A 110,980-nucleotide genomic window follows, 5' to 3' on the forward strand; every position below is an offset into this window, starting at 1 on the left:
CGGACAGGCCCCGAAGGTCGGAGGCATCGCGGATCGTGTCGAGGAGGGGGGTGTCTGCGGGCATGGAACGCTCTGAACCTTTGTCGGGAAGAAACGCCGAGGCGAGAGGCTGATATGGGTCGCGGGCGCGCTTCGGTCAAAACGCCCGCGCGGGTTCCTACGAGCCGGGCGCCGCGGCGGTTCCGCGCGGGACGCGAAATCCGGGCGATCAGGGCTCGACGTCGAGGGGCGCCGCGCCGCGCGCCGACCCGTCCGGGCCGAGGCTGATCTTCTCGATGCGCGCCTCGGCGCTCTTCAGCAGCGCCTCGCAATGCGTCTTGAGCGCCTCGCCGCGTTCGTAGACACGGATCGACTCCTCGAGCGGCACGGAGCCCTGCTCGAGCTTGCGCACGATCTCCTCGAGCTCCGCGAGCGCCGCTTCGAAGGGCATCTGCGCGATGTCGGTGGGGCTCTGCTCTGCCATGAAGCTGCTCGGGTCCGTCCTGTCGTCTTCGCAGGCGGAGGCATAGCCCGCGGACGCACGGGCTGGCAAGGTTTCGCGCGGCACCGCCGCCAGCGCATGGCGGCTGCGCGCGACATGCCGCCCGACGGTCTTCCCCGAGTCGCACGTACGCCCTAGCCTTCGTCGAGGCGCGAGCGTGCGAAAACGAGGTGACGGGCGGGCATGGACGAGAGCAATCCATACGGAACGGCGAAGTTCGGCGTCGGACAGCCGGTGCCGCGCACCGAGGACCCCATGCTGCTTCGCGGCGAAGGGCGCTACACGGACGACGTGGCGCTGGAGGGCGCGCTCCACGCGGTCGTCGTGCGCTCCAGCGTCGCCCACGGCGTGCTGCGCGGGATCGACGTCGCCGGCGCGCGCGAGGTCCCCGGCGTCGTCGGCGTCTATACGGCCGAGGATCTGGCCTGGACGGGCCCCCTCCCCGCGGGAATCGCCGCGACGCTGAAGAACGCCGACGGCTCGGCGATGGTCGTGCCCGCACGCCCCGCCTTCGCCACCGGCAAGGTGCGCTGCGTCGGCGACCCCATCGCCCTCGTCGTCGCCGAGACCGCCGCCGCCGCGCGCGACGGCTCGGAGGCGGTGATGCCCGACATCGAGGCGCTGCCCGCGGTCGCCGACCCGCGCGAGGCGCTCGCCGAGGGCGCGCCGACGATTTGGGACGAGGCGCCGGGCAACCGCGCCATCGACTGGGCCTTCGGCGACGCCGCCGCCTGCGAGGCCGCCTTCGCCCGCGCCGCGCACGTCACACGGCTTTCGGTCGCCTCCAACCGCGTCGTGCCGAGCCCGATCGAGCCGCGCGCGGCGATCGCCTCCTACGATCCCGCGGACGACCGCTTCACCCTTCGGCTCGGCAGCCAGGGCGTGTTCCCCATGCGCGGGCTGCTGGCCAAGGCCATGGGCGTCGCGCCCGAGCGCATCCGCGTGCTGACGGGCCAGGTCGGCGGCTCGTTCGGCATGAAGTCCGCCGTCTACCCGGAATACGTGGCGCTGCTCCACGCGGCGAAGGCGCTCGGGCGCCCCGTGCGCTGGGTCGACACCCGCTCGGAGAGCTTCCTCTCCGACCATCACGGCCGTGCGCTCGGGCTCGACGGGGCGCTGGCGCTGGATGCCGAGGGTCGCTTCCTCGCGCTGCGGATCGAGGGCGTCGCCGATCTCGGCGCCTGGCTCAACCCGGTCGCGCCGCTGTTCTCGACGATCAACATCCCCAAGAACGCCGTCTCGGTCTACCGCACCCCCGTCGTCCACGCGCGAATCACCTGCGCCTACACCAACACGACGCCGGTCGGCCCCTACCGCGGCGCCGGGCGCCCGGACGGCAACTACCTGATGGAGCGCCTCGTCGACACCGCCGCCGCGGAGATGGGGATCGATCCGGTGGAGCTGCGCCGCAGGAACCACGTCGTGCCGGACGCGCTCCCCTTCGAGACCGCCGCGGGGACGCGCTACGACAGCGGAGACTTTCCCGCCATCCTCGACGCGGCGCTCGCCGCCGCCGACGTAGTGGGCTTCCCCGCGCGCCGGGAGGAGAGCGCCGCGCGCGGGCTGCTGCGCGGGCTCGGAATCGGGCAATATTGCGAGGTCACCGCCGTCGTCAGCGCCGAGATGGGCGGCCTGCGCTTCGAGAAGGACGGCACGGTGACGCTGCTCACCGGCACGCTCGACTACGGCCAGGGCCACGCCACCGCCTTCGCCCAGGTGCTCTCGCAGCGCCTCGGCGTCCCCTTCGCGTCGATCCGGCTCGACCAGGGCGACAGCGACCGTCTCGTCGCCGGCGGCGGCACCGGCGGCTCGAAGTCGATCATGGCCTCGGGCGCCGCCATCGTGGGTGCCGTCGCGCGCGTCGTCGAGGCCGGCCGTCCGCTCGCCGCGCACGCGCTCGAGGCCGGGACGGTCGACATCGTCTTCGAGGACGGACGCTTCGCCATCGCCGGCACGGACCGGTCGATCGGCGTGCTGGAGCTCGCCGCGCGGCTGCGCGAGGAGGGCTTCCTCGCGACGCTGCCCGACGATGTGCCTCGTACCCTCGACGTCACGCACGTCCACGAGGCCTCGCCCTCGGCCTACCCCAACGGCTGCCACGTGGCCGAGGTCGAGATCGACCCGGAGACGGGCGTCACACGCGTGATGCGCTACACGGCGGCGAACGACTTCGGCGTCGTGGTCAACCCGCTCCTCGTCGAGGGCCAGCTCCACGGCGGCGTGGTGCAGGGGATCGGGCAGGCGCTGATGGAGCGCGTCGTCTTCGACGCGGACGGGCAGCCGCTCGCGGGCTCCTTCATGGATTACGGCCTGCCGCGGGCGGACGACGCGCCGTTCCTCGCGGTGGAGAACCTCGAGTTTCCCGCAACGACGAACCCGCTCGGCGTCAAGGGCTGCGGCGAGGCCGGCTGCGCCGGGGCACTGCCGGCCGTCATGAACGCCGTCGTCGACGCGCTGCGCCCCCGTGGCGTGCGCCACATCGACATGCCGGCGGTGCCGCAGGCCGTCTGGCGCGCGCTGCGGTCCGCGGAGAGGGGCACGCCGGGCGGCGCCGCCTGACGCGCCACCCGCCCGCGAATCGGCTACAGTCGCGCACGAAGCGGGAACGGTCGGCGGGTGAGGGGCGCGATGCTGCGGCGGTTGGTGATCGGTGCGGCGGTGCTGCTGGCGCTCTTCGTGGGCGCTCTGGCGCTCGTGCCGCTCCTCGTGCCGGCGGAGACGGTGCGCGCGCGCATCGCCGCCGAGATCGAGGCGCGCACCGGCTGGCGCGTCGCCTTCGACGGGCCGGTCTCGCTCGGCGTCTTCCCGGAGATCGCGCTCACCGCCGAGCGCCTGCGCATCGAGAGCGCGGCGAACGCCCACGACGCGCTCGCCGCGGACGTCGAGCGCGCCGCCTTCGGGCTCTCGCTCGCGCCGCTGCTCTCGGGCTCGGTGCGGCTGACAGAGATCGCGCTCGAGCGCCCGGTCGTGCGGATCGTGCGCGGGGTCGGGGCGGCGCCGGAACGCGACGAGACGCCCGCCGGGGACGTGAGCGGGCTCGCCGCGATCGCGATCGACCGGCTGAGCGTGACCGACGGGCTGCTCGTCCTGCGCGGGGCCGCCGGCGAGAGCCGCCTCGACGACCTCTCCCTCGTCCTCGCCATGCCCGACCCCGCCCGCGAGTCGACGCTCGAGGCGACCGGTCGCCTCGACGGGCGCGCCTTCGCGCTCGACGCGCGCGTCGATTCGCCCGCAGCGCTGCTGGCGGGCGCGGACGCGGCGATCGCGCTCGGGATCGAGGCGCCGGGCCTGCTGCCGGCGCGGCTCGCGGGAGAGGCGCGTGCGGCCTTCGCCAGCCCCCGCCTCGTACTGCGCGACCTCTCCCTCGAGAGCGGCGAGAGCCGGCTCGCGGGCGCGGCGGACGTCGTTCTCGGCGGTACGACGCCGGCGATCGACCTGCGCCTCGCGGGCGCCCTCCTGGATCTCGACGCGCTCCTCCCGGCCGGGGACGGCGGCGCGGGGCCGCAGACGATCGACCTTTCCGCGCTCGGCGTCGTCGTAGGGGACGTCGAGCTCGCGCTCGAGCGCCTGCGGGTCGCGGGGCACGAGATCGCGCCGGCGCGCCTGCAGGTCCAGCTCGAGGACGACGCCGCGAGCCTCGTGGTCGACGAGGCCGGCTTCGCCGCCGGCATCCTGTCCGGCGAGGCGCGAATCGGCCGCGACGGCGCGCAGGCGCGGATCTCCGGCAGCCTCGCCGCGCGCGACCTGGACGCCTCCGTCCTCGCGGCGACGCTCGCCGCCCCCCCGGCATCGGCGGACGCGCCCGCGCTCTCCGGCGTCGTCGCGGCCGACCTGCGCTTCGCGCTCGCCGGAGAGACGCCGCAGGCGCTGCGCGCGAGCCTCAACGCCGCCGGGCGCCTCGCCCTCGCGCAGGGCGAGGCACGCGTGCCCGCCCTCGCCACCGTGGCGCCTGGGGGAGACGCGACCCGGCTGTCGCAGATGACGCTCGCCGTCGATCTCGTCGACCTGACGCGGCCGGTCGGACTCTCGGGAGACGCCGTCTGGCGCGGCGAGCGGATCGGGCTCGACGGCTCCCTAGACCTGCGCGCCCTCGTCGAGGGCCGCGCGGCGCCCCTCGATCTCGCCCTCTCCTCGCCCCGGTTCGAGGCCGGCTATCGCGGCACGCTGGAGCCGCGAGGCGCGACCGCCGGCGAGGCGTCGCTGCGCACGGGCTCCCTGCGCGATCTCCTCGCCTGGCTCGGCCGCCCGCCGGCCACGCCGGGCGGGCTCGGGGCCTTCGCCATCGCGGGCCGGGTCGACGTCGCGCCGGGCGCGGTTTCCGTGAGCGACGCGCGCCTGTCGCTCGACGGCGCGAGCGGCACGGGCACGGCCAGGATCGCCGTCGGCGGGGCGCGGCCACGCCTCGAGGCGCGGCTCGCCCTCGACCGGCTCGACCTCAACCCCTATTTCGGCCTCACCGCGAGCCCGGGAGGCGCCGGCGACGGCGGCGGCTGGAGCGAGGCTCCGGTCGACCTCTCGGCCCTGCGCGCGCTCGACGCCACGCTCGACCTCTCGCTCGGCGCCCTCGTCTTCCGCGGCATCGAGACCGGCCGCGTCTCCCTCGCCGCCCGGCTGGAGAACGGCGCGCTCGCCGCCGACCTCCAGGAGATCGCGCTCTACGGCGGAGGCGGCAACGGCCGCGTCGAGGTGGACGCGAACCCGGCCGCGCCGCGGCTCACCGCCCGCTTCGGCTTCGCCGACCTCGACGCGCGCCCGTTCCTCACGGACGCCGCAGGCTTCGAGCGGCTGGAAGGGCGCGGCAGCGTCCGGCTCGACGTCTCGGGCCGACTGGTCACGCAGCGCACGCTGATGGAGAGCCTCTCCGGCAGCGCCGGCTTCGCGTTCCGTGACGGGGCGATCCGCGGCGTGGACGTCACCGCGCTCGCGCGGCTTCTCGCGACGGGCATCGTCGACGGCTGGCGCCTCTCGGAGGGCGCGCGCACGGAGCTGTTCGCCTTCGAGGCGGGCTTCGCCGTGGCGGAGGGTGCCGCGCGCACCGACGACCTGCGGCTCGTCGGCCCGCTCGTCGACACGAGCGGCACGGGCACGATCGACCTGCCCGCGCAGCGCCTCGCCTTCACGGTGGAGCCGCGTGTCGCATTCGAGCAGCGCCGGGGCGAGGGCGTGCGGCTCGTGGGCTTCGGCGCGCCGGTGCGGATCGAGGGGCCGTGGGCGCGGCCGCGAATCTACCCCGACATCACCGGCGTGCTGCAGGACCCGGCCGGGGCCTACGAGCGACTGCGCCAGCTCGGCACCGGCGTGTTCGGGCTCGATCTTCCGGGCGTCGCTCTTCCCGGCGTCGACGCGCCCTCCGCCGGAGAGGCGCTGGAGCGCGCCGTCGGCGCCGAGGCCGCGCGCGGGCTCGAGCGGCTCCTCGGCGTGCCGCAGGCCCCGGCGCAGCCACCGCCTCCGCCCGTTCCCGACATCGGGACCTCCCCCCCGCCCGAGCCGGCCCCCTTCCCCCGCGATCCGGCCGCCGAGGCGGCACGGGGCCTCATGGATCTCCTTTTGAACAACCGCTGAACCCAGCCTGGAGGAAGCGGCAACCACGATTGCCGGAGAAACGGCCGAGATCCGTCCCGTCCCGTAGGCGTCACGGTTGACCCGGGGGCGCCGGACCATTCTAAATAAGGCGAAACGCGGCACCGCCGCGCACGAGGGAGGATCTCATGGCCGACACGACCAAGCGTTCGCTCATCGCCGCCGCCATGGCCGGCACCATGCTCGCAATGACGCCCATCGCGGCGTCCGCGCAGGATAGCCAGGACTACCTGCTCGCCACCGCCTCGACGGGCGGCACGTACTACCCCGTCGGCGTCGCCATCGCGACCCTGGTCAAGGTGCGCCTGCAGAACGCCGAAGGCATCAACATGTCGGCGATCAGCTCGGCCGGCTCGGGTGAGAACATCCGCCTGATGCGCGACAACGAGGTCCAGTTCTCGATTCTCCAGGGCCTGTTCGGCGCCTACGCCGCCCAAGGCACCGGCCCCGTCGAGGCCGACGGCCCGCAGGAGAACCTCCGCTCGATCGCGCAGCTCTGGCCCAACGTCGAGCACTTCGTCCTGCGCTCGGACCTCGCCGAGACGGGCATGATCGGCGACATGGAGAGCGCAAAGGGACAGGCGGTTTCCATGGGGTTGCAGAACTCCGGCACGATCGGCTCGAACGAGGTGATCATGGCGAACCTCGGCATGCCGCTCGAGGAGTACGAGCTGGCGTACATGGGATACAACCCCTCCGCGGACGCGCTGCAGAACAACCAGATCGTCGCGATGTCGACGCCGGGCGGCGTGCCGGTGGCGGGCGTCACCCGCGCCTTCGCCGCGATGGGCGACGGCGTGACCCTGCTCGGCTTCAGCGACGAGCAGATCGCCGAGGCGAACGGCTCCTTCGAGGACCTCTGGGTCGCCTATCCGATCCCGGCGGGCACCTATCCCTCGCAGGACACCGACGTCACCACGATCGCGCAGCCGAACTTCCTCGCCGTCAACGCCGACGTTCCGGAGGAGACCGTCTACCTCATCACCAAGGCGATCTTCGAGAACCTGCCGTTCCTGCAGGCGATCCATCCCGCCACCAACGAGATGAGCCTCGACGTCGCGCTCGCCGGCCTGCCGCTGCCGCTGCACCCCGGCGCGCTGCGCTACTTCGAGGAAGCCGGCCTGACCGTTCCGGATCGTCTGCGTCCCTGATCCCCGCGCGAGAGGCTGGGCGGCGCCGTGGTGCGCCGCCCAGCCTCGACCCGAACAGTCCGTCCGGCGGCAGACAATCCGTTACGTCGGCGCAGCCGACGCGGGATCTCGCGGGCCCTGATCCGTGATACGAAAGACGTCACCATGACCGACGCGCCCCGGTTGGATCCCGCCGGTGACGAGAAGCCCGTCATCGACAAGGACGTCAGAGCGGACGACGTTCAGAAGGACGGCGTTGAGAAGGACGTCGAGGGCGAGTTCGAGGCCCATGTCCGAAGCTTCGAGGGCACCCTCGTCGGGCGCGCCGCCTGGGTGGTGGGCATCGCGCTCGCGCTCTACCACATCTGGGTCAACACGCTCGGCACGTTCGATCAGCTCTGGCTGACCGCGTTCCACTTCGCCGGCTTCGCCTTCCTCTGCGCCTTGCGGTATCCGCTGGTGCGCACCCGCTCGCCCCGCGCGACCCGCGCCGTCCTCGTCTTCGACGTCGCCTTCGGTCTCGTCGTGGCGATCGCGACGCTCTGGCTGATCTCGAACCAGAACGCGATCTACGACCGCGGCGTGAAGCTCTCGCAGCTCGACTACGCGCTCTCGTTCATCGTGATCGGCGGCGCCATCGAGCTCACCCGCCGCGCGACGGGGCTGATCATCCCGATCCTCATCGTGATCGCCCTGACCTACGTGGTCTGGTGGGGGCCCGAGGCCCCCGGCGTCTTCCGCTTCGCCGGCCTGTCGCTCGAGACTCTGCTGTTCCGCTCGATCTTCTCCGACGAGGGCATGTTCGGCTCGATCGCGCTGATCTCGGCGACCTTCGTCTTCCTGTTCATCCTGTTCGGCGCCTTCCTCGTGCGCTCGGGCGCGGGAGAGTTCATCATCGACCTCGCCCGCGCGGTCGCCGGGCGCTTCGTCGGCGGCCCGGGCTTCGTGGCCGTGATGGCGTCGGGCCTGACCGGGACGATCTCGGGCTCCGCGGTGGCGAACACCGTGTCCACCGGCGTCATCACCATCCCCTTGATGAAGCGCGCGGGATTCCCGCCCAAGTTCGCGGCCGGCGTCGAGGCCTCGGCCTCGACGGGCGGCGGCCTGATGCCGCCGATCATGGGCGCGGGCGCCTTCGTGATGGCGACCTACACGCAGATCTCATACCTGGAGATCGCCGCCGTCAGCCTCGCTCCCGCGGTCGTGTACTTCCTGGCGGTGGCGTTCTTCGTGCGCATCGAGGCCAAGAAGCTCAACCTCGTCGCCAACGATCCGGATGCTCCGAGCGCCTGGTCGGTGCTGAAGCGGGGCGGCCCGAGCTTCCTCATCCCGGTCGCGGTGCTGATCGGGCTCCTCGTCGCCGGATACACGCCCGTCTATGCCGCCGGCTTCGCCATCGCCGCCTGCATCGTCGCGTCCTGGATCACGCCCAACCGCATGGGCCCGCGGGCGATCCTCGACGCGCTCGCGCTCGGCTCGCAGAACATGATCATGACGGCCGTCCTGCTCGTCGCGGTCGGGCTCCTGATCAACGTCATCGCCATGACGGGCATCGGCAACACATTCTCGCTCATGATCAGCGAGTGGGCCGGAAACAGCCTCCTCATCGCGCTCGTGCTGATCGCGCTCGCCTCGCTGGTGCTCGGCATGGGGCTGCCGGTGACGGCGTCCTACATCGTGCTCGCGACCCTCTCCGCACCTGCGCTGCACGCGCTGATCCAGAACAACGCGCTCATCGACGTGCTCGTCGCCGGCGGCGTGCCCGAGGCCGCGCGCATGACGATGATGCTCGCGGACCCCAACGCGATGACCGCGCTCGCCGCGCCGATGTCACGCGACGCAGCGTCGGCCTTCATCGCGGCGATGCCGCCCGAGGTGCTCACCCTCGTCTACCCGATGGTGCTCGACCCGGTGACGGTGAAGCTCGCGCTGCTCTCGGCGCACATGATCATCTTCTGGCTCAGCCAGGATTCGAACGTGACGCCGCCGGTCTGCCTCACCGCCTTCGCGGCTGCGGCGATCGCCAAGACGCCGCCGATGGCGACGGGCCTGGTCTCGTGGAAGATCGCCAAGGGCCTCTACCTGATGCCCATCCTGTTCGCCTACACGCAGTTCCTCGGCGGACCGCCGCTCGAGGTCTTGCACATCTTCGTCATCGCGACGGTGGGCGTCTACGCGCTGGGCGCAGCGATCGAGGGACACATGGAGGCGCCGCTGAACTGGCCCGTGCGCATCCTCCTCTTCGCCGCCGGCGTGGCGCTGATCTGGCCGAACAACACGATCGTCGAGACGCTCGGCGCCGTCGGCGTGATCGCGATCTTCGTCTGGAACGTGCGGGAGGACCGCAGGCGGCGCCGGCCCGTGCCGGCCGGCGCCTGACGTCGGCTCAGCCGCAATCGGCGACGAGCCCCCTCAGCGCGGGACCCGCGCCGGCGAGCGGGAACGTGCCGGCATCGGCGCCGTCGATCGTCACCGACACCGAAAGCGTCCGTGCCGTGGCCATCGCCGCGACCAGCGGCGTGCGCTTCGGTATTCGCTCCACGCTGGCGAAGAAGGTGCCGTTCCAGCGCATCGGGAGTTCGGTCGCCTCCGCGCCGGCCTCGAAGCGCGCGGTGACGTCCGGCTCGCCCTCGGGACCGGCGACGGCGGCCGAGAGCATGTAGATGCGCAGCGCATCGACGTCGCAGGCCAACGTCAGCGCCTGGCCACGCGCCGGGCTGACGCTGGCGCTGAGCGCCCGTGGGTTGAAGGTCCACGCGTCCACGCCCGGCACCTGGCCGAAGGCCGCGCCGGACGGCAGCGACACGGCCAGCATCGCGGCGATCCCGATGCGCGACGAAACTCCTCTCATGCCTCGCTCCTCTCTCGGTGCCGGATCGGGCCGGCGCGACAGGAATGTCGCTCGCACCACGCGCGCGGCAACAGCGGCATGCGGTCGCGACATCGTCCTGTCGTGGTCGTCCGCTACCCGCGGCGAGATCGGCCGTCGCGACGGGCGGAGGGAGTGCGGGATGGGTGCCGACGAGGAAACGCTCGATCTGCTGGCGGAGATGGAGGCCCTGCGCGACGAGGTCTCCAGCGAGGGGCGGCGGCGGTGGGATGCCTTCCGCGCGGACGTCGACCGCACGCCCTTCGCCGTCGGCGCGCTCAATCTCGCCCATTACCTGGCGCTTCGCCGCCGCGACCACCGCGCGCTCCAGCGCGGGCTGATGCTGCGGGGCCTGTCCTCGCTCGGGCGGCTGGAGGGCCGCGTGCTCGCCACGCTCGACGCCGCCACCGTCGCGCTCGCGGCGCTGGCGGGCGAGGAGACGTGCCGGCACGCGCCGTCGCAGCGGCAGTTCTTCCGCGGCGAGACACGCCTGCGCGCCGCGACGGAGCGCCTGTTCGGTCCCGCGCGCCCGGAGCGCCAGGGGCGCATCCTCGTCACGCTGCCGAGCGAGGCGGCGGACGACCCCGCCCTCGTGGCGGGCCTCGCGCGCGCGGGCGCCGACGCGCTGCGGATCAACTGCGCGCACGACGGCCCGGAGGCCTGGCGCGCCATGATCGCGCATGCCCGCGCTGCGGAAGCCGAGACCGGACGGCGTCTGCGCATCCTCATGGACATCGCCGGCCCGAAGATCCGCACCGGCAGCGTCCTTACGCCGGACGAGCGCGCGCGCGTCGGCGTCGGCGACCGGCTGCTGCTGGCCAGGACCCTCGCCCCAGGCTTCGCGCAGACCTTCCCCTTCCAGGCCACCTGCACGGCGCCCGAGGTGCTGGCCGCCGTCGGCGAGGGCGCGCGGGTCGCGGTCGACGACGGGCGCTTCTCCGGCCGCGTCGTCGCCCGGGCGCACGATGGGCTCGTGGTGGCGATCGACCAGGCGAAGCTCGGGGGCGCCCGGCTGAAGCCGGAGAAGGGGCTCAACTTCCCCGAGACGGCGCTCGCCCTCGACCCGCTCACCGACAAGGACCGCGCCGACCTCGACGTGGTGGCGCGGGACGCCGACCTCGTCGGCTACTCCTTCGTGCAGACCGCGGGCGACATCCGCCGGCTGCAGGCGGAGCTCGCCGCGCGCACGCCCCGCTGGCGCGAGATCGGCCTCGTCGCGAAGATCGAGACGCCCGTCGCCGTGCGGAACCTGCCGGAGATCATGGTCGCCGCCGCGGGGCGGCAGCCCTTCGCGGTGATGATCGCCCGCGGAGATCTCGCGGTGGAGATCGGCTTCGCGCGGCTGGCGGAGATGCAGGAGGAGCTGCTCTGGCTCGCGGAAGCCGCGCACGTGCCGGTCATCTGGGCGACCCAGGTGCTCGAGCGCCTCGTCAAGTCCGGCCTGCCCTCGCGCGGCGAGATGACGGACGCCGCCATGGCGGCGCGCGCCGAATGCGTGATGCTCAACAAAGGCCCGAACGTCGAAGCCGCCATTCAGGCGCTCGACGGCCTGTTCCAGCGAATGGGCGAGCACCAGTCGAAGAAGACCCCGACGCTGCGGGCGCTTCGCACATGGTGAGCGCGGCGCTCCCTCCGCGAGCGCCGCGCCGGCCGGCGCGTCACTGCGCCTCGATCGGCTCCGTCGGCGACACCGGCGTGTCGGCCTGCGGGTCGATCGGCACCGGCGCCGGGGCCGGCTCCTCGATGGCGCCGGTCACCGGCACGTCGCCGGCGTCGTAGCCGTCCATCAGGAAGAAGGCCAAGATCGCGCCGATCACCACGATGGCGCCGATCGCCCAGGCCATCCCCATGCCGGAACGACGCGCGGGCCGCGCCATGCGGTCGTCCCGCGCCTCGGCTCGAGGATGGGTCGCATCGGTGCGCGCCGCGACCGGATCGGCCGGGCGGGCGCCGCGGGTGGTCTCGCCGGGGCGAATCTCGCCGGGGCGCGTGCCGAACGGGTCCGTCGGCGCGGTCGCCGGCAACGGGTCGACCGCACGATCGGTCCCCGTGTGGGGCGTGCGCGGATCGGCGGGGTCGCGTCCATCGTTCGTCGCCATCTTGGCCTCCTTTCGGCTCGAGCGGCGTTGGTGGCGCCTCAACGCCGAACTCGCGAACGGGTTTCGCGGCCGGCGGACGGCGCCTTCGCCGGCATGCGACTTGAAGCGCGCGCGAGAGAGCGCTAACCGTCGCATCGTGCACACGAGGACGGACGAGCCGATGAACGCCCCGATGAACGCCCCCGCCGATCCCAAGAAGCTCATCAAAGGCGCCACCGGCGACTGGGAGGTCATCGTCGGCATGGAGATCCATGCCCAGGTCACGTCGCAGGCGAAGCTGTTCTCCGGCGCCTCCACGGGCTTCGGTGCGGCGCCGAACTCGCACGTCTCGCTCGTCGACGCGGCGATGCCCGGCATGCTGCCCGTGATCAACCTCGAATGCGTCCGCCAGGCGGTACGCACCGGGCTCGGCCTCAAGGCGCAGATCAACCTGCGCTCCATCTTCGACCGGAAGAACTATTTCTACCCGGACCTGCCGCAGGGCTACCAGATCTCGCAGTACAAGCACCCGATCGTCGGCGAGGGCGAGGTCGTGGTCGACATGCTCGACGGCGGGTCCTTCACGGTCGGCATCGAGCGCCTGCACCTCGAGCAGGACGCGGGCAAGTCCATCCACGACCTGCACCCCACGATGTCCTACGTCGACCTGAACCGGTCCGGCGTGGCGCTGATGGAGATCGTCTCGAAGCCCGACATGCGCTCCTCGGAGGAAGCCAAGGCCTACGTGACGAAGCTGCGCACCATCCTGCGCTATCTCGGCACCTGCGACGGCGACATGGAGAAGGGCAGCCTGCGCGCGGACGTGAACGTCTCGGTGCGCCGCCCCGGCGAGCCGCTCGGCACGCGCTGCGAGATCAAGAACGTCAACTCGATCCGCTTCATCGGCCAGGCCATCGAGTACGAGGCGCGCCGCCAGATCGGCATCCTCGAGGACGGCGGCAGGATCGACCAGGAGACGCGCCTGTTCGATCCCGGCAAGGGCGAGACGCGCTCGATGCGCTCCAAGGAGGAGGCGCACGACTACCGCTACTTCCCCGACCCCGACCTCCTGCCGCTCGAGCTCGAGCAGGACTTCGTGGACGGCCTCGCCACCGGCCTGCCGGAACTGCCCGACGAGAAGAAGGCGCGCTTCGTCGCCGACTTCGGCCTCTCCCCCTACGACGCGGGCGTGCTCGTCGCCGATCGCGAGCAGGCTGATTATTTCGAGGCGGTGGCGAAGGGCCGCGACGGCAAGGCCGCCGCGAACTGGGTCATCAACGAGCTGTTCGGGCGCCTCAACAAGGAGGGGCTCGACATCGCGGCCTCGCCGGTGTCCGCCGACCAGCTGGGCGAGATCGTCGACCTCATCGCCGACGGGACCATCTCGGGCAAGATCGCCAAGGACCTCTTCGAGATCGTCTGGGCCGAGGGCGGCGCGCCCCGGCGGCTCGTCGAGGAGCGCGGCATGAAGCAGGTCACAGACACCGGCGCCATCGAGGCGGCGGTGGACGCGGTGATCGCGGCGAACCCCGACAAGGTCGAGCAGGCCAAGGCCAAGCCCTCGCTCGCCGGGTGGTTCGTCGGCCAGGTGATGAAGACGACCGGCGGCAAGGCCAACCCGCAGGCGGTGAACGCCCTCGTGAAGCAGAAGCTCGGGGTGGAATGACCCCGCGCATCCGCCCCGTCGGCCGCGACGATCTCGCGGCGGTGCGCGCGGCGCTCGTCGCGAGCTGGCACGCGACCTACGACCCGATTCACGGCGCCGCGAAGGTGACCGAGATCACCGACCGCTGGCACGCCCTCCCCGCGCTCTCCCGGCAGGTGGACCGGCCGGGAACGGTCTTCCTCATGGCCGAGGGGGCGGACGGCGGCGTGCTGGGCTCCGCCCTCGCCCATGTCGACGACGGCGAGGAGGCCTGCCTGCGCCGGCTCTACGTCACGCCCGGCGGGGAGGGCCGCGGGCTCGGCAGGCTCCTCCTCGACGAGACTCTGGCGCGGCTCGCCGAGCGGGACGCGTGGCTCGAGGTCGAGCCCCGCAACACCCGCGCCATCCGCTTCTACGAACGCGAGGGCTTCGTGCTCGACCGGCCGGCGCAGGGGTGCGGCGGGCGTGCCGATCTCGAGGCGGTGATCATGCGCCGCCCGGAGCGCCCGATCGCACGCGCGGTCGTCGACGCCGACGCGCAGGACCTCTTCGGGCTCCTGACGCTGGCGTTCGCGGAATATCCCGGCTGCTACATCGATCCGCACGACGACTACCCGGAGATCGTCCGGCCCGCGACGCGGCTCTCGCAGGCGAAGACCACCTTCTGGGTGATCGAGGACCGGTCCGGCCGCGTGCGCGCGTGCTGCGGCGTGAAGGCGCCGGACGCGGACGGCACGGCGGAGCTCACCAAGCTCTACGTGCGCCGCGACCAGCGCCGCCGCGGCCTCGCGGCCCACCTCGTCCGCCTGGTGGAGGACGCCGCCCGCGCCGCCGGCGCACGCCGGCTGGTCCTGTACACGGACACCCGCTTCACCAAGGCCCATCGGCTCTACGAGCATATGGGCTTTTCCCGCTTCGGCGAGGAGCGCGCGCTGCACGACGTCTCGGGGTCGGTCGAGTACGGCTACGGGAAGGCGCTGGGGTAGGCGCCGGACGGAACCCGAGCGCGGCCTCCACGCGTTGCCACGGATTGCGGCATCGCTTCTCGGCGCGAGTGCGCTATGGTCGAGCATGCCGAACGCGAGGAGGCCAGAGCCGTGACCACGATCGATCTCGGGCCGGCGGTGTCCGGCGAGCGCCGCGAGACGCGCCGGCGCGCAGGCCGCCTCTCCTACTACGTCGCCGGCGAGGGGCCTCCCGTCCTCCTGATCCACTCGATCAACGCCGCAGCCTCCGCCTACGAGATGCGCCCGCTGCACGAGCGGCTCTCGACGCATCGGCGCGTCTACACGGTGGACCTGCCCGGCTACGGCTTCTCGGACCGCTCGCCGCGCAGCTACGAGATCCGGCTGTTCACCAACGCCGTCCTCGACATGGCGGACGTGATTCGTGACGCGCACGGTCCACGGGCCTTCGATGCGGTCGCGCTGTCGCTGTCGTGCGAGTTCCTCGCCCGCGCCGCACGCGAGGCGCCGGACGCCTTCGCCAGCCTCGCCTTCGTCACGCCCACCGGCTTCTCGAAGGGCTCTCATCGCAAGCGCGCCGCCCCCGAGACGCCGATGCGCGTGCCCGGCATGCGTTCCTTCCTGAACGCGCCCTGGGGCCGGCCGCTCTTCCGCGGGCTCACCTCCGAGCGGTCGATTCGCTACTTCCTCCAGCGGACCTTCGGCCGCAAGGACGTGCCGGAAGACCTCGTCGCCTACGACTGGCGCACGGCGCACCAGCCCGGCGCCGAGCACGCGCCCTTCGCCTTCCTGTCGGGGCGTCTGTTCGCACGCGATGTGCGCGACCTCTTCGAGGACCTGACGCTGCCGATCTACGTACTCCACGGCACGAAAGGCGATTTCAAGGACTTCTCGGAGGCGAACTGGGCGATCGCACGCCGAAACTGGCTGTTCTCCGCCTTCGACACCGGCGCGCTGGTGCATTTCGAGAAGCCCGACGAGTTCCTCGGCGCCTACCAGCGCTTCCTCGGCGAGGTCGCCGGCATAAGGGCTGCTGCTAGCTGACGGGGTGTCCAGTTCCTGTTACGCTCGCGACAGGATGAACATCTTGACACCCCCTCCCGGCACGGCGCGCCCCGTGCCCTTCGACGCCGAGACCGCCGGCCGCCCGCACGCCGTGGTGATCGGCGCCGGCTTCGGCGGCCTCGCCGCCGCCGTGCGCCTCGGCGCACGCGGCTATTGCGTGACGATCGTCGAGAAGCTCGACCAGCCCGGCGGCCGGGCGCGGGTCTTCCGCGAGGGCGGCTTCACCTTCGACGCCGGACCGACCCTGATCACGGCGCCGCAGCTCTTCGCGGAGCTGTGGGAGCTGTGCGGCAAGCGGATGGAGGACGACGTCGCGGTCGTCCCACTCGACCCGTTCTACACGATCCACTTCGACGACGGCGAGACGTTCCGCTACAGCGGCGAAACGGACGCCATGCGCGCCGAGATCGCACGCCTCGCGCCCGGCGACCTCGCCGGCTACGAGCGCTTCATGAAGGTCTCGGAGGAGATCTGCCGCGTCGGCTTCGAGGAGCTCGGCCACGTGCCCTTCGCCTCGATCGGCGACATGCTCAAGGTGGCGCCCGACCTCGTGCGGCTGGGCGCGCAGCGCTCCGTCCACGGGCTCGTGTCGCGCCACTTCGCCGACGAGCGGCTGCGCACCGTGTTCAGCTTCCATCCGCTGCTCATCGGCGGAAACCCGTTCACCGCCAGCGCGATATACGCGCTCATTCATCATCTGGAGAAGCGCTGGGGCGTGCATTATGCGGTCGGCGGCATCAACCGGCTGGTGTCGGGCATCGTCGGGCTGATCGAGGGCCAGGGCGGGCGGCTGCGGCTGTCGGCGCCGGTCGAGCGCATCCTGCTCGAAGGCCGGCGCGCCTGCGGGGTGCGGCTCGAGAGCGGCGAGATCATCCCCGCCGACATCGTCGTCTCGAACGCCGATTCGACGGCCACCTACGCGAAGCTCCTGCCCGACGCGCGGCGCACCCGCTGGGGACCCGCCCGCCAGCGGCTGGCGCAATGGTCGATGGGGCTGTTCGTCTGGTACTTCGGCACGAAGCGGCGCTACGAGGACGTGGGGCACCACACGATCCTGCTCGGTCCGCGCTACCGGGAGCTGCTCGACGACATCTTCCGGAAGAAGCACCTGGCCGAGGACTTCTCCCTCTACCTCCACCGCCCGAGCGCCAGCGACCCGAGCGTCGCACCAGACGGCCACGACGCCTTCTACGTGCTCTCGCCGGTGCCGAACCTGCTGGGCGCGACGGATTGGGACGAGACGGCGGAGGCCTACCGTCGCAAGGTGATGCGTCGCCTCGAGGAGACGGTCCTGCCCGGGCTCTCGGAAGAGATCGTCGTCTCGCGGCTCCTCACGCCGACGGACTTCGCGCGCGACTACGCCTCGCTGCACGGGGCGGGCTTCGGGCTCGAGCCGGTGATGTGGCAGTCGGCGTGGTTCCGGCCCCACAATCGCTCCGAGAGCATCGAGAACCTGTTCCTCGTGGGCGCCGGCACGCATCCCGGCGCGGGCATGCCGGGCGTGCTCTCGACCGCGCGTGTGCTCGATCGCGTCGTGCCCGATCCCACGCAGTTCCAGACGACGAGAGGGAGGTCCCATGCCGGCCGCTGACCGACGCGAGCACCGTTTCCCCGAGCATCCCTCCGCGCAAGGCGACATCGCCGCCTGCGCGAACCTGCTGCGAGGCGGCTCGCGCTCCTTCCACGCGGCATCGCGGGTGCTGCCCCGGCGCGTCAGCGAGCCGGCCGCGGCGCTCTACGCCTTCTGCCGCGTGGCGGACGACGCAGTCGACCACGGTCACGACCGACACGCCGCTCTCGGGCTCCTGCGCGAGCGGCTCGACCGGGTCTATGCGGGCCACCCCGCCCCGCAGGCGATCGATCGCGCCTTCGCGGCGACGGTGACGCGCTACCGCATCCCCCGCGCGCTTCCCGAGGCGCTGCTCGAGGGCTTCGCGTGGGACGCGGAGGAGCGCGCCTACGAGACGCTGTCCGACGTCGCCGCCTATGCCGCGCGGGTCGCCGGCACCGTCGGCGCGATGATGACGCTGATCATGGGCCGGCGCGAGCCCGCGGTGCTGGCGCGCGCCTGCGATCTCGGCGTCGCCATGCAGTTCACCAACATCGCCCGCGACGTCGGCGAGGACGCCGCGAACGGGCGGCTCTACCTGCCGCGGCAATGGCTGCGCGAGGCGGGCGTCGACGTCGAGGCCTTCCTCGCCGACCCACGCCCCTGCGCGGGCGTGCACACCGCGACGCGCCGCCTGCTCGTGGCGGCGGATGGGCTCTACGCCCGGGCCCTCGCCGGCGTCGCGGCGCTCCCGCGGGACTGCCGCCCGGGGATCCTGGCCGCCCGGACGCTCTACGCCGAGATCGGGCGCGTCGTGGAGCGCGCGGGACCGACGAAGGCGCTGGAGCGCGCGGTCGTCCCGCGCTCGCGCCAGCTCGCCCTCGTCGCCGGCGCGCTCGCCCGCGCCCCCTTCCTCGCCGCCCGGGCCGACGAGACGCCGCCGCTCCCGGAAGTCGCCTTCCTGGTCGAGGCCGCGATCGGCGCAGGCCGCCACGCCCTGCCGCCGCAGGGCATCGAGGAGCGCATCGCCTGGCTCGTCGACCTGTTCGAGAGGCTCGAGCGGCGCGACCCGGTGGGATGAGCATCGAGGAGCACCCGCAAGGCACGAAGGGGGTGGAAACGGGCGGCGAGCCCGCGTAAGTTCGCGGCGAACGACAGCGAAAAAATGCGAACGCCGAACAACGAGCGACAGGCATGTCGCCGCCCCGCGAACCCGGAGGACGCCTCGTGAGCCGCTACACCCTCGCCATCGACCAGGGCACCACCTCGACCCGCGCCATCCTGTTCGACGACCACATGCACGTGGCGGGCATCGCACAGAGGGAATTCGCGCAGCACTACCCCGCCTCCGGCTGGGTGGAGCACGAGCCGGACGACCTCTGGGAGACGAGCGTCGCCACCGTGCGCAAGGCGATGGCCGACAAGGGCGTCGGGCCGGGCGACATCGCCGCCATCGGCATCACCAACCAGCGCGAGACGGCGCTCGTCTGGGACCGCCGCACCGGCGAGCCGATCCACCGCGCGATCGTCTGGCAGGACCGGCGCACCGCCGCCGTCTGCTCCAGGCTCAAGGCCGAGGGGCGCGAGCCGCTGATCACGGCCAAGACCGGGCTCCTCGTCGACCCCTACTTCTCCGCCTCCAAGATCGGCTGGATGCTCGACCAGGTGAAGGGCGCGCGCGCGCGCGCCGAGCGCGGCGAGCTCGCCTTCGGCACCGTGGACACGTACCTCCTGTGGCGCCTGACCGGCGGGCTCCACGTCACGGACGCGACCAACGCCGCGCGTACGCTGCTCTACGACATTCACGAGAACCGCTGGGACGACGAGCTGTGCGCGATCTTCGGCGTGCCGCCCGCCATGCTGCCGGAGGTGCGCGATTCGGCCGGCGATTTCGGAGAGACGCTGCCCGATCTCTTCGGCGCACCGATCAAGATCCGCGGCGTCGCGGGCGACCAGCAGGGCGCGACCATCGGCCAGGCCTGCTTCACGCCCGGCATGGTGAAGTCCACCTACGGCACCGGCTGCTTCGCCGTGCTCAACACCGGCGACACGCCGATCGCCTCCCGGTCGAAGCTGCTCACGACGATCGCCTATCGGCTGAACGGCAAGACCACCTATGCGCTCGAGGGCTCGATCTTCGTCGCTGGCGCGGCCGTGCAATGGCTGCGCGACGGCCTGGGGATCATCCACGAGGCCGCGCAGAGCGGCCCGATGGCGGAGGGCGCCGACCCGACGCAGGACGTCTACCTGGTGCCCGCCTTCGTCGGGCTCGGCGCGCCGCACTGGAACCCGGACGTGCGCGGCGGGCTATTCGGGCTCACCCGCAACACCGGCCCGCGCGAGCTCGCCCGCGCGGCGCTGGAGAGCGTCTGCTACCAGACCGCCGACCTGCTCGAGGCGATGCAGGCGGACTGGGCCGAGCACGCGCCCGCCGGCGGCGAGACGGTGCTGCGCGTCGACGGCGGCATGGTCGCCTCCGACTGGACGATGCAGCGCCTCGCCGACCTCCTCGCCGCCCCGGTCGACCGGCCGGAGGTGAAGGAGACGACCGCGCTCGGCTCGGCCTATCTCGCGGGGATGGACGTCGGCTTCTACCCGCCCCCGGAGCAGTTCGCCGACCGCTGGCGGCTGGAGCGTCGCTTCGAGCCCTCCATGTCGCCCGACGAGCGCGAGAGGAAGCTCTCCGGCTGGAAGGACGCGGTGCGCAAGCTCCTCGCCTGAGCGATGCGGGCGCGTTGACGCGCGCCCCCGCTTGGCCTAACCGCCGGGGGCGCGCGGGACGGGGCGCGCGGGACGGGTCGCGTGGCCCGGTCGGCGCAGGCACGGAGGAGCTCGATGACGAAAGCCCAGATCGCAGCGGTCCTCGAGACGATCGTCAAGCAGCAGCTCGACGATTGCGAGCGCGCGATCAAGGCCGGCCAGCGCACGATCGCGCTCAACGAGCTCGCCGACGCCGTCGCCCAGCTCAAGCAGCTCGCCAAGATCGTCAAGAAGTCCTGAGCCGCCGGCCCGGATCGGCTTATCTACCCGTGTTGTTCTGCTCACCGAGCTTTCGGGCCATCCCGAGACACCCCCTGTCCCCCCGGGCCGCGAAGCGGGCCCGGGGCCCAGAAGCACAGGTGTTCGAAGAACGTGCGCGGAGCGCGCGCGTCCACCAAACGTCAATGGAGGCGTCTCACGACACGGCGCTGGCGCGCCGCTCCTCACGGCTCCGGAGCGTCCGGGTCCCGGACTTGCTTCGCAATCCGGGATGACGAGCCTCACCCACGGATGCGCCTCACCGGCGCGCGATACGTCCGATCGCGAGCCCGATCCCCGCTGCGACCGCCGCCGTCGCGACGGCGGCGCCGATCCGCGTCTGCGGTCCAGGCAGGCGCATCGCCGACGCCTTGGCCTCGCGGCCGAAGGGGCCGTGGGTGCGGTGGAGCGCCCGCTCCGCCGGGCGGTAGAGGTTACCTGCCGGCGGCACCGGGCGCCGCGTGCGGCCCTCCCGCATCTGCCCCTCCACGGCGTTGGCGCCGAGATAGCGGTCGGCGAGGCCCGGGGCGAGCGCGTTGCCGATGATGGCCATGGCCGTCACGCCGCCGAGCCACCAGGCGCGCTCCGGCGAGCGGATCGCGTGGACGATGGCGTCCGCCGCCGCCTCCGGCTGGTAGACCGGGCCGGAGGGCCGTGGCGCCCGCTCCATGCGCGAGCGCGCCCACTCGAACTGGGGCGTGTTGACGCCCGGCAGATGCACCTCCGTCACCGCGATGTCGACGTCGTCGTGACGCAGCTCCGCGCGCAGCGAATCGGAGAAGCCGACGATGGCGTGCTTGGCGCCGCAATAGGCGCTCTGGAGCGGGATGCCGCGATAGGCGAGCGCGGAGCCCACCTGCACGACGATGCCCCGCCCGCGCGGCCGCATCGTCCGCAGCGCCGCGAGCGTGCCGTGGACCGCCCCGAGATAGGTCACCTCGGTCACGCGGCGGTACTCGTCGGGCGTCATCTCGTGGACCGGCGAGAACACCGTCACCATCGCGTCGTTGATCCACACGTCGATGGGCCCGAATTCCCGCTCGAGCGCATCCGCCGCGCGGAAGACGCCGTCGGCGTCGGCGACGTCGCAGGGCAGCGCCAACGCCTCGCCGCCGCGGGCGCGCACCTCCCGGGCGACGTCGTCGAGCGCCTCGGGGCTGCGGGCGAGGAGCCCGATCCGTGCGCCCTCGTGCGCGAGGCGCAGCGCCGTCGCCCGCCCGATGCCGGCCGACGCCCCGGTCAGCATCACGACCCGTCCGCGCATGTTCTCGAGCCCGCCGCGCATGATGATCTCCCGTGTCCGATCCCGGCCGCGCACCGCGCGCCGCCTCGGCCCGGACAATGAGCGCGCGGCCACGGTCGTTCCGAGGCCGTCGTTCCGAGCCCGTCGTTCCCAGCCCGTGGCGATCGCACGCGCCACGCTTTCGCCGCGGCGTCGCGCGAAAGAATTCGTGCGCGGGCGGGAATCGGGCCTTTTCATCTTTTTAAATGACGGTGTGACACGGTGTGTTACACTTCTGATTCTCGTGCTCCGCGCGACAGCGTTGCGGCGTGCGGAGGCAGTCACCACGTGAGTGCGATGAAGAAGAACGACGACACCGACGTTGTGCCGCGCAAGCAATTCGGCGCCCTGCCCTTCCGCCTCGACGATTCCGGCCGCATCGAGGTCTTGCTCGTCACGTCGCGGGAGACGCGGCGCTGGGTTATTCCGAAGGGTTGGCCGATCCGCAAGCTGAGGCCGAACGAAACCGCGGCGCGCGAGGCCTACGAGGAAGCGGGTCTCGCCGGCGACGTCTCGCCCGAGCCCTACGGCGTCTTCACCTACGACAAGCGGCTCAAGTCGCGCAGCTTCGTGCCGTGCACCGTCGATGTCTACCTGATGCGCGTCGAGAAGGAGCAGAAGCGCTGGCCGGAGCGTGACGAACGAGAGCGGCGCTGGTTCGACGCGCAAACCGCGGCCGAGCTGGTCGACGAGCCGGAGCTGTCCGACCTCATCGCGGCGCTGCCCGAGCGGCTGCAGCTCATGACGGTGGAGCGTCCCCGGAAGGCGGCGGGCGGCCGTCGCTGACGGGCGCTGCCGATCCGCGCCTCTCGATCGAGACGACCACGACCCACGCGATCACGCGCACGTCGGACCCGGACGACGACCGCCTCTCGCGAGACCGGGAGCTGCGCTGAGCCGTCGGCGCCGCGGCCGCTACGGGGCGCCGCGTTCACGAGCATGTGAGCGGGCGGGACGTGCGCGCGTCGCGACCCATAAACACGGCGGGCGTCGCTCGAACGCCGGACATCTGGGAGACCACCCGCCATGACCGATCTCACCCGCCGCGCCATGCTGGCGGCCCCCGCCATCGTCGGTGCCGCCGCGACCCTGACGACCGCGCGCGCCGCGCAGGCGCAGGGCACGACCGCACCCGATCCGGCCATCCCCACCTTCCGCTACCGCATCGGCGAGATCGATGTCTTTCCGGTCTACGACGGCCTGCGGGCGTTCCCACTGCAGGACGGATTCGTCACCAACGCTCCGCTCGAGGAGGTAGAGGCGGCCTTCACAGCCGACATGCGGGCGACGGACGCGATCGAGAACCCCTTCACGGCGACGCTCCTGCGCATCGGCGGGCGCACCATCCTCGTCGATACCGGCAACGGCCCCCAGGAGGGCGAGAGCCCCGTGGGCCGCCTCGTCGCGGGCCTCGCGGCCATCGGCGTCGCGCCGGGCGACGTCGACACGGTGGTGATCTCGCACTTCCACGGCGACCACATCTCGGGACTGCGCGGCGCCGACGGCGCGCCGATCTTCCCCAACGCCGAGACGCTCGTGCCGGAGGGCGAGGCCGCCTACTGGCTCGACGAGGGCGAGATGTCGCGGGCGCCGGAAGGGCGCCGCGCCGGCTTCGAGCGCGCGCAGGCGATCTTCGCCGGCGAGGATCTCGGCATGCGCACCTATGCCGGCGGCGACGAGCTCGCGCCGGGCATGGTCGCCGTCGACGCGCACGGCCATTCGCCCGGCCACATGGCCTTCCGCGTACAGTCGGGCGGCGACGGTCTCCTCTTGATCTCGGACGCGGCCCACCTGCCCTTCCTCTTCGTCGCCAACCCGGACTGGTCGGTGCGCTTCGACATGGACCCGCAGATGGCCCGAGAAACCCGCCGCCGCCTCCTGGACGAGGCCGCCGCCGACCGGCTGATGGTCGCCGGCTACCATTGGGGCTTCCCCAACGTCGGGCACGTCCGCCAGGCGGGCGGCGGCTTCGAGCTCGTGCGCATCCCCTGGCCGGCCTGAGGCGGAACTCGGCCGTAGACGCGTGCGTTCGCCCGTCTTTGGAGAGGTCTCGGATGCCGAAGGAACGCACGCGGGCGCTCAGCGACGTGCTCGATCAGCTCGAACAGACCGCGCACGGCGAGAGCATCACGATTGAGGAGGTGGTCGAGCATCTGGGCACGAAGTCGTTCGCCGCCTTGATGCTCGTCTTCTCGCTCATCTCGACCTCGCCCGCGAGCGCGATCCCCGGCCTCACCGCCACGGTGGCGGTGATCGTCTTCATCCTCGCCGTGCAGATGATCCTCGGGCGCGACCGCGTCTGGCTGCCCGACTTCGTCACCCGGCGGCGAATGTCCACGCAGAAGCTCTGCAAGGGAGTGTCCTGGATGCGCCGGCCGGTGCGCTTCGTCGAGCGCTTCCTCGGATCGCGGCTGACGTTCCTCGTCCACCGTCCCTGGCTCTACCTGCCGCTGACGCTGATCCTGGCGCTGACCCTGTTCATGCCGTTCATGGAGATCGTGCCCACGTCGGGCTCGATCGCGTCCGCCGTGATCGCGCTGTTCGCGGCGGGGCTGCTCGTGCGCGACGGCGCGCTGGTGATCGTGTCGCTGCTGGCGCTCCTCGCCGTGCCGATCACGGTGTGGCAGCTCGGCTTCGCCTGAGCGCTCGGGCGCGTCACCGACCGCGCGGCAGCCCCTCGATCGCCTCGGCGATGCGCCGCAACTGCGGCGCGAGCGGGCTCGTGCGCCGCCAGACCATGCCGATCGTGCGCGTCGGCTTCGGGTCGTCGAACGCCGAGACGCTGACGGGCGCCGAGCGCGTCTCCACCGGCACCGCCATCTCCGGGATGAGCGTGATGCCGATCCCCGCGCCGACCATCTGCACGAGCGTCGAGAGCGAGCTGCCGTCCATCAGCTCGCGCGGGCGCGGCGCCTCGCGCCCGCAGAAGGAGAGCGCCTGCTCGCGGAAGCAATGCCCCTCCTCCAGGAGCAGGAGCTTCATGCGCGCGAGCGTGTCCGGCTCGGGCACGGGCTCGCCCGCGTCGGCCAGCGGGCGCACGAGCACGAAGCTCTCGGAGAACAGCGCCGTCTCCTCGAGGCTCGGCTCGGAGACCGGGAGCGCCACGAGCGCCGCGTCGAGGCGGCGCTCGGAGAGCTCGCGGATCAGGGTCGGCGTGATCGATTCGCGAATGCGCACGTCGATGTCCTGGTAGAGCGTCGCGAGCCGCGCCACGATCCGCGGCAGCAGGTACGGCGCGACCGTGGGGATGACGCCGAGCCGCAGCGGCCCCGCGAGGCCGTCCCGCTCGGTGCGGGAGAGCGCCTCGAGCTCGTCGACGGCGCGCAGGATCTCCCGCACCCGCTCGCCGACGATCTCGCCGAGCCCCGTCGGCGCGACCTTGCGCCCGCTACGCTCGAGGAGCGAGGCCCCGAGCGCCTGCTCGAGCTCCTTGATCTGCATGGAGAGTGCCGGCTGGGAGATCGCGCAGGCCTCCGCCGCCCGGCCGAAATGGCCGTGGCGGAGCACCGCGTCGAAGTACGACAGCTGCCGCAGGGTGAGGGATGTCATCAGTTCGTCTTATCTCTCTAATCAGAAAATCCGACTTTACCTGATCGACCGATTGGAACTATGTCAAGCCGGAGTGCGGCGCACCCAGACGCCGCCCGGCGCTCGGTCCGGTTCCCCCGGCTGGATCGACGAGACGGATGGTCGTATGATACGCGCCGGCACCAACACAGGGTCGGACGACGGACCGGAGGACGAGATGGACGAGATCAGCAGCCTGACGAAGGGCGGATGCCCCGTCGCGCACGGCGTGCGCAAGGTGGGCAACCGCGACTGGTGGCCCAACCAGCTGAACCTGAAGATCCTGCATCAGAACACCGCCCTCTCCAACCCGATGGGGCCGGGCTTCGACTACGCCGCCGAGTTCGGCAAGCTCGACCTGCAGGCGGTCAAGAACGACATCTACGCTCTGATGAAGACGTCGCAGGACTGGTGGCCGGCGGATTACGGCCATTACGGGCCGCTCTTCATCCGCATGGCCTGGCATTCGGCCGGCACCTATCGCACCGCCGACGGCCGCGGCGGCGGCGCCTCGGGCACGCAGCGCTTCGCCCCGCTCAACTCCTGGCCGGACAACACGAACCTCGACAAGGCCCGCTTCCTGCTGTGGCCCATCAAGAAGAAGTACGGCCGCCGGCTCTCCTGGGCCGACCTGATGATCCTCGCGGGCAATTGCGCGCTCGAGGACATGGGCCTGAAGACCTTCGGCTTCGGCGGCGGGCGCGTCGACGTGTGGGAGCCCGAGGAGGACATCTACTGGGGCTCCGAGTCGGAGTGGCTCGGCGACATGCGCTACACCGGCGAGCGTGAGCTCGAGCGCCCGCTCGCCGCGGTGCAGATGGGCCTCATCTACGTCAACCCGGAGGGCCCGAACGGCAACCCGGACCCGGTCGCGTCCGGCCGCGACATCCGGGAGACCTTCGCGCGCATGGCGATGAACGACGAGGAGACCGTCGCCCTCGTCGCCGGCGGCCACACCTTCGGCAAGTCGCACGGCGCGGCGCCGGCGACGCACCTCGCCCGCGAGCCGGAGGCCGCCGACGTCGAGCTGATGGGGCTGGGCTGGAAGAACTCCTACGAGAGCGGCCGCGGCGTCCACACCATCACGAGCGGCATCGAGGGCCCTTGGACCCCCGACCCGATCAAGTGGGACATGGGCTATTTCGACGTCCTGTTCGGCTACGAGTGGGAGCTCGTGAAGAGCCCCGCCGGCGCCTGGCAGTGGGCGGCGAAAGACCTCGCGGAGAAGGATCACGCCCCGCAGGTCGACGGCTCGGGCGCGCGTGTGCCCCTGATGATGACCACGGCCGACATGGCCATGCGGATGGACCCGATCTACGAGAAGATCTCCCGGCACTTCCACCAGAACCCCGAGGCGTTCGCCGACGCCTTCGCCCGCGCCTGGTTCAAGCTGACCCACCGCGACATGGGCCCGCGCGAGCTCTATCTCGGCCCGGAGGTCCCCTCCGAGGTGCTGGTGTGGCAGGACCCGCTGCCGGCGCGCGACTACGCGCTCGTGGGCGACGACGACGTCGCCGCGCTCAAGGAGACGATCCTCGCATCGGGCCTCTCGACGGCGGATCTCGTCTTCGTCGCCTGGGCCTCGGCCTTCTCGTACCGCGGCTCGGACAAGCGCGGCGGGGCCAACGGCGCGCGCATCCGTCTCGCCCCGCAGAAGGACTGGGAGGCCAACGAGCCGGCGCGGCTGCAGAAGATCCTGTCGGTGCTCGAGGGCATCAAGGCCGCGTTCGACGGCTCGCGGACGGACGGCAAGAAGGTCTCGCTCGCCGACCTGATCGTGCTGGCCGGCACGGCCGCCGTCGAGAAGGCGGCGCGGGACGCGGGCCACGTCGTCGAGGTGCCCTTCGCGCCGGGCCGCGTGGACGCGACGCAGGAGCAGACCGACGTCGAGTCCTTCGCCGTGATGGAGCCGGAGGCCGACGGCTTCCGCAACTTTACCAAGGGCGCCTACGCGATCTCGCCGGAGGAGATGCTCGTCGACCGCGCGCAGCTGCTCGGCCTGACCGCGCCGGAGATGACGGCCCTCGTCGGCGGCCTGCGCGTGCTCGGCGCCAACCACGGCGGTGCGGCCCACGGCGTCCTCACCGAGCGTCCCGGCACGCTGACGAACGACTTCTTCGTCAACCTGCTCGACCTCGGCACGGAGTGGGCGCCGGCGAACGAGGCGAAGACGCTCTACCAGGGCCGCGACCGCGCCACCGGCGCCACGAAGTGGACCGGCACCCGCGTCGACCTCGTCTTCGGCTCGAACTCGCAGCTGCGTGCGCTGTGCGAGGTCTACGCCTGCGACGACGCGACGGACGGGTTCGTGCACGACTTCGTCGCCGCGTGGACCAAGGTGATGAACGCCGATCGCGTCGATCTGGCGTGAGGCCGGGGCCCGGCGTCGTCGCCGGCTCCATCTCGACGATCCAGCAGGGCCGCCGCTCGGGAACGAGCGGCGGCCCTTTCGCGTGGGCCCCTACCTCGCCCGCTCATGCGGATCGCCGGCCCGCTCACCGGAACAACAGCACGGGCACGAGGTTCGTGCGCATCATCTCCGTCGTCGTCGAGCCGATGAAGAGGTTGCGCAGGCGGGTGTGGCCGTAGGCGCCCATGACGAGGAGGTCGATGCGCAGGCGCTCGACGATGGACGCGATCACCTCGTGGGGCGTGCCCGCCTCGAGATGCGTCTCGACCGCGAGCCCGCCTGCGGCGATCTGGGCCGCCGCGGCGTCGAGCCGCCGTCGGGTCTGGGCGTCCTCTTGGCCCACCGTGACGAGGTGGATCGCGAGCCCGGCGAAGAGCGGCGAGCGGGAGACCCAGTCCACGGCCTTGAGCGCGCTCGGCCCCCCGTCGAAGGCGACGAGCACGCGGTGGATCTGCCGGAAGCCGCGGGAGGCGACGAGGACCGGCTTGTGGGCGGCGCGCACCAGACGCTCGAGGTTCGAGCCGAGATGCAGCCGCGCGAAGTCCGCCGCCTCGCCGCGCTTGCCCACCACGATCATGTCCGCGCCCGCCTCGCGGGCGGCGACCTCGTCGAGCAGATCGCCGTGGCGCAGCGTCGTCTCGACCTCCGGGACGCCGGCGTCGCGGACGCGGGCGCGGGACTCCTCCATGACGAGACGCGCCTTCTTCAGGAGCAGCTTCGCGCGCTGCGCGTCGAGCTCCGCGAGCTCGTCGAGCACGTGAACCCGTGCGTCCGCGGGAAGGCTCCCGCTGAGGTCCGCGTTCGACACCTCACGGCGACCGAGAACCTGGAGGAGCTCGACCGAAGCCCCCAGCCGCAGGCCGGCCCAGGCGGCGTGGTCCGCCACCGAGTGCGAGTAGATCGAGCCGTCGATGCAGGCGACGAGGCGAGCCATGGCCGTATCCTTCCTCAGTGCTCCAGGAGCTTGTCGAGCGCTCCCGGCTTGTCGTGGATCGCGAGCTTGTCGACGATCGTCTCGCTCGCCGCGTTGAGCCCGACGATCTCCACCTCCGCGCCTTCACGACGGAACTTGAGTACCACCGTGTCGAGGGCCGAGACACTGGAGATGTCCCAGATGTGCGCCCGCGACACGTCGACGACGACGCGGTCCAGCGCCTCCTTGAAGTCGAACGAGGCGGCGAAGGTCTCCGCGGAGGCGAAGAACAGCTGCCCTTCCACGACATATGTGCGGGTCGCTCCGTCGTCGGAGAGGTCCGATGTCACGCGGAAGAGCTGCGCGATCTTCCAGGCGAAGAAGATGCCCGACAGGAGGACGCCCAGCAGCACGCCGATGGCGAGGTTGTGGGTGAGCACGACGCCGGCCACGGTCGCCAGCATCACCACGCTCGACGAGCGCGGATGCGTGCGCAGGTTCGCGAGCGAGGACCAGGAGAAGGTGCCGACCGAGACCATGATCATGATCGCGACGAGCGCCGGCATGGGAATCTCGGCGACGAGGCCGCCGAGCGCCACGATCATCACGAGCAGGAAGACGCCCGCGGAGAAGGACGACAGCCGCCCGCGCCCGCCGGACTTCACGTTGATCACCGATTGCCCGATCATGGCGCAGCCCGCCATGCCGCCGATGAAGCCCGTCGCCGTGTTGGCGAGCCCTTGAGCCACGCATTCCTGGCGCTTGTCGCTCGGCGTGTCGGTGAGCTCGTCGACGATCTGCGCCGTCATCAGCGACTCGAGCAGCCCCACCGCCGCGACCGCGGCGGAATAAGGCAGGATGATCAGCAGCGTCTCCAAGGTGAGCGGGATGTCGGGGATCAGGAACACCGGCAGCGCGGAGGGCAGCTCGCCCATGTCGCCGACGGTCCGCACGTCGAGGCCCAGCGCCCACACGGCGAGCGTCACGACGACGATGCACACGAGCGGCGCCGGCACGATCGTCGTGATCCGCGGCAGGCCGTAGAGCACGACGAGGCCCGCCGCCACCAGCGCGTAGGTGATCCAGGTCACGCCGATCAGCTCCGGCAGCTGCGCCATGAAGATGAGGATCGCCAGCGCGTTGACGAAGCCCGTCATCACCGAGCGCGAGACGAACCGCATCAGCTGCGCGATGCCCGCCCAGCCGGCGACGATCTGGATGAGGCCGGCGAGCACGGTCGCCGCGAGCAGGTACTCGAGCCCGTGGTCGCGCACGAGCGTGACCATCAGCACCGCGGTCGCCGCCGTCGCCGCCGAGATCATCCCCGGCCGGCCGCCGACGATCGCGGTGATCACCGCGATCGAGAACGAGGCGTAGAGCCCGACCTTCGGGTCGACGCCGGCGATGATGGAGAACGCGATCGCCTCGGGGATCAGGGCGAGCGCCACGACGAGCCCGGCCAGGAGGTCGGCGCGGACGTTGCCGAGCCAGTCTGCGCGTAGCCGCGCGGGGGAGAAGGTCTTCATGAAAAGTCGCTTTCGTCGCCACGCGGACGGGCGGGGCGCGGGGGATCGAGAGAGGTGACGCATCGATATGCGAGCAGGCGAAGCCGCGAGCGCCGGCGCCGCGAGGCGGAGCCTCGAGCGGGGCGGGTCGTCGATGAGGAGGCGGCGGAGTTACATCGGCCTCGGGGCTGCGTCTGGACGGTGGCTATGCTGCAATGCAGCTGAGCCATCATGGTTACGCGGACGAGGGTGAGGATGCAAGGCCGGCTCGCCAGCGCGACGGCGTGCGAGCGCCCTGCGCGGCTCGACCGGATCGCCCGGCGCGTTCAGCGCTTCGTCGCGCGGATCGACACGGCGAGGGGTATCGGCACCGCGCCGTCGGGCAGCCGGTACATGCGGTCCGCGCCCGGCACCATCGACGGGAAGAGGCGCGACGGTATCCGCTCGTGCTCGTGGAGGAACTCGATGGCCATTCCCGCGTCGAGGAGCCCGCCGATGATGTCCGAGAGCGGGTGAATCCAGCAGAACTCCTCGACCGGCGTCGAGAAGGCGTCACCGGTGTAGCTCGCCGTCTCGACGAAGCGGTCCGGCCGGTCCGCGGGCGTGCGCCAGCCGTAGCTCGGCTGGAGACGGCCCTCCCGCTCGTCCAGCACGAGGGCGGAGGGATGGAGATCGGCGAAGTAGAGCGCGCCCGACGGCCCGAGCAGGCTCGCGACCGTCCGCGCCCACCGCCGCACGTCCGGCAGCCAGACGATCGTACCCCACGTGGCATAGACGAGATCGAACGCGCCCTCGAGCACCTCCCGTGCCTCGTAGACGTCCGCTTCCACGAAGCGTGCCGCGAGCCCCGCCCGGGCCGCCAGATCCCGTGCCGCGCCGATCGCCTCGGGAGCGAAATCGAGGCCCGTCACGTCGGCGCCGCGCCGGGCGAGCGAGAGCGTGTCGAGGCCGAAATGGCACTGGAGATGCGCGATCCTGAGGCCGGTGACGTTCCCGATCTCCGCCGCCTCGATCGGATAGAGCGCCTCGCCCCCGCCGAGGAAGCCGGCGACGTCGTAAAACCCGGTCCCGTCGGCGACGTGCAGGGCGGCGCGACGCGCCCAGGCCTTTCGGTTGGCGTCCCACCACGGGGAACGCGAAGTGTCGGGCATCGCTCGTCGTCTCCGGCGTGATCTGGAGGAGGGCCGTCACACGTGTCGCGCCGCGTCGTGCGGCATGAGACCGCCGTGCGAGCCGAAACGGAAGAGGCCCGCGGATCCGTCGCGGACCCACGGGCCTTTTCGAAAACCGGTGGTGGGCGCACTAGGGCTCGAACCTAGGACCCGCTGATTAAGAGTCAGCTGCTCTACCAACTGAGCTATGCGCCCGGTCCAGTCGGGGGCGGCGGTGGCCGCCCCGTCGTGAGGGCGCTTCGATATCCGAAGCCGGGGGGCGTGTCCAGCCCTCCGGGACGAAAAATCGAAGCGATCTTCGCGCCCTTCGCTGCGCCCTCAGACGTGCGCCTTCTCGCGGTGGTACGCGCCGGTGCCGCGCGTGAGGACGCGGTCGTCCGGCAGCACGTCGCCGGGGTCGAGGTCGCTCTCGCGGTCGAGCGCGCGCCACAGCGGCGTGAGCTCGGCGATGTCGAGGCGCGGCCAGGCGTCCGGCCCGTCGAGCACGAAGTAGGTCTCCTGGAAGTCGTCGATGCGGTAGCGCGTGCGCATCACCCGGCCGAGGTCGAAGGCGACTCGGTTGGGCGAGGCGCTCTCGATCGAGAACACGGTCTCGCCGGGCGAGGAGGCGATGCCCGCGCCGACGATGCGAAGCCCCTGCGGCGTCTGCGCCAGCCCGAACTCGACGGTGTACCAGTAGAGCCGCGCCAGCCGGTGCAGCGTGCCGTGCCGCGCCGCCTCGAGCCCGGCCTTGCCGTATTCCTCGAGATAGTCGGCGTAGACCTGCTGCATGATCAGCGGCACGTGGCCGAACACGTCGTGGAAGACGTCGGGCTCCTCGATGTAGTCGATCTGCTCGGGCTTGCGGATCCACCAGCCGGCGGGAAACTTGCGGTCGGCGAGCAGCTTGAAGAACACGACGTCCGGCACGAGCCCCGGCACCGCCACGACCTCCCAGCCGGTCGTCGCCTTCAGGCGCTCGTTCATGACGCGGAAGTCCGGGATGCCGTCGTCGGAGATGCCGAGCCGGTCGAGGCCGTCCAGGAAACCGTCGACCACGCGGCCCTCGAGGATCGCGCGCTGGCGCGCGGCGAGGCGGGCCCAGGTCGCGTGGTCCTCGGCCGTATAGGAAGAGAAGCCCTGATCCTGCAGGAAGTCGCGCGGGTCGTCGCTCGTGGCGTTGGGGTTCATGGAATCCTCCTTGTCGTCTGGAGGGACAAGTCGTGAGTCGCGTTCCGATTTCCATACCGGGTGCAACAGCACCGATGAAACGGGCGCGCCCCGCTGGAACGCGCCCGTCTCGCCGTCCGCACCGGAATGGGCGCGTCAGCGCGCCTGCGCCTCGATCGTCACGAGCGGAAGGAGCTCGCGGGGATCCTCAGTCTGCATCGCCGCGGCGAGCGGCACGCCGGCGGGGTCGACCGCGGTCACGGACACGTCGAGCTCGCCGGGAGCCTCCAGGAACGTCGCGAGCGCCTCGCCGAGCGCGATCGCCTCGGGCGTCGCGCCGAGCTGCGCCGGCACCATGGTACGCGCCGCCATGACGCCCATCCCGCGCAGGTCGTCGGCACCGACACCCATGCGCCCGGCCTGCATGTCGAGGAGCCGCTCGGTCAGTCCCTCGTCGGCGATCGAGACGCTGAAGCTGAGCGCGGTGGCTGCGGCCGCGGCCATCATCGCCGCCATCTGGTCGCCGGAGAAGATGCCCGCCCCGATGTTGCCGAACTCCGCCGCGAGGCCGAAGCGGCCCATGTCGACGCCCGTCAGCACGGCCTCCTCGATCGCGAGCGTCTGCTCCGCGGCGTTCCAGCGCGCGGCGAAGGCGCCCGAGAGATCGACCTCCTCGTAGCCGAGCGCCCGCAGCTGCGCCACGCGACCCTGTCCCGAACCCTCCGGCAGAGCGAAGGCGAGGTTGTCGAAGCGCGCGCGCAGGCTCGACGGCACGCCGTCGACGACGTCGTCCGCCGTCATCGCGAAGGTGGCCAGCGTCAGGTCGACCGGCTCCTCGCGGCCCGGCGGCACGATGGAGCCGGCGAGCTCCTCGAGCCGCAGCGTGCCGATCGTCGGCACGAGCGCGCGCGCGCCTGCCGCGTCGAGCGCGGCCTCGCCCTCGGCGATGCGCCGCATGCCCTCGATCATCGGCGCGACGGAGAAGCCCTCGGAGACGACGGCCGCGATCGTCAGCTGCGCCTGCTCCGCGTCGACACGAATGGTCTCGGCGCGTGCGGGCCCGTCACCCCCGAAGACGATACGCTCGATGCCGAAGACCGGGTCGTCGCCGGCCTCGGCGACGGTGACCGCGACGTCCTCGACGACCACCCGGCCGACGCGCACGGCGCCCATCATGTCGGCCATCATGCCGAGCATGCGGCGGGTGTCCTCCTCGCCGGGCTCCTCGCCCGCCTCCGCCATCGCTTCCAGCTCGGGCATCATCGTCGTGAAGGGCTCGCGCATCAGGCGGCCCTCCACGGCGTCGCCGGAGACGCGCCCGACGGCGAAGGAGGCGTCGTCGTCGCCGAAGCGCATGGCGGCGACGGAGAAGGAGTCGTAGATCGACCGGAACGGGTTCTCGCCGTCCTCCGGCGCGCCGTCGGTGTACCAGCGCACGGTGAAGGGCAGGTCGAAGCCCTCGACCACGGTCTCGCCGATCTCACCCTCGAAGGGCCGCCCGTCGGGGCCCTCGGCGGCGATGCGTCCCGAGCCCGCCACGAAGCGGGCGATCACGCCCGCGCTCACGTCCTCGGCGACCAGGTCGCTGTAGGTGATCGTCGTGCGCGCGTCCTCGACCTCCTGCTCGATGACGAGCCGGGGCATCGTGATCCGCTCGGCCGAGATTCCGGCGAGCGCCTCGTGCCACGGCGCGTCGGCCTTGCCCTGGAGCACGTCGAGCAGCGCCTCGCGCGAGAGGCTCGAGCCTTCGATCGTGACGCTGGGCAGGCGGTAGACGCTCGGGCCGGCGTCGATCGTGACGTTCTCGAGCGTCACGGCGCTCTGCGCGAGAGCGGCTGCGAAGAGCCCGCGCTCCAGCGTCACGGCCTCGACGGAAACCGGCCCCTCGCCCGCCGGCAGCGCGATCCGGACGGGAGAGGCCCCGATGTCGCCCAGGGCGAGAACCGTGGCGGCGACGCCGGTCATCAGCGCGAGGCGACGCGCGCGAAAGCGCTTATCTCGTGTCATGTGAGGTCCTCTTCCTGGCCGCGCCTCCCCGCGGCGCGGCGCGATCATAGCCACGGGCCGGCGGTTTGACAGAGCGGGTTGGCGAAAAATCGGCGGCGGGGCGGCGGCTCAGTCGGTGAAGACCACCGTCTTGCCGCCGTTGAGGACGACGCGATCCTCGATGTGCAACCGTACGGCGCGCGCCAGCACCCGCCGCTCGATGTCCCTGCCCTTGCGCACGAGGTCGTCGGGCGTGTCCCGGTGCGAGATGCGCTCGACGTCCTGCTCGATGATCGGCCCCTCGTCGAGGTCCGACGTCACGTAGTGCGCCGTCGCGCCGATCAGCTTCACGCCGCGCGCGTGCGCCTGGTGGTAGGGCTTGGCACCCTTGAAGCCCGGCAGGAAGGAATGATGGATGTTGATGCAGCGGCCCGTCATCTTCGCAGAGAGCCCGTCAGAGAGCACCTGCATGTAGCGCGCGAGCACGACGAGATCGGGCGAAACCTCCTGCACGAGCCGCCACAGGGCGCTCTCCTGCTCGAGCTTGGTGTCCTTCGTCACCGGCAGGTGGTGGAAGGGGACGCCGCCGAAATCGAGATGATCGAAGGTCTCGCGCGGGTGGTTCGAGACGATCGCCGCGAGGTCCATCGCGAGCTCGCCCGTGCGCCAGCGGTAGAGCAGGTCGGCGAGGCAATGGTCGAAACGCGAGGTGAGGATCATCACCCGCCGGCGCGCGTCCGTGCCGCGCATCGACCAGGCCATGCCGAAGCGCTCCGCCAGCGGCGCGAAGCCCTCGCGAAGCGCCTCCACCGGCGCGGCACCGTCGAGCCGGTTGAGCACGACGCGCATGAAGAAGTTGCCCGTCTGGGTGTCGTCGTACTGCTGCGCGTCGAGGATGTTGCAGGCGTTCTCGAAGAGATGCGCCGAGACAGCGGCGACGATGCCGGGGCGGTTGCGGCAGGACAGCGTGAGGACGATGGCTGGCTCGGCGGGCATCGGGTCTCGCATTCGGGATCTCGGGCTCGTCTCGGCTCTCGGCGGGCGGTGCGCGGCCGCGCCCTCCCGCTCTAGCTCGGAACGGCCGCGCGCGCCACTCACGCGATCAACCGCCGCCGATCCCCTCCTCGACGACGCCCGTCCCGCCGCAGGTCGGGCATGGCCGGTTCTCGAGCCGACCGCTGCCGCGACAGTCCGGGCAGACGTTCTCGCCGGCACCGGTCGTGCCCGGCGCAGCCTCGTCGCCGGGAGAGATCGGCAGGATCGTCTCGGGCGGTCCGTGCGAGGTTTGCGACGTCGGTGGGGAGGTACGCTCGCGATCGGCCATGGGTCGGTCCTTCCGTTGCGCCGACCCAACGTCCGCGGCCGAGCCGGGTTTCGAAGGGGCTGCCGCCGGCCTCACCGCCCGGGCAGCGGGATGAACTCCGTCTCGCCGGGCACGCCGGCGAAGCGGCCCTCGCGCCAGTCGTTCTTCGCCTCCTCGATGCGCTCGCGCCGGGAGGAGACGAAGTTCCACCAGATGTAGCGGGGACCGTCCATCGGCTCGCCGCCGAGCATCATGAAGCGGGCCGGCGTCGCCGCGCGGACGGCGATGCGGTCGCCCGGCCGGAAGACGAGAAGCCGGCCGGGGCCGAACCGGTCGCCGGCGATCTCGACGTCGCCGGAGACGGTATAGATCGCCCGCTCTTCCCAATCCGCGTCGAAGGGCACGACCGCGCCGGCCTCGAGTATCGCGTCGGCGTAGATCGTCTCCGTCGAGGTCCGCACCGGCGAGCGCGCGCCCAGCGCGGCGCCGGCGATCAGCCGCACGCTCTTGCCCTCGCCCTCGAGGATCGGGAGCGCGTCCGCGGCGTAGTGCACGAAGCCGGGATCGCCCTCCTCGTCGCGCTCGGCCAGGGCGACCCAGCTCTGGATCCCGAACAGCTTGGAGCCGGTGGTTCGCAGATCGGCGGAGGTACGCTCCGAATGGGTGATGCCGCGCCCCGCGGTCATCAGGTTGAGCGCGCCGGGCCGGATCGGCAGCTCGGTGCCGAGGCTGTCGCGGTGCATGATCTCGCCGTCGAACAGGTAGGTGACGGTGGCGAGCCCGATGTGCGGGTGCGGGCGCACGTCCATTCCGGCGCCGAGCAGGAACTCGGCCGGGCCCATCTGGTCGAAGAAGATGAAGGGGCCCACCATCTGCTTCCTCGCCGAGGGCAGCGCGCGGCGCACCTCGAAGGAGCCGATGTCGCGCGCCCGCGGAACGATCACCGTCTCGATCGCGTCACAGGATCGGGCGTCCCCGTGAACGGGATCGTCCGCATGCTCGAACCTCATGACCGCTCTCCTCGGCGTGGGGTCGCCGTTCGTGCTCATCGTGCCGCCATCATGACCGAGGAGGGACGACCCGGCGAGAGGGACGGCCGCAATCGAATCATGGCGTCAACGCAAATGAAAACGAATCCACGCGTTCTGGACGCCGCATCCACGCAAGATATCGACGCCAGCCGTCTTCCCCTTTCCCGCCCGCGGCGCTACGAGCGGCATCCGCGGCACGCGCGGCCTCGCCGCGAAGGAGGCACCCCCGCATGATCACCCTCTACGGCGCCCGCGACGGCACGCTCGTGCGCCTGCCCGAGACGGAGCCGCATCCGGACGCGGTCTGGATCGACCTGTGCGAACCCACCCCCGAGGAGGAGGAGGCGGTCGAGCGGATGATCGGCGTCGAGGTGCCGACCCGCCAGGAGATGGCCGAGATCGAGGAGAGCTCGCGCCTCTACCGCGTGGACGGCTCCCTCGTGGTCACCGCCACCATCATCGAGGGCGCGGGCGAGGGGCGGCCCGCCCGCACGCAGGCGACCTTCGTGCTGAGCGAGCGCCATCTCGTCTCGATTCGCTACGGCGATCCCCTGCCCTTTCGCGCTTTCGAGACGAAATGGGCCCGCCAGCCCGAAGCGCGGCCGACGAGCGACCTCGTCTTCGTGGCGCTCGTCGACGCGATCGTCGAGCGCGCGGCGGACGTGCTGGAGTACGTCGCCGCCGACCTGAACGGCGTCTCGACGCACCTCTTCGTGGAGAGCGGGCCGCGCAAGGCCAAGGAGGCGGAGAGCGACCTCCAGGACATCCTGATGCGGCTGGGGCGTCGCAACATGATGATCTCGATCCTGCGCGAGAGCCTGCTCTCGCTCACCCGCCTCGTGCCCTTCGTGCGCCAGGGCGGCGAGCACTGGCTGTCGAAGGAGGCTCCCCACCGCCTCAAGCAGCTCGAGCGCGACCTGCGCTCGCTGTCGGCCTACGAGGGCCAGCTGACCGCCGAGATCGTCTACCTGCAGGAGGCGACGCTCGGGCTGATCAACCTCGCCCAGAACCGCGTCATCAAGGTGCTCTCGGTCGCGGCCGTGATCTTCCTGCCGCCGACCCTGGTCGGCACGGTCTACGGCATGAACTTCACGCACATGCCGGAGCTCGAATGGGCCTTCGCCTACCCGGTGGCGCTCGCTGCCATGGTCGTCTCGGCCGCCGGCTCCTTCTACTGGTTCAAGCGCAAGGGATGGCTGTGAGCATCCCCGCGCGGTGACGTGGCGGGCTCGGGCGGCTATAGCTGGGTCGACGAACCGGAAAGACCGCAATGGCCGACCATCGCCTCGACGCCGCACCCGAGACCGTGCACTGGGGGTACTTCGACGCCGCGCTCGCCCCGCGGCTCGTCGTCGACAGCGGCGACCGGGTGACGATCTCGACCGTCTCCGGCGCCGCGGAGGTGATGCCGCCCGCGCCGTTCACGGTGCCGCCGGCGCTCCGCGCCATCCACGCGGCGCTCTCGCCGAAGCTGCCGGGCCACATCTGCACAGGGCCCGTCGCCGTGCGCGGGCTGAAGGCAGGGGGCGTGCTGGAGGTACGCATCGCGGCGATCGACCTGCACTACGACTGGGGCTACAACACGCTCGGCCCCCAGCGCGGCGCGCTCCCGGACGACTTCGCGACGCCGCTCTGCGTTCACATCCCCCTCGACCGCGCGCGAAACGTGGCGCGCCTCTCCTGGGGGCTGGAGCTGCCGCTCGCACCCTTCTTCGGCGTCATGGGCGTCGCGCCGCCGCCGGAATGGGGCGCGCTGTCGACGCTGCCGCCGCGGCGAAACGGCGGCAACCTCGACAACAAGGAACTCGTCGCCGGCACGACGCTCTACCTGCCCGTCCACGTCGACGGCGGCAACTTCTCGGTGGGCGACGGGCACGGCGCGCAGGGCGACGGCGAGGTCTGCATCACGGCGATCGAGACCGGGCTCGTCGGCACGTTCGAGCTCCACGCCCGCAACGACATGAGGCTCACCTGGCCGCTGGCCGAGACGCCGACGCACTGGATCACCATGGCCTTCGACCCGGATCTCGACGATTGCGTCGTGATCGCGCTGCGCGAGATGATCGACCTCGTCGTCAACGAGGCCGGCATCTCGCGCGAGGACGCCTACATGCTCGCGAGCCTCGCCGCCGACCTGCGCATCACGCAGGTCGTTAACGGCAACAAGGGCGTCCACTGCATGCTGGCCAAGGATCTGCTGCGCCGCGGCTGACCCGCGCAGGACCCGAACTGCCGCCGGAACCACCGCTACACCGCCCCCGTTGGCGAGCGCGGGAGGAGCGGCGCTCATGGTGGGTAACACGGCGGGGGAAACGACGGACGAGGTGGCGCGGGTGCAGGCGCCACCCCGCCCCGGCGCGGACGCGCGTGCGGCTCATACGCCCGGTTTCGCCGGCGGCGAGACGCCGTTCGTGCGCAAGGTGCTGATCGTCCTGCTCGTCACGGCGCTCGCCTTCGCCGTCTACCAGTTCGCCTACGTTCTGGTTCTCGCCTTCGGCGCGCTGCTGCTCGGCGTCATCATCCGCGCCTTCGTCGACCAGGTCGCCCGCATCCCGGGGCTCTCCGGCAACGCCGCCTTCTATGTCGGCCTCGTGCTGCTGATCGCCGTGATCGCCGGCTTCGCCACGTTCTTCACCATGACCATCCAGGGCCAGGTGCGCGACGTGATCGAGCAGCTGCCCGAGGCGATCCGCGCGATCGGCGAGCGTTTCGACATCGACGATCCCGTAGAGCGCCTGGAGCAGCGCTTCACCTCGGCCGCCGGCGACGGCTCGACGCTGATGAGCCGCGCGGCGAACATCGGCTTCACCGTGCTCGGCGGCCTGTTCGACGCCCTCATCGTGATCGTGGCGGGGATCTATCTCGCCTACGACCCGGCGCTCTACCGGCGCGGCATCGTGCGGCTCTTCCCCCACGAGCACCAGGAGCGCATCGACGCCGCCTTCCTGACCACGGGCAACGCGCTCAGGCTGTGGTTCTTCGGCCAGCTCATGTCGATGGCGCTGGTCGGCGTGCTCACCGGGATCGGCTTCTGGTGGATCGGCCTGCCGTCCCCCGCCGCCCTCGGCCTGATCGCGGGGGTGACGAACTTCATCCCCTTCCTCGGCGCCTTCCTCGGCTCCGTCCCCGCCGTCGTCTTCGCCTTCAACGAGGGGATGAACGCGGTGATCTGGACCATCGTCGTCGTCACCGTCGTGCAGCAGCTCGAGGGCAACGTCTTCCTGCCGCTGATCCAGCGCGCGGCGGTGAAGCTCGCCCCCGCCTTCGCTCTCTTCGCCATCGTGGCCTTCGGCCTGGTCTGGGGCTTCCTCGGCGTCTTCCTCGCCGTGCCGATGGCGGTCACGATCATGGTCTTCGTGAAGATGCTGTGGATGAGGGAGGCGCTCGGGGAGGAGACGAGCGTGCCGGGGGAGGAGGACGGGGAGGATGGGGAGAAGACGAAGGCGGATGCGAGCCGGCGGGGGTGACGACGTCACCGAGCCGTGCACGGGAGCGCGCGCGCCGTGTCGCGCCCTCTCACTCCCCCCAAGGCCACCCCACCACCCGCTCCACCAGCTCCGCCAGCCCCACCTCGTCCTCCATCCCCGACACCCGCCCGCGCACGGATACCCCCGCCGCGTGCACCGTCTCCGGCGAGCCGGAGACCAGCGGGTGCCACCAGGCGAGCCCCCTGCCCTCTGCGATCCGGCGGTAGGCGCAGGTGCCCGGCAGCCAGGAGAGGCTCTCGACCGCCTGCGGCGTCAGGCGCACGCAGTCGGGCACCTGGGCCTGGCGGTTCTCGTAGTCGCGGCAGCGGCAGGTGCCGGCGTCGAGGAGGCGGCAGGCGACGTCGGTGTAGGCGACCTCGGCGGTGTCCTCGTCCTCGAGCTTGACGAGGCAGCAGCGCCCGCAGCCGTCGCACAGGCTCTCCCACTCCGCCTCCGACATCTCGGACAGCGACTTCGTGCGCCAGAACGGGGCAGCGGCGGGGACGGGCGTCTCGCGGCGGGACATGGGGCGATCCTCGGCGGGCGTTCACCGCCCGTCAACCTCAACGAAATCCGAACGCGGCGGCCCCTTTTCGCGGCGAATGCGACCGGCACGCGCCTTGCGGGTCCCACCGCGACGGGAGACCGGCGCCTGTGGCTACTGCGCCGCCTCCCGGGCGGGAGCGTGGCGGCGGCGCGGCCGATCCGGGGCGAACCCGGGGCGTGCCCAACCGTTTGGAAGCGACCGCACGGTTCGGATTCGAATCGCCGCGGGCACGGATGTCTGATAGGAAGCTGGGCGATTAACCTTCGGTTAAGCGGCCTGGACGGGGAGCGGGGGAAGCGGGTGCGTTTCGATCGGAAGATCAGCGTCTGGACACGGGTCAAGCGGGCCGCGCTGGCGTTCGACGCCTGGCTCTCCGCCTCGGCGTTCGACTCGCGCCGTGATCTCGAGACGCTGTGGCGCCGCTACACCGCCTTCACGGATCTCTTCCGCGCCCGCGGCGCCGCGCGCGTCGTGCTCGACCTCGCCTCCGAGGGCGTGACGCTCGGGCTCGCCGGTGCGACCGTGATGCTCGCGCTCGCCATTCCAGCCTTCTACGAGACGCAGGAGGACTGGCGGCGCACCGACGAGCTCGCCGTCACCTTCCTCGATCGCTACGGCCAGGAGGTGGGCCGGCGCGGCATCCGCCACGACGATTCGGTAGCCATCGACGAGATCCCCGAGGTCGTCATCAAGGCGGCGCTCGCCACCGAGGACCGGCGCTTCTTCACGCATTGGGGCATCGACCCGATCGGCACGGCGCGCGCGCTCGTGGCGAACTCGCGCGAGGGTGGCGTGGTACAGGGCGGCTCGACCATCACCCAGCAGCTCGCCAAGAACCTGTTCCTGTCCAACGAGCGCACCCTCGACCGCAAGATCAAGGAGGCGTTCCTCGCGCTCTGGCTCGAGTTCCAGCTCTCCAAGAACGAGATCCTCAAGCTCTATCTCGACCGCGCCTACATGGGCGGCGGCAATTTCGGGGTCGTCGCCGCGGCGGACTTCTATTTCGGGAAGCCGATCGGCGAGGTGACGCTCGCCGAGGCCGCGATGCTGGCCGGCCTGTTCAAGGCGCCGTCGCGCTTCTCGCCGCACGTCAACCTGCCCGCCGCGCGCGCCCGCGCCAACGACGTGCTCACCGCCATGGTGAACGCGGGCTTCATGTCCGAGGGCCAGGTGCAGATCGCGCGCCGCAATCCTGCGAGCGCGATCGACCGCGGCCGCGAGACGACGCCGGACTACTATCTCGACTGGGCCTTCGAGCAGGTCCGCGACATGGCCCGCGACGGCTACTTCGACGGGCACCGGGTGCTCGTCGTGAAGACCCCGCTCGACCAGGCCATGCAGCAGCGCGCCGAGCTCGCGGTCGAGGACATGCTGCGCCAGCACGGCGAGCGCTACCGCGTCGGGCAGGCGGCCGTCGTCCTGATGGAGCCGGACGGGGCCGTGCGCGCCATCGTCGGCGGGCGCGACTACGGGCAGAGCCAGTTCAACCGCGCCGCGCACGCGCGCCGCCAGCCGGGCTCGTCCTTCAAGCCCTTCGTCTACGCCACGGCGTTGTCCTACCTGCCCTATCGCCCGGATTCGACGGTCGTCGACCGGCCGATATGCCTCGGCAATTGGTGCCCGAACAACTACAACCGCTCCTACGCGGGAGCGATGCCGATGATCACGGCGCTGGCGCGATCGATCAACACGATCCCCGTGCGCCTCTCCGTCGAGATCGGCGAGGGCGACGCCAAGCGCGGACGCGCGCGCATCATCGAGACGACGCGGCGCATGGGCGTCGAGACGCCGCTCGCCGACACGTCCTCGCTGCCGATCGGCGCCTCCGAGATGACCGTGCTCGACATGGCGGCGGGCTACGCCGTCTTCGCCAACGGCGGCGAGCGGGCGCGGCCCTATCCCGCCGCCGAGGTGACGACGCCGGACGGCGCGGTCCTGTACGCCCACGACCGCGACGCGCCGCGCGAGCGGGTGCTCGCCACCGGCGTCGTCGCGGACATGAACACGATGCTCGCGGCGGTTCCCGAGCGCGGCACGGGACGTCGCGCGGCCCTCGACGGCATCCGCTCGGCGGGCAAGACCGGCACGACGAACGCCTACCGTGACGCATGGTATGCCGGCTACACCGGCAATTTCGTCGCCGCGGTGTGGTTCGGCAACGACGACTTCACCTCCACGAACAACATGACCGGCGGCTCGCTCCCGGCCATGACCTTCAAGGAGATCATGACCTTCGCCCACGGCGGCGTCGAGCCGCGCCCGATCCCGGGGCTCGAGGACGACGGCTCGGTCGTCGCCGGCGGCGGCCCGACGACGACCGCGACCATCGACCCGCAGGTCGCGGCGCTCCGGCGCAACGCGCTCTCGCGCCGCTCCTTCGAGGTCGTCACCGGGATCGGCTCGCTCTTCGAGGAGGCTCGCTCGCCGCGCGGCTTCCGCGAGGGCCGCGCGCCCGGCCCCGCCGCCCTCGCCGCTCAGCCCCCCGGCGTCGGCGGGTTCGAGCCGGTGACGCGCTGAGGCCCGGGGGCCGCACGGGAACGTCGCCATGTTCGAAGCGCTGCGCCGGGCGGCCCGGAACGCCTATCATCTGATCCTGCTCGCATGGGCGGCGGCGCTCGGCGCCGGTCTCGGGCTCGGCTCCGCCCTGCTCGTGCTCGAGGGCGAGTACCCGTTCGGGGAGCGCCGGGTGCAGGCCTGGGTCGCGTGGCCGAGCGTCGGGTCGCCGTCCTCCGACCCGTACGCCCGCGCCATCATGGCGCGCTCTGCCGACGTGCCGCTCGCGCTCGGCGAGGGCATCGCGTTCCATGCCGACACCGACGAGCTCGGTCGGCCGCTCGACGCCGCCTGCAGCTACGTCGTGTCCGGCGAGACGCCGGTGGCGCGCGCCTGGACGGTCACGCTCTACGACCTCGACGGCCGCGTGCTCGAGACGCCCCAGCGCCGCGCCGGGCTCGCCTCCCCGCAGATGCTGCGCGACGAGGCCGGAGGGGTGACGATCGCGCTCGCCCCCGGCCCACGCCCCGGGAACTGGCTCCAGCTCCCCGGCGCCGGCCGCTTCCAGGCGGTTCTGCGCCTCTACGACAGCCCGGTCTCCGGCGCGCTGGGCTGGCTCGACGACGGCGCCATGCCGCGAATCGTCCGCCTGTCGTGCCCCGGGGAGGCGACGTCGTGACCCCCGGTGCCCGCGCCGTCCTGGACAGCCTCGGCCGAAACGTGGGCAAGCTCGCCCTCGCGACGACGATCGGGCTCGTGCTGGCGGCGATGACCCACATCGCCGCCATCCTGATGCTGCCCTGGCTCGCCCGCCAGGACGCGCACGCGCGGCTCGCGCCCACGGCGACCTCGGAGACCGCGGTCCTCGTCGCGGCGCCCCGCGACGCGGGGTTCGGCACGGTCGATCCGAGCCTGCCCGAGACCTGGTTGCCGCTGCACGACCCCGCGACGGCGGTGGGCGCCTGCGCCTACGATCTCGCGGAGGGGCCGCTGCGGGTGAGCGCCCTCGACGGGCGGCTGTTCCAGACGATCTCGCTGCACGCACGGGGTGGCGGCGCGTACTACGCGGTGACGGACCGCGCCGCCGTGCGTGGGCGCCTCGAGCTCGTCGTCGCCACCCCCGAGCAGCTCGACGCGCTCGTCGCGCGCGAGGCGGAGGCGCAGGCCGCGACGGACGCGCCGGCGGACGGGTTCGGCGACCTGCGCGTCGTGGCTCCCGGTCGCGAGGGCTTCGTCCTCGTGCGCACGCTCGCCGCGTTCCCGAGCGAGGCCGGCCTCGCGCGCGCGCTGGTCGAGGGGGTGACCTGCACGATCGAGCCGCTCTGACGGCGCGACGAGGCCTCCGGTACGATGAGGCCTCGATGCGCGCGTCCGCAGCGCGAGAGCCCGCGTTCGGGTCCGTTCTTGCGCGCATTGCCCCCGCCCCGTCCGCGCGGCATGGTCGGCGGCGCCGGAACGGCTCCGAGGTGCGACCTCGGCGCGGTTGCGGGGGAGGAGCGGGCTCGCTACATCGTGCGGGTCCCGAGGGAGCCGCATGCTGACGAAACTCGCCAATCCGAGCACGTTCCTGCGTTGGTCCGGGGCGCTGCTCCCCTGGCTCGCCGGCCTCACCGTCGCGACGCTCGGCATCGGCCTGTGGATGGCCTGGTTCGTCGCGCCGGCGGACTACCAGCAGGGCGAGACGATCCGGATCATGTACATCCACGTGCCGTCCGCCTGGCTCGCACTCTTCCTCTACGCGATGATGAGCGCGTCCGCGATCGGCACGCTGGTCTGGCGCCATCCGCTGGCGGACGTGTCCCAGAAGGCGGCGGCGCCCATCGGTGCGGCCTTCACGCTCGTGTGCCTGATAACGGGTGCGCTCTGGGGCAAGCCGATGTGGGGCACCTATTGGGTGTGGGACGCTCGGCTGACCTCGGTGCTGGTGCTCTTCCTCGTGTACGCCGGCATCATCGCGCTGTGGCGTACGATCGAGGATCCCTCGCGCGCCGCGCGAGCGGTCGCGATCCTCACGCTGGTGGGCGCGCTCAACCTGCCGATCGTCAAGTTCTCGGTCGACTGGTGGAACACGCTCCACCAGCCCGCGAGCGTCTTCCGCATGGACGGCCCGACGATCTATCCCTCGATGCTCTACCCGCTCCTCGTCATGGCGCTCGGCGTCACCCTGCTGGCGCTGGCCATGCACATGTACGCCATGCGCACGGAGGTCTACCGCCGTCGCGTGCGCACCCTGTCGATCCTCGAGGCCGAGCGCCTCGACGAGCGCCGGATGGCGGCCTGAGGAGGCGGCGATGAGCGATCCGCACACCCCCTTCATCCTGGCGAGCTACCTCGCGACGGTGCTCGTCATCGGCGGCCTGATCGCCCGCATGATCCTCGACCAGCGCGCCCAGAGGCGTGCGCTCGCCGAGCTCGAGGAACGCGGCGCCGGACGCGGGCGCCGCGGCGGCGAGCGCGTCGCGGGCGCGCCCGCGCCGTCGGCCGAGCGGCCCGCCACCACCGAGAGCGCCTGAGCATGGACGAGCGCCCGCAATTCGAGCCCGGCGACGCGAAGGACGCTCCCGCGCAGCGCTCGCCGATCCGTATCCTGTTCCTGCTGCCGGTCCTGATCTTCGCCGGCCTCGCGGTGCTGTTCCTGGTCGGGCTCTTCGGGGATCCGTCCCGCGTGCCCTCCGTGCTGATCGGCCGCCCCGCCCCGCAGGTGAGCCTGCCGCCGCTCGAGGGCCTCGCCGAGGCCGGCGTGCCGATCCCGGGCTTCACGACCGCGGATCTCGCGGGCACGCCGGAGCGGCCGGTGACGATCGTCAACGTCTGGGCGTCGTGGTGCGGCCCGTGCCGGATCGAGCACCCGGTGCTGATGGAGCTCGCCCAGCTGCCCTACATCACGATCGTCGGCATCAACTACAAGGACGCGCCAGAGAACGCGCGGCGCTTCCTCGGCGCGCTCGGCAACCCGTACGACCGGGTCGGCGTCGACGCGAACGGCCGCTCGGCCATCGACTGGGGCGTCTACGGCGTGCCGGAGACCTTCGTCATCGACCAGGCGGGCGTCGTGCGCCACAAGCACATCGGCCCGATCGAGCCGCAGCAGGTCGGCGACTTCCTCGACGCGATCCGCGCGGCCCTGCCGGAAGACATGCGGGATCGGCTTCCGACGGGGTGAGGCGTCGGCGGAGAGCCTCGCCTCCTCCCCTCCGAGGCGGACACGCGGAGCCCCCTTCAGCTCTTCAGCCGCCACCCGGTCCTGAAGATCCAGGCCACGATCGCGAGGCAGACGAGCATGAACACGAAGGTCATGGCGAGACTCACCGCCGGCGCGACGTCGGCGACCCCGTAGAAGCTCCAGCGGAACCCGCTGACGAGGTAGAGCACCGGGTTGAACAGAGCGACCGTGCTCCACGGCTCGGGCAGCATCGTGATCGAGTAGAACGTGCCGCCCAGGAAGGCGAGCGGGGTCACCACCATCAGCGGGATGAGCTGGAGGCGCTGGAACGAGTCCGCCCAGATCCCGATGATGAAGCCGAACAGGCTGAAGGCCGTGCAGGTGAGGACCAGGAACCCCGCCGTCCAGAGCGGGTGCACGATCGTGTAGTCCACGAAGATGCGTGCGGTCGCCAGGATCAGGCAGCCGATCAGCACGGATTTCGTCGCCGCCGCCCCGACGTAGCCGATGACCGTCTCCACCGCCGAGACCGGGGCGGAGAGCAGCTCGTAGATCGTGCCCTGGAACTTCGGCAGGTAGATCCCGAAGGAGGCGTTCGTCAGGCTCTCGGTGATCACGGTGAGCATGATCAGCCCCGGCACGATGAAGGCGCCGTAGGAGATGCCGTCGATCGTGTCGATGCGCGAGCCGATCGCCGAGCCGAAGACGATGAAGTAGAGCGAGGTCGAGAGCACGGGCGCGGCGACGCTCTGCATGATCGTACGCCGGAAGCGGTTCATCTCGAACAGGTAGATGGCGCGGATGCCGTTGAGGTTCATGACGGGCGCCCCTTCACGAGCGAGACGAAGATCTCCTCGAGCGAGCTCTCGGTGGTGGCGAGGTCGCGCACCTCGACGCCGGCCTCCGACAGGCGGCGCAGGAGGTCGGCGATGCCGGTGTCCTCGCTCTGGCTGTCGAAGACGTAGGTCAGCGTGCGTCCCTCCGCATCGAGGGTGAGCGCCGGCCGGGCGATCGCGTCGGGGAGGGCTGCGAGCGGCTCGCGCAGGTGGAGGGTCAGCTCACGGCGGCCGAGCTTGCGCATCAGCGCCGTCTTCTCCTCCACCAGCAGGATCTCGCCCTTGTGGATGACGCCCACCCGATCGGCCATCTCCTCGGCCTCCTCGATGTAGTGCGTCGTCAGGATGATCGTGACGCCTCGCTCGCGCAGGCGGTGGACCATCCGCCACATGTCCCGGCGCAGCTCGACGTCGACGCCCGCCGTCGGCTCGTCGAGGAAGAGGATGGCGGGCTCGTGCGCCAGCGCCTTGGCGATGAGCAGGCGCCGCTTCATGCCGCCCGAGAGCGCGATGATCTTGGCGTCGCGCTTGTCCCACAACGAAAGGTCGCGCAGCACGCCCTCGACGAAGGCGGCGTCTCGCGGCTTGCCGAACAGGCCGCGGGAGAAGGCGACCGTATCCATCACCCGCTCGAACGAATCGACGTGGAGCTCCTGCGGCACGAGGCCGATCTTCGTGCGGGCGACGCGGTAGTCGGCCAGCGCGTCGTGGCCGTCGACGAGGATGCGCCCGGCGCTCGGGCGCACGAGGCCGCAGATCGCGCCGATGAGCGTCGACTTGCCGGCGCCGTTCTCGCCGAGCAGCGCGAAGATCTCGCCGCGGCGGATGGTGAGGTCGACGTTCCTGAGCGCGGTGAAGCCGGAGGCGTAGGTCTTCTCCAGCCCCTCGACGCGAATGACGGCGTCGTCCGCGCCGAGGGGCTGCGGCGCCGGTCGGGCGTGCGCGGCGGGTCTCATGGGAGCTCCAAGGGGGCTTTCGGGGATTTTCGGCGGAGGTTCGGGGGATGCGTCTCGCCACCTCACATGGAGGAGCGCCGCCGCTTCGTCCAGGGCTTCCTCCGCAGGCGTGCGGCGCGAGGGGCTCGCTCAGGGCATGACTCCGTCCCGCGCGCCGCGTGCCGGCACGAGGCCGAACGCGTCGGCGATCGTCGCGACGATGGCGGCGTGGACGGCGGCGCGGTCGGCGCCCGGCGGATCGGTGCAGACCGGATCGTCCCCCTCCTCCGCGAGGAGCGTGGCGCCTTCCGGCTTGCAGAGGGGAAGCGCGGTGAAGTGGTTCGCCGGCGCGAGCATCACGACCTCGGCCTGCGGCACGGCGCTGGCGAAGCCCGATCCGTCGGCCGTGAAGTCCGTCGCGATCAGCCTGTCGCCCGCCTCGCCGAGCCCGATCAGGACGACGGTCTCGACGAGATCCGCCGCGTGCGCGGGGCCGAGCCCGGCATGGAGGCCCGGATCGATCGCGGCGACGCCGACGACGCGCGGGTCGCGCCAGGACGCGTCCCAGAGCGCCGCCTCGCGGGCGGAGAGGTCGATGCCGGCGGCGCGCAGCTCGCGGCAATGGGCGACGTGCGGTGCGGCGGTCTCGCAGAAGGCGGCGTAGGCCGCGAGATCCCCGCGCAGCCCCCCGATGGAGAGCGCCGTGAAGCCGCCGAAGGAGAACCCGGCCGCGTAGATCCGGTCCGGATCGACCCGCGGCCCGATGATCGGGTCCGCCAGGAGCGTGTCGAGCGCGGCGGACAGGTCCTGCGCGCGGGTCCAGTGGTCGAGGGCGCGGGCCTGGTCGAAGTCGCCGAACGTGCTGCCGGGGTGGTTCACGCCGACGACGATCGCGCCGCGCTCGGCGAGCCCGGCGGCCAGCCAGGCGAGGGAGCGCACGTGTCCGCCGATGCCGTGCGACAGCAGGACGACGGGGTGCGTCCCCTCTGCCGGAGCGGCGCCGATGCGCGCGTCGAGGCCGACGAAGATGATGTTCTCGGCGACACGGGCGGGCGTGCCGCCGGCGCCGGCGGGATAGAACACGTCGCCCGAGAGCGAGGTGTCGTGGTGGGGGGCGGTGAAGGGCATCGTGCCCACCGGCTGGGCGGCGGCGTGCGACGCGGTCGCTGCGGCGAGCGCGACGGCGGCGGCGAAGGGGATGACGCGAAGGGACATGAGCGGGGCTCCGAGGTTGGGACGTCGTGACCCCTCCGGCATGGCCTAAAAGCGGCCCCTCGCGCGTCCGAGAACCGGTTCGAGGTCGTCCGCGAACCGGTTCGCGGTCTAGGATGGGGCGTCACGCCAACGCTCCTTCTCCGATCCGATGCTCGTCCTGCCCGTCCCCCTCGTCGCCTCGCTGGTGCTCTCCTTCCTTCTCGTGCGGGCGCTCGCCCGCGGCGAGGGCACGCCGCTGCTCCTCGCCCTCATCGCCGCAGGCGCGGCGCAGGGCGCGCTCGTCGCGCTGGTGCAGCATTACGGCCTCACGGCCCTGCGCCCGCTCCAGCCGATCACCGCGAGCCTCCTGCCGCCGCTCGCCTGGCTCGCCTTCGTCGCCGCCGCGCTGCGGCCGCTTTCGGCGCGCGACGCGGCGCACGGTGCGGCCCCGCTCGTCGCGGCGGCGAGCGTGGTCCTGGCTCCGGCGGCGATCGACGTCGTCGTCGTCGCGACGTTCGCGGGCTACGGGATCGCGCTCCTCCTCGCCGCGCGCGGCGGTGCGGCGCTGCCGGATGCACGGCTCGAGAGCGGGGAGGTCCCGCGGCTGATTTGGCGGGCGATCGGCCTGCTGCTCGTCGGCTCGGCGGCGAGCGACGCACTCATCGCGGCGGACCAGGCGCTGCTCGTCGGCGCCTGGCGCGACCCGATCATCAGCCTGTTCACGGCGCTCGCGCTCGTCGCGATCGGCGCGCTGGCGCTCTCGCGCGACCTCCGCCCCTCCGGGAGAGACGCGGAAACGCCGGCGCGCGAGCCCCTTCCCCCGCTGCGCGATCCGCAGGCCGAGGAGGAGGACGCCGCGCTCGTCGCCCGGCTGGAGGCGCTGATGGAGCGCGACGCGCCCCATCTCGACCCGGACCTGACGCTCTCGCGCCTCGCGCGCCGCCTGGGCGTGCCGGCGAAGGCGCTGTCGGGCGCCATCAACCGGGTGCGCGGGGAGAACGTCTCGCGCTTCGTCAACGGCCACCGCGTCGCCCGCGCCTGCGCGCTCCTCGCGGAGGGCGCCGACGTCACGCGGGCGATGCTGGAGAGCGGCTTCGGGACGAAGTCGAACTTCAACCGCGAGTTCCTGCGCGTCACCGGCACGAGCCCGAGGGCCTGGCGCGCCGCGCACGCGAGCGCGTCCCCTGCCCCCTCCGGATCCGCGCCGCCGCGCTGGGCCTCCTCGCCCTCGCCGCCGCGCTGATCCCGACGATCGCGCCGGCGAGCGCGCCGCGCGCGGCTGCGAGAGGCGCGCGTTGCCGCAGCGGATCGATCACGGTGCTCCGCGCCGGAGCACCTCGCGCATCCGCGCCAGCGGCTCGACGCCCATCTGGCGCAGGAGGTCGAGCATGTCGAGCGGGACCCAGTTCTCGCGGATCAGGCCCTCGTGGTGGAGGTAGAAGTCCATCACCCGCATGAAGACCGGCTTGCCCGTCGGCGGCAGGCCGCAGAACCCGCCGCCGCCGTGGATCGCGTAGACCGACGGCCAGCCTCCCGTGACCGAGTACGGGCCGTCGCCGATGCGGATGTAATGCCCCGCGCCGTTGCGCGCCCGCTCGGCCGTCACCTCCTCGAACGTGCCCTGCGGGCGCTGGAAGGCGATGCGGAAAGGCAGCTGGTGCCCGTCGACGAAGCCGTCGAGCCCGCGCGTCGTGCCGATGCCGGCGGGGCCGTACCACATCATCTTCGGATGCCAGTAGTCGCGCTGCGGCATCGCGATCAGGCTCCCGCGGGAGAGGCTCGCCCGGTCGTCGTGCTCGGCGAGGCTGCGATGCATGGCGAGCGTCTGCGCGAGGCTCGCACGCGAGATATCCGGGTCGGAGGGGGCGAGCCGCACGCCGTCCGCCGTGATGGGCGCCGGCCAGGCCTCCGGGCTGCCGAGCGGCGGGGCGAGCGGCCAGACGCCCGCCTGGCGCATAAGGTCGAGCACGTCCCAGAGCAACGTCGCCTGGACGGCGCGGCCCTCGCCGTCGAGCTGCCAGACCTCGCCGTAGCGCAGATACACGGGCTTGCCGGTCGCCGGTATGCCGAGCCAGTCCCGGCGCATCGTCCCGCAATAATGGCCCATGGCGGCGACGTAGGTCCGCCCCTCGTAGCCGCCGGAGACGAAGATCCCATCGCGCCGCTCGAGATCCGGCAGCGCCGCCTTCAGCGGCATCCAGACCCGCGCGAGCCCCTCCGCGCGCCCCTCGACGACGTCGATCGGGTGCGCCACACGCCAAACCGTATCGTCTCGCGCGATGCGCGAAAGCGCCCCCTCGAGCCCACCGGCAGGCGCCTCGGCGAGGGCGGAGAGCGCGCGCAGGAAAGTGCGCCGACACTCCCCGTCGAGCGCGGCGGAAGGATCGAAACCCGTTGTCACGCAAGGCCTCCAGCGCCGTCGAGCACGGCGTGCGACTCAGATTCGGACAAAATCGGAACCCCTGCAAGTTTTTTCTTGCATACGAATGCAAAAGGCTGGAACCTTCGTTCGTTGACCCGAGGGGCGCCGCGACCGGCCGACACCCGTGGGCACGCGACTGGGAGACGAACATGACGATTTCGATGCGTGCAGTGACACTCGCCGCGGCTCTCGGGAGCGCGGGCCTCGTCGGCTCCGCCGGCCTCGCGGCGGCGGCGTGCGAGGTGACCTCCGGCCGGGTCTCGATCGTCGGCAACGAGTTCCCGGCGATCCAGACGGTCGCGGCCAACGCGGCGGAGTGCGCGACCGACGGGCTGACCGTGCGGGCGAACCTCACCGCGGACCACCAGACGATCAACCTGCCGGGCATGCAGGGCAACCCGGCGGAGTACACGAGCGCCATCGTGGCGACGTCCTCCATCGTCGCGCTCCTCAACGAGGACGTCATCCGCCCCCTCGACGACCTCGTCGCTCAGTACGGCCAAGACATCCCGCGCCGGCAGCTGATCACGGTCGACGGCGAGGTCGTGGCGGTCGCCTTCATGGCGAATTCCCAGCACCTCGTGTACCGCGCCGACGTGCTCGAGGAGATCGGCGTCGAGCCGCCGAGGACCTACGAGGAGCTGCTCGCCGCCGCCGAGAAGATCCGCGCCGCCGGCATCATGCAGAATCCCGTGGGTGGCGCCTACGCCGCGGGCTGGAACCTCGCCCAGGAATTCATCAACATGTACACCGGCATGGGCGGCGCGTTCTTCGAGCCCGGCACCCCGAACGTCTCCATCGACAACGAGCAGGGTGTCGCTGCGCTCGAGACGATGAAGGCGCTGACCGCGTACATGAACCCCGACTTCCTCACCCACGATTCGAACGCCACCTCGGCGGAGTGGGAGGCGGGCAACGTCGCGCTGATGAACATGTGGGGCTCGCGCACCGGCGTGCTGATGGACACCGAAGGGTCGACGCCGGAGGTCTACGAGAACACGATGGTCGGCGCGCCGATGACGGTGGGCGGCGGCGAGATCCCGGCGACGACGCTGTGGTGGGACGGCTGGACGGTCGCGCGCAACATCTCCGACGAGGACGCGGCGGCCACCTTCGTCGCCATGAAGCGCGGCATCAGCCCCGAGATCCTCACCGACGAGACCATGCCGCAGGCGGTGTGGATGATCGAGGGCTACGAGCCCGCCCCCGTCAACGAGGGCGTCATCCAGACCATGGCGATGGGCGCCCGGCCCTACCCGATGCTGCCCTACATGGGCATCCTCCACACCGCGCTCGGCGACAACATCGCCGACTTCCTCACCGGTCGCGAGGATGCGCGCACGACGCTCGCCGACATCGAGGCGGCCTACACCGCCGCGGCCCGTGAGCGCGGCTTCATCCAGTAGGCCCGAAGGCCCCGAGGAAGAGATCTCGACCTCGAGAGACCGAGGCCGGGCGCCCCGCATGGCGCCCGGCACCCGCCGCCCGAGCCGCGAGGGTAGAGGGCCATGAAGCACGGCACCTTCTTCTGGTTCTTCCTGCCCACGGCCGCCGCGATGCTCCTGTTCATCGCGTTCCCAATCGTGTCGGTGCTGGTACAGTCGGTCTACGCGCCGCACGAGCAGGTGATCCGCGAGGTCGAGAACTGCACGCTGTTCGGCTGCACCACGACGACGGTGGTGGACCAGGAGGCGACGCGCGCCATCCGCGAGGCCGAGCCGCTGGGGCGCTTCGTCGGCTCCGGCATCTATACGGACCGCAACCATCTCGCGCTGACCGAGGTCGCGGCGGCCTGGGCGGCGGCGTCCGACATGGGGCGCTTCTGGACGCAGCTCCTCAACCTGCCCTTCTACGGCGCGCTGGCCTTCACGCTCACCTACACGCTCCTCGTCACGCCGGCGTCGATCCTGCTCGGCTTCGCCATCGCGCTCGCGGTCAACGCCATCCCCCGCCCGGCGCGGGGGCCGACGATCTTCGTCTCGCTGCTGCCGATGATCGTCACCCCGCTCGTCGGCGCGCTGATCCTGTTCTGGATGGTCGACGCGCGCGGCGTGCTCGGCGCCGCGCTGCAGGCGCTCGCCGGGGACCCGAACCTCTCGGTCAAGGCCTCGACGCCGCTCATGTGGGCGATGCTGATCGTCTACGGCATCTGGTCGACCGCGCCTTTCGCCTTCGTCGTCTACTACGCCGGCCTCCAGACGGTGCCGCAGGACACGCTCGAGAGCGCCATGATCGACGGCGCCACGCGCTGGCAGCGCATCCGCTGGGTGATCGTCCCGCACCTCCTGCCGCTGACGACCTTCATGGCGCTGATCAAGATCATGGACAATTTCCGCGTCTTCGAGCCGATCGTCAGCTTCAACGCGGGCGCTCACGCGCAATCGTTGAGTTATTTCATCTACTCGGATCTCGGCGGCGAGACGCGGCTCCTGTCTTCGGCCGCCGCGACCTCCGTGCTCACGATCGCGGGCGTCGTCGTCCTGCTCTCGCCGGTACTCGTGCGCACCTGGCGCTCGTTCGGGAGGGCCGGGGCATGAGCACGCGTCTCGCCGACCGCCGGCCGGTTCCGGTCCGGATCGTCCTGATGGGCTTCCTCGCCGTCTGGCTGGTCGTCGCCGCGTTCCCGTTCCTGTGGACGCTCTGGGGGAGCTTCAAGGTCGAGGGCGACTTCTTCTCCAAGGCGGACTGGATGAACGCGCTGACCGGCCCGCTCACCCTCGCGGAAACCGGCGCGCGCATGACGCTCGACGGCTACGAGGGCGCCTGGATCCAGGAGGAGTTCTGGCGCGCGGCGCTCAACACGCTGATCGTCGTGGTCGCCGTGGTGTGCATCTCGCTCACCTTCGGCACGCTGGGCGGCTACGCGCTCAGCCGCTCGACCTACCGCTACGCCTTCTGGCTGCTGCTCGTCGCCCTCGTCTTCCGGGCGATGCCGCCGATCACGCTCGTGTCGGGCTACCTGCCGCCTTTCTTCCAGTGGAACCTGTGGGGGCATCTGCCCACCGCGATCATCGTGCTCGTCGCCATCAACCAGCCCTTCACGCTGTGGATGCTCACCGCCTTCTTCCGCAACATTCCAAAGGACCTCGACGAGAGCGCCATGGTCGACGGCTGCTCGCGCTTCCAGGCCTTCCGGCACGTGATCATCCCGGTGATGTGGCCGGGCGTGATCACCACCGGCCTGTTCTCGTTCCTGCTCGCCTACAACGACTTCGCGGTCACGGCGATGCTCCTGTCGAAGGAGAACCAGACCATGGTGCCCAAGATCGCGAGCTTCCTCGGCACGACCCAGACCAAGGGGAACGTCATGTTCGCCGTCTCCTCCGTCGTCTCGGTGACGGCGCCCCTCTTCCTGCTGGTCCTGTTCTTCCAGCGCCAGATCGTCAGCGGGCTCACCGCCGGCGCGGTGAAAGGCTGACGACCATGGCGGACATCGAGCTCAAGCACCTGTCCAAGCGCTGGGGTTCCTTCGTCGGCGTCAAGGCGCTCGACCTGCACATCGCCGACGGGGAGTTCCTGGTCCTGCTCGGTCCCTCGGGCTGCGGCAAGACGACGACGATGCGCATGATCGCCGGTCTCGAGGACGCCACCGAGGGCGACATCCTCATCGGCGGCGCACGGGTCAACGAGCTCGAGCCCAAGGACCGCGACATCGCGATGGTGTTCCAGTCCTACGGCCTCTACCCGACGATGAGCGTCTACGAGAACATCCGCTTTCCCTTGAAGGTGCGCGGCATCCCCGCCGCCGAGCATCGCGAGCGGGTGATGCGCGCGGCGAAGACCGTGGAACTCGTGGAGTTCCTCGACCGCAAGCCCGCCGCGCTCTCGGGCGGCCAGCGCCAGCGCGTGGCGCTCGCCCGCGCCATCGTGCGCAAGCCCAAGGTCTTCCTGATGGACGAGCCGTTGTCCAACCTCGACGCGAAGCTGCGCGTCTCGACGCGTGCCCAGATCAAGAACCTCCACCACGAGCTGAAGACCACGACGATCTACGTCACCCACGACCAGATCGAGGCGATGACGCTCGCAGACCGGGTCGTCGTCATGTCGAAGGGCGAGGTGCAGCAGGTCGGCACGCCGCTGGAGATCTACGACCGCCCGGCGAACACCTTCGTCGCGGGCTTCATCGGCAGCCCCGCCATGAACCTGATGGAGGGCCGGCTCGCGGGCGGCGTGTTCGAGGGCGAGCACGTGCGCATCACGGGCTTCGCCGGCGTCCCGGACGGGCCCGTGACGCTCGGCTTCCGCGCCGAGGACGCGCAGGTCGTCGAGAGCGGCGAGATCGAAGCGCCCATCTACTCGATGGAGCTCCTCGGCGACAGCTCGATGGCCACCGTCCAGGCCGGCGGCGCGCTCGTCGCGATCAAGGCCGCCAAGGACTTTTCCGCCGAGATCGGCGCGCCGATCGCCGCGCGGGTCCCCGCCTCCATCTGCCACCTCTTCGACGCCCGCACGGGCGCGCGCCTCGATCGGACCTCCGCATGAGTAACGCCGACGCCCATCTCGCCCGTTCCCGCGAGACCCTCGCCGTGATCCGGCGCATGGAGGACGCGCTCGCCGCGGGCTCCGACGACATGGGGGCGCATTTCCACGAAGCCTTCCTGTGGCGCGGCAACCAGGGCTGCGGTACGAAGCGCGGCGTCGCGGAGTTCCGCCGCAACTGGCAGCTTCCCCTGCGTGCCGCGTTCTCCGAGCGGACCTACGTGACGGAGAGGTTCATCGCAGACGGCGACTGGGCAGCCTGCTTCGGCCGGATCGAGGCGACGCATTCGGGCCCGTTCATGGGCATACCGCCCACCGGCACGCGGGTCCGCATCCCCTACATGGACTTCTGGCGTGTCGAGGACGGGCGCATCGCCGACAACCCGGTCTTCGTCGACTTCGCAGCCGTCCTCGCCCAGCTCGGCCGCGACGTCTTCTCCGGCGAGGGCTGGGAGGCCTACGACCGCGGCGAGCGAACCCCGCCCGCCCCCTGACACCCGCGCCCGACACGCTTCCTCGGCGAAGGAGAACAAGAAATGGCCATCACCCATCTCAAGTCCGGCAAGCCGGCGGACGAGCGCGCCGAGGATGATGCGAGGGTCCGCGCCTCCGTCGAGGAGATCCTCGCCGACATCGAGGCGCGCGGGGACGCGGCCGTGCGCGCGCTCGCCGAGAAGTTCGACGGCTACGCGCCCGAGAGCTTCCGCCTGACGCCCTCTCAGATCGAGGCGGCGATGCAGAAGGTATCCGCCCGCGACATGGAGGACATCCGGTTCGCGCAGGCGCAGATCCGGCGCTTCGCGGAGGCCCAGCGCGCCAGCATGACCGACGTCGAGATCGAGACGCTGCCCGGCGTGATCCTCGGCCATCGCAACATTCCGGTCCAGTCGGTCGGCTGCTACGTGCCCGGCGGCAAGTTCCCGATGGTCGCCTCCGCCCACATGTCGGTGCTCACCGCGCAGGTCGCGGGCGTGCCGCGCATCGTGGCCTCGGCGCCACCGGTGAAGGGCGAGCCGCATCCGGCGATCGTGGCCGCCATGCATCTTGGCGGCGCGCACGAGATCTACGTGCTCGGCGGCATCCAGGCGGTGGGCGCCATGGCGCTCGGGACGCAGACGATCGAGCCCGTCCACATGCTGGTGGGTCCCGGCAACGCCTACGTGGCGGAGGCCAAGCGCCAGCTGTTCGGGCGCGTTGGCATCGACCTCTTCGCCGGCCCCACCGAGACGATGGTGATCGCCGACGACACCGTCGACGCCGAGATCTGCGCCACCGACCTGCTGGGCCAGGCGGAGCACGGCTACAACTCGCCGGCCTGCCTGATCACCAATTCCCGCACGCTCGCCGAGGCGACGATGGCCGAGATCGAGCGGCTGCTCGCGATCCTCCCCACCGCCGAGACCGCGCGGATCAGCTGGCGGGACTACGGCGACGTGATCCTCTGCGACACCTACGAGGAGATGCTCGCGGTCGCCGACGAGATGGCCTACGAGCACGTCCAGGTGATGACCGACCGGGACGACTGGTTCCTCGACAACATGCGGGCCTACGGCGCGCTCTTCCTCGGCCCGCGCACCAACGTCGCCAACGGCGACAAGGTGATCGGCACGAACCACACGCTGCCCACCCGAAAGGCCGGGCGCTACACCGGCGGGCTGTGGGTCGGCAAGTTCCTCAAGACGCACTCCTACCAGAGGATCCTCACCGACGAGGCGGCGGCGACGATCGGCGCCTACGGCAGCCGGCTGTGCATGCTGGAAGGCTTCGTCGGCCACGCCGAGCAGTGCAACGTGCGTGTGCGCCGCTACGGCCGGCGGAACGTCGCCTACGGGGCGGCCGCGGAATGATTCTTCCCCGCACCCCTTCCTTCCGCCTCGACGGCCGCCGCGCCCTCGTCGCGGGCGCCTCGTCCGGCATCGGGCTCGGCGCCGCCGCGGCGCTGGCGCAGGCGGGCGCGGAGGTCTGGCTCGCCGGGCGGCGCGAGGCCGCGCTCGTTCCCGTGCGCGGCGCCATCCGCGCCGAGGGCGGGCGTGCCGAGATGCTGCCCCTCGACGTCACCGACATACACGCGACGGCGCATGCCGTGGCGGCGCACGGCCCCTTCGACGTCCTCGTCAACTCCGCCGGCCTCGCCCGCCACGCGCCGGCGCTCGACACGACCCCGGAGGACTACGACGCCGTGATGGCCGCGAACCTGCGCGGCGCCTACTTCCTCGCCCGCGAGGTCGCCCGCGGCCTGATCGCGGCGGGGCGTCCGGGGAGCCTCGTCACCATCTCCTCGCAGATGGGGCACGTCGGCGGGCCGGACCGGGCGGTCTATTGCGCGAGCAAGCACGCGGTCGAGGGCATGACCAAGGCGATGGCGCTCGAATGGGCGCCGCACGGCATCCGCGTCAACACGATCTGCCCGACCTTCATCCGCACACCGCTCGCCGAGCAGACGCTCGCGAACCCCGAGCGCCGCGCCTGGCTCCTCTCGAAGATCAAGCTCGGCCGCGTGGGCGAGGTCGAGGACGTCATGGGCGCGATCGTTTTCCTCGCCAGCGGCGCGAGCGCGCTCGTCACCGGCACGCACCTCCTCGTCGACGGCGGGTGGACCGCGGAATGAGCGAGCGCGACACCATCGCCGAGCCCGCCGCCGCCGCGACCGTCACCGCGATGGACGTCGCCCGGCGCGCGGGCGTCAGCCAGTCCGCCGTGAGCCGCGTGTTCACGCCGGGCGCCTCCGCCTCGAAGAGCACGATCGCCAAGGTCCGCGCCGCGGCGGAGGAGCTGGGATACCGCCCCAACCGGCTGGCGCGGGCCATGATCACCGGGCGCACGCGCATCATCGGCCTCGTCGTGGCCTATCTCGACAACCAGTTCTATCCGCTGGCGCTGGAGCGCCTGTCCCGCGCCTTGCAGGAGCGCGGCTACCACATCCTCATCTTCATGGCCGAGAATTCCACCGAGAAGGTGGCGGAGGTGGTGCAGGAGCTGATCGACTACCGCGTCGACGGCATCGTCACGGCCTCCGTGGCCATGTCGAACGACCTCACCGCGCGCCTGCTGGCACTCGGCATCCCCGTCGTCATGTTCAACCGTGGCCAGGACGACCCGCGGCTGGCGGAGGTGACGTCGGACAACGTCGCCGGGGGACGGCGGGCGACGGAATTCCTCATCGCCGGCGGGCACCGGCGCATCGCCCACATCACTGGCTGGCAGGGGTCCTCGACGGGCCGCGACCGCGCCGCCGGCTTCCGCGCCGCGATGGACGCGGCGGGACTCGCGCCGGTGGCGATGATCGACGGCATGTACAACCGCGACACCGCCGCCGACGTCGCGCGCGCGCTCTGCGCGGGCGCCGACCGGCCGGACGCGATCTTCGTGGGCAACGACCACATGGCCTTCGGCGTCATGGACGCGCTGCGCCACGGGCTCGGCCTGCGCATTCCGGAGGACGTCTCGATCGTCGGCTACGACGACGTGCCCATATCCGCCTGGCCGGCCTACGACCTCACCACCATCCGCCAGCCGGTGAACCGCATGGTCGCGGCCACCGTCGACGCGCTCCTCGGCCAGATCGAGGAGGCCGAGACGCCCGGCAAGGTCCGCATCGACGGCCCGCTCGTCGTGCGCGGGTCCGCCCGCCTGCCAGAAGGATACGCCCCGTCATGAAGGGCTTCTCGAACCGCTGGAGCGACCTACCCGGATACATCCTCGGCGTCACGCGGGAGATCTGGGAGGAGCGCGGCGTCGCCACGCTCGAGCACACCTACGCCGCCGACATCCCCGTGCGCACGCCGATGGGCGTCGCCGTCGGCAATGCCGGCGTGATCGCCTCGACCCTGGCGACGCTCGCCGAGTTCCCCGATCGGGAGCTGCTCGGCGAGGACGTGATTTTCTCGGGCGACGAGGAGGCGGGGTTCCTCTCCTCGCACCGGATCATCTCGACGGGGACGCATGCCAACGACGGCTGGTTCGGCCCCGCCACCGGTCGGCGCTTCCAGGTGCGCGTCATCGCCGACTGCGCCGCGAAGGCGCACGTGATCTACGACGAGTGGCTGGTGCGCGACAACGGCGGCCTCGTGCGCCAGCTCGGCGGCGACCCGCGCATCTTCGCCCGCGACCTGATCGCCCGCGAGGGCGGGCCCGAGCGCGCCCGCCGGCCCTTCACGCCCGCGGTCGACATCGCCGGCGCGTATGTCGGCCGCGGCAACGAGAACGAATGGGGCGTGCGCTACGCCCAGTCGCTCGAGCGCCTCATGCAGGCGGACTTCGCCCACGTGCTCGCGGCCTGGGACCGCGCCGCGATCGGCGAATACGCGGGTGCGCGGACCCGCGTCGGCGCGCGCGCCATCGCCGACTTCTGGCTGTCGCTGCGCGCCGCCTTCCCCTCCGCCACGTTCACGATCCACCACCGTATCGGCATGGACGGCGCGATGATGCCGCCGCGCGCGGCGGTGCGCTGGTCGCTCGACGGAACGCACGACGGCTTCGGCCTGTTCGGCCCGCCCACCGGCGCGCCGGTGCACGTGATGGGCATGGCGCACGCCGAGTACGGGCCCTACGGGCCCGACGGCGTAGGATTGCGCCGCGAGTATGCGCTCTTCGACGAGATCGCGATCTGGAAGCAGATCCTCCTTCACACAGGTGACCTATGACCCCCGCGGAAATGGAAGCCCGCATCGTCCGCTACGGCGACCTGCGCCCGTGCCGGACCGCCTTCATCGACGCCCACACGCCGGGCTCGAACCAGAAGGAGAACTTCACCATCATCGGCGGCGGCGTCAGCGAGAGCGCGGACCAGCACGTCCACATCCGCGAGACGCCGGGCTTCAACATCGGCGCCGCCGGCCAGCCGCCGAAGTGCCGCAACTCGCTGCACTCCCACCGCACGGCGGAGGTGTTCTTCGTCCTCAAGGGCCGCTGGCGCTTCTTCTGGGGGCGCTGGGGGAACGCCGGCGAGGTCGTGCTCGAGGAGGGCGACATCTTCGACATCCCCACCGGCATCTTCCGCGGCTTCGAGAACATCGGCACGGACTACGGGATGATCATGGCCATCCTCGGCGGCGACGACGCCGGCGGCGGCGTGATCTGGGCGCCACAGGTGATCGAGGACGCGCGCGACCACGGGCTCGTGCTCGGCAGGAACGGCAAGCTCTACGACACCAAGAAGGGCGAGCGCCTGCCGGACGGCGTGCCGCCGATGCCGCTGCTGACGGACGAGGAGCTCGCCGCCTTCCCCGAGCTGCCGCCCTCCGCGGTGGTGCGCGACTACGTCGCCCGCTACTGGGACCTGATGGCGCTGGCCAAGGACGCGCCCGCGAAGGTCATCGGGGCCGAGGGCGTGATCCGCGACCGACCGGGCTTCGAGGTGGAGCTCCTCGCCCGCGGCTCGATCCCCGAGGAGATGCGGGCGAGTCCGCGCCACGAGGTGCTGATGGCGATGCGTGGGCACTGGCGGCTGACCTGGGACGGCGGCACGACCGTGCTCGCCCCCGGCGACACCTGCGCGCTCCCGCCGGGCCTCGCCCACGCGCTCGCCCCCGCGATGACCGGAGAGGCGAGCCTCTACCGCGTGCGCGCCACCGACGACCCGCCCGGCCCGACGCGGCGGGGGTGAGGCTCCTCGTTACGGAGGACCGCATGGGATGGATCGCACCCATTCCATGCAGAGCGTGACGTTCTCCCCTCCCCCTCGTGGGGAGGGGCCGGGGGTGGGGGGCGTGCAGAACGACCGCGTCGTCGATGCAGGGCACCGGAGGCCGCGACCTCTCCGAAGCGGCCCCTCGCCGTATCCGCTTCGGCGTCGCGCCGAAGATCCACGATACGACCAGCCCTCGCCGAGAGGGTCGAGCACCAAGGACGACACGAAAGGAGGACACGCCATGACCCTCGACGTCACCCATGTCGGATCGCTGCCGCGCTCGCAGGCGGTCGTCGACCAGCTCTTCGCCCGCGAGCGGGGCGAGGCGTACGACGAGGCCGTCTTCGACGCGACCATGCGCGCCGCCGTCTCCGAGACCGTGCGCCGCCAGGTCGAGGCCGGGGTGACGATCGTCTCCGACGGCGAGACCTCGAAGATCTCCTACGCGACCTACGTGAAGGACCGCTACGAGGGCTTCGACGGCGACAGCCCGCGCAACGCGCCCGCCGACCTCAAGCTCTTCCCCTCCTTCCTGGATCGGCTCGCGAAGTCCGGCGGCACCCCGACCTACGCGCGCCCGCAATGCGTCGCGCCGGTGCGCTCCAAGGGCCAGGGCGAGCTCCAGAAGGACATCGCCAACCTCAAGGCCGCCATGGCCGAGCACGGCGCGGCGCGCGGCTTCATGAACGCCGCCTCGCCCGGCGTGATCTCGCTCTTCCTGCAGAACGCGCACTATCCCACCCGCGAGGCCTATCTCGAGGCGCTCGCGGATGCGATGCGCGAGGAATACCGCACCATCGTCGAGGCTGGGCTCGACCTGCAGCTCGACTGCCCGGACCTCGCGCTGTCGCGCCACATGCTGTTCACGCACCTCTCGGACGAGGAGTTCCTGAAGGTCGCGGCCACCCACGTCGAGGCGCTCGAGCACGCGCTCGACGGGCTGCCGCGCGAGCGCATCCGGCTTCACATCTGCTGGGGCAACTACGAGGGTCCCCACGTCTGCGACATCGACATGGCCAAGGTCTTCCCGCTCCTGATGCGGGTGCCCGCGCGCACGGTGCTGTTCGAGACCGCCAACCCGCGCCACGGCCACGAATGGACCGTGTTCCGCGACCGCGCCGGCGAGATCCCCGACGACAAGGTGCTGGTGCCCGGCGCCGTCGACACCACGACCAACTTCGTCGAGCACCCCGATCTGGTGGCCCAGCGGCTCGCCCGCTTCGTCGACATCGTCGGGCCCGAGCGGGTGATCGCCGGCTCGGATTGCGGCTTCGGCACCTTCGCCGGCTACGGGGCGGTCGATCCCGAGATCGCCTACGCCAAGCTCGCGACGCTGGCAGAGGGGGCGCGGCGGGTCCGATGACGCCGGTCGTCCTGCTGCCCGGCCTGATGTGCGACGCACGCCTGTGGGGGCCCGTGATGGGCGCCTTCGCCGGCCGCACGGTGCTGCATGCCCCCCTCGTCGAGGCGGACACGACCGACGCGCTCGCGGCCGCGGTGCTCGCGCTCGCCCCTCCCCGCTTCGCCCTCGCCGGGCTGTCGATGGGCGGCATCGTCGCCATGGCGATCCTCGCCGCCGCGCCGGAGCGGGTCGAGCGGCTGGCGCTCCTCGATACCAACCCGCGCGCGGAGCTCGACGCCGTACGCGCCGCCCGCGCCGGGCAGATCGCCCGCGCCCAAGCGGGCGATCTCGCCGGCGTGATGCGCGACGAGATGAAGCCGAACTACCTCGCGCAGGGCCCCGGCCGCGAGGCCGTCCTCGACCTGTGCATGGACATGGCGCTCGCGCTCGGCCCCGACGTCTTCGCGCGCCAGTCCCTCGCCCTGCGCGACCGCCCCGACCGCTGCGCCACGCTGTCGGCCTACGGCGGCCCCGCCCTCGTGCTGATGGGCGAGGAGGACCGGCTGTGCCCGCGCGACCGCCACGAGCAGATGCACGCTCTGCTGGTTGGCTCGCACTTCGTCATCGTCCCCGGCGCCGGCCACCTGCCGACGCTGGAGAAACCGCTCGAGACCACGGCGGCGCTCGGCCGCTGGCTGGAGGCCTGATGGACCCCGATCTCCTCGCACTCCTGCGCGGCGCCGACACCGCCACGATCTGCAACGCCATCGAGATGGTGCAGGGGCGGCGCGGCTTCTCCGCCTTCACCCGCGGCACGATGATCTGCTCCGCCCCGGACGCGCCGCCGATCGTCGGCCATGCGGTGACCGCCCGCATCGCGGCGCGCGCGCCGAGCACGGAGCCGCCCGACGTGATCCGCGCGCGCCGCATGGCCTACTACCGCGCCATGCACGACGGCCCGAAGCCCTCCGTGGCCGTCGTCGAGGACCTCGACTTTCCGGATTGCGTCGGCGCCTATTGGGGAGAGATCAACACCACCATCCACAAGGGCTTCGGCATGGCGGGCGCGCTGACCAACGGCGTCGTGCGCGACCTCGGCGATCTGCCGGAGGGATTTCCCGTCGTCGCCGGCAGCGTCGGGCCGAGCCACGGCTTCGTGCACGTGCGCAGCCTCGGCGAGCGGGTGACGATCTTCGGCCTCGAGATCGCTCCGGGCGACCTCGTCCACGCCGACCGCCACGGCGCCCTCGTCGTCCCGCCCGACGTCGTCGCCGGCCTCGCCGACGGCATCCGCCGCCTGCGCGAGACCGAGCGCCTGGTCCTCGACCCGGCCCGGGCGGAGGGCTTCGACTTCGCCGCGTTCGAGAAGGCCTGGGCGGCGTTCGAGGCGGCGCGGACGTGAGGGGCGGCCGCCGTGCAGGCGCGCGTCACGAGGCCAGCGGCTGGATTGGCGTATCGACGAGGGCTTAGGTGGTGAGCGCGCTGGGGCTCGAACCCAGGACCTACAGATTAAAAGTTTCGCTGCCGTACTGATTGGCTTTCACCGCGCTTCACCGATTTTTGTTGATACGCATTGCGTTGGGCGGCTTTCTCAGGTAGCACATTCACCGGGAGTTACGCCGATTAACCCGGTTTTCCGGCATCGGTGCTTCCGCGGTGCTACCTGGAGAGACCCCCATGCCGGCCCAACCCGAGCGCTTGAAGCTGACGAAGACCGTCGTCGAGAAGCTGTCCCCAACCGCCAAGGAACGGGTCGTGTGGGACACCGTGCGCCCGGGTTTCGGCGTCCGGATCCAGCCGTCCGGGGCGACGTCCTTCGTCGTGATCTACCGCGCCGGGCGCGGCCGCGGCGCGCCCATGCGCAAGGTGACGATCGGCGCGGTCGGCGAGATGACGGTCGACGTCGCGCGGGACCGGGCCGAGACGATCCTCGCGCAGGCCCGCCTCGGCGAGGACCCGGTCGGCGCCCGCAAGCAGGCCAAGGTGGCCGAGCAGGCCGAGCGCGCCGCCCCCACCGTCACGGACGTGCTCGACCGCTTCGTCTCCGATCACGTGCGGGTGAACCTGAAGGACAGCACGCGCCGCGATTACGAGCGCCTCGTCGAGAAGATCCTGAAGCCCCACCTCGGCGCCCACAAGGCGCGCGAGCTGCGCCCCCAGCACGTCGGCGACATGCACCACGCGCTCCGGAAGACCCGGACGCAGGCGGACGCCGCCGTGCGCGTGCTCTCGTCGGCGATGAAGCTCGCCGAGCAGTGGGGCCTGCGCGAGCCCGGCTCGAACCCGTGCGGCATCCGGAAGTTCGGGACCCGCCGGCGCGAGCGGCTCTTCTCGGACGTCGAGGTGGCCCGGCTCCTGAACGCCACCGACGAGCTCGAGGCCGGGAAGCGGATCACCCCCTATCAGGCGCTCGCGGTGCGGCTCCTCTTCGCCACCGGGTGCCGCGCGTCGGAGATCGGCGGGCTCGAGTGGCGCTTCGTCGACTTCGACGCGGGCGTTCTGCGCTGGGAGGACACGAAGACCGGCTTCCTCGTGAAGCCAATGACGAGCGAGGCCCGCGGGCTCCTGGAGGCCGCGCCGCGCACGCGCAAGGCCCGCTTCGTCTGCACGCCCGGCGAGAAGGCCCTGCGCGTCGAGACGCTGGAGAGCGCCGTCGAGCGCGTCATGAAGCACGCCGGCGTCGAGGCCATGGAGCGTGCGACCTGCCACCTCGTGCGGCACTGGTTCTGCACGAAGATCTACAGCGATCCGACGATTCCCCTCCCTGAGCAGATGCGCATCTGCGGCCACAAGAGCGTCGCCACCGCAATGCGCTACGCCCACTCCGTCATGGAGAACGTGAACGCCTCGGCCGAGGCCAGCGCGCAGCGGCGCGCCGCCGCCCTGGCGGAGGCCCGGAAGCGGGTGAAGTCCGAGAACGTGGTCGCGATCGGGGGGGCGGGCCGATGAGCAAAGAACCGACTCCGTCGACGTTCCATGGCTACACCCGCGAGCAATGGGCCGAGATCGTGGCATCCGTCTCACAGTTCGGTCTCACACCGTCCGGCTTGGATTATCTCCGAGGCGACCTCATGCGCGCGACGATGCTCGACGTTGAAGATGGGGTGCGCGACCTGATCAAGTCGCACGAGGGATACGCCAGCGATGCGCGGAAGGCGCTTCGCGCCATCAGCGAACTCCGCTCCATAATGGACATGCGCATCAAGTGGTACAACGAAGGTATCGGCACCGTGATGCAGGATTTAGACGAGGAGTGGATAGGACCCGCCCTTGAGCGAGAGCGCGATCAACTAATCGGAATCGAACATATTTACACCAAGGAACTTGCTTTCCACATCAGGGAAATCGAAGCATACACACCAATCGCCGAGCGTGTGCGGGCAAAGAAAAAGACGTATCAGGAGCGTCTATTCGATCTCGTGGGTGTCATCTGGACGCGCCTCGGAGGAACAGTAAGTCAGCAAAAAGACTATCGCCGCTTCTTTGAGGCCGTCGTGAAGCCGATCTACACCGAGGAGCTTCGTTGGATGCACCGCTCGGCCTGGACGGAAAGCCTTTTCGCCGAGCACGCGAAAGCCTGGATGGAACGCGCGGGGATTCAGGGCACGCGCGGCCGGCGCCGAAAAGGGGGAACGTCTGAAGGCCTCTCGATCTAATCCAATTTTCAATTCCCGGATTATACGAGAGTTTCCCCTCGCTTCGAAGATTTCGCAGCGAGGGACCAATGACGAAAATCGATCCCGGCAATGATGTTGCCTTCGCAGAGAAGGTCGCGCCTGAAGTCGACCCCGCGCTCCTCTTTCCCGAGAACCGCCTCGACGAGCGCGAGGCCGCGGCCTTCCTGAAGAACAGCGTCAACACCCTCAGGAACTGGCGCGTGACCGGCAAGGGGCCGCGCTTCCTGAAGATCGGCGGATCGGTGCAATACCTGCGCACCGACCTCCTGGCCTATCTCGCCGCCTCGCTCCGCACCTCGACGTCGGACACCGGCGGCGCCAAGCGGAGGGCGCGCGCATGACCCGCCGTCGCCCCCTCCCCTCTCCCGAGATCGGCACGGCCTTCGAAGCCGGCACCACGTGCGTCTACGCCGGCACGACCCGGCTCGGGACCATCATCCCGAGAGGGCGCCGCCTGGAGTGCTTCACGGCCTCCGGCGAGTACCTGGCGAGCTTCGGCGAGAAGGAGCGCCGCGCAGCCGTCGAGGCCGTGCACAGGGCCGCGCAGCGCGAGGGAGCGCCGTCGTGAAGGACGACCTCCCCCTGTGGCGCGTCGCCGACGCGCAGGCCCGCCGCGCCGGCCTGGAGCCCGTGCCGAGCCCCGCCGTGGCCCCGGCGCCGAAGAAGGCCCGGGCCCCTCGACGGAAGCGGCCGGCGCCCGCCGTGTGGCGCGCCAGCGTCTCGGCGCTCCCGCTGTGGCGCAACCGCCCCGTCATGGCGCGGTGGACGGACGAGCTGTTGACGCTCCCGCCGGGCGACACTCGGATGGCGCGGCTCGACCGCAAGCTCGAGCGCCTCGCCGCTGATCGTCGCGCCTTGGGGCTCTCCGATGGCTGGATCATCGCCGAGCGCGCCGGCATCCGCGAGACGCTCAACGCGATCGTCCGCGAGCGCTTCGGGTTCGGGCATGGTCCCGAAGGCGGTGCCGCATGACCGTGAAGCCCGCTCCGACGCACGAACGGGTCGCCGATCCCCTCGAGGCCGCGCCGAGCATCGAAGGGCGCAAGCCCGCGCCCTGGCAGCGCACGACGAACAACGTCTCGCGCATCCGATGGCTGGTGCAGGTCGCGACCGATCCCGCGCTCTCCCGCCTCACCTATCGCGTCGCCGTCATCATCTGCGACCACGTCAACCTCGCCGAGGGCTACGCCTGGCCGAAGGTCGAGACGATCGCGGGCATGCTCGGCGTCACCCGGCAGGGCGTTCAGAAGGCCATCGGCGAGTTGAAGGACGGCGGGCATCTCGTCATCGATCCGTCGCCGGGGCGCGGCCGATCGAACCGCTACTTCCTCCGAACGAAGCTGCGCGCCGTGCCCGGCTCGACGCTCGACGCGGCGTCCCGCTCATGAGCCCCCGGCACCGCCTCCCCGCCCCGGAAAGCGCCAACACCCCGTTGGCGCTTTTCGCCCCGGAAAACGCCAACACCCCGTTGGCGCTTTTCGCCCCGGAAAACGCCAACCACACTACGGCCCTTTCGGCCTCAGAGCGGGGCGGAAAACGCCAACAGATCGGCCCGGAAAACGCCAACGGCTGGTTTCCCCTATCTAAGGGATATACCTGGGGCGCCACCGCTCGACCCGTCCCACCCGCTGATGCCGGAATCGAAGCGAGCGAGCGTGACGGCGCGCAGGGCGCCCATGCGCCCGTCAAGCGCGCTGTCGCGATCGCGCCTCGGAAGACTGACCACCACCCGAGCCGCGAGACGCCGCGCAGGCGTGCTCTCCGGGGCCTGGAGGCCCACACACGCCCGCACGGCTCCCGTCCCGCTCGACGATCGCAGGATGAGCTCCACCACCCTCCCCTGACACCCCGTGCCCCTCTCGAACCCTGCAGGGCTACCGGGACGGCGCTGCGCGCCTCGTCTACGCCGCTGGCGCGGCTTCCGCGGGGGCTCCGCCCCCACGCCCCCGGAGCCCGGATCAACCCCACCACGCCCCACTCGTGGCCCACGGTGGGGAAGCGTGGGTTCGCATCACCTCAGCCGACGCCCGTCGCACAGGTCGCCGCCGTCTCCGGGCGCGCACTACACAGGCCGAGCGGCACCGATCGCGTCATGTCACTTGCGCCGTCGCGGATGGATGATCGCGACGAGGGAGCACATCTTGCGCAAGTGCACATGCTGAAGCGTTATGCGAGGGGCGAGAAGCATAAGCACAGCGACTACCCGGAAGCGCCTCTTTTCCGCGCAGCCGGCCGCGAGGCCCTTCAGCAGGCGCCGGTGAAATTCATAATCAGTCGCGCATGTGGACTGAATGCGTTAACCTGCTTGCGTTTCAGCGCCGCGCTCGGCAGCATGGCGGCTCTCAGGAAGCACGGCGGAAGCACGAGAGGCGGAACGACGATGCATCACGACCGCACCGAACCCAAGCCGGAGGCCCGCCCGATGAGCCCCGACGAAGCACGCCGAGAGCGCCGCCGTCTGCGCGAGCGCGTCGTGATCGATCGCCGGACCCGGGCGGCTCGCCGGCTCGCCGAGCTGGAGGCGGCGTTCCTCGCCGATCTCCAGGCACCTTCGGAAGCCGATCGGGCGCTCGCCAAGCAGGCCGCTGCGCTCACCGTCGAGAGCGAGCGCCTCGCCGCCCGGATCGCCCGATCGGAGCCGGTCGACCACGAGCAAGCTGTGCGGCTCGCCAACGCCGCCACGCGGGCGCTCAACGCCCTCAACAAGCGCTCGGCGGGGCGGACGAAGCGCAAGGGGCCGATGACCGCTCGCGAGCTGATGGCGGCTCGCCAGAACGGGGGCGGGGCATGATCACGATCTCGGAAGCGATGCAGGACGCGCAGATCTTCGGGCCGGCGCTCGGCGATCCCGCGCCGTGGGCACCGTGGCGAGCGATCCTGAAGGCCGCCTTCGCCGAGCCCCTCACGGCCGACGAGCGCGCCATCTTCGACCAGGTGGCGGGCGGACGCGAGCCGCCGGCCGAGCGCGTGAGCGAACTGTGGGTGGTCGCCGGACGCCGCGGCGGCAAGTCCCGGATGGCCGCCATGGTCGCCACCCACTGCGCGGCGTTCCTCGCGCCGTCCGTCCCGCTCGCGCCCGGAGAGGAGGGCGTCGTCGTGGCGATCGGCCCGACGGTGAAGCAGGCGGGGAAGATCCTGAAGTACGCGAAGGGATTCATCGGGGCATCGACCGTGCTCGCCGCGTCCGTCGAGGGCGAGACCCGAGACGAGATCCGGCTCGAGGGCGACATCGTCCTGTCGACCCGCGCCGCTGATCAGGACACGGTGCGCGGCGACACGACCATTGCCGCGGTATTCGAGGAAGTCGCGTTCTGGGCAGGCGAGAACAGCGCCACCCCGGACGTCGAGATCTACAACGCCATCGCCCCGTCGCTCCTCACCACGGACGGGATGATCATCGGCATCTCGTCGCCCTACGCGCAGCGCGGCCTCTTGTGGGATCGCTACCGGGCGCACTTCGGGAAGCCGTCGCCCCGGGTGCTCGTCGTCATGGCGCCGACGTGGGTGCTCAACCCGCTCCTCTCCCGGGATCACCACCTCATCGCGGCTCGGTACGAGGAAGACCCGCTCGCCGCCGCGGCCGAGCACGGCGAGCGGTTCCGCACCGACGTCGAGACGTTCGTCTCCCGGCAGGCCGTCGAGGCGTGCGTGAGCGAGGGCGTCGTCGAGCGGCCCCGCGTCGGCGGGGTGCGCTACTCGGCGTTCGTCGACGCGGCCGGCGGATCGGGGAAGGACTCGTTCACGCTGGCGATCGGTCACAGCGAAGGCGGGCGGGCCGTGCTCGACGTGGTGCGGGAGCGCAAGCCGCCGTTCGCCCCGGAGGCTGTCGTCGAGGAATACGCCGAGCTGATGCGGGCGTACGGCATCTACCGGGCCGAGGCGGATCGGTGGGGCTCGGAATGGGTGCGTGAGGCGTTCGGGCGGCACCGGGTGAACGTCGAGCAGTGCGCGAAGCCGAAGAGCGAGCTTTACAAGGACCTCTTGCCGGCGCTCAACAGCCGCCTCGTCGACCTTCTCGACCATGGCCGGCTGATCTCCCAGATCGTGAGCCTCGAGCGGAGCACGGCGCGGGGCGGGCGTGAGACGATCGATCACCCGCCGAACGGTCACGACGACGTTGGGAATGCGGTCGCCGGACTCGTCGCCATGGTGAGCACGGGCCGCCGACAGGGCGTGTCCATGGTCGACTACCTGTGAGGCCCCGGCGATGAGCGGAGCCCCGCCCCCCACGACCTACCGCGACGACCTGCACATGGAGCTGCGCGTCGTCGCCCGGATCGCGGCGAAGAACGGCGCGCCGGACGCGGCGGCGTTCCTGGAGGCGATGCTCGCGCCTCACTCGACGGCGGATGCCCTGCGCTTGCGCCGCTTGGCACTGCGCGCCATCTGGCGAGCGGGGTTCTTCGGGCTCCCCCGGACCGCGGCGGCGAAGGCGATCGCAGGGGCGTGGCGGGCGTACGGCCTGCGCCGAGCGGAGCCCCGTCCCGAGATCGCAGATCACCTGGCCATGCTGGAGCGGGCGGGTCTCGCGCCGCTCTCGTGGCGGACGATCGCCGACGACCTCGACGCGGACCTCGACCGGCATCGGGTTGGCTGAACCAAACGCCCTTCGCGCCCGCGTCGACAGCCGGGCGGCGGTTCATACCGCCCAGCCGATGGTCAGTCCTTCTGCTCCGCGTAGACGATCAACTGCCACTCGATCGGCGTGCGGGAGGTATGCTGCCGATGGTTCTGAGGCGGGAAAGGATCGCCCTTGTTGCAAGCGACCTCATCGCCGCAATTGCGGCAACGGTAGATGCCGGAATAAGGAACTTTATGCCCGGGCTTGTGATAGCATGTGCGAAAGCCGGGCTTGACCCACCAAGCGGTCCGGACATTAAATCCGGTGCCTACCACCTAGCGCCCGCCGCCCGGCTCTATCGGATGGCGGATGCGGAAGGAGCGACGCCGTCGGGATCCTACCCCCGGCGGCGTTCTCGTTTCCCGCATGACGATTCGCAGCGTGGCACCAAATCGGGCAATCCGAAACGGCGCTGGAGCGTCGCCACCGACAATCCACGTTCTCCACATGTCCTGTGGAGAGCACAGCCGCTGCAATGATCTGCAATCCGCGTGCGCCGGCGCGCGCGGGCCGGCATCGTCGCCGGCATGACGAACACGCCCCTCGCCCCCTACGACGACGGCCCGGCCGATCCCCTGCAGGACCTCGCCGAGCTGCGGTCGCGCCTGGCAGTGCTCGACGCCGAGCGCATGCACCTGGAATTCGAGGCCATCTCCCTGGAGATCGCCGAGGAAGGGTGCGCCCGCGAGGCCGAGGCGACGACGGGGGTGCGCGTCATGCGCCGGCCCGATGCCCGGCTCGAGATCGTGCTCGCCGCCGACGAGGATCTCGGCCTCGACGATCTCGACGAGGTGGCGCTCGCCACCGAGGACGGAATCGAGATCGCGACCGAAGACGGCGCGCGCATCATCGCGGACGCGTGAGGCGGACATGAGCATCAGGATTTCCGCGCTCAACCCCACCGCCACGCCCTCGCGCGACGCGGCCGTGCCCGTCTCGGCGGACGGGCTGACGAACCGCTACAGCGTCGCGCAGATGCTCGGGCTCATGGTCAAGGATGATCTCCCGACGCTCGACGGCGGCGACATCGGATTCGATCCGGCCGGCACCGAGCTGACCGCGACCGAGCTACAGGGCGCCGTCGAGGAAGTGCTCGCGCGCCTGAAGCGTGTGCCGGTCGATGAGCGCGCCGACGCCTACACGATCACGCCCGCGGACGTCGGGAGGATGCAACTCCTCACGCTCAACGGCGCCCGGACGTTCACGCTTCCCCTCGCCGCCGACGTAGCCAGCGGCTCCGTGGTGTGGGTCGGGAATTCCGGCAACTCGACGCTCACCGTCCAGCGTTCCGGTGCGAATACCATCGTCGACCCGAGCGCGGGCGTCGTGACGAGCATCTCCCTCGCGCGGTACGAGACGGCGAAGCTCCTCAGGCTCGACGCGTCCTCCTGGAGCGTCGTCGCCCGGAACAAGGTCGAGGGAGGCGGGACCTTCTCGACGCTCTCGGTGAGCGGAGCGGCGACCTTCGCGGCCGGCAGCGCGAGCACGCCTTCCATCGCCCGGACCGGCGACACCGACACCGGCCTGTTCTTTCCCGCCGCGAACACGATGGGGTGCGCGGCCAACGGCGGGGAGGTGTGGCGCACGGTCCAGAGCGCGTTCCTCGTCGGCAGGACCTCGACCACGGCGGACGGGCTCGGCACCCGGATCACCGATCAGGGCACGATGCAGATTGGCACCGGCGGCACCGGAAGCGTCCAGGTCGTGCAATTCTATCGAGGCTCCGTCGCCGACACGCTCGCGGGCTCGATCTCGTCCTTGAGCGCCACCACGGTTTCATTCAACACGTCGTCCGACGAGCGGCTGAAGGACTTCGGCGAGCCCGACCTTGCGCCGGGGCTCGTGGTGGACGATCTCGCCGCGCTTCTCGCGCCCTACACGTGGAAGCTCGACGGCGCGTCCGACTACGGCATGAGCGCGCAGGCCGCCCATGCCGTGCTTCCGGCGATGGTCACGCCCGGCAACGGGGAACCCGGCGAGCCGGACTTCATGCCCTGGCAGGTGGATTGGTCCAAGGCCGTTCCCCGCCTCATCGCCTACGTCAAGCTGCTGGAGCTGCGCGTCGCCGCGCTGGAGGCCGCGTCGAGCGGCGGATCGGGGGCGACGCCGTGACGGGCTTCCTCCTCACCGTCCGCAAGCGTGGCATCCTCAACCGCACCCGAGCCCGCGACGTCACGCGAGACGAGCGCCGGGGGCTCGGCATCGGCCCGGACGTTCCCGCCGTGGGGCTCGAGCTGGCGACATGCGGCGAGACGATCTCCGTCGTCGCGCCCGCCGCGCACCACGTCGACCGCGAGGCGATCGTCGAGCCCGTCGCGATCCTCGGCACCGGCTTCCGGCATCGGCCGAGCGAGGCGCGCCGCTACATGGGCGCCGTGGTCGCGCTGGCGAGCCTCCCGGATGCGGCGCTCGCCGAGATCGCCGAGAAGCTCACCGGGCGCGTCACCGGGTGCGAGAAGGCTCGCGCGGGGCGCTGCGACTGCGCGTCTCGACACGCCCCGCTCGCCGTCGCGCTCGCCGCCGCGGCCGGTCCCTGGAGCGCGGTCGCACAGGACAGCATGGGCCGCGCCGCCGGCCTGGAGCGCAGCCCGAAGAGCGCCGCTGTCTCCGAACAGGTCGACGTCGCCCGCGGCGCCATCGCCGCCATCGTCCGGGCGCGCAAGCCCATTCAGGCCGTCCACCGCGCCCCGGCATGGTCCGGAGCCGCGGCGATGAGCGAGGCGCGCCGATGAGCACGATCGTCGAGGAAATCGTCGCGCTGTTCGGCGTGCGCGTGGAGGGCGAAGGCGACCTTCGCCGCTTCCGCGACTCGCTCCGGGAGACGGGGCAGGCGATCACGAACGTCGGCAGGGGCCTCACCGCGGGCGTCACCGTGCCGCTGATGGGCATGGCCGGCCTCATCGCCAACGTGGCCGGTGACTTCGAAGCTTCGATGAACAGGGTCGGCGCGGCGCTCGGCGCGAGCGAGGCCGAATTCGACGCGCTCGAGGCGGCGGCCCGGGACATGGGTGCCACGACGCAATTCAGCGCGACGGAGGCCGCGGACGCGATCGAGGTTCTCGCGAAGAATGGCCGGAACGCCGCACAGATCCTCGGCGGCGAGCTGGAGGGAAGCCTCACGCTCGCGGCGGCGACGTCATCCGACCTCGCGCAGGCCGCCGACGTCGTGACCGACGTCATGCTCCAGTTCGGCAAGACGAGTGAGGACACCGGCGACGTCGTGGACGGTATCGCGGGCGTCCTCTTCGCATCGAAGCTCGACTTCAACGACTACACCCTCGCGCTCGCGCAGGCCGGCGGCGCGGCCGGTGCGCTGGGCATGTCCTTCGACGACTTCAACGCATCGATCGCCGCGACGTCGTCTCTATTTGCGAGCGGATCGGACGCCGGCACGTCGTTCAAGACCTTCATCCAGCGCTTGGTGCCTCAGACCGCCGAGGCCGAGGCAGCGATGCGGCAATTTGGGCTCGAGTTCTACGACGCCGCCGGCAACATGAAGAGCGCCGAGGAGATCGCGCAGGAGCTCCAGGACGGGCTCGGCGGGCTCTCGGATGCGGCGAAGAACGAGGCGCTGACGACGATCTTCGGATCGGACGCCATGCGCACCGCCGTGGGCTACATGGACGCCGGCGCCGAGGGCATCCGCGCGATCAAGGCGGCGATGGACGAGATCTCCGCCGCCGAGCAAGCCGCGGCCCGCATGGAGGGCTTCAACGGCCAAATGAAGGCCATGGCGTCGGCGTTCGAAGCTGTTCAGCTCGCTCTCGCGGATACCGGCATCCTCCAGGCGTTCACGGACGTCGTCACGAAGATCTCGGAGATCCTGCGCGCGATCGCGGACGTCAACCCGGAGATCCTGAAATTCGGCGTCATGGTCGCGGGCGCTGCGGCCGTGATCGGCCCGGCGCTCATCGTGCTCGGGGCGATGACGACGGCGCTCGCGGGCCTCACCTGGCCCATCCTCGCCGCCGTCGTGGCGTTCGGGGCGCTCACCGCGGCCGTGGTGAAGTTCTGGCCCGAGATCAAGGAGGCCTTCGACAACGTCAAGGCCATCTTCGACGAAGGCGGGCTCGAGGCGGTGTTCGCTGCCGCCAAGGATCGGATCCTCGCTTTCTGGGAAGGGACGGACTGGACTACGCTCGGCACGGCGATCGCGGCCGGCATCGGTGCGGGAATGGCAGGGGCAGGTGAGTGGATCGCCGAATGGGTGTCCGGGCTCACCGCGCAGATTCAGGCCGTGGACTGGACTCAGGTCGGCGCATCGGTTGCGCAGGCCATGCTCGCCGGCATCGACTTCATCGCGCAGCTCTTCGACAGCATGTCGACGTCCGCCGGCGGCGCAGACTGGGCCGCGATCGGCGCGATCATCGTGGCCGGGTTGCTCGCGATCGGTGGGGCCGTCCGGGACTTCGTCAACGGCTTCTTCGAAGAGATGTCCGTCGCTTTCGGCGAGGTGGACTGGACGGCGCTCGGCGTCACGATCGGAACCGGGATCTTCGAAGGGCTCAAGTCGCTCGGCGGTTCCATCGCCTCGTGGTTCCGATCGCTTTTCCCCGATCCGCGCTCGTGGTTCGGATTCGGCGGCGGCGGCGGCGGTGGCGACGCCGAGCCCGCGGTGGACGGCGCCCGCGCGGCGGGCGGCCCGGTCCGCGGCGGCGGGACCTACCTCGTTGGCGAGCGCGGTCCCGAGCTGTTCACGCCCGGCGGTTCCGGCTTCGTCACCCCACACGACCGCAGCATGGAAGCCATCGCCGGCATGGCGCGGTCGGCCGCGGTGCACAACGACTACTCGACGAGGGTCGGAGACATCCATGTGCACGCTCCGACGCGCGAGGCCGGCGACATCGGCCGGACGGTGCGCGCGGCGATCGATGACACGCGAGCGTTCGGGCGCAACGCGCCGGCGCCCGCGACACCGTGAGGGGGCGAGGATGATCATCGCCACGGCAGCCGTGCGCCGCGAGATCCGAAACGGCGGGCTCGACGCGATCGAACGGCGCCTGCGCGCAGCGAAGAGCGCGCCGAACGCGGTCGCCGTGGGGCTTCCGCGGGGCTCCGATCCCGAGCAGCTGATGAAACTGACCTACTCGGAATTCGGTACGTCGCGCCAACCCGAGCGGCCCGCATTCCGCAACGCCATGCGCGACGGCCGCGCCCGCTACATGCGCCTTCTCGGCCGATCGCTGGAGGGCCTCTTGCTGGGCACGACGTCGCTCCCCACCGCTCTCAACCGGCTGGGCATCCTGGCGACGGGTGACGTCCAGCAGAGCATCACCGACCTGCGCGACCCGCCGAACGCACCCTCGACGATCGCGGCGAAGGGCTCGTCGAATCCGCTCGTCGACACGGGCGCCATGCGCCAGGCCATCACGCACGAGGTGCGGCGGCATTCTTGGGGAGGCGGCTCATGATGACGCTCGCCCTTCCCGAGAGCCCCGCCGAGCTGCGCGCACTCGCCGCCCGCCTTCGCCGGCAATCGGACCCCGGCCGGACGATCGCCCTCGCGCTGATCATCCGCGACGCGATCACCGCCGCCACCGTGGCCCGTCCCGACGCCGAGCGCGGCTTCCTCGACTATGCCGCGGGCTACCTCGACGGGCTCGCGGAAGCGACGGAGGCGGCGTTCTTCGCCCCGCCTGCGGATGCGACGCGCCACTGACGATTTGCACGATTATCGGGAGCAATGCCGTGACGAAGGACCTCGCAGAACGGATCGCACAGGCCACCGCCGTCGCGCTCGCCGCCGTCGAGATCGCCGCGCTCGCCGAGAGCATCCGCGTCGAGGCCGAGGATCTTGCGAAGCAAGCCGCACAGGATCGGCGTCTCGCCGCCGACGAACGCGAGGAACACGCGTTCCGGGCGCGCGCACGCGAGCGCGCCGACATCCTGGCGTGGCGCGCGCGGATGCTCACCGACGCCATCCCCACGCTGCGCGTCGCCTACGACGCCGCGCGCGACGCCACCACGCCCGCGGCGCTCGCCGCCTGAGAACGGAGACGCTCCGATGTACCGCCGCCCCAACGGAACCGAATGCGACGCGACCGAAGCTCTCGACGGGCGCGGCGCGCTGCGCGACGGCTTCACGATCGGCCGCCGCATGATGATGGCCGACGCCGCGCCGAGCTTCGCCGGCGACCGGCTCACCGTCGCCGACCTCGCGAAGGTCGGGAGCCTGCCGGCGACGGTGCCGCCGGGCGTCGTGACCGAAGAGCTTCAGGATATCGCCCGCCGGCTTGCCGCCGTTCCGAACCGCGCCGAGGCCGAATCGATCATGCACGCGGTCGAGATCGCGCATGCCACGATCCGCGTGGGCCTCGAGCGGGATCGGCAATTCGCCGCCCGCGGTCAGATCGCCGGGACGCCCGCGGAGCTGGAAGCCGAGTTCCGCGGGAAGGAAGCCGCGCTCGCGTGGCTGGAGACGGTCCACAGCGTGCTCAAGGGCGCGACGCAGGGTCTCCGGGACGCACGGCACGCGGACGCCACGACGATCGCGCAGGCCCGCGCGGATGCCGCCTACGACGCCGGCCGCGACGACCTGTCGAACGCCTGGCGCCGCTGATCACCCGAACCACAGGAGACCCCACCATGACCACGACCCCGATTTCCGACCGCATCGCCGCCATCCTCACGGCGAGCTCGCCCACCGCCGAAGACGTGCGCGACGTCCTGCAGGCCGCCCGCGGCGAAGCCGCCCGGCTCGCCGGCCTCAAGGACAAGCTCCGGGCGATGGCGATGCACCCGACGACGCCCGCCGCCGAGGTGAAGGCGGCGCGCGCGAAGATCGCCGATGCCGACTTCGACGCCGAGCGTCTCGTGGTCGCCGTCCAGGCGCTCGAGTCCGCGCTCGCCCGCGCCGAGGCGCGCGAGGCCGAGGCCGCACGTCTCGCCGCCTACGAGGCCGCGCTCGCCGAGCGGGACGCCGCGGCGGAAGAGCTGCGCAAGGTCTACCCGGAGGCCGCGCAGCGCATCGCCAAGGCCCTCGCGCGGGTCGCGGCGAGCGACGCCGAGGTGTCCCGCATCAATCGCGAGGCCCGGCCGGACGGCAAGCCGTGGATCGCCCCCGTCGAGACCGTCGTGCGCGGCGTGACCGAGAACGGCGCGGTGCTCAACGCGGACGGGACGCCGAGCGTCAACCGCGCATCCACGCTCGTCGACGCCGTGAACCTCCCGGCGCTCGACGCCGCCGACGTGGTGAAGGTCGGGAGCCCGGCCGCGTTCTTCTGGCGCAAGGGCTCGAAGGGCACGAGCGCCGCCTCGGCCGTCGCCGCCTGATCACGAGATCGGCGTGCGGATCGAATCGGTTCGTGCGCCGTGGCGTCCCCGGTCGGGTTTCAGATGCGCTCGCCGGGGGCGCCTCCACAGGTCGCGCGGGTCCCGGGTCCAGGGGTCTCCGCCCGCGCGCGCCGGGCGTGTCATGGCGCCCCGGCAAGGGCCGTCCCGGTGTGAGGGTGCGTCGGGACGGCCTCCCCTTCCACGAGAGCACGATGACGCCAGCCGAGGCCCGCCGGATCGTTGCCGCCGCGGTCGAGCGCGAGGCGGACCGGCTGCGATCCCAGGCGCGGGACGTCGAGACCGCGGCGCTTCTCGCCTACGCCGCCCGGCGAGCGGGTGAAGCCGCCACCCTCGCGCTCGTGCTCTCCGAAGATCGGCCCCGTGCCGATGCCCGCGCGTCCGGCCCGACGCCTCATGCAGAGGCCGCGCCGGGCGCGCCTTCCCCGTCACCATGATGATCATGAGGAACCCCGCCATGCCCCGCGCCGCCGCCATCCCCGAAGACGACTATGTGCCCCCCGCGCTGGAGCAGTTCGCCGCCGCTCTCGTGCTGCTCGGCTGGGACGTGAAGCGCGTCGCCGCGGAAGCCGGCATCCCCGTTGCCCGCGCGCGCCGAGCCCTCGCCGGCGATGAGAGCGGGAAGAGCGTGGGGGATCGCCGCGTCATCGCCCGATCGCTTCGCGGCGTCCACGTCGAGTTCATCCCCGCGGCCGGGCGGTTCGGCCCTGGCGTTCGCACCGTCGCTCGCGGATAGCCCCGCGACGGGCCTGCAGTCAATTTCGCCACGACTGTCCAAGTGCGTCATCGAACCAATGCTCGACGTCGTATCTCACGCCTGCGCGACTTCGGAACCGCAAGTATTCAGGGTGCCTGTCCGTTATCCACTCGTAAAACGAAGTGAAACTCGGATGCTCTTCCGGCACGAGCCTCCGCTCGCTCGCCCAGACGCTTACGAGTGACATGATCGCTTGCTTGCATTCGTCACGTGTGGGCATCAGCGCTTCGACCCTTGATCGGCGAACCCGCGCTCGCGCAGCCACTCCCCAAGGGCGCGGCGGATCATCTCCGGGCGCGACGGCTTCGGGTCCGGCTGCGAAGACAGGGCGACGTCGAGGGGCGCGAGCATGTCCGGCGGGACGCGCACCGTGATCGGCGTTGCATCCACCCGCGGGCGACCGCCTCGGCTCTTCGGTGTTTCCGACATTGACAACCTGCTTTCTCGTGGCTAGGTTTACGATGTCAGAAACGACGCGGGCTGACAAGGTGCTCGCAACACCCCGCCAGCCCTGACCACACACGATCCGTAGGAGATCACGCATGGCTACCTCGACCGATACCACACCCGCCGCCCCGCGCGGCATCGATCCGCAACTCGCCTTCCAGGTCCTTCCCGCGGTGGGGACGCTCCCGCCGTTCACGCTCGGCGGCGTGGCCCGCAAGCCCGACGAGAGCCCGATCATCGCCCTCGCGAAGGCATGGAAGGTCGAGCACGCCCGCGGGCGCCTGGCGATCGCCGAGGCCGGCGACGACACCGACGATCTCGTCGACGCCATCGATGCCCGCCTGAAGGCGATCGAACAGGCGATGGCGAGCGTCGAGCCTTGCGACGGGGCGGACGTGGCGGCGCTCCTCGACACCGCCATCGCGCTCGTCGACAGCATGCGCGGGTGCCTGCGCGACAGTGACGTGACCGACGACCGTCTCCGGCCGCTCATCGTCGCCGCCCGCCGCGGTGCACACAATCTCGACAGGTTCCTCCCGCCAGCCGGCGAGCCGTCCTATCGCGACGTGCTCGCCGAGCGCGTCAAGAAGGCCGGCCGCAAGCCGCTGGCGCAGGTGCTCGACGAGCTCGCGCGCAACACCGCCGCCGAGGAAGACGCCCGCCTGGAGCGCGTGCGCAACCGCGAGGACAGCCGCTACCCCACGGAGTACGAAGCCCTTCGCGTGGTGCAAGCACGCCTCGGCGATCTCCCGCGCCGCGTCGAGGTGATCTCCGATCCGAAGCATCTTCTCGCCGTGATCGAAGGCATGAACCTCGCGGCCGAGACGCTCCACACGCCCATCGGCATGTGCGTCGGCGAGGCCAAGGTCATCGGCACCCACCACGTCGCGGCGACGATGCTCTCCGACCTGCAGGAGTTCCTCGACCACATCTGCTACACCGCTGAGGAGCGCCTGCATGCCTTGCATGAGGAAACGCTCGCCAGCGAGGCGCTGATCTCGCGTGCGGTGCGCCGGGAGAGCTGGGCCGAGGCGCGCCGTCTCATCGCCGAGATGGAGGCCGGCCATGCGCCCGTGGCCCGCTGATCTCGACCTCGACGCCCTCGCGCGTCCGATCGGTCCGGAGGTGCGCGCCCGCATCGAGGCGCACATCGAGCGCATGATGGCGGTTCTCGACGACCTGGACGGGGACCCGGACACCGAGCCCTATCTCGCGGCGACGGTGTGTGAGGACTGCTACGGCTGCCACACGCCCGGCGACGATCGCGAGCACGAGGACGACTTCGAGCCGGACTGCGACCGCGAGCCTGAGGGCTACCTCTGACGCAGACCTGTCACCCGCCCCGCCCGGCTCGCCGCGGCGGGGTTCTTCGTTGCGGGTGTCTCCTCAGTTCTGAGGACACCCCCATTCCTCAGATCTGAGGGCTCCCCGAACGTCTGCGCAAAATTGCGCGCACGTCGCATCCCCGCAGAATTGCGGGGATGTCCCACCGGCCGAAAGGTATCTGCATGATACAGGTACCTTGCGCCTCCTTCATGCGAGACCTGCACCTCCGTCATGGAGGCGTCTCCGTTACGGGGATGCAGGTCCCGTGTCTCCGTTACGGGGCTCTCCCCAAATCTGGGGGCAGGTCTCCACGGTCGAAACGACCGCGCAGGTTCTCGCCGGATCGGGCGAAAACCCGATCTCCGTTGTCGTTACAGCAATGCAGGTCCGGGCGGTTATCCTGGGAATTTCCCAGATTCCGCTCCCCGAATCGGGGAGCAAATGCCCTTCCCGCGGGCATTCGCGAATGCGATGCAGGCGCCCTCACCCCGTCCGCTTCTCCCCCGCGAGCGTGAACCCGCGTGCGATCCGCTCGGCTATCACCCGGGCCTCCCCTTCGGACCATCGGCCCGTCGCTGATCGCCGGGCGCCGTCTGCCCAGTAGACGTACGCCACCGAGCGGCCTGCGGCGTCGACCACGACGAACGCCTCCTCGAGCGCGCGGACGGTGCAAGGCGGCGTGGGGCTTGCATCGGGCATGGGCGGGACCTGGAGGGGAGGATTCGTCACACGAGCACGCCAGGAAGCACAATTCGCTCCGGTGCTTCCGCGGTGCTTCCGCAAGGATCTCTCAGGTAGCACACAATCTGTCGGCGACCTGAAATCCAATATTCTGTAAGGGTTTGTGGTGAGCGCGCTGGGGCTCGAACCCAGGACCTACAGATTAAAAGTCCGTTGCTCTACCAGCTGAGCTACGCGCTCCCGCGGCACCTGATTAAGCGCATCGCCGGCGGGGGTCAACACGAAGCCACGGCATCGGCGAGCCCCTCCCCGCTTGACGAACCGCCGCCGTATGCGCACTTCCCCCGATGCCGCGCCCGCTCCCCGGCGCATCGGAGACCCGCCCCCGTGGACCGCCTGAAATCCCTCGTCGAATCCCGCCACACCGAGCGGGTGATCATGGTCCTCATCCTCGTCAACGCCGTCACGCTGGGCCTCGAGACCGTGCCCGCGGTGATGGAGCGGATCGGGCCGGCGCTGCTCCTGCTCGACAAGGCGATCCTCGCGGTGTTCGTCGTCGAGATCGCGGCGCGGCTCGCGGTGCACCGGCTGCGCTTCTTCGGCAACGCCTGGAACGTGTTCGACTTCACCGTCGTGGCCATCGCGCTGGTGCCGGCGACCGGCGCGTTCTCCGTTCTGCGCGCGCTGCGCGTGCTGCGCCTGCTTCGCCTCGTCAGCATGGTGCCCTCGCTGCGCCGGGTCGTGGGCGCGATGGTCGGGGCGCTGCCGGGGATGGGGTCGGTGATCGTGCTGCTCACGCTCGTGTTCTACGTCTTCGCCGTGATGTCGACGAAGCTGTTCGGCGCCTCCTTCCCGGACTGGTTCGGCTCGATCGCGGCCTCCGCCTACACGCTCTTCCAGGTGATGACGCTGGAGAGCTGGTCGATGGGCATCGTGCGACCGGTGATGGAGGTCTACCCCTACGCCTGGGCGTTCTTCGTGCCCTTCATCGTGGTGACCACGTTCACCGTGCTCAACCTCTTCATCGGCATCGTGGTCTCGGCCATGCAGGCCGTCCACGAGGAGGAGACGAAGACGCAGCGCGAGGCCGAGCGGGCGGCGGACCAGGCGGCGAGCGTCGAGGTCGCCGCGGCGGCCAGCGCCATGCAGGACGTCAACGCGACCCTCCTCGACGAGATCCGCGCGCTGCGGCGCGAGATGGAAGCCCTGCGCGAGCTCCGCGGGCGCAGCGACGCGGCGGAATAGGCGGGTCAGAGCCCGTGGAAGGCGCGTTCGCGATAGACGAGTGCGCGCGCGTGCCGGCCGACCCGCAGGTCCACCACCTCGCCGATCACGACATGGTGCGTGCCGACGATCTCCGCGGAGACGAGCCGGCAATCGAAGGCGACGAGCGCGCTCTCGAGCACGGGCGCGCCGGTCGCGAGCGTCGTCCAGACCCCCTGGCCGAAGCGCGCCTCGCCGCGCAGCTCCGCGCGCCCGGCGAAGACGTTGGCCAGCGGCTCGTCGTCCCAGGCGAGCGTGCCGACGCAGAACACCCCGTTCGCCACCAACGCCTGCGTGCTCTCGCTGCCCGCGTTGGCGCACACCAGCAGCGTCGGCGGATGGTCCGAGACGGCGGTGACGGCGGTCGCGGTGAAGCCGGCGCGCCCGCTCGGCCCGCGCGTCGTCACCACGTGCACGGCGCCCGGCACGCGGCTCATCGCGTCGCGGAACGTGCCGGCGTCGAGGGCGTCGGCGCCGGCGGCGGCTTCGAGACGTGAGCTCAAGGGTGATCCTTCTCGCAGCGCCCGGGCCCGCACGGGCACGAGCCTCGGCTCTCCTTCGTCTTTCCATATGGCTTTTCCGGCCGCGAAGGGAAGCCTCGCGGACGCAGGTGCGGGCTCGCGGACGGGATCAGTCGAGCGCGAGCACGCTCTTGCGCGAGGAGAAGAGCTTCACGGAACGGTTGCGCACGAGCGCGTAGAGCAGTGCCTTCACGCCTTCGGTCGCCCCCACCAGCGCGCGGGCCCGGTCGGCGTTGGTGCCGCGGATCGCCTCCGCCCCGCCGATCTCGTAGAGGTGCAGGAGCGCGGCGCTCGAGATCAGCGAGAGGTGCGTGAAGGCCTGCGGGAAGTTGCCGAGGAAGCCGCCGGTCTTCGGGTCGACCTCCTCGGCGTAGAGCCCGACGTCGTTGGCGCGCGCGAGCAGCCGCTCGAACAGCGCCCGCGCCTCCTCCCCGCGCCCCACCGTGAGGTAGGCCTCCACCAGCCAGAAGCTCGTGATCATGAAGGCGCCCTCGGCGCCCTCGAGCCCGTCCTCGCCGCGGTAGCGGTAGACGAGGTCGTCGACCTTCAGCTCGGCCTCCACCCGGCGGACGGTCTCGCCGAGGATCCGCGTGTCGATCGGCAGGCCGAGCAGGGGCACCTGCAGGAGCGCGGCGTCCACCGCCTGCGTGCCGAAGGCCTGCGTGAGGTGGGGCGGATCACCCGCCGTGCCCTTCTCCAGGATGGCAGCGAGGATCGCCTCACGGTTCTCGCGCCAGAGCGGGCGGTCGCCGAGGATCTTCGCGGCGCGGTCGAGGGTCACCCAGGCCATGGCCTTGCCCTGCACGAAGTCCTGCGGCCCGGAGCGCATCTCCCACAGACCCTGGTCGGGCTGGTGCCAGGTCCGGCAGACGTGGTCGGCGATGGAGCCCATCAGCGCGCGCTCGTCCGCGCCGAGATCGGCTCCGAGCGCGAGCCGCAGGTCGGCCCAGTCGAGCACCTCGCCGAAGACGTCGAGCTGGCGCTGCTCGGCCGCCTCGTTGCCGGTGCGCACCGGCCGCGCGCCGCGATAGCCGGCGAGGTCGTCGCGGTCGCGCTCGGGCAGGAAAGGCTGGCCCTCGATGCCGTAGACGATGCGCATCGTCGAGCCCTCGCGCAGGCAGCGCCGGGTGAGGAAGTCGGAGAACCGCGCCGCCTCGCCGCTGAAGCCGAGCGTCGAGAGCGAGAACAGCGCGAAGCAGCTGTCCCGCAGCCAGGAGAAGCGGTAATCCCAGTTGCGTGCGCCGCCGAGCTGCTCCGGCAGCGAGGTCGTCGCCGCAGCGACGAGGGCGCCGGTCGGCGCGTAGGTCAGGCACTTGAGCGCCAGCGCCGAGCGCGTGACCTGCTCGGCGTAGGGCCCGCGGTAGCGCACGTAGGCGGCCCATTCGCGCCAGAAGGCGCAGGTCACCTCGAAGAGGTGATCGACCCGCTCGCGCGGGTCTGAGAGCGGCATGACATGGGTGAGGACGGTGGCGATCGACTCGCCTTCGGCGATCTCGTGGCGGATCGCCGCGCCGCCCTCGTCGAGCGCGATCTCGCCGCCGCACCAGAGCATCAGCCCGCCGCGCGCGGCGATGCGCCCCTCCTCCACCACGAGATCGAGCGGCGCCTTGGAGAAGCCCGGCCCGCGCGGCGAGAACCGGCTGGTGACGCCGACACGCCCCTCGACGCAGGCGAGACGGCGCACGAGCCAGCCCGGCGCGTTGAGGTCGACGTAGTCGTGAGCCTTGGCCGCGCGGGTCCGGCCCACGGGCATGAAGTCCGTGACCTCGAGCACGCCCGTCTCGCAGACGAAGGTCGTGCGCAGCACGTTGGTGCGATCGACATAAGCGCGGCGGACCTCGCGCACGCCGTCGGGCAGGATCTCCCAGGCTCCGCCGCCGTGGTCGCCCCTCTCGCCGCCGTCGAGCAGGCGGAAGAAGGTCGGGTCGTCGTCGAGGCGCAGGAGCGCGAGCCAGTCGATCGCGCCCGCGCGGGAGACCAGCGCGGCGCCGTGGCAATCGCCGATGATCGCGTAATCCTCGATCGGCGGCTGGACGTAGGGGGGACGGTCATCGGTCTGCGGCAGCTCGGCGGCCATGCGCTCTCCTCGGTCGCGGGGACAGCGCGACAACGCACGCAGAGCGTGGCCGTTCGCCCACGGTGCGCGCTGCCGAGCCGGAACCATGCGGCCTCGCCGCGCAGCGAACCGACGCGGCCGCGGCCGCCGCCCTCGAGATGCTCCCGCCCGCCGGCTCCGCGAGCCGTCGACCACCCGAGAGGCGGCGCCACGCCCTCACGCCGCGTCGCGCTCGTCCTCTCGCCGCTCCATGGGTCCGCGTCGGAGCGAGACGAGGAAGGCGCGGACCTCCTCCCCGAGGCGGCGCCCCTGCGCCTCCACCTCGCCGGCGGCGGCGAGGACGGCGCTCGCGGTCTTGCGCGACCCCTGCACGTTCTCCGACACGCCGTGGATGTTCTCGGTGACGTTCCGCGTCCCTTCGGAGGCCTGCTCGGTGTTGCGCGCGATCTCCGCCGTCGCCGCCGTCTGCGAGGCGATGGCGTTGGCGATCTGGGAGGAGGCCGTGTCGATCTCCCCGATGAGACGGCCGATCTCCGTGATGGCGTCGACGGCGCCGGACGTCGCGGACTGAAGCTCGCCCACCTGGGAGGCGATCTCCTCGGTCGCTTTCGCGGTCTGGCCGGCCAGCGTCTTCACCTCCGCCGCCACGACCGCGAAGCCGCGGCCGGCCTCGCCGGCGCGGGCTGCCTCGATCGTCGCGTTCAGCGCGAGCAGGTTCGTCTGGTCGGCGATGGCGTTGATCAGCTCGACCACCTTGCCGATCCGCTCCGCCGCGCCCGAGAGGCCGACGACGATCGCCTGGGTCTCGCTCGCGCGGGCGACCGCCTGGCGCGCGCGGTCGGCCGAGCGCTGCGCCTCGTCGACGACCTCCTGCGCGGAGGCCGAGAGCTCGGTCGCCGCAGAGGCCACCGTCTCGACCGAGATGGACATCTCCTCGGACGCCGCCGCGACCGCGCTCGCGCGCTCGTTCGTCGTCGCCGCGCCGGTTTCCATGCCGGCCGCCATCTCGCCCATCGTGCGCGAGGCGTCGCCCAGCGTGCGCACGATCGCCTCGATCGCTTCCTCGAAGGAGGCGGTCGAGGCGTTGAAGGCCGCGACGCGATCCTCGATCACCGCGGTCGCCTCGTTGATCGTCGTCGCGGCACCACCGAGCGCTCCTTCGAGGCCATCGGGAAGAATCCGTCGGAAGTACTTGTTGTCCCTCACCGCGGACATCGATGCGGCCGCCTCGCGCACGAAGGCGTCGATGCGGTCGGTGCTGTCGTTGACCTGGTGCATCAGCGCGCCGAGCCCACCGCCCTCGCGGATGCCGACGAGGCGCGCCTCGAAGTCGCCCCGCCCGACCCTGCGCACGACGTCCGTCGTGCGCGAGAGCGCGGCGTGGACCCGGCTCAGCATCCAGCCGGAGAGCCCGAGCCCGGCGAGCGTCAGGACGCCGAAGCCGAGCGCCGTCGTCGAGCCGAGCACCGGCCCGGTGAAGGCGAGACCCGCACCGCCGACGCCCGCCAGCGCGAGCCCGATCGCGGCCTTAGAGAGAGAAGACGAAGCGGTCATAGTCCTGCCCCTTGCCGGCGACGAGTGCGTTGAGGTGGGCGCTGGAGGCGGCCACCGCCTCCTTGCCGTTCCGGTGCGACGCCTCGAGGCCCACGAGCTCGCGGTAGAGCGGCTCGATCTTCGCGAGCGCGGCCCGGCTGGGCAGGCGGCGGTTCGAATGGAAGCCGGTGACCCGGCGCGCGCCATCGAAGGACGGCGTCACGTGGGCGAAGACCCAATAATGGTCCCCGGCCTTGGTCATGTTCTTCACGTAGGCGAACACCTCGCGGCCGGCGAGGATCGCGTCCCAGAGGATCTTGAACACCACCCGCGGCATGTCCGGATGCCGGATCATCGCGTGCGGCTGGCCGATCACCTCGGCCTCGCTGTAACCGGAGATGTCGCAGAAAGTCCGGTTCGCATATGTGATGCGCCCTTTCAGATCCGTCTTGGAGACGATGAGATCCGCGGCGTCGAACAGGATTTCACGTTGGGTGGGCTTGATCTGGGTCGCCATGTCCGCCTCGACGGTCCACCGAATTGCCGGCTTCGGGTCCTTTTTGGCGGTTCCGCCTATAAACTTCGTTAAATGTGGTCATGGTCGGAATTTCTACATATGCGGTTTATAGTTGCTCTTGGGCTGCCGCATCTACGACCGACGTTCGTGGGGTTGTGCGGAACGCGGCCGATACTCGGGAGGAACGGTGCCGCGCTGGAGAGCTCGTCTATGCACGAGTGCCTCACCCCTGCGCGACGAACGCCTCCACCTCCACCCGCGTCGGCAGCGGCCCGACCGCCCCGTAGCCGCGCACCGAGAGCGCCGCCGCGGCGTTCGCGAAGGCGCCGGCGCGGACGGGGTCTTTGTGCAGCACGTAGTCCGCGAGGAAGGCGCCGTCGAATGCGTCGCCGGCCCCGGTGGCGTCCACCGCCGTCACGGGGCGAGCAGGGATCACCGTCTTCCCGTCGCCGGTCGCGATCATCGCGCCGTCCTTGCCGAGCGTGAGCGCGACGACGCCGGCGCCGAGCCGCAGGTAGGCGTCGCAGATGTCCTCGGGCCGGTCGAGCCCGGTGAGCAGGCGCGCGTCGTCGTGGCCCGGCAGCACGATGTCGGCCATGGCCGCCGCCGCCTGGACGATGGCGCGGGCGCGGTCGAGGGGCCACAGCCGCAGGCGCAGGTTCGTGTCGTAGGAGACGAGCGCGCCCGCGGTCTTCGCCGCGCTCATCGCCGCGAACACCATGTCGGTGCAGGACGGCGAGATCGCCTGGCTGATCCCCGACGCGTGGACGATCCGCGCCCGCGCGATCGCGTCCGCGGGCAGCTCGGCGGGAGTCATGAGGCTCGCCGCCGAGCCCTGGCGGTAGTAGCTGAAGTCGTGCCCGTCGGGCCCGTAGCTGATGAAGTAGACGCCGGTGCGCTGCCCCGGCCGGCGGATCACCGCGGACGCGTCGACGCCCTCGCGCGCCCAAAGGTCGAGGAAGGCCTGCCCGAACGTGTCCTCCCCCACGGCGGTCGCCATGGCGGAGCGGGCGCCGAGCCGCGCGGCGGCGACGGCGACGTTGGAGCAGTCCCCGCCGAACCCCGGCGCGTAGAGCCGCTCGCCCCCGCGCTCGGTCTCGGCGAGCTCCATCAGCGGCTCGCCGATGGAGAGGATGTCGATGGTCTTCTCTGGCATGGGGGCGGTCATGGGAGCGGTTTCCGGGTCAGCGACCAGGCAATGCGGCCGGCGCCTCGGGCGAGAGCGCCACGACCTTGCCGGGGTTGAGGATGTCGCGCGGGTCGAGCGCGGCCTTGATCGCCAGCATCGTCTCGAGCGCCACCGCGTCCTTGTAGAGCACGAGCTCGTCGCGCTTGATGAGCCCCACGCCGTGCTCGGCGGCGATGGAGCCGTCGTAGGCGTGGACGATGTCGTGGACGATGCGGTTGAAGCGCTCCCACTCGCCGAGATACGCCGCCTTCTCCATGCCCACGGGCTGGGAGAGGTTGAAGTGGATGTTGCCGTCGCCGAAATGGCCGAAGGCGCAGACGCGGATGCCCTCCATCGCCGCCTCGCAGGCCTCCGACGCCTCGACGATGAAGTCCGCGACCCGCGAGACCGGCACCGAGACGTCGTGCTTGATCGAGCCGCCCTCGCGGCCCTGCACCTCGGAGAGCATCTCGCGCAGCTTCCACAAGGCCGCGTTCTGCGCCTCGCTCGCGCCGATCGTCGCATCCTCCACGAGCCCGTCCTCGATGGCGCCGCCGAGCACGGTCTCGATCAGGCCCTCGAGCTGCGCGTCCGCCCGCGGCGAGGACAGCTCGACGAGGGCGTAGGCCGCGTGGTCGCCCTGGAGCGGCCGGGTGACCCCGTCGGCGTGCTTCAGGACGAGCTCGAGGCCGAAACGGGGAATGTACTCGAAGGCGGTGAGCTGGTCCCCCGCCTCCTCGCGCAGGCGCTCGAACACCTTCAGCGCCGCGTGCGGCCCCTCGCAGCCGAGGAAGGCCGTCACCTTGGCCTTGGGCTTGGGGTAGAGCTTGAGCACCGCCGCCGTGATCACGCCGAGCGTGCCCTCCGAGCCGATGAACAGGTGCTTGAGATCGTAGCCCGTGTTGTCCTTGCGCAGGCCCTTCATGCCGTTCCAGATCCGCCCGTCGGCGAGCACGACCTCGAGGCCGAGCACGAGGTCGCGGGCGTTCCCGTAGCGCAGCACGCCCGTGCCGCCGGCGTTGGTCGCGAGGTTGCCGCCGATCTGGCAGGTGCCCTCTGAGGCGAGCGAGAGGGGGAACAGCCGGTCCGCCGCGTCCGCCGCGTCCTGGATGGACCTCAGCGTCACGCCCGCCTCCACGGTGATCGTGGCGTTGAGCGGATCCAGGGCGCGGATGGCGTTGAGCCGCGCGAGCGACAGCACGACCCCGCCATGCGGCACGCCGCCGCCGACGAGCCCGGTATTGCCGCCCTGCGGCACGACCGGAACGCCCGCCGCCGCGCATTGCGCCAGCACGAAGGAGACCTCGTGGACGTCCTTGGGGCGCACGACCGCGAGCGCGTGGCCGCGATAGAGCCCGCGGCTCTCGACGAGGTGCGGCTCGATGTCGGCGAGCGTCGAGACCACGCTGGCCTCGCCGAGCCGCTCGACCAGACGGGCGACGAGGGCGGCTTCGGCGTTGGGGGCGGCGTCGTTCATGCGTGTTCCGCGGGCTTCGTGACGCGAGTATTCCGGCGACGCGTCTCCTTTAGCACGACCGAGGGCGACGGCGTCACCCCTCGCGGGCGGCGCGGATGCGCGCACATCGACGAAGAGCGTTGCATTCACGCCGCCCGATGCTTGCCAGCCTCTCGCGGCGCTTCTAGCGTGCGGCGCTCCAATCACGAGGAGACGAGACCGTGACCGAGCCGATGTTCCGCGACGACGCCTATCTCACCCGCACCACCGCCCGCGTCGTGGCGGTGACGGAGATGGGCATCGTGCTCGATCGCACCATCTTCTACGCCCAGGGCGGCGGCCAGCCCGGCGACGTCGGCCGGCTTCTCCGGCAGGACGGCACGGCGATTCCCGTCGCCAACGCCGTCTACGGCGAGGACCGCAGCGCCATCGCCCACGTCCCGGCGCCCGACGCGCCCGGCGTCGGCGACGACCTGGTGGGGGAGGACGTCGTCGCCGAGATCGACTGGGACGTCCGCCACAAGCGCATGCGCGTGCACACGGCGCTCCACCTCCTCTCCGTCGTCCTGCCCTACCCCGTCACCGGCGGCGCCATCGGCGACGGCGACGGGCGGCTCGACTTCGACCTGCCGGAGGCCGGGCTCGACAAGGACGAGATCGCGGACACGCTCAACGGGCTGATCGCGCGCGACGCGCCGGTCTCCGAGCGCTGGATCTCCGACGCCGAGCTCGACGCCAACCCGAGCCTCGTCAAGACGATGTCGGTGAAGCCGCCGCGCGGCGCGGGCCGCGTGCGCCTCGTCGCCATCGGCGACATCGACCTCCAGCCCTGCGGCGGCACGCACGTGAAGCGCACGAGCGAGATCGGGCGCGTGCTCGTCACCGACGTCCAGAAGAAGGGCAAGCAGAACCGTCGCGTCCGTATCGCCCTCGCCGACGATGCCGGCTAAAGTCGGCGCGTTTCACAGGAGCGCCCGATGACAGACACGCCCTTCGTCACGCCCGCCTGGCTCGCCGAGCGCCTCGGCGCCCCCGGCCTCGTCGTCGTCGACGCCTCCTGGTACCTGCCGACGATGAGCCGAGACCCGCAGGCCGAGTTCCTCGCGGCACACGTCCCCGGCGCCGTGCGCTTCGACATCGACGCGGTGCGCGACGAGAGCGTGGACCTCCCCCACATGCTCCCCTCGCCGCAGGCCTTCGCCGCGGCCGTGGGCGCGATGGGCATCGGCGACGGCATGCACATCGTCGTCTACGACGGTGCGGGCCTGTTCGCCGCGCCGCGCGTCTGGTGGACCTTCCGCACCTTCGGCGCCCCCGACGTCTCGATCCTGGAGGGCGGCTTCCCCGCCTGGACGGCCGCGGGGCTCCCCGTCGAGGAGGGGCCGGCTCGCCCCCGGGCGAAGGCGACCTTCACGCCCCGGCTCGACCATTCCGCCGTGGCGGACCTCGCCGACGTGCGCCGCGCGCTCGAGACCGGCTCCGCCCAGGTGGTCGACGCCCGCCCCGCCGACCGCTTCGCCGGCCGCACGCCGGAGCCGCGCCCAGGCGTGCGCGCGGGGCGGATGCCCGGCGCGCTCAACGTCCCCTTCTCCGAGATCCTGCGCGACGGCCGCCTCGCCGACGCCGAGACGATCCGCGCGGCGCTGGCGCGGGCGGGCGTCGATCCGGCCAAGCCCGTGATCACGAGTTGCGGCTCGGGCGTCTCCGCCGCGATCCTCTCGCTGGCGCTCGCCGAGATCGGCCGCCCCGCCCGCGCCCTCTACGACGGCTCGTGGGCGGAATGGGGCAGCCGGGACGATTGCCCGGTGGAGACGGACGAGGGGTAGCGCGGGGCGTACCCACGCCGCTCGCCCCTGCCACCCCGGGTCGCGAAGCGGGCCCAGGGCCTAGAACCTCGGGGGTGTGCTCAGCGTGCGCGGAGCGCGCGCGTCCACGCACGCCGGTGGAAACGTCGTGCGCCGCCGCCGCGATCACTCCCCCACGATCTCCCCGTCCGCATACCCCTGCACGTACAGCAGCGCCCGCAGGTCCGCGTGGTCGATCCGCGCGGCGGCGGCTTCCGCCACCGCGGGCTTGGCGTGGTAGGCGACGCCGAGCCCCGCCTCGCCGAGCATGGCGAGGTCGTTCGCGCCGTCGCCGACCGCCAGCGTGTCGGCCTCGCCGAGGCCCCGGCGCTCGCGCAGCTCGACGAGGGTCGCGTACTTGGCCGCGCGCCCGAGGATCGGCTCCTCGACCCGCCCCGCGAGCCGGCCGTCCTCGACGACGAGCACGTTGGCGCGGTGCTCGTGGAAGCCGATCGCCTGCGAGATCGGCCCGGTGAAGAGCGTGAAGCCGCCGGAGACGAGGCAGGTGTAGGCGCCGTGCGCCCGCATGGTGCGCACCAGCGCCCGCCCGCCCGGCGTGAGCCGGATGCGCTCGGCGAGGATCTCCGGCACGATCGTCTCTGACAGGCCGGCGAGCAGCGCGACGCGCTCGCGCAGCGCCGGCTCGAAGGGCAGCTCGCCGCGCATGGCGCGCTCGGTGATCGCGGCGACCTGGGGCTTGAGCCCGACGTAGTCCGCCAGCTCGTCGATGCATTCCTGGCCGATCATGGTCGAATCCATGTCCGCCAGGAACAGCCGCTTGCGACGATGGCGGACCGGCTGGACCACGACGTCGATCCGCGCGGCTGCGGCGTCGATGGCCTCCGCGATGGCGTTGCGGTAGTCCGAGAGGAGCACGGCCTCCCCGAGGGGCGCGACGTTGGGATCCTCGAGCGGGCCCGGCGAGAAGAGGAGGTCCGCCGCGCGCCCGTCGGAGAGCGTGCGCGCCTCCCCCCCCGGCAGCATCGCCATGGCGCGGTCCACATGCGGCGTTTCGAGACGAACGCCGGGGCCGGCGACGAGGGTTGCGACATGCGTCATGGCGTGCGATCCGCGAGGTTCGTCGAAGGAGGCTGATGGCCGTGAGGGCCCTTCTCATCGCAGGCCCGACCGCGTCCGGCAAGTCGGCGCTGGCGCTCGACGTCGCCCGGCGCCGCGACGGCGTGGTGATCAACGCCGATTCCATGCAGGTCTATCGCGACCTGCGGGTGCTCACCGCGCGCCCGGCCAAGGAGGAGGAGGCCGCAGCCCCGCACCGGCTCTACGGGCACGTGGACGGCGCGACGAACCACTCGGTGGCCCGCTGGCTCACCGAGGCGACCGCGGTGCTGGCCGAGGTCGAGGCCGAGGGGCGCCTGCCGATCTTCTGCGGAGGAACGGGGCTGTATTTCAAGGCGCTGACGGAAGGTCTTTCCGACATCCCCTCCGTCCCGGACGACGTGCGCGCGGCCGTGCGCGCCGCGTGCGAGGGGCGCGAGACGCCGGAGCTGCACGCGCGCCTCGCCGCGCGCGACCCCGCGAGCGCCGCGCGGCTGCGCCCGTCCGATCGCCTGCGGGTGATGCGCGCGCTCGAGGTGCACGCGGCGACGGGGCGCTCCATCTCGGACTTCTGGGACGCACGGGCGCCCGGTCCGCTCTCCGGAGAGGGGGTCGAGAAGGTCTTCCTCGCACCCGACCGGGCCGAGATCCGCGCCCGGATCGACGCGCGCTTCCTGGCGATGATGGAGGCCGGCGCCCTCGAAGAGGTCGCCGCGCTGGCGGCGCGGGCTCTCGACCCGATGCTCCCGGTGATGCGCGCCCACGGCGTGCCGGGGCTGATCGAAGCGCTCGAGGGGCGAATGTCGCTCGCGGACGCGATCGCCAAGGGGCAGGCCGACACGCGCGCCTACGCGAAGCGGCAGGTGACGTGGTTTCGGAACTCGATGGACGGGTGGCGGTGGGTCGAGGCACGGGGTGCGGGTCAGGGCTTTTTCTCCCTTTGATTTCTCCTTATGACCAGGCTCGGTCGCAGGAGAATGGACCGAGACGCGCCCTGGTCGGAGGCCCACCTGCGCGGGGCCCAACTTTGGCCCCTCGCAATACGGCAGTTTTGCCGGTTGACCCCGCCGCCGCCTTCCCCTAATGTCCCACGCACAATTCGAGCCGAGATCCGCATCCCATGCGCAACATCATTCTCGTAATCGGAGCGCCATCGACGGAGCGGGGCTGACCCCCGCACGATCCGGCGATGGCGCACGAGGGCCCCCCGACGGGCCCTTTTTTATTGTCTCCACGAGATCGACCCGACACACCGCCAGCCCCCCAACCGAACCGTCACACGACCACGGACGACGACACGAAGGACGAGCGCGATGAGCGAGATGATGACCGGAGCCGAGATGGTCGTCCGCGCCCTGCAGGACCAGGGTGTCGAGCATATCTTCGGATATCCCGGCGGCGCGGTGCTGCCGATCTACGATGCGCTCTTCCATCAGGACACGATCCAGCACGTGCTCGTGCGCCACGAGCAGGGCGCCGTGCACGCGGCAGAGGGCTACGCCCGCTCGTCGGGCAAGGTCGGCGTCGTGCTCGTCACCTCCGGCCCGGGCGCGACGAACGCCGTCACGGGGCTGACCGACGCGCTGATGGACTCGGTCCCGCTCGTGTGCATCACCGGCCAGGTGCCGACGCACCTCATCGGCTCGGACGCGTTCCAGGAATGCGACACGGTCGGCATCACCCGGCATTGCACGAAGCACAACTACCTCGTGAAGGACATCGCCGACCTGCCGCGCATCCTGCACGAGGCCTTCTACGTCGCGGCGAACGGCCGCCCCGGCCCGGTCGTGATCGACCTCCCCAAGGACATCCAGTTCAAGACCGGGCTCTACGCCCGCCCGCGCGACAACCAGCACAAGACCTACCGGCCGAAGGTGAAGGGCGACCTCGACCAGATCCGCCGCGCGATCGAGCTGATGGCGGCGGCGAAGAAGCCGGTGTTCTACACCGGCGGCGGCGTCATCAACGCCGGCCCGCACGCCTCCGAGCTGCTGCGCGAGCTGGTGCGGCTCACGGGCTTCCCGGTCACCTCGACCCTGATGGGGCTCGGCGCCTACCCCGCCTCGGACGACCAGTTCCTCGGCATGCTCGGCATGCACGGCACCTACGAGGCGAACCTCGCCATGCACGGGTGCGACCTGATGATCAACATCGGGGCGCGCTTCGACGACCGCATCACCGGGCGCCTCGACGCGTTCTCGCCGCACTCGCGCAAGATCCACGTCGACATCGACCCGTCCTCGATCAACAAGAACGTCAAGGTCGACCTCGGCATCATCGGCGATTGCGGCCACGTGCTCGAGGACATGGTGCGCCTGTGGCGCTCGATGTCGCCGACGGTCGACAAGGGCGCGCTGAAGTCCTGGTGGGGCCAGATCGGGGAGTGGCGCGCGCGCAAGTGCCTCGCCTTCCGCAACTCCGACAGCGTGATCAAGCCGCAATACGCCATCCAGCGCCTCTACGAGGCGACGAAGGTGTCGGGCCGCGACACGTTCGTGACGACCGAGGTCGGCCAGCACCAGATGTGGGCCGCGCAGTATTTCGGCTTCGACGCGCCCAACCGCTGGATGACGTCCGGCGGGCTCGGCACCATGGGCTACGGCCTGCCCGCGGCGATCGGCACGCAGCTCGCGCACCGCGACGCGCTCGTGGTCGACATCGCCGGCGAGGCGTCGATCCTGATGAACATCCAGGAGATGTCCACCGCCGTCCAGTACCGGCTGCCGGTGAAGATCTTCATCCTCAACAACGAGTACATGGGCATGGTGCGCCAGTGGCAGGAGCTGCTGCACGGCGGGCGCTACTCGCAGTCCTACTCGGAGTCCCTGCCCGATTTCGTCAAGCTCGCCGAAGCCTACGGCGCGGTGGGCATGCGCTGCGACGATCCCGGCAAGCTGGACGGAGCCATCGCCGAGATGCTCGCCATCGACCGCCCGGTGATCTTCGACTGCCTCGTCGACAAGGCCGAGAACTGCTTCCCGATGATCCCCTCGGGCAAGGCCCACAACGAGATGCTGCTCAACGACTACCTCGGCGAGACCGGCGCCGACATCGGCTCGGTGATCGACGAGAAGGGCAAGATGCTGGTGTGACGCAGTGGCTCCTCCCCTCTCCCGGATGGGAGAGGGGTAGGAGTGAGGGTGACCGGCGGGCGGGCTACAGGACGCGAACGACGGCCTTCATCCCGCTTCTCCATTTCCCCACGCCGTATCCCCTCACCCCCGGCCCCTCTCCCATCCGGGAGAGGGGAGCCACGTCGAGAGATCCATGAAGCTCGTCATCGGCAACAAGCTCTACTCCTCCTGGTCGCTCCGGCCGTGGATCCTGATGCGCAATCTCGGGCTCGACTTCGAGGAGGCGCTCGTCCCCCTCGATCGGCCGAACACCAAGGCGCGCATCCTGGCGCACTCGCCCGCCGGCAAGGTGCCCGTCCTCGTCGACGGCCAGGCCACGGTGTGGGAATCGCTCGCGATCCTCGATTACCTGGCGGACCTCTATCCCGAGAGCGAGATCTGGCCGCGGGAGGACGTGGCGCGGGCCTACGCCCGCTCGATCGCGGCGGAGATGCACGCCGGCTTCCAGAAGCTGCGCGCCGCGCTGCCGATGAACCTCGGCCGGCGTTACGCGCACAAGGACCGCGGCCCCGAGGTCGCCGCCGACGTGGCGCGGGTCGTCGCGATCTGGCGCGAGGCCCGAACCCGCTTCGGCGCCGGCGGGCCGTTCCTGTTCGGCAAGCGCTTCGGCGCCGCGGACGCGATGTACGCCCCCGTGGTGACCCGGCTCGACGGCTATTCCTGGCCTGTCGACGCCGACGCGCGCGAATACATGGAGGCGGTGCTCACGCTGCCCGCCTTCGTGGAGTGGCGCGAGGCGGCCCTCGACGAGGAGTGGGTGCTCGCCCACGACGAGGTGGACGAGCCCGCCATCGCGGTCTATCGCAGGAACGGCGCCTGACAGGAACGCACGACATGAACCAGACCCACTACCCCGCCGCCCCCGTCGTCGAGGCCGTCAACCGGCACACGCTCGCCGTCATCGTCGACAACGAGCCGGGCGTGCTCGCGCGCATCGCGGGCCTGTTCTCCGGGCGCGGCTACAACATCGAGAGCCTCACCGTATCGGAGACGCACCACGAGACGCACGTCTCGCGCATCACCATCGTCACCGCCGGGACGGCGGGGGTGATCGAGCAGATCAAGGCGCATCTGGAGCGGCTCGTCCCCGTCCACCGCGTCGACGACCTCACCGTGCGCGGCGAGGCGCTCGAGCGCGAGCTGTGCCTCGTCAAGGTCGCCGGCGAGGGTGACCATCGGGTCGAGGCCCTGCGCCTCGCCTCCGCCTTCGGCGCCCGCACCCTCGACGCGACGCTCACCTCCTTCGTGTTCGAGCTCACCGGCGCCTCCGAGGACATCGAGCGCTTCGTCAAGCTGATGGCCGGCGTGGGCCTCGTCGAGGTCGCCCGCACGGGCGTCGCCGCGATGAGCCGCGGGGCGGAGGCGATGGAGGGGTGAGGCGACCCGGATCGCGATGGGCTAGGCTGCCCGCGGTCACCCCCCGTCCGAATCAGAAGGGTCGAGCCGTGCCGCGCCTGCTGCTCCGCGCCGTCTTCTCCGCTGCGCTCCTGCTCCTCCCGCCGCTCTCGGGCGCGGTCGCGCAGGACCGCGCCGTCCCCGACGGCCCCGCACAGATCCAGCTCTCCTTCGCCCCCCTCGTCCGCGACGCCGCGCCCGCCGTCGTCAACGTCTACGGCGAGAGCCGCGAGCGGGCGCCGTCGGATCCGCGCGAGGAGTTCTTCCGGCGCTTCTTCGGGGACGAGGCGTTCGGCGGCAATCCCTTCGGCGGCATGCCGCAGGAGCGCGTGCAGCGCTCGCTCGGCTCGGGCGTGATCGTCAGCGCCGACGGCCTCGTCGTCACCAACAACCACGTGATCGAGGGCATGGACGCGGTGCGTGTCGCCCTCGTCGACCGGCGCGAGCTCGACGCCGAGATCGTGCTGCGCGACCCGCGCACCGACCTCGCGGTGCTGCGCATCGACAGCGACGAGCGCTTCCCCGCGATCCCGCTCGGGGACGACGCGACGCTCGAGGTCGGCGACCTCGTGCTCGCCATCGGCAACCCGTTCGGCGTCGGGCAGACGGTGACGCAGGGCATCGTCTCGGCGCTGGCGCGCACGCAGGTGGGCATCACCGACTACCAATTCTTCATCCAGACGGACGCGGCGATCAACCCCGGCAATTCAGGGGGCGCTCTGCTCGACATGTCGGGCCGGCTGGTGGGCATCAACACCGCGATCTTCTCGCGCTCCGGCGGCTCGCACGGCATCGGCTTCGCGATCCCCGCGAGCATGGTGCGCGCGGTCGTGGCGAGCGCGGAGGACGGGGCGGACCGCGTCCAGCGGCCCTGGCTCGGCGCGAGCCTCCAGGCGCTCACGCCCGATCTCGCCGAGGGCGTGGGCCTGCTGCGCCCCGTCGGCGCGCTCGTGACCGATGTCCACCCCCGCGGGCCCGCCGCCGAGGCGGGGCTCTCCCGCGGCGACGTGATCCTCGGCATCGACGGCCGGGACATCGCCGACACGGAGGCGTTCGGCTACCGCTTCGCGCTCGCGGGCGTCGGCGGCGAGAGCGTGCTGCGCGTCCTGCGCCGCGGCGGCGAGACGGAGCTGCGCGTGCGCCTGATCCCGCCGCCGGAGGATCCGCCGCGCGATCCCGTGCGCATCGAGGCGCGCTCGCCCCTCGACGGCGCCTTGGTCGTCAACCTCTCGCCCGCCGTCGCCGACGCGATGCGCATCCTGCAGGTGGTAGGGAACGTCGTCGTCGAGGAGGTCCCGCCCCGGTCGCTCGCCGCCCGCTACGGCTTGCGCCCCGGCGACGCGCTCCTAGAGATCAATCGCATGCGCATCGAGACGAGCCGCGACGTCGAGCGCGCGCTGGCCCGCGGGCGCGGCGCCTGGGAGCTGACGATCCACCGAGACGGGCGCACGATCACGACCGTGCTGCGGGGGTGAGATGCGCCGGACCGGCTGCGCGCGGCGGCGCCGCAGTCCGCGCTCGACACGCTTGAGCCCACCCGCCGCAGCGTCTAGCTAGGAGCGCCGCTCCCGATCGCGGCGCTCCATCCCGTGGACGGTCCCGGTGCCTCCCCTCCCCCTCTCGATCTTCCTCATCGTCAAGGACGAGGCCGACCGGATCGGCGCCACGCTCGACGCCGTCGCGGGCCTCTCGGACGACGTGGTCGTCGTCGATTCGGGCTCGACGGACGGCACGCAGGCGATCGCCGAGGCCAGAGGCGGGCGGGTGATCCACCACGATTTCGACGGATACGGGCCGCAGAAGCGCTTCGCCGAGGACCAGTGCCGCCACCCCTGGCTCCTCAACCTCGACGCGGACGAGGTCGTGCCGGCGGAAATGGTCGCGCACATCCGCGCGCTGTTCGACAACGGCGCGCCGGAGAAGGACGCCTACACGACGCGCATCGCCGAGGTCTTCCCCGGCGAGGAGGACGTGCACCCCCTCGCCTACGCGCTCGCACCGGTGCGGCTCTACCGGCGCGACAAGGGCCGCTACTCGGCCTCCATCGTGCACGACCGGGTCGACCTCGCGCCCGGCGCGCGGATCGGCGCGCTGAAGGGCACGATCCGGCATCGCTCGGTGCGCTCGCTGGGCGACCAGATCGCCAAGCTCAACGCCTATTCCGACCGCCAGGCGGACGATCTCGAGGCGCGCGGCGCGACGATCCCGACCTGGCGCGTCCTCGTCGAGTTCCCGGCCGCCTTCCTCAAGGCCTATGTCGGTCGGCGCCACGCGGTACGCGGGATCTACGGCTTCCTCACGGCGATGAACTACGCCATCGCGCGCCATCTGCGCATCGCCAAGCACATCGAGCGCCGCCGGCTCGGCGAGCGCCGGGAGAAGGCGCGCGACCATGGCTGATGCCGAGGCGCCGGCGCCCGCGTCGGCCGTCCCCACGCACCGCCTCGTGCTGCGCGGCGTGCGCGACGCGCTCGTTCTCCCCGCCTGGGTCGTCGGCTTCGCGCTCGTCGGCGTGGGCAGCCTCGCGCAGGACGTGGGCCATCCGCTGGGAGCCGCGATGCTCTCGACGCTGCTGATCTGGGCGGGTCCGGCCCAGGTCGTGTTCTACGGCTCGCTCGCCGCGGGAGTCGCGCTGCCGCTCATCGCCGCGGCGATCTGCCTGTCCTCGATCCGCTTCCTGCCGATGACGATCGCGCTGATGCCGCTCCTGCGACGGCCGGGCCAGGGCCTCCTGGCTCAGATCGCCATCGCCCACTACATCGCGGTCACGGTCTGGGTCGAGAGCCTGCGGCGGCTGCCGCGCATGCCGGCCGAGGAACGCCTGCCCTACTATCTCGGCTTCGCCAACGCCTGCGTCCTCACGACGACGGCGCTCACCGGGGTCGGCTGGTTCCTGTCGGGAACGCTCCCCGCGCCGCTCGCCTCGGGCCTTCTGTTCATCACGCCGATCTACTTCACCCTCGCGCTGGCCGCCGGCGCGCGCACGGCGGTCGACGTCACCGCGATCGTGCTCGGCTTCCTGCTCGCGCCGGCCTTCGGCTACCTCGTCGGCCGCGACTTCGATCTGCTGCTGACCGGGCTCGTCGGCGGCACGATCGCCTACCTCGTCGGGCGCGCGCGTCGGAGGCGTGGCGCATGAGCGGGCTCGAGGCCATCGTCGGCGCCGGGCTCGCCCCGTACCTCGCGCTGATCCTCTTCGGCTTCCTCCCGAGCGAGGTCTGGCGCGTGCTCGGCGTCGTGCTCTCGCGGGGGCTCGACGAGAACTCGGAGGTCCTCGTCTTCGTGCGGGCGGTGGCGACGACTCTGCTGGCCGCCGTGGTGGCGAAGCTCCTCGTCTTCCCGAGCGGTGCGCTCGCGCTCGTGCCGATCGGCGCCCGCCTCGGCGCGGTCGCCTTCGGGCTCGTCGCCTTCTATCTCGCGCGCCGCTCCCTCCTGGTCGGAGTCCTCGCCGGCGAGGCATTCCTCGTCACGGCCGCGACGATCGCGCTCGACTGGTCCTGAGGCGTCGAGCGGGTCCGGTTTCACGCCACGAAATTGCCGACGGAACGGTTCGAGGCATCCGGATCTTTCGCGGATGTGCACCGTTGAGCAAGAGCGCCGAACTTTCGCCAAACGGCAAAGGTGGAATGAGCGCCCCATCATCGGAGGTCGGCGTCCAGAGAGGACCGAACCGTCGCCAGAGGAGAGTTCGATGGAACACAAGCGTGTTGAACAGCTCCGTAGCGTTGCCGATGTTGCGTACCAGCCTCCCAAGGAGGTCCTGACCCGCCGCGAGCGTCTGGAGCGCTGGGTCGAGCTGCTGGAGGCGGACCCCCGCCGCCGGCTCTACTCGCTGGGCGATATCGAGTTCCAGCCCCGCGACACGCGCCACCTGATGCGCGCCGACGACTCCCCCCTGACGGTCGCCTACGACGACCCGATCCTGCGCGGGCAGGGACTCGAGAGCGACCGTCTGGGCGACGGCGTCGCCTTCTTCGGCCTGTCCGAGGGCGATGCGCACCGCATCCTGTGCTCGTGCCTGAACGGCCGGACGATGGAGGCCTCCACCGCGGCCAGACGCGTGCGGGCCTCGGTCAACCAGCGCAGCCAGCGACTGCTCGCGCTCGGCATCACCTCCGGCCTCGTGCTGGCGGTGCCGGCCATGGCGATGCTCGTCGGCTGAGGCGGCAATGCGCCCCCGACCACCGGGACGCCGACGCGCCCGCGCCGGCGTCCCGTACCCGTGGGCGCGCCTCGTCGCGCGTGGTCGAGCCTGAAGCGTTTCAATTTCGCCGGCCGCCCCGGGCTGAAACCTGCACGCGCCCTCTTGCGCGCGCGCGCGGGCCGTGATCCCTTCCGCTCGCACCGACCCGGAAGACCATCCCAGGAGAGCGGCCGTTGGAAGCTTTGTTCATCGGGCAGGCCTACATCGACGTCACCTTCGTCACGGACCACCTGCCGACGGGCGACGAGAAGACGGTGGCGCAGGACTACGCCATCTCCTTCGGCGGCAACGCCGTCTCCGCCGCCTTCTGCTGCGCCAAGCTCGGAATAGCGCCCGACCTCCTCGCCACCGTCGCGGACGATTGGCTGGGGCGGATGTTCATCGACATGGCCGCGCGCTACGGCATCAGCGTCCATCACCGCAAGGTGCGCGAGAGCTCGCTCTCCTTCATCATGCCCAAGGGCGGCAAGCGCGCGATCGTGCGCTGCCGCGACGACGACTTCCTGCACCCCTTCCCGCCGCTGAACCTGTCCGGCTGCCGCGCGCTACACCTCGACGGCCACCAGCCGGACGCGGCGCTCCACTATGCGCGCACCTGCCGTGAGGCGGGCATCCTCACCTCGCTCGACGGCGGCGGCCTGCGCACGAACACGCACGAGCTCCTGGGCTTCATCGACGTCGCTGTCGTGGCCGAGCGCCTGTGCGAGCAGATGAGCCTCTCCCCGGGCGAGATGCTCGACTATCTCAAGAGCCGCGGGGTGCGCGTGGGCGGCGTCACCATGGGCGAGCGGGGCATGGTCTGGTACGACGAGACCGGCGAGGCGCGCCACATGCCCTCGCTCGCCATCCCGAGCGAGATGGTGGTCGACACCAACGGCGCCGGCGACATCTTCCACGGCGCCTACGTCTGGGCCCACCTGGCGAACCCGAGCGGCTCCTGGGCCGACCACTTCGCCTTCGCCCGCGGCGCGTCCACCCACGCCATCCAGCGGCTCGGCAACGAGGCGAGCCTGCCGACGCGGGAGGACGTCGAGGCCGCGATGACGCGCTTCCCGGAGCGCGCCGCCTGAGGTGGGCCTGCGGCGACGACGGCCGAGGGCGCTCTCCTCCCCGTCTGGAGAAGGAGAGGGTCGGCCGCCCCCGTTCGGTTCGTGCGACGGTCCGTCAGCAGACGGCGGCCAGATGCGGTGCGCCGTAGGCACGCTCCTCGAGCGCGGCGAGGTGACGCTCGTAGGGGGCCGCCGCGGCGGCGTGGCGGGCATCGAGGTCGCGGGCGATCTCGGCCTTCACCGGCTCCGGTCCGTCCCAGAGCGCCAGGCGCTCCCTGGCCGAGGTGTGTGCGAAGGCGAGATCGGCCAGGATCGCGAGCGTCTCCTGGACGGCGGGCAGCAGGTCGTGCGGATCGGCGTGCGCGGCGGGCTCGGGCCTGCGGGCGGCGAATGCATGCGGCATGACGGAGCGTCCTTCCGATTTCCGGATTTGGCCCCCGTCGCGCACGTGCCTCGCCGTCTGATGCGGCGATGACGCTGGCTCCCCACATTCGGCCGTGTGAATGTGGTGGATCGAAGGCAGCGCGGCCTTGCCGGGCCCGCCGCACGCCCTTCTTCCACAGCGATGAACGCACCCCCCCCCGCCCCGGCCGTCCCCCCCGGCGCAGCGATCGTCGTCGGCGCGTCCGGCGGGATCGGCGCCGCGCTCGCGGACGCGCTCGCGGCCGACGGCCGCTTCGCCCCCGTGCTGCGCGCCTCCCGCGCCGGCGAGCCACCCCTCGACGTCACCGACGAGGCGACGATCGCCGCCTACGCCGCGGACCTCGAGACGCGGCTCGCGGGCGCGCCGCTCACGCTCGTGATCGACGCGACCGGCCTTCTGCACGACGCGCGGATTCGTCCCGAGCGGTCCTGGCGAGACATCGAGCCCGAGGCGATGGCGCGGAGCTTCGCCGTCAACGCGATCGGCCCGGCGCTCCTCCTGAAGCACCTCGCGCCACGCCTCGCGGACGACGGCAAGGCGACCTTCGCGACGCTGTCCGCCAAGGTCGGCTCGATCGGGGACAATCGCCTGGGCGGCTGGTACGCCTACCGCGCGTCCAAGGCCGCGCTCAACCAGATCGTCCGAACCGCGGCGATCGAGCTCGCCCGCCGCCGGCCGCAGGCGCTGTGCGTGGCGGTGCATCCTGGGACGGTCGACACCCGGCTGACCGCACCCTTCGCCAAGGCCGGCCTCGCCGTGGCGACGCCCGCGGCGGCCGCGGCACGCCTGCTCGCGGTGCTCGACGGGCTCGCGCCACGCGCAACCGGCGGCTTCTACGACTACCGCGGCGAGCCGCTCCCGTGGTGAGAGAGGCTCCGAGCGACATCGTGACCGATCGCCGCAGCCGCGCTTGCCGCAAGCGTCTCCGCGCCTAGCTCGGAAGAGTGCCAGCCGACATCCGGAGCCCTCCCATGCGCGCCCTCCTCGTCGCCCTGACGCTGCTGCTCGCCAGCGCCGCTCTGCCTACCGCGGGCGTCCGTGCCGACGAGGCGGCGGCGCGATCCGTCATCGAGGCGCAGCTGCGCGCCTTCCTCGCGGACGACGGCGTGCAGGCCTATTCCTACGCCGCGCCCGGCATCAAGCGCATCTTCCCGAGCGAGGACCGGTTCATGGCCATGGTGCGCCAGGGCTACCCGCCGATCTACCGCCCGCGCGACTTCAGCTTCGACGGCTACCGCGAGACGCCCGCCGGCCCGATCCAGGAGGTGACGATCATCGACCAGGCGGGAGTCGCCTGGCGGGCGATCTACTCCCTCGAGCAGCAGCCCGACGGCAGCTGGAAGATCTCCGGCTGCCAGCTCCTGCGCCTCCCCGGCGTCAGCGCCTGAGCGACGCTCAGGCGCGCACGAGCGCGAGGGACGCCGCGGACAGCGGCTCGGCGCCCCGCTCGCCGACGAGCGAGGTGCGGCCGAGCGTCATCGCGAGCCCCGCCGCCTCGTCGAACAGGATCATGTGCGCGAAGAACACGTTGCCCGGTCGCGCCTCGTAGGACTGCCCCTCGTAGAGCATCGGCCAGTCCATCCAGCTCGGCGCGAAGGTCGTCCCGAGGCAATAGCCGCAGGCGTTGAGCCGCGCGTGGCCGAAGCCGGCGGCGTCGAGCACGCGCGCGTGCGCGTCGAAGGCCTCGCCGATCGGCCGTCCGGGGCGCAGCGCCTCCTCGGTGGCGAGCAGCGCGTCGTGCGCCGCCGCGTGCATCGCCGACACGCGCGGGTCGAGGCGGCCGACGACGAAGGTGCGCATCATCGCCGCGTGATAGTGCCGGTAGACGCCCGCGTGCTCGAGGGTGAGCAGGTCGTCGTCCGCAAGGGTGCGACGGCCGGTGTAGTAGCGGCACATCAGGGCTCCGGGCCCCGAGCCGATGATGAACTCGTTCGCCGGATCGTCGCCGCCCCCGCGCGCGATCGCACCGTGCATGTCGGCGAGAATGTCGCCCTCGAACACGCCCGCCGCCGCCCGCGCCTGTGCCGCCGCGAGCGCCGCGTCGGCGAGCTCCGCCGCCCGGCGCACGTAGGCGATCTCGGCCGCGCTCTTCACGGCGCGCAGGCGCGAGACGAGAAGCGATGCGTCCTCGAGCGCGAAGGCGTCGCCGAGGGCTGCCTCGAACCGCTTGCCCTTGGCCGCGGTGAGCCCCCAGGCCTCGTACTCGATGCCGAGCCGCTGGCCCGAGAGGCCGAGCTCCCGCAGGATGTCCGCGAGCTCCGCCTCGGGCATCGCGCCCTCGCGGTCACGCCAGATCCGCACGTCCTCCACCGTCGAGGTGAACGCCGCCTGCAGCCGGTCCGCGGAGCGGGTGAGGAGCACGAGGCGGCCGTCGGCGGTCAGCACCATCGCCTGGAAGTGCACGTAGCCGAACGTGTCGTAGCCGGTGAGCCAGTACATGCTCTCCTGGCGGAACATCACGAGGGCGGAAAGCCCGTCGCGCTCCAGGGCGTCGATCGTCGCGGTGACGCGCGCCTGGAGCTCGGCTGGCGTGAAGTGGACGTGCCGCTGCGACATACCCATGATCCCTCCGCACTCCGTCGATCGCGCCCCACGCTAGCGCGGCGCCACGCCGGGCGGAAGGCCGAGGGACAGCCGCGTGCGCAAAGACGCTCCCGGGCTTGGCCATTAAGACGATACTCCATGGTGCGCATGGGGAATAGTCTCGCTGCCGAGCTCGGGTCGTGTCATCCTCTGTCCGGACGTCGCGGCTTGGCGCGTCGGGCAGGGAGGGCACCCACGTGAAGACTACACTCATCGCCGGCGTCATCGCCGCCGCGGTCGTCGGCGGAGCGGTCGCGCAGGACTTCAGCCGCAACCCCGCTTTCGGGACCTACCGCCTCGGGGCCGGGTTCACGCCGGACCCCTACACGATCAATGTCCGCGCGGGCGGGCAGCGCAATGCGGGCGCGCTGGGCAGCGGCTGCGCCGGATCGATCGCGAACTCTCCCGACGTGCGCTTGCACTACCAGTCGGGCTCGTTCCCGCTCAGCTTCCGTGTCCGCTCCGGTTCGGACACGACGCTCGTCATCAACGACCCGAGCGGGCGTTGGTACTGCGACGACGACGGTGCCGGCGGCCTCGACCCGCTCGTGCGCTTCGACAGCCCGCAGAGCGGGCAGTACGATGTCTGGATCGGCCACTACGAAGGAGGGAGCGGCATCCGCGCCCGCCTCGAGATCACCGAATACTGAACCGGTGGACGCGACATGAACCATCTCGCCCTGGCGGGCCTCGCGGCGGCCGCGACGCTCGTGCTGGCCACGCCCGTGGGCGCCCAGGAGGTCTGGCGGGACCCCGCATACGGCCGCCACGACCTGCGCGCCGGGTTCACGCCCGACCCGTACACGATCGAGGTCGTCGCCGGCGGCTCCAACGACGCGAGCGATCTCGGCGGCGCCTGCACCGGCTCGATCGCCACCGCGCCGGACCTGCGGCTCTACTACGTCGCCGGCACGCTGCCCCTGACGATCACGACACGCGCCGGCGAGGACACGACTCTCGTGGTCAACGGACCCGACAAGGAGTGGTACTGCAACGACGACGGCGGCGGCGGGGTGGACGCGCGCGTGCGCTTCGACCGACCGCAGAGCGGGCGCTACGACATCTGGGTCGGCCAGTACGACGGCGGCATGGACGTGCGCACCCGCGTGGAGATCAGCGAGTACTGAAGGCGGCGCGGGGAGGGTCTCCGCCTCCCCGCCCGACGGTCACGGCCGCGGCGTGATCCGCAGCACGCTCTCGGGCTCGGGGATGTCGGCCTCGGGCGCGAGGGGGGCCTTCCAGGCGGAGGCGTGCGCCATCAGGGCGTCGAAGCGCGCGATCATCGCCGCCATGGTCGCGGGCGACGTGGCGCCGAAGCTCTTCGGCGCCTTGGAGACGGCCGCGATCTCCTGCGCGAGCGTGTGCCCGTCCGGCCCGACGACGGAGCCCCACCGCGCTGCGCTCGTCGCGAGCGTCTCCTCGAGCCGTGCATAGGCGACGAGGAAGCGACGCCAGCGGTGGTCCTCGAAGTCGAACGCATCGCTCGCCAGCAGCGCGCCGGCCTCGGCTCCGAGACCCGCGAGATCGTCGATCATCTCCTGAGGCATGGCGAGGTTGAAGCCGCCCTCGTCCTCCTTGAGGTACACGTCGGCGACGCGCTCGCGATAGCCCGGCAGCGCGGTCTGAAGCCGGTCCTGCCATTCCTGCGTGGCGTCGAGCGCCGCGGAGAGGAACGCGATCGGCCCCTGCGGCTCGAGGTAGCTGCGCCAGGGATCGGGATCGGGCCGCGTCGGCAGCAGGACCCGCGGCTTGGTGTGGAGCGTGCCGAAGGGCTCCAGCGCGATGCCGAAGGTCGGCCGGCGCGGCAGGAGCGCATCGAAGAAGTGGATCGGGAAGTTGCTGGAGAGGCCGCCGTCGCTGAACAGGACGCGCCGGATCGTGCCGCTCCGGTCCGGCGCGTGCAGCGGCACCGCCGAGATCAGGATGGGGAACGAGAGGCTCATGCGCGCGGCCAGCGCGACGGGCAGGTCGTCAGGCCCGGGCAGCCGCCAGAGCCCCTCCCGCGGACCGCGGGCGGCCACCGGCCCGCGGGTCATCCAGTCGACGATCCATCCGGGCATGACCTTCCGGAACTCGCCCTCGTCGAAGTAGAGCGCCGAAAACGCCTCGTCCGGCCCGGTCCGCGCCAGGTCCGGCAGCCGATGGGGCCGGCGCATCGCCAGGTTCGTCGTCATCATCGCGAGCGTGATCCGGCCGGGCGCGTCCTCCGGCGCGTCGGGCGGGCCGTTCGCGGCGAGGTCGCCGAAGGTGAGCGGCACGCGCAGGACCTCCGGGTCGTCGGGCGTCTCGCGTCCGGCCGCAGCCTCGATCGTCTCCGCGAGCCAGTCGGCGAGGCCGACGCCCTCGGCGTCCGGCTGTGTGGGGCCGGGGCAGAGGCCCCAGACGTTCTCGCGCAGCACGCCGGCCGCGCCGGCGATCACGCTCCAGGCGCCGAGCCCCACCGTCAGCAGAACGAAGACGAGCAGCGCGAACAGGATTGCGAAGAGGCTCCCGCCGATCGCGGTGGAGAACAGGCCGAGCACGAAGGCGATCATCGCGCCGACCAGCACGAACTGACCGTGATGGACGAGCAGCGCCCAGGCCGCACGCCCGAGGCGGCGCTCGATCAGCCCGTAGCGTACGATCGCGAAGAGCGACCGCGCCTCCGGGGCAGGCTGGAAGAGCTGCGGCAGGCGCGCCGCGAGGTCGTCCGGCAGCCGCGCGACGACGTCGAACCCGCCGCCCTGCCGGTTCAGCTCGGCTGCGGCGGTGATCGCCGCGGCGATCGCGCCCACCGACGTGCCGCCGATCGAGCGGAAGCGGTAGGTCCGCGCGAGCGACAGGACCGCACGCGGGTAGACCACCCCCGACGTGACGCCACCCTTCATGATGACGTCGCATGCCCGCCCGGGCGCCTCGTCGACCATCTTCCGCCTCCCGCAGCCTGTCCGGGTGCGGATGAGGCCACAGGATCGGGGGACGCGTAAAGCTCCGCTTCGCGACCCGGCGGGGCACGCGTGCCAGCGGGCGCCTCAGCGCCCCGTCCAACGCGGCGCGCGCTTGGCGAGAAACGCCTCCATACCCTCGCGAAAATCGGCGCTGGTGTAGCAGGACACGACGAGATCGTCGCCCGCGCCCGGCTGCGCCGACGCGCCCGCCCGCGCGAGCGCGAGCCCGCGCTTCGTCGCGGCGAGGGTCAGCGGCGCGTGATTCGCGATCGTCGCGGCGAGCTCCGCGACCCGCGCCTCGAGGGCCTGCGCGTCGGGAACGACCTCGGTGAGGAAGCCCTTCGCCAGCGCCTCGGGCGCCGGCAGGAGGCGGGCGGTGAAGATCATCTCCTTGACCGTCGCCGCGCCGACGAGCGCGTCGAGCCGCGAGAGGTTGCGCACCGACAGGCAATTGCCGAGCGTGCGCGCGATCGGGAAGCCGATCTTCGCGCCGGCCTCCGCCACGCGCAGGTCGCAGCAGGCCGCGATCGCCGCGCCACCGCCGGTGCAGGCGCCCGCGATCATCGCGATCGTCGGCTTCGCCAGGCTCTCGAGCCGCCCGAGGACCCGCTCGATGCGCACCTCGTAGGCGAGCGCGTCCTGCGCCGTGCGCACGTCGCGGAAGGCCGCGATGTCGGTCCCCGCCGCGAAGGCCTTGCCGCCGGCGCCGGAGAGCACGACCACGCGCACCGACTCGTCCGCCTCGAGCGCCCCGCAGAGGTCGTGGAGCGCCTCGTACATCGCGAAAGTGAAGGCGTTGCGCGCCGCCGCGCGGTCGAACACGACATGCGCGATCCCGCCCTCGATCGTGTGGCGCACCCGTCCCTCACCGGTCTCCCCGGCGCCGCCCGTGCCAGTCCCGCTCATCGCCCGTCCTCCCGCCGTCTCCAACGGAACCGATCTAGCCCGTGGCCGGGCGCGCGTCATCCGCCACGTCGGGCGAAGAAACGCGGAGCCGGTCGCGCGCGTTGACCTACGGCGAAGCTCGTGATCGCCTGCGGCCGCAGGCTGTGCACGGACAAGACGGAAGGAACCGGAATGCCGACCAATCTCGACTGGAAGTGGATGTTCACGTCCCCGGAGGGACGCATCGAGCGCGGGCGCTGGTGGATCGGCGTCGCAGCGCTGCTCGTCGTCGCGGCGATCTCGACGCTGCTGTTCGGCACCGACGGGCTCGTCGCCTTCATCATCACAATCGTGCTGCAGCTCGCGGGCCTGATGTTGCACATCAAGCGCTGCCACGACCGCGACAAGTCCGGCTGGTGGTGCCTGCTGCTGCTCATCCCGGTCGTCGGTTTCCTCTGGGCGCTGATCGACCTCGGCCTGCTGGAGGGCACGCCCGGCGACAACCGCTTCGGGGCCGACCCTTTGGCACGCGCCAAGGTCTGAGAGGCTTGACCCCGGCCCGCCGGGTGGCTTAGCTGCCGGCCGTACGCTGATGTCGTACACCTTGGAGCCTTGATGCGAGAGCTTGTCGCCGTGCGCTGACCGGGCCGCGATCGTCGCGGCCCCTCGGCACGCCCGCCCCGAAGACCCGGACCCGCGCCGCGCGACGGCCGTCCGGGAGGGCGGGCGCTCGTCCCCGCGACACGGGCTTTCGCACATCCATGAACGTCTCCAAGCACGAGCAGCGCGTGCTCCACGCGCTCGCGCAGGGCGGCTTCGTCCGCCACGTCCGCGACGGCCGCCGCATCGTCGGCGCCGATTGCTTCACCAGAGAGGGCCATCGCCTCGCCGGCTTCCCGCTCGCGCTCTTCGAGCGGCTGCGCAAGCGCGGCCTCATCGCCTCGCGCGACGGTGCGCCCTA

General features: G+C 71.5%; 109 protein-coding genes and 2 tRNA genes (1 of these 111 cut by a window edge). 80 read left to right on the plus strand and 31 right to left on the minus strand.

All coding sequences use genetic code 11. The features are described 5' to 3' along the window. Nucleotides 1–208 precede the first annotated feature (208 nt). Nucleotides 209–463 (minus strand): exodeoxyribonuclease VII small subunit, encoded by a 255-nt coding sequence (locus tag ACTZWW_RS02775; RefSeq protein ID WP_444779409.1) that lies wholly within the window; start codon nt 461–463, stop codon nt 209–211. Nucleotides 464–664: 201 nt separating this feature from the next. On the opposite strand from ACTZWW_RS02775, the gene ACTZWW_RS02780 reads away from it, so the two are divergent. The 4 genes from ACTZWW_RS02780 to ACTZWW_RS02795 all read left to right on the plus strand — a co-directional run bounded on the left by ACTZWW_RS02780 (nt 665) and on the right by ACTZWW_RS02795 (nt 9,570). Beyond that, nucleotides 665–3,040, plus strand: coding sequence for a xanthine dehydrogenase family protein molybdopterin-binding subunit (locus tag ACTZWW_RS02780; RefSeq protein WP_444779410.1), 2,376 nt, complete (start codon nt 665–667; stop codon nt 3,038–3,040). Between the two features lie 57 nt (nt 3,041–3,097). Continuing rightward, nucleotides 3,098–6,043: an AsmA family protein gene (locus ACTZWW_RS02785; RefSeq protein ID WP_444779411.1), complete on the plus strand. Its 2,946-nt coding sequence runs from the start codon at nt 3,098–3,100 to the stop codon at nt 6,041–6,043. Between the two features lie 146 nt (nt 6,044–6,189). Beyond that, a complete protein-coding gene (locus ACTZWW_RS02790) occupies nt 6,190–7,212 on the plus strand; it encodes a TAXI family TRAP transporter solute-binding subunit (protein WP_444779412.1) in 1,023 nt (340 codons plus the stop codon). Between the two features lie 144 nt (nt 7,213–7,356). Beyond that, the gene (locus tag ACTZWW_RS02795; RefSeq protein ID WP_444779413.1) at nt 7,357–9,570 is read left to right on the plus strand and encodes a TRAP transporter permease; all 2,214 of its coding nucleotides are present in this window, start codon (nt 7,357–7,359) and stop codon (nt 9,568–9,570) included. A gap of 7 nt (nt 9,571–9,577) precedes the next feature. Here ACTZWW_RS02795 and ACTZWW_RS02800 read toward each other — a convergent pair whose 3' ends face one another. Next, nucleotides 9,578–10,042, minus strand: a complete 465-nt coding sequence (locus tag ACTZWW_RS02800) for a hypothetical protein (protein WP_444779414.1) — start codon at nt 10,040–10,042, stop codon at nt 9,578–9,580. A gap of 160 nt (nt 10,043–10,202) precedes the next feature. Here ACTZWW_RS02800 and ACTZWW_RS02805 point away from each other — a divergent pair, with 160 nt between their 5' ends. Continuing rightward, the gene (locus ACTZWW_RS02805; protein WP_444779415.1) at nt 10,203–11,678 is read left to right on the plus strand and encodes a pyruvate kinase; all 1,476 of its coding nucleotides are present in this window, start codon (nt 10,203–10,205) and stop codon (nt 11,676–11,678) included. A gap of 40 nt (nt 11,679–11,718) precedes the next feature. Here the strand turns inward: ACTZWW_RS02805 and ACTZWW_RS02810 are convergent, their stop codons facing one another. Continuing rightward, complete coding sequence (locus ACTZWW_RS02810; RefSeq protein WP_444779416.1) at nt 11,719–12,159, minus strand: hypothetical protein; 441 nt, start codon at nt 12,157–12,159, stop codon at nt 11,719–11,721. 172 nt (nt 12,160–12,331) lie between these two features. Here ACTZWW_RS02810 and gatB point away from each other — a divergent pair, with 172 nt between their 5' ends. The 7 genes from gatB to ACTZWW_RS02845 all read left to right on the plus strand — a co-directional run bounded on the left by gatB (nt 12,332) and on the right by ACTZWW_RS02845 (nt 20,362). After that, nucleotides 12,332–13,804, plus strand: a complete 1,473-nt coding sequence (gene gatB, locus ACTZWW_RS02815; protein WP_444779527.1) for an Asp-tRNA(Asn)/Glu-tRNA(Gln) amidotransferase subunit GatB — start codon at nt 12,332–12,334, stop codon at nt 13,802–13,804. Continuing rightward, nucleotides 13,801–14,769, plus strand: a complete 969-nt coding sequence (locus ACTZWW_RS02820) for a GNAT family N-acetyltransferase (RefSeq protein WP_444779417.1) — start codon at nt 13,801–13,803, stop codon at nt 14,767–14,769. Before gatB ends, ACTZWW_RS02820 begins: the two co-directional genes overlap by 4 nt. 111 nt (nt 14,770–14,880) lie before the next feature. After that, complete coding sequence (locus ACTZWW_RS02825) at nt 14,881–15,792, plus strand: alpha/beta fold hydrolase (RefSeq protein WP_444779418.1); 912 nt, start codon at nt 14,881–14,883, stop codon at nt 15,790–15,792. Between the two features lie 34 nt (nt 15,793–15,826). Beyond that, nucleotides 15,827–17,404, plus strand: coding sequence for a phytoene desaturase family protein (crtI, locus tag ACTZWW_RS02830; protein ID WP_444779419.1), 1,578 nt, complete (start codon nt 15,827–15,829; stop codon nt 17,402–17,404). Further along, on the plus strand, nt 17,391–18,443 hold the full coding sequence (locus tag ACTZWW_RS02835; protein WP_444779420.1) for a phytoene/squalene synthase family protein: 1,053 nt from the start codon (nt 17,391–17,393) through the stop codon (nt 18,441–18,443). The genes crtI and ACTZWW_RS02835 overlap by 14 nt, the downstream gene beginning before the upstream one ends. A 113-nt stretch (nt 18,444–18,556) precedes the next feature. Continuing rightward, complete coding sequence (gene glpK, locus ACTZWW_RS02840; protein WP_444779421.1) at nt 18,557–20,083, plus strand: glycerol kinase GlpK; 1,527 nt, start codon at nt 18,557–18,559, stop codon at nt 20,081–20,083. Between the two features lie 114 nt (nt 20,084–20,197). Further along, a complete protein-coding gene (locus tag ACTZWW_RS02845) occupies nt 20,198–20,362 on the plus strand; it encodes a hypothetical protein (protein WP_444779422.1) in 165 nt (54 codons plus the stop codon). A 277-nt stretch (nt 20,363–20,639) separates the two neighbouring features. On the opposite strand, the gene ACTZWW_RS02850 is transcribed toward ACTZWW_RS02845, so the two are convergent. Further along, the gene (locus ACTZWW_RS02850) at nt 20,640–21,665 is read right to left on the minus strand and encodes an SDR family oxidoreductase (protein ID WP_444779423.1); all 1,026 of its coding nucleotides are present in this window, start codon (nt 21,663–21,665) and stop codon (nt 20,640–20,642) included. Nucleotides 21,666–21,959: 294 nt separating this feature from the next. On the opposite strand from ACTZWW_RS02850, the gene ACTZWW_RS02855 reads away from it, so the two are divergent. The 3 genes from ACTZWW_RS02855 (at nt 21,960) to ACTZWW_RS02865 (ending at nt 24,304) form a co-directional block, all read left to right on the plus strand. Further along, nucleotides 21,960–22,448, plus strand: a complete 489-nt coding sequence (locus tag ACTZWW_RS02855) for an NUDIX hydrolase (protein WP_444779424.1) — start codon at nt 21,960–21,962, stop codon at nt 22,446–22,448. Nucleotides 22,449–22,688: 240 nt separating this feature from the next. Beyond that, nucleotides 22,689–23,663 (plus strand): MBL fold metallo-hydrolase, encoded by a 975-nt coding sequence (locus ACTZWW_RS02860; RefSeq protein ID WP_444779425.1) that lies wholly within the window; start codon nt 22,689–22,691, stop codon nt 23,661–23,663. A gap of 53 nt (nt 23,664–23,716) precedes the next feature. After that, nucleotides 23,717–24,304, plus strand: a complete 588-nt coding sequence (locus ACTZWW_RS02865) for an exopolysaccharide biosynthesis protein (RefSeq protein ID WP_444779426.1) — start codon at nt 23,717–23,719, stop codon at nt 24,302–24,304. A gap of 13 nt (nt 24,305–24,317) precedes the next feature. On the opposite strand, the gene ACTZWW_RS02870 is transcribed toward ACTZWW_RS02865, so the two are convergent. After that, the gene (locus ACTZWW_RS02870) at nt 24,318–25,211 is read right to left on the minus strand and encodes a LysR substrate-binding domain-containing protein (protein ID WP_444779427.1); all 894 of its coding nucleotides are present in this window, start codon (nt 25,209–25,211) and stop codon (nt 24,318–24,320) included. 196 nt (nt 25,212–25,407) lie between these two features. Here ACTZWW_RS02870 and katG point away from each other — a divergent pair, with 196 nt between their 5' ends. Then, a complete protein-coding gene (gene katG / locus ACTZWW_RS02875; RefSeq protein WP_444779428.1) occupies nt 25,408–27,600 on the plus strand; it encodes a catalase/peroxidase HPI in 2,193 nt (730 codons plus the stop codon). A gap of 124 nt (nt 27,601–27,724) precedes the next feature. Here katG and ACTZWW_RS02880 read toward each other — a convergent pair whose 3' ends face one another. The 9 genes from ACTZWW_RS02880 to ACTZWW_RS02920 all read right to left on the minus strand — a co-directional run bounded on the left by ACTZWW_RS02880 (nt 27,725) and on the right by ACTZWW_RS02920 (nt 36,677). Continuing rightward, nucleotides 27,725–28,573, minus strand: a complete 849-nt coding sequence (locus ACTZWW_RS02880; RefSeq protein WP_444779429.1) for a universal stress protein — start codon at nt 28,571–28,573, stop codon at nt 27,725–27,727. Nucleotides 28,574–28,587: 14 nt separating this feature from the next. Further along, nucleotides 28,588–30,078, minus strand: coding sequence for a SulP family inorganic anion transporter (locus ACTZWW_RS02885; protein ID WP_444779430.1), 1,491 nt, complete (start codon nt 30,076–30,078; stop codon nt 28,588–28,590). Nucleotides 30,079–30,383: 305 nt separating this feature from the next. Beyond that, entirely contained in the window at nt 30,384–31,208 is an 825-nt protein-coding gene (locus ACTZWW_RS02890; RefSeq protein WP_444779431.1) for a class I SAM-dependent methyltransferase, read from the minus strand. Between the two features lie 140 nt (nt 31,209–31,348). Next, a tRNA-Lys gene (locus ACTZWW_RS02895) sits at nt 31,349–31,424 on the minus strand. A 123-nt stretch (nt 31,425–31,547) separates the two neighbouring features. Further along, a complete protein-coding gene (phhA, locus tag ACTZWW_RS02900) occupies nt 31,548–32,399 on the minus strand; it encodes a phenylalanine 4-monooxygenase (RefSeq protein WP_444779432.1) in 852 nt (283 codons plus the stop codon). A 135-nt stretch (nt 32,400–32,534) separates the two neighbouring features. Beyond that, complete coding sequence (locus ACTZWW_RS02905) at nt 32,535–34,385, minus strand: hypothetical protein (protein ID WP_444779433.1); 1,851 nt, start codon at nt 34,383–34,385, stop codon at nt 32,535–32,537. 108 nt (nt 34,386–34,493) lie between these two features. After that, the gene (gene purU, locus ACTZWW_RS02910; RefSeq protein ID WP_444779434.1) at nt 34,494–35,360 is read right to left on the minus strand and encodes a formyltetrahydrofolate deformylase; all 867 of its coding nucleotides are present in this window, start codon (nt 35,358–35,360) and stop codon (nt 34,494–34,496) included. A 106-nt stretch (nt 35,361–35,466) separates the two neighbouring features. Continuing rightward, the gene (locus tag ACTZWW_RS02915; RefSeq protein ID WP_444779435.1) at nt 35,467–35,688 is read right to left on the minus strand and encodes a hypothetical protein; all 222 of its coding nucleotides are present in this window, start codon (nt 35,686–35,688) and stop codon (nt 35,467–35,469) included. A 71-nt stretch (nt 35,689–35,759) separates the two neighbouring features. After that, nucleotides 35,760–36,677: a pirin family protein gene (locus ACTZWW_RS02920; RefSeq protein ID WP_444779436.1), complete on the minus strand. Its 918-nt coding sequence runs from the start codon at nt 36,675–36,677 to the stop codon at nt 35,760–35,762. Nucleotides 36,678–36,928: 251 nt separating this feature from the next. Here ACTZWW_RS02920 and ACTZWW_RS02925 point away from each other — a divergent pair, with 251 nt between their 5' ends. From ACTZWW_RS02925 to ACTZWW_RS02935, 3 genes are all read left to right on the plus strand, one after another. Next, a complete protein-coding gene (locus ACTZWW_RS02925; protein ID WP_444779437.1) occupies nt 36,929–37,900 on the plus strand; it encodes a magnesium transporter CorA family protein in 972 nt (323 codons plus the stop codon). A 68-nt stretch (nt 37,901–37,968) separates the two neighbouring features. Then, entirely contained in the window at nt 37,969–38,910 is a 942-nt protein-coding gene (locus ACTZWW_RS02930; RefSeq protein WP_444779438.1) for an acetamidase/formamidase family protein, read from the plus strand. A 76-nt stretch (nt 38,911–38,986) separates the two neighbouring features. Beyond that, complete coding sequence (locus tag ACTZWW_RS02935; protein WP_444779439.1) at nt 38,987–40,165, plus strand: AI-2E family transporter; 1,179 nt, start codon at nt 38,987–38,989, stop codon at nt 40,163–40,165. A 49-nt stretch (nt 40,166–40,214) separates the two neighbouring features. Here the strand turns inward: ACTZWW_RS02935 and ACTZWW_RS02940 are convergent, their stop codons facing one another. Then, nucleotides 40,215–40,691 carry a YcgN family cysteine cluster protein gene (locus tag ACTZWW_RS02940; RefSeq protein ID WP_444779440.1) on the minus strand — a complete coding sequence of 159 codons (477 nt, stop codon included), beginning with the start codon at nt 40,689–40,691 and terminating at the stop codon, nt 40,215–40,217. A 321-nt stretch (nt 40,692–41,012) separates the two neighbouring features. Between ACTZWW_RS02940 and ACTZWW_RS02945 the strand changes: the two genes are divergently transcribed. The 6 genes from ACTZWW_RS02945 to ACTZWW_RS02970 all read left to right on the plus strand — a co-directional run bounded on the left by ACTZWW_RS02945 (nt 41,013) and on the right by ACTZWW_RS02970 (nt 46,368). Beyond that, a complete protein-coding gene (locus tag ACTZWW_RS02945) occupies nt 41,013–43,229 on the plus strand; it encodes a transglycosylase domain-containing protein (RefSeq protein WP_444779441.1) in 2,217 nt (738 codons plus the stop codon). A 28-nt stretch (nt 43,230–43,257) separates the two neighbouring features. Beyond that, nucleotides 43,258–43,884: a DUF1214 domain-containing protein gene (locus ACTZWW_RS02950; protein ID WP_444779442.1), complete on the plus strand. Its 627-nt coding sequence runs from the start codon at nt 43,258–43,260 to the stop codon at nt 43,882–43,884. Next, nucleotides 43,881–44,531, plus strand: coding sequence for a DUF1254 domain-containing protein (locus tag ACTZWW_RS02955; protein WP_444779443.1), 651 nt, complete (start codon nt 43,881–43,883; stop codon nt 44,529–44,531). The genes ACTZWW_RS02950 and ACTZWW_RS02955 overlap by 4 nt, the downstream gene beginning before the upstream one ends. A gap of 208 nt (nt 44,532–44,739) precedes the next feature. Then, on the plus strand, nt 44,740–45,486 hold the full coding sequence (locus ACTZWW_RS02960) for a heme ABC transporter permease (protein ID WP_444779444.1): 747 nt from the start codon (nt 44,740–44,742) through the stop codon (nt 45,484–45,486). Between the two features lie 10 nt (nt 45,487–45,496). Continuing rightward, complete coding sequence (gene ccmD / locus ACTZWW_RS02965) at nt 45,497–45,718, plus strand: heme exporter protein CcmD (RefSeq protein ID WP_444779445.1); 222 nt, start codon at nt 45,497–45,499, stop codon at nt 45,716–45,718. A 2-nt stretch (nt 45,719–45,720) separates the two neighbouring features. Further along, nucleotides 45,721–46,368 carry a DsbE family thiol:disulfide interchange protein gene (locus tag ACTZWW_RS02970; RefSeq protein WP_444779446.1) on the plus strand — a complete coding sequence of 216 codons (648 nt, stop codon included), beginning with the start codon at nt 45,721–45,723 and terminating at the stop codon, nt 46,366–46,368. Between the two features lie 56 nt (nt 46,369–46,424). On the opposite strand, the gene ACTZWW_RS02975 is transcribed toward ACTZWW_RS02970, so the two are convergent. The 3 genes from ACTZWW_RS02975 to ACTZWW_RS02985 all read right to left on the minus strand — a co-directional run bounded on the left by ACTZWW_RS02975 (nt 46,425) and on the right by ACTZWW_RS02985 (nt 49,354). Further along, entirely contained in the window at nt 46,425–47,186 is a 762-nt protein-coding gene (locus tag ACTZWW_RS02975; protein ID WP_444779447.1) for an ABC transporter permease, read from the minus strand. Beyond that, complete coding sequence (locus tag ACTZWW_RS02980; RefSeq protein WP_444779448.1) at nt 47,183–48,160, minus strand: ABC transporter ATP-binding protein; 978 nt, start codon at nt 48,158–48,160, stop codon at nt 47,183–47,185. The genes ACTZWW_RS02975 and ACTZWW_RS02980 overlap by 4 nt, the downstream gene beginning before the upstream one ends. Before the next feature lie 129 nt (nt 48,161–48,289). Beyond that, entirely contained in the window at nt 48,290–49,354 is a 1,065-nt protein-coding gene (locus tag ACTZWW_RS02985; protein ID WP_444779449.1) for an alpha/beta hydrolase family protein, read from the minus strand. Between the two features lie 148 nt (nt 49,355–49,502). On the opposite strand from ACTZWW_RS02985, the gene ACTZWW_RS02990 reads away from it, so the two are divergent. Continuing rightward, a complete protein-coding gene (locus tag ACTZWW_RS02990) occupies nt 49,503–50,576 on the plus strand; it encodes a helix-turn-helix domain-containing protein (protein WP_444779450.1) in 1,074 nt (357 codons plus the stop codon). Nucleotides 50,577–50,645: 69 nt separating this feature from the next. Here ACTZWW_RS02990 and ACTZWW_RS02995 read toward each other — a convergent pair whose 3' ends face one another. Further along, a complete protein-coding gene (locus ACTZWW_RS02995) occupies nt 50,646–51,734 on the minus strand; it encodes an ester cyclase (protein ID WP_444779451.1) in 1,089 nt (362 codons plus the stop codon). A 170-nt stretch (nt 51,735–51,904) separates the two neighbouring features. On the opposite strand from ACTZWW_RS02995, the gene ACTZWW_RS03000 reads away from it, so the two are divergent. The 35 genes from ACTZWW_RS03000 to ACTZWW_RS03170 all read left to right on the plus strand — a co-directional run bounded on the left by ACTZWW_RS03000 (nt 51,905) and on the right by ACTZWW_RS03170 (nt 81,320). After that, entirely contained in the window at nt 51,905–53,161 is a 1,257-nt protein-coding gene (locus ACTZWW_RS03000) for an ABC transporter substrate-binding protein (RefSeq protein WP_444779452.1), read from the plus strand. A 102-nt stretch (nt 53,162–53,263) separates the two neighbouring features. Beyond that, nucleotides 53,264–54,292 carry a carbohydrate ABC transporter permease gene (locus ACTZWW_RS03005; protein ID WP_444779453.1) on the plus strand — a complete coding sequence of 343 codons (1,029 nt, stop codon included), beginning with the start codon at nt 53,264–53,266 and terminating at the stop codon, nt 54,290–54,292. Next, nucleotides 54,289–55,173 carry a carbohydrate ABC transporter permease gene (locus tag ACTZWW_RS03010; RefSeq protein WP_444779454.1) on the plus strand — a complete coding sequence of 295 codons (885 nt, stop codon included), beginning with the start codon at nt 54,289–54,291 and terminating at the stop codon, nt 55,171–55,173. The genes ACTZWW_RS03005 and ACTZWW_RS03010 overlap by 4 nt, the downstream gene beginning before the upstream one ends. Nucleotides 55,174–55,178: 5 nt before the next feature. Next, nucleotides 55,179–56,237, plus strand: a complete 1,059-nt coding sequence (locus ACTZWW_RS03015) for an ABC transporter ATP-binding protein (RefSeq protein ID WP_444779455.1) — start codon at nt 55,179–55,181, stop codon at nt 56,235–56,237. Beyond that, complete coding sequence (locus ACTZWW_RS03020) at nt 56,234–56,728, plus strand: ester cyclase (protein ID WP_444779456.1); 495 nt, start codon at nt 56,234–56,236, stop codon at nt 56,726–56,728. Before ACTZWW_RS03015 ends, ACTZWW_RS03020 begins: the two co-directional genes overlap by 4 nt. A gap of 42 nt (nt 56,729–56,770) precedes the next feature. Then, the gene (gene hisD / locus ACTZWW_RS03025) at nt 56,771–58,081 is read left to right on the plus strand and encodes a histidinol dehydrogenase (RefSeq protein WP_444779457.1); all 1,311 of its coding nucleotides are present in this window, start codon (nt 56,771–56,773) and stop codon (nt 58,079–58,081) included. Further along, complete coding sequence (locus tag ACTZWW_RS03030; protein ID WP_444779458.1) at nt 58,078–58,842, plus strand: SDR family NAD(P)-dependent oxidoreductase; 765 nt, start codon at nt 58,078–58,080, stop codon at nt 58,840–58,842. Before hisD ends, ACTZWW_RS03030 begins: the two co-directional genes overlap by 4 nt. Continuing rightward, complete coding sequence (locus ACTZWW_RS03035) at nt 58,839–59,891, plus strand: LacI family DNA-binding transcriptional regulator (RefSeq protein WP_444779459.1); 1,053 nt, start codon at nt 58,839–58,841, stop codon at nt 59,889–59,891. Before ACTZWW_RS03030 ends, ACTZWW_RS03035 begins: the two co-directional genes overlap by 4 nt. After that, nucleotides 59,888–60,877 carry an ester cyclase gene (locus tag ACTZWW_RS03040; protein WP_444779460.1) on the plus strand — a complete coding sequence of 330 codons (990 nt, stop codon included), beginning with the start codon at nt 59,888–59,890 and terminating at the stop codon, nt 60,875–60,877. Before ACTZWW_RS03035 ends, ACTZWW_RS03040 begins: the two co-directional genes overlap by 4 nt. Nucleotides 60,878–60,888: 11 nt before the next feature. After that, nucleotides 60,889–61,839, plus strand: coding sequence for a cupin domain-containing protein (locus ACTZWW_RS03045; protein ID WP_444779461.1), 951 nt, complete (start codon nt 60,889–60,891; stop codon nt 61,837–61,839). A 265-nt stretch (nt 61,840–62,104) separates the two neighbouring features. Further along, nucleotides 62,105–63,226 (plus strand): cobalamin-independent methionine synthase II family protein, encoded by a 1,122-nt coding sequence (locus ACTZWW_RS03050; RefSeq protein ID WP_444779462.1) that lies wholly within the window; start codon nt 62,105–62,107, stop codon nt 63,224–63,226. Continuing rightward, the gene (locus tag ACTZWW_RS03055; protein ID WP_444779463.1) at nt 63,223–63,912 is read left to right on the plus strand and encodes an alpha/beta fold hydrolase; all 690 of its coding nucleotides are present in this window, start codon (nt 63,223–63,225) and stop codon (nt 63,910–63,912) included. The genes ACTZWW_RS03050 and ACTZWW_RS03055 overlap by 4 nt, the downstream gene beginning before the upstream one ends. Further along, the gene (locus tag ACTZWW_RS03060; protein WP_444779464.1) at nt 63,912–64,607 is read left to right on the plus strand and encodes an RraA family protein; all 696 of its coding nucleotides are present in this window, start codon (nt 63,912–63,914) and stop codon (nt 64,605–64,607) included. The genes ACTZWW_RS03055 and ACTZWW_RS03060 overlap by 1 nt, the downstream gene beginning before the upstream one ends. A 275-nt stretch (nt 64,608–64,882) precedes the next feature. Next, nucleotides 64,883–66,154 (plus strand): tyrosine-type recombinase/integrase, encoded by a 1,272-nt coding sequence (locus tag ACTZWW_RS03065; RefSeq protein ID WP_444779465.1) that lies wholly within the window; start codon nt 64,883–64,885, stop codon nt 66,152–66,154. Beyond that, entirely contained in the window at nt 66,151–66,861 is a 711-nt protein-coding gene (locus ACTZWW_RS03070) for a hypothetical protein (RefSeq protein ID WP_444779466.1), read from the plus strand. The genes ACTZWW_RS03065 and ACTZWW_RS03070 overlap by 4 nt, the downstream gene beginning before the upstream one ends. A 68-nt stretch (nt 66,862–66,929) precedes the next feature. Next, complete coding sequence (locus ACTZWW_RS03075; RefSeq protein ID WP_444779467.1) at nt 66,930–67,223, plus strand: helix-turn-helix domain-containing protein; 294 nt, start codon at nt 66,930–66,932, stop codon at nt 67,221–67,223. Then, nucleotides 67,220–67,450 carry a hypothetical protein gene (locus ACTZWW_RS03080; protein WP_444779468.1) on the plus strand — a complete coding sequence of 77 codons (231 nt, stop codon included), beginning with the start codon at nt 67,220–67,222 and terminating at the stop codon, nt 67,448–67,450. Before ACTZWW_RS03075 ends, ACTZWW_RS03080 begins: the two co-directional genes overlap by 4 nt. Further along, a complete protein-coding gene (locus tag ACTZWW_RS03085) occupies nt 67,447–67,854 on the plus strand; it encodes a hypothetical protein (RefSeq protein ID WP_444779469.1) in 408 nt (135 codons plus the stop codon). Before ACTZWW_RS03080 ends, ACTZWW_RS03085 begins: the two co-directional genes overlap by 4 nt. Next, the gene (locus ACTZWW_RS03090) at nt 67,851–68,270 is read left to right on the plus strand and encodes a helix-turn-helix domain-containing protein (RefSeq protein ID WP_444779470.1); all 420 of its coding nucleotides are present in this window, start codon (nt 67,851–67,853) and stop codon (nt 68,268–68,270) included. The genes ACTZWW_RS03085 and ACTZWW_RS03090 overlap by 4 nt, the downstream gene beginning before the upstream one ends. Nucleotides 68,271–68,974: 704 nt before the next feature. Further along, nucleotides 68,975–69,673 (plus strand): hypothetical protein, encoded by a 699-nt coding sequence (locus tag ACTZWW_RS03095; protein ID WP_444779471.1) that lies wholly within the window; start codon nt 68,975–68,977, stop codon nt 69,671–69,673. Then, entirely contained in the window at nt 69,670–71,079 is a 1,410-nt protein-coding gene (locus tag ACTZWW_RS03100) for a hypothetical protein (RefSeq protein WP_444779472.1), read from the plus strand. Before ACTZWW_RS03095 ends, ACTZWW_RS03100 begins: the two co-directional genes overlap by 4 nt. A gap of 10 nt (nt 71,080–71,089) precedes the next feature. Next, complete coding sequence (locus ACTZWW_RS03105; protein ID WP_444779473.1) at nt 71,090–71,479, plus strand: hypothetical protein; 390 nt, start codon at nt 71,090–71,092, stop codon at nt 71,477–71,479. Between the two features lie 551 nt (nt 71,480–72,030). Continuing rightward, complete coding sequence (locus ACTZWW_RS03110; protein ID WP_444779474.1) at nt 72,031–72,366, plus strand: hypothetical protein; 336 nt, start codon at nt 72,031–72,033, stop codon at nt 72,364–72,366. A gap of 7 nt (nt 72,367–72,373) precedes the next feature. Then, on the plus strand, nt 72,374–73,615 hold the full coding sequence (locus tag ACTZWW_RS03115; RefSeq protein WP_444779475.1) for a hypothetical protein: 1,242 nt from the start codon (nt 72,374–72,376) through the stop codon (nt 73,613–73,615). Then, the gene (locus ACTZWW_RS03120; RefSeq protein ID WP_444779476.1) at nt 73,612–74,235 is read left to right on the plus strand and encodes a hypothetical protein; all 624 of its coding nucleotides are present in this window, start codon (nt 73,612–73,614) and stop codon (nt 74,233–74,235) included. Before ACTZWW_RS03115 ends, ACTZWW_RS03120 begins: the two co-directional genes overlap by 4 nt. Next, entirely contained in the window at nt 74,232–76,424 is a 2,193-nt protein-coding gene (locus ACTZWW_RS03125) for a phage tail tape measure protein (RefSeq protein ID WP_444779477.1), read from the plus strand. Before ACTZWW_RS03120 ends, ACTZWW_RS03125 begins: the two co-directional genes overlap by 4 nt. A 10-nt stretch (nt 76,425–76,434) precedes the next feature. After that, nucleotides 76,435–76,914, plus strand: a complete 480-nt coding sequence (locus ACTZWW_RS03130; protein WP_444779478.1) for a hypothetical protein — start codon at nt 76,435–76,437, stop codon at nt 76,912–76,914. Next, nucleotides 76,911–77,162 carry a hypothetical protein gene (locus ACTZWW_RS03135; protein ID WP_444779479.1) on the plus strand — a complete coding sequence of 84 codons (252 nt, stop codon included), beginning with the start codon at nt 76,911–76,913 and terminating at the stop codon, nt 77,160–77,162. Before ACTZWW_RS03130 ends, ACTZWW_RS03135 begins: the two co-directional genes overlap by 4 nt. A 29-nt stretch (nt 77,163–77,191) precedes the next feature. Beyond that, nucleotides 77,192–77,491 carry a hypothetical protein gene (locus ACTZWW_RS03140; protein WP_444779480.1) on the plus strand — a complete coding sequence of 100 codons (300 nt, stop codon included), beginning with the start codon at nt 77,192–77,194 and terminating at the stop codon, nt 77,489–77,491. Nucleotides 77,492–77,507: 16 nt separating this feature from the next. Then, nucleotides 77,508–78,062: a hypothetical protein gene (locus tag ACTZWW_RS03145; protein WP_444779481.1), complete on the plus strand. Its 555-nt coding sequence runs from the start codon at nt 77,508–77,510 to the stop codon at nt 78,060–78,062. A 26-nt stretch (nt 78,063–78,088) separates the two neighbouring features. Beyond that, nucleotides 78,089–78,775, plus strand: coding sequence for a hypothetical protein (locus tag ACTZWW_RS03150; protein ID WP_444779482.1), 687 nt, complete (start codon nt 78,089–78,091; stop codon nt 78,773–78,775). A gap of 212 nt (nt 78,776–78,987) precedes the next feature. Beyond that, the gene (locus ACTZWW_RS03155; protein WP_444779483.1) at nt 78,988–79,230 is read left to right on the plus strand and encodes a hypothetical protein; all 243 of its coding nucleotides are present in this window, start codon (nt 78,988–78,990) and stop codon (nt 79,228–79,230) included. Between the two features lie 20 nt (nt 79,231–79,250). Next, nucleotides 79,251–79,529 carry a hypothetical protein gene (locus ACTZWW_RS03160; RefSeq protein ID WP_444779484.1) on the plus strand — a complete coding sequence of 93 codons (279 nt, stop codon included), beginning with the start codon at nt 79,251–79,253 and terminating at the stop codon, nt 79,527–79,529. A gap of 563 nt (nt 79,530–80,092) precedes the next feature. Next, complete coding sequence (locus ACTZWW_RS03165) at nt 80,093–81,082, plus strand: hypothetical protein (RefSeq protein WP_444779485.1); 990 nt, start codon at nt 80,093–80,095, stop codon at nt 81,080–81,082. Continuing rightward, nucleotides 81,063–81,320, plus strand: a complete 258-nt coding sequence (locus ACTZWW_RS03170; RefSeq protein ID WP_444779486.1) for a hypothetical protein — start codon at nt 81,063–81,065, stop codon at nt 81,318–81,320. Before ACTZWW_RS03165 ends, ACTZWW_RS03170 begins: the two co-directional genes overlap by 20 nt. Before the next feature lie 848 nt (nt 81,321–82,168). Here ACTZWW_RS03170 and ACTZWW_RS03175 read toward each other — a convergent pair. Then, nucleotides 82,169–82,244, minus strand: a tRNA-Lys gene (locus ACTZWW_RS03175). Between the two features lie 147 nt (nt 82,245–82,391). Here ACTZWW_RS03175 and ACTZWW_RS03180 point away from each other — a divergent pair. After that, on the plus strand, nt 82,392–83,249 hold the full coding sequence (locus ACTZWW_RS03180; RefSeq protein WP_444779487.1) for an ion transporter: 858 nt from the start codon (nt 82,392–82,394) through the stop codon (nt 83,247–83,249). Nucleotides 83,250–83,254: 5 nt separating this feature from the next. On the opposite strand, the gene ACTZWW_RS03185 is transcribed toward ACTZWW_RS03180, so the two are convergent. From ACTZWW_RS03185 to ACTZWW_RS03210, 6 genes are all read right to left on the minus strand, one after another. After that, on the minus strand, nt 83,255–83,770 hold the full coding sequence (locus ACTZWW_RS03185) for a flavin reductase family protein (protein ID WP_444779488.1): 516 nt from the start codon (nt 83,768–83,770) through the stop codon (nt 83,255–83,257). Nucleotides 83,771–83,897: 127 nt separating this feature from the next. Beyond that, nucleotides 83,898–85,865, minus strand: a complete 1,968-nt coding sequence (locus ACTZWW_RS03190; protein WP_444779489.1) for a glycoside hydrolase family 15 protein — start codon at nt 85,863–85,865, stop codon at nt 83,898–83,900. 195 nt (nt 85,866–86,060) lie between these two features. After that, nucleotides 86,061–87,398, minus strand: coding sequence for a methyl-accepting chemotaxis protein (locus tag ACTZWW_RS03195; protein ID WP_444779490.1), 1,338 nt, complete (start codon nt 87,396–87,398; stop codon nt 86,061–86,063). After that, a complete protein-coding gene (locus ACTZWW_RS03200) occupies nt 87,373–87,894 on the minus strand; it encodes a PAS domain-containing protein (protein WP_444779491.1) in 522 nt (173 codons plus the stop codon). The genes ACTZWW_RS03195 and ACTZWW_RS03200 overlap by 26 nt, the downstream gene beginning before the upstream one ends. A 223-nt stretch (nt 87,895–88,117) precedes the next feature. Next, nucleotides 88,118–89,062 carry a sugar kinase gene (locus tag ACTZWW_RS03205; protein WP_444779492.1) on the minus strand — a complete coding sequence of 315 codons (945 nt, stop codon included), beginning with the start codon at nt 89,060–89,062 and terminating at the stop codon, nt 88,118–88,120. Nucleotides 89,063–89,078: 16 nt separating this feature from the next. Next, nucleotides 89,079–90,539, minus strand: coding sequence for an FAD-binding oxidoreductase (locus ACTZWW_RS03210; RefSeq protein WP_444779493.1), 1,461 nt, complete (start codon nt 90,537–90,539; stop codon nt 89,079–89,081). A 200-nt stretch (nt 90,540–90,739) separates the two neighbouring features. Between ACTZWW_RS03210 and ACTZWW_RS03215 the strand changes: the two genes are divergently transcribed. After that, nucleotides 90,740–91,468 (plus strand): alanyl-tRNA editing protein, encoded by a 729-nt coding sequence (locus ACTZWW_RS03215; protein WP_444779494.1) that lies wholly within the window; start codon nt 90,740–90,742, stop codon nt 91,466–91,468. 27 nt (nt 91,469–91,495) lie between these two features. After that, nucleotides 91,496–92,344, plus strand: a complete 849-nt coding sequence (sseA, locus tag ACTZWW_RS03220; protein WP_444779495.1) for a 3-mercaptopyruvate sulfurtransferase — start codon at nt 91,496–91,498, stop codon at nt 92,342–92,344. Nucleotides 92,345–92,488: 144 nt separating this feature from the next. Here sseA and serB read toward each other — a convergent pair whose 3' ends face one another. Next, nucleotides 92,489–93,421, minus strand: coding sequence for a phosphoserine phosphatase SerB (serB, locus tag ACTZWW_RS03225; RefSeq protein ID WP_444779496.1), 933 nt, complete (start codon nt 93,419–93,421; stop codon nt 92,489–92,491). 35 nt (nt 93,422–93,456) lie between these two features. Between serB and miaA the strand changes: the two genes are divergently transcribed. From miaA to ACTZWW_RS03275, 10 genes are all read left to right on the plus strand, one after another. After that, nucleotides 93,457–94,362, plus strand: coding sequence for a tRNA (adenosine(37)-N6)-dimethylallyltransferase MiaA (gene miaA, locus ACTZWW_RS03230; RefSeq protein ID WP_444779497.1), 906 nt, complete (start codon nt 93,457–93,459; stop codon nt 94,360–94,362). A gap of 369 nt (nt 94,363–94,731) precedes the next feature. Continuing rightward, nucleotides 94,732–96,510 carry an acetolactate synthase 3 large subunit gene (locus tag ACTZWW_RS03235; protein ID WP_444779498.1) on the plus strand — a complete coding sequence of 593 codons (1,779 nt, stop codon included), beginning with the start codon at nt 94,732–94,734 and terminating at the stop codon, nt 96,508–96,510. Nucleotides 96,511–96,685: 175 nt separating this feature from the next. After that, nucleotides 96,686–97,372 (plus strand): glutathione S-transferase family protein, encoded by a 687-nt coding sequence (locus ACTZWW_RS03240; protein ID WP_444779499.1) that lies wholly within the window; start codon nt 96,686–96,688, stop codon nt 97,370–97,372. A 14-nt stretch (nt 97,373–97,386) separates the two neighbouring features. Beyond that, nucleotides 97,387–97,929, plus strand: a complete 543-nt coding sequence (gene ilvN / locus ACTZWW_RS03245; RefSeq protein WP_444779500.1) for an acetolactate synthase small subunit — start codon at nt 97,387–97,389, stop codon at nt 97,927–97,929. Between the two features lie 68 nt (nt 97,930–97,997). Beyond that, entirely contained in the window at nt 97,998–99,422 is a 1,425-nt protein-coding gene (locus ACTZWW_RS03250; RefSeq protein ID WP_444779501.1) for a Do family serine endopeptidase, read from the plus strand. A 127-nt stretch (nt 99,423–99,549) separates the two neighbouring features. Beyond that, nucleotides 99,550–100,347, plus strand: coding sequence for a glycosyltransferase family 2 protein (locus ACTZWW_RS03255; RefSeq protein ID WP_444779502.1), 798 nt, complete (start codon nt 99,550–99,552; stop codon nt 100,345–100,347). Further along, entirely contained in the window at nt 100,340–101,086 is a 747-nt protein-coding gene (locus tag ACTZWW_RS03260) for an AzlC family ABC transporter permease (protein WP_444779503.1), read from the plus strand. The genes ACTZWW_RS03255 and ACTZWW_RS03260 overlap by 8 nt, the downstream gene beginning before the upstream one ends. Further along, on the plus strand, nt 101,083–101,448 hold the full coding sequence (locus tag ACTZWW_RS03265; RefSeq protein WP_444779504.1) for an AzlD domain-containing protein: 366 nt from the start codon (nt 101,083–101,085) through the stop codon (nt 101,446–101,448). Before ACTZWW_RS03260 ends, ACTZWW_RS03265 begins: the two co-directional genes overlap by 4 nt. Nucleotides 101,449–101,638: 190 nt before the next feature. Next, nucleotides 101,639–102,109, plus strand: a complete 471-nt coding sequence (locus tag ACTZWW_RS03270; protein WP_444779505.1) for a hypothetical protein — start codon at nt 101,639–101,641, stop codon at nt 102,107–102,109. A 215-nt stretch (nt 102,110–102,324) separates the two neighbouring features. Next, a complete protein-coding gene (locus ACTZWW_RS03275) occupies nt 102,325–103,221 on the plus strand; it encodes a sugar kinase (RefSeq protein ID WP_444779506.1) in 897 nt (298 codons plus the stop codon). A gap of 94 nt (nt 103,222–103,315) precedes the next feature. Here the strand turns inward: ACTZWW_RS03275 and ACTZWW_RS03280 are convergent, their stop codons facing one another. Continuing rightward, on the minus strand, nt 103,316–103,603 hold the full coding sequence (locus tag ACTZWW_RS03280; protein WP_444779507.1) for a hypothetical protein: 288 nt from the start codon (nt 103,601–103,603) through the stop codon (nt 103,316–103,318). A gap of 162 nt (nt 103,604–103,765) precedes the next feature. Here ACTZWW_RS03280 and ACTZWW_RS03285 point away from each other — a divergent pair, with 162 nt between their 5' ends. Continuing rightward, complete coding sequence (locus ACTZWW_RS03285) at nt 103,766–104,491, plus strand: SDR family NAD(P)-dependent oxidoreductase (protein ID WP_444779508.1); 726 nt, start codon at nt 103,766–103,768, stop codon at nt 104,489–104,491. Nucleotides 104,492–104,595: 104 nt separating this feature from the next. After that, complete coding sequence (locus ACTZWW_RS03290) at nt 104,596–105,012, plus strand: DUF4864 domain-containing protein (RefSeq protein ID WP_444779509.1); 417 nt, start codon at nt 104,596–104,598, stop codon at nt 105,010–105,012. A gap of 7 nt (nt 105,013–105,019) precedes the next feature. Here the strand turns inward: ACTZWW_RS03290 and ACTZWW_RS03295 are convergent, their stop codons facing one another. After that, nucleotides 105,020–106,186, minus strand: a complete 1,167-nt coding sequence (locus ACTZWW_RS03295; protein ID WP_444779510.1) for a M24 family metallopeptidase — start codon at nt 106,184–106,186, stop codon at nt 105,020–105,022. Nucleotides 106,187–106,404: 218 nt separating this feature from the next. Between ACTZWW_RS03295 and ACTZWW_RS03300 the strand changes: the two genes are divergently transcribed. Both ACTZWW_RS03300 and ACTZWW_RS03305 read left to right on the plus strand, forming a co-directional pair. Further along, nucleotides 106,405–106,857 (plus strand): hypothetical protein, encoded by a 453-nt coding sequence (locus ACTZWW_RS03300; RefSeq protein WP_444779511.1) that lies wholly within the window; start codon nt 106,405–106,407, stop codon nt 106,855–106,857. A 15-nt stretch (nt 106,858–106,872) separates the two neighbouring features. After that, nucleotides 106,873–107,334: a hypothetical protein gene (locus ACTZWW_RS03305; protein WP_444779512.1), complete on the plus strand. Its 462-nt coding sequence runs from the start codon at nt 106,873–106,875 to the stop codon at nt 107,332–107,334. Between the two features lie 39 nt (nt 107,335–107,373). On the opposite strand, the gene ACTZWW_RS03310 is transcribed toward ACTZWW_RS03305, so the two are convergent. Then, on the minus strand, nt 107,374–109,113 hold the full coding sequence (locus tag ACTZWW_RS03310) for a hypothetical protein (RefSeq protein WP_444779513.1): 1,740 nt from the start codon (nt 109,111–109,113) through the stop codon (nt 107,374–107,376). Between the two features lie 105 nt (nt 109,114–109,218). Beyond that, nucleotides 109,219–110,040, minus strand: a complete 822-nt coding sequence (locus tag ACTZWW_RS03315; RefSeq protein WP_444779514.1) for an enoyl-CoA hydratase — start codon at nt 110,038–110,040, stop codon at nt 109,219–109,221. Between the two features lie 171 nt (nt 110,041–110,211). Between ACTZWW_RS03315 and ACTZWW_RS03320 the strand changes: the two genes are divergently transcribed. Together ACTZWW_RS03320 and ACTZWW_RS03325 are read left to right on the plus strand one after the other, a co-directional pair. Further along, the gene (locus ACTZWW_RS03320; RefSeq protein WP_444779515.1) at nt 110,212–110,562 is read left to right on the plus strand and encodes a DUF805 domain-containing protein; all 351 of its coding nucleotides are present in this window, start codon (nt 110,212–110,214) and stop codon (nt 110,560–110,562) included. 218 nt (nt 110,563–110,780) lie between these two features. Further along, on the plus strand, nt 110,781–110,980 hold the 5' portion of the coding sequence (locus ACTZWW_RS03325; protein ID WP_444779516.1) for a YjhX family toxin. It continues 55 nt past the right edge of the window; 200 of the gene's 255 nt are visible here — the first part of the coding sequence; the start codon lies at nt 110,781–110,783; its stop codon lies beyond the right edge, outside the window.

This window comes from Salinarimonas sp. NSM (assembly GCF_052380005.1).
In the GTDB taxonomy this organism is placed as follows: Bacteria; Pseudomonadota; Alphaproteobacteria; order Rhizobiales; family Beijerinckiaceae; genus Salinarimonas.

Excerpts from the sequence above, each read along its gene's own strand:
- ACTZWW_RS02775 (WP_444779409.1), bottom strand. The coding sequence starts at position 463 with ATGGCAGAGCAGAGCCCCACCGACATCGCGCAGATGCCCTTCGAAGCG.
- ACTZWW_RS02780 (WP_444779410.1), top strand. The coding sequence starts at position 665 with ATGGACGAGAGCAATCCATACGGAACGGCGAAGTTCGGCGTCGGACAG.
- ACTZWW_RS02790 (WP_444779412.1), top strand. The coding sequence starts at position 6,190 with ATGGCCGACACGACCAAGCGTTCGCTCATCGCCGCCGCCATGGCCGGC.
- ACTZWW_RS02795 (WP_444779413.1), top strand. The coding sequence starts at position 7,357 with ATGACCGACGCGCCCCGGTTGGATCCCGCCGGTGACGAGAAGCCCGTC.
- ACTZWW_RS02800 (WP_444779414.1), bottom strand. The coding sequence starts at position 10,042 with ATGAGAGGAGTTTCGTCGCGCATCGGGATCGCCGCGATGCTGGCCGTG.
- ACTZWW_RS02805 (WP_444779415.1), top strand. The coding sequence starts at position 10,203 with ATGGGTGCCGACGAGGAAACGCTCGATCTGCTGGCGGAGATGGAGGCC.
- ACTZWW_RS02810 (WP_444779416.1), bottom strand. The coding sequence starts at position 12,159 with ATGGCGACGAACGATGGACGCGACCCCGCCGATCCGCGCACGCCCCAC.
- gatB (WP_444779527.1), top strand. The coding sequence starts at position 12,332 with ATGAACGCCCCCGCCGATCCCAAGAAGCTCATCAAAGGCGCCACCGGC.
- ACTZWW_RS02820 (WP_444779417.1), top strand. The coding sequence starts at position 13,801 with ATGACCCCGCGCATCCGCCCCGTCGGCCGCGACGATCTCGCGGCGGTG.
- crtI (WP_444779419.1), top strand. The coding sequence starts at position 15,827 with ATGAACATCTTGACACCCCCTCCCGGCACGGCGCGCCCCGTGCCCTTC.
- ACTZWW_RS02835 (WP_444779420.1), top strand. The coding sequence starts at position 17,391 with ATGCCGGCCGCTGACCGACGCGAGCACCGTTTCCCCGAGCATCCCTCC.
- glpK (WP_444779421.1), top strand. The coding sequence starts at position 18,557 with ATGTCGCCGCCCCGCGAACCCGGAGGACGCCTCGTGAGCCGCTACACC.
- ACTZWW_RS02845 (WP_444779422.1), top strand. The coding sequence starts at position 20,198 with ATGACGAAAGCCCAGATCGCAGCGGTCCTCGAGACGATCGTCAAGCAG.
- ACTZWW_RS02850 (WP_444779423.1), bottom strand. The coding sequence starts at position 21,665 with ATGCGCGGCGGGCTCGAGAACATGCGCGGACGGGTCGTGATGCTGACC.
- ACTZWW_RS02855 (WP_444779424.1), top strand. The coding sequence starts at position 21,960 with ATGAAGAAGAACGACGACACCGACGTTGTGCCGCGCAAGCAATTCGGC.
- ACTZWW_RS02860 (WP_444779425.1), top strand. The coding sequence starts at position 22,689 with ATGACCGATCTCACCCGCCGCGCCATGCTGGCGGCCCCCGCCATCGTC.
- ACTZWW_RS02865 (WP_444779426.1), top strand. The coding sequence starts at position 23,717 with ATGCCGAAGGAACGCACGCGGGCGCTCAGCGACGTGCTCGATCAGCTC.
- ACTZWW_RS02870 (WP_444779427.1), bottom strand. The coding sequence starts at position 25,211 with ATGACATCCCTCACCCTGCGGCAGCTGTCGTACTTCGACGCGGTGCTC.
- katG (WP_444779428.1), top strand. The coding sequence starts at position 25,408 with ATGGACGAGATCAGCAGCCTGACGAAGGGCGGATGCCCCGTCGCGCAC.
- ACTZWW_RS02880 (WP_444779429.1), bottom strand. The coding sequence starts at position 28,573 with ATGGCTCGCCTCGTCGCCTGCATCGACGGCTCGATCTACTCGCACTCG.
- ACTZWW_RS02885 (WP_444779430.1), bottom strand. The coding sequence starts at position 30,078 with ATGAAGACCTTCTCCCCCGCGCGGCTACGCGCAGACTGGCTCGGCAAC.
- ACTZWW_RS02890 (WP_444779431.1), bottom strand. The coding sequence starts at position 31,208 with ATGCCCGACACTTCGCGTTCCCCGTGGTGGGACGCCAACCGAAAGGCC.
- phhA (WP_444779432.1), bottom strand. The coding sequence starts at position 32,399 with ATGAACCCCAACGCCACGAGCGACGACCCGCGCGACTTCCTGCAGGAT.
- ACTZWW_RS02905 (WP_444779433.1), bottom strand. The coding sequence starts at position 34,385 with ATGACACGAGATAAGCGCTTTCGCGCGCGTCGCCTCGCGCTGATGACC.
- purU (WP_444779434.1), bottom strand. The coding sequence starts at position 35,360 with ATGCCCGCCGAGCCAGCCATCGTCCTCACGCTGTCCTGCCGCAACCGC.
- ACTZWW_RS02915 (WP_444779435.1), bottom strand. The coding sequence starts at position 35,688 with ATGGCCGATCGCGAGCGTACCTCCCCACCGACGTCGCAAACCTCGCAC.
- ACTZWW_RS02920 (WP_444779436.1), bottom strand. The coding sequence starts at position 36,677 with ATGAGGTTCGAGCATGCGGACGATCCCGTTCACGGGGACGCCCGATCC.
- ACTZWW_RS02925 (WP_444779437.1), top strand. The coding sequence starts at position 36,929 with ATGATCACCCTCTACGGCGCCCGCGACGGCACGCTCGTGCGCCTGCCC.
- ACTZWW_RS02930 (WP_444779438.1), top strand. The coding sequence starts at position 37,969 with ATGGCCGACCATCGCCTCGACGCCGCACCCGAGACCGTGCACTGGGGG.
- ACTZWW_RS02935 (WP_444779439.1), top strand. The coding sequence starts at position 38,987 with ATGGTGGGTAACACGGCGGGGGAAACGACGGACGAGGTGGCGCGGGTG.
- ACTZWW_RS02940 (WP_444779440.1), bottom strand. The coding sequence starts at position 40,691 with ATGTCCCGCCGCGAGACGCCCGTCCCCGCCGCTGCCCCGTTCTGGCGC.
- ACTZWW_RS02950 (WP_444779442.1), top strand. The coding sequence starts at position 43,258 with ATGTTCGAAGCGCTGCGCCGGGCGGCCCGGAACGCCTATCATCTGATC.
- ACTZWW_RS02960 (WP_444779444.1), top strand. The coding sequence starts at position 44,740 with ATGCTGACGAAACTCGCCAATCCGAGCACGTTCCTGCGTTGGTCCGGG.
- ccmD (WP_444779445.1), top strand. The coding sequence starts at position 45,497 with ATGAGCGATCCGCACACCCCCTTCATCCTGGCGAGCTACCTCGCGACG.
- ACTZWW_RS02970 (WP_444779446.1), top strand. The coding sequence starts at position 45,721 with ATGGACGAGCGCCCGCAATTCGAGCCCGGCGACGCGAAGGACGCTCCC.
- ACTZWW_RS02975 (WP_444779447.1), bottom strand. The coding sequence starts at position 47,186 with ATGAACCTCAACGGCATCCGCGCCATCTACCTGTTCGAGATGAACCGC.
- ACTZWW_RS02980 (WP_444779448.1), bottom strand. The coding sequence starts at position 48,160 with ATGAGACCCGCCGCGCACGCCCGACCGGCGCCGCAGCCCCTCGGCGCG.
- ACTZWW_RS02985 (WP_444779449.1), bottom strand. The coding sequence starts at position 49,354 with ATGTCCCTTCGCGTCATCCCCTTCGCCGCCGCCGTCGCGCTCGCCGCA.
- ACTZWW_RS02990 (WP_444779450.1), top strand. The coding sequence starts at position 49,503 with ATGCTCGTCCTGCCCGTCCCCCTCGTCGCCTCGCTGGTGCTCTCCTTC.
- ACTZWW_RS03000 (WP_444779452.1), top strand. The coding sequence starts at position 51,905 with ATGACGATTTCGATGCGTGCAGTGACACTCGCCGCGGCTCTCGGGAGC.
- ACTZWW_RS03005 (WP_444779453.1), top strand. The coding sequence starts at position 53,264 with ATGAAGCACGGCACCTTCTTCTGGTTCTTCCTGCCCACGGCCGCCGCG.
- ACTZWW_RS03010 (WP_444779454.1), top strand. The coding sequence starts at position 54,289 with ATGAGCACGCGTCTCGCCGACCGCCGGCCGGTTCCGGTCCGGATCGTC.
- ACTZWW_RS03015 (WP_444779455.1), top strand. The coding sequence starts at position 55,179 with ATGGCGGACATCGAGCTCAAGCACCTGTCCAAGCGCTGGGGTTCCTTC.
- ACTZWW_RS03020 (WP_444779456.1), top strand. The coding sequence starts at position 56,234 with ATGAGTAACGCCGACGCCCATCTCGCCCGTTCCCGCGAGACCCTCGCC.
- hisD (WP_444779457.1), top strand. The coding sequence starts at position 56,771 with ATGGCCATCACCCATCTCAAGTCCGGCAAGCCGGCGGACGAGCGCGCC.
- ACTZWW_RS03030 (WP_444779458.1), top strand. The coding sequence starts at position 58,078 with ATGATTCTTCCCCGCACCCCTTCCTTCCGCCTCGACGGCCGCCGCGCC.
- ACTZWW_RS03035 (WP_444779459.1), top strand. The coding sequence starts at position 58,839 with ATGAGCGAGCGCGACACCATCGCCGAGCCCGCCGCCGCCGCGACCGTC.
- ACTZWW_RS03040 (WP_444779460.1), top strand. The coding sequence starts at position 59,888 with ATGAAGGGCTTCTCGAACCGCTGGAGCGACCTACCCGGATACATCCTC.
- ACTZWW_RS03045 (WP_444779461.1), top strand. The coding sequence starts at position 60,889 with ATGGAAGCCCGCATCGTCCGCTACGGCGACCTGCGCCCGTGCCGGACC.
- ACTZWW_RS03050 (WP_444779462.1), top strand. The coding sequence starts at position 62,105 with ATGACCCTCGACGTCACCCATGTCGGATCGCTGCCGCGCTCGCAGGCG.
- ACTZWW_RS03055 (WP_444779463.1), top strand. The coding sequence starts at position 63,223 with ATGACGCCGGTCGTCCTGCTGCCCGGCCTGATGTGCGACGCACGCCTG.
- ACTZWW_RS03060 (WP_444779464.1), top strand. The coding sequence starts at position 63,912 with ATGGACCCCGATCTCCTCGCACTCCTGCGCGGCGCCGACACCGCCACG.
- ACTZWW_RS03065 (WP_444779465.1), top strand. The coding sequence starts at position 64,883 with ATGCCGGCCCAACCCGAGCGCTTGAAGCTGACGAAGACCGTCGTCGAG.
- ACTZWW_RS03070 (WP_444779466.1), top strand. The coding sequence starts at position 66,151 with ATGAGCAAAGAACCGACTCCGTCGACGTTCCATGGCTACACCCGCGAG.
- ACTZWW_RS03075 (WP_444779467.1), top strand. The coding sequence starts at position 66,930 with ATGACGAAAATCGATCCCGGCAATGATGTTGCCTTCGCAGAGAAGGTC.
- ACTZWW_RS03080 (WP_444779468.1), top strand. The coding sequence starts at position 67,220 with ATGACCCGCCGTCGCCCCCTCCCCTCTCCCGAGATCGGCACGGCCTTC.
- ACTZWW_RS03090 (WP_444779470.1), top strand. The coding sequence starts at position 67,851 with ATGACCGTGAAGCCCGCTCCGACGCACGAACGGGTCGCCGATCCCCTC.
- ACTZWW_RS03095 (WP_444779471.1), top strand. The coding sequence starts at position 68,975 with ATGTCACTTGCGCCGTCGCGGATGGATGATCGCGACGAGGGAGCACAT.
- ACTZWW_RS03100 (WP_444779472.1), top strand. The coding sequence starts at position 69,670 with ATGATCACGATCTCGGAAGCGATGCAGGACGCGCAGATCTTCGGGCCG.
- ACTZWW_RS03105 (WP_444779473.1), top strand. The coding sequence starts at position 71,090 with ATGAGCGGAGCCCCGCCCCCCACGACCTACCGCGACGACCTGCACATG.
- ACTZWW_RS03110 (WP_444779474.1), top strand. The coding sequence starts at position 72,031 with ATGACGAACACGCCCCTCGCCCCCTACGACGACGGCCCGGCCGATCCC.
- ACTZWW_RS03115 (WP_444779475.1), top strand. The coding sequence starts at position 72,374 with ATGAGCATCAGGATTTCCGCGCTCAACCCCACCGCCACGCCCTCGCGC.
- ACTZWW_RS03125 (WP_444779477.1), top strand. The coding sequence starts at position 74,232 with ATGAGCACGATCGTCGAGGAAATCGTCGCGCTGTTCGGCGTGCGCGTG.
- ACTZWW_RS03130 (WP_444779478.1), top strand. The coding sequence starts at position 76,435 with ATGATCATCGCCACGGCAGCCGTGCGCCGCGAGATCCGAAACGGCGGG.
- ACTZWW_RS03135 (WP_444779479.1), top strand. The coding sequence starts at position 76,911 with ATGATGACGCTCGCCCTTCCCGAGAGCCCCGCCGAGCTGCGCGCACTC.
- ACTZWW_RS03145 (WP_444779481.1), top strand. The coding sequence starts at position 77,508 with ATGTACCGCCGCCCCAACGGAACCGAATGCGACGCGACCGAAGCTCTC.
- ACTZWW_RS03150 (WP_444779482.1), top strand. The coding sequence starts at position 78,089 with ATGACCACGACCCCGATTTCCGACCGCATCGCCGCCATCCTCACGGCG.
- ACTZWW_RS03155 (WP_444779483.1), top strand. The coding sequence starts at position 78,988 with ATGACGCCAGCCGAGGCCCGCCGGATCGTTGCCGCCGCGGTCGAGCGC.
- ACTZWW_RS03160 (WP_444779484.1), top strand. The coding sequence starts at position 79,251 with ATGCCCCGCGCCGCCGCCATCCCCGAAGACGACTATGTGCCCCCCGCG.
- ACTZWW_RS03165 (WP_444779485.1), top strand. The coding sequence starts at position 80,093 with ATGGCTACCTCGACCGATACCACACCCGCCGCCCCGCGCGGCATCGAT.
- ACTZWW_RS03170 (WP_444779486.1), top strand. The coding sequence starts at position 81,063 with ATGCGCCCGTGGCCCGCTGATCTCGACCTCGACGCCCTCGCGCGTCCG.
- ACTZWW_RS03190 (WP_444779489.1), bottom strand. The coding sequence starts at position 85,865 with ATGGCCGCCGAGCTGCCGCAGACCGATGACCGTCCCCCCTACGTCCAG.
- ACTZWW_RS03195 (WP_444779490.1), bottom strand. The coding sequence starts at position 87,398 with ATGACCGCTTCGTCTTCTCTCTCTAAGGCCGCGATCGGGCTCGCGCTG.
- ACTZWW_RS03200 (WP_444779491.1), bottom strand. The coding sequence starts at position 87,894 with ATGGCGACCCAGATCAAGCCCACCCAACGTGAAATCCTGTTCGACGCC.
- ACTZWW_RS03205 (WP_444779492.1), bottom strand. The coding sequence starts at position 89,062 with ATGACCGCCCCCATGCCAGAGAAGACCATCGACATCCTCTCCATCGGC.
- ACTZWW_RS03210 (WP_444779493.1), bottom strand. The coding sequence starts at position 90,539 with ATGAACGACGCCGCCCCCAACGCCGAAGCCGCCCTCGTCGCCCGTCTG.
- sseA (WP_444779495.1), top strand. The coding sequence starts at position 91,496 with ATGACAGACACGCCCTTCGTCACGCCCGCCTGGCTCGCCGAGCGCCTC.
- serB (WP_444779496.1), bottom strand. The coding sequence starts at position 93,421 with ATGACGCATGTCGCAACCCTCGTCGCCGGCCCCGGCGTTCGTCTCGAA.
- miaA (WP_444779497.1), top strand. The coding sequence starts at position 93,457 with ATGGCCGTGAGGGCCCTTCTCATCGCAGGCCCGACCGCGTCCGGCAAG.
- ACTZWW_RS03235 (WP_444779498.1), top strand. The coding sequence starts at position 94,732 with ATGAGCGAGATGATGACCGGAGCCGAGATGGTCGTCCGCGCCCTGCAG.
- ACTZWW_RS03240 (WP_444779499.1), top strand. The coding sequence starts at position 96,686 with ATGAAGCTCGTCATCGGCAACAAGCTCTACTCCTCCTGGTCGCTCCGG.
- ilvN (WP_444779500.1), top strand. The coding sequence starts at position 97,387 with ATGAACCAGACCCACTACCCCGCCGCCCCCGTCGTCGAGGCCGTCAAC.
- ACTZWW_RS03260 (WP_444779503.1), top strand. The coding sequence starts at position 100,340 with ATGGCTGATGCCGAGGCGCCGGCGCCCGCGTCGGCCGTCCCCACGCAC.
- ACTZWW_RS03265 (WP_444779504.1), top strand. The coding sequence starts at position 101,083 with ATGAGCGGGCTCGAGGCCATCGTCGGCGCCGGGCTCGCCCCGTACCTC.
- ACTZWW_RS03270 (WP_444779505.1), top strand. The coding sequence starts at position 101,639 with ATGGAACACAAGCGTGTTGAACAGCTCCGTAGCGTTGCCGATGTTGCG.
- ACTZWW_RS03280 (WP_444779507.1), bottom strand. The coding sequence starts at position 103,603 with ATGCCGCATGCATTCGCCGCCCGCAGGCCCGAGCCCGCCGCGCACGCC.
- ACTZWW_RS03285 (WP_444779508.1), top strand. The coding sequence starts at position 103,766 with ATGAACGCACCCCCCCCCGCCCCGGCCGTCCCCCCCGGCGCAGCGATC.
- ACTZWW_RS03290 (WP_444779509.1), top strand. The coding sequence starts at position 104,596 with ATGCGCGCCCTCCTCGTCGCCCTGACGCTGCTGCTCGCCAGCGCCGCT.
- ACTZWW_RS03295 (WP_444779510.1), bottom strand. The coding sequence starts at position 106,186 with ATGGGTATGTCGCAGCGGCACGTCCACTTCACGCCAGCCGAGCTCCAG.
- ACTZWW_RS03305 (WP_444779512.1), top strand. The coding sequence starts at position 106,873 with ATGAACCATCTCGCCCTGGCGGGCCTCGCGGCGGCCGCGACGCTCGTG.
- ACTZWW_RS03310 (WP_444779513.1), bottom strand. The coding sequence starts at position 109,113 with ATGGTCGACGAGGCGCCCGGGCGGGCATGCGACGTCATCATGAAGGGT.
- ACTZWW_RS03315 (WP_444779514.1), bottom strand. The coding sequence starts at position 110,040 with ATGAGCGGGACTGGCACGGGCGGCGCCGGGGAGACCGGTGAGGGACGG.
- ACTZWW_RS03320 (WP_444779515.1), top strand. The coding sequence starts at position 110,212 with ATGCCGACCAATCTCGACTGGAAGTGGATGTTCACGTCCCCGGAGGGA.